A 115343-nucleotide genomic window follows, 5' to 3' on the forward strand; every position below is an offset into this window, starting at 1 on the left:
ATCACAAACTCAAGCAGCATAATTTTTAAAAACGTAAATTTTCTTAATAGGAGCAGTCTAAGCTCTTGAAAAAAGTGATTTATGAAATTGATTCAAATGTGATTTATACAAAATACAATTGATTTTTTTTCACTATAAATACTTCTTGAAATACAGTTCCCTTAAAGGGCCAATCTTTCCTAATTGGCCCTTGCTTCGCCCCTATGAAATTATAAATAGTTTGGGTCAATCGCTGATGCAGGTCATGATATTTTCGTGAAGCATCTAAGGGTATTGCCCCCCAAATATGAACATGGGTTGAGAATCATAATAATTATGAATTCAGAGGTGAAAGAAGCTGATAAAAACAGAACAAGAGCTAAAAAGCTTAATTGCAGCAGATAACTGGATGATGAACATTTTAAAAACTGTAGAAAAGTTACAATTACCTGATTCATGGGTATGTGCAGGATTTATTCGATCAAAGGTGTGGGATTATTTGCATGAAAAAGAAGATAGAACACCATTAGTCGATATTGATGTGCTATATTTTGATAAAGTAAATCTTTCCGAGAACTATGAAAAGCAGCATGAACAAGAATTGACGAAGTATTTACCGAATGAGCCTTGGTCAGTGAAAAATCAAGCAAGGATGCATGTAGTAAATAATAGAACACCTTATCAGTCATCTATAGATGGCATGGCACATTTTCCAGAAACCCCGACAGCTATTGGTGTGAGACTTACGAATGGAATACTTGAGATAGCTGCACCACACGGTATCAAACACTTAGTTTCTGGAACTGTCGCTCCTACACAATATTTTCAAAAAGACTCTCCGATGCATGAAGTTTATAAAAGCAGAATTCATAACAAACAGTGGAAATCAATTTGGCCGAAACTACAGATTTTCTACTAAAATGAAGCGAAGGAGCTAAGGGAATTTGTATCACGATAAACATCAAATAATCTCGCATTATGAAAAAGCTATCGTGTTTGTCGAAAGTTTAGCAAGCATAACAGAAGAACAATGGCGCACGTCTATAGTTCCTGGAAAATGGACGGTGGCAGAGGTAATTGGACATCTTACTCCATGGGATGAGTTCGTGGTAAAACAACGTCTACCGTTTCTTTTTACAGGAGAAAGCTTACCAAAAGGACCGACTGTAGAAGAGATGAATACTAGTGCAGCAAAAGATAGTCGTGCACAAAGTAAAGAAGAAACGATAGCCAATTTTATTAAACAGAGACAGCAGCTAATTGACGAGCTTTATCAAATAGTTGATGAGCAATGGCGACAGCCTTTTACAATAGGTGATTCAGAATTAACACTTTCCAGTTATTTTGCAAGTTTAGTAGATCATGATTTGCATCATTTTTCACAAGTTCGAAAGTTCTTAAGAATGTAGAGGGTATAAAGTGGATATCAAATATTTAATCGATTATTATGCACATGCATCTGTAAGTTTTACGGATGTTTTTACAAATAAAATGGAGTCGGGCCAAATAGATATTGGTCGTACAACAGCCCCTGGGAAGTGTGGATTGGTTGTGCCACTTGCAGGTAGCGCTATATTTAGCTTTAACGGTGTCCCTTATGCAATGGAGCCGGGAATGGTCGTACATGCAGGACCACAAATGCCTATCGAAATTAAAGCTTCAGATGATAAAGGATGGGAGTATGCAGTTGTTCATTACCATATCCCCTCAGAAGAAATTCCGCAATATCCATTATCAGCTCAGCACTTTTTAATTAATACAGGCTGTCATACAAAAATTATTGACTATGTACAGCAGTTAATAGAAAGCCAAGCAATGCCAGATAATATGTCAATATTCAAAGCAAAAACTCTATTTATGAATCTTTTGGAAGCCATTCTTATATCGGCAAAAGTGAAGATACTCGATACGGCAAGTGACCAGATGGAGCAAGCTTTACAGTATATACATGAGAATTATGCTACTCAACTTTCTGTTTCGAAAATTGCTGAAGAATTTGGCGTGGAGCGTCGTAGATTTGCTTATCTGTTTGAACAGCACACAGGGATGACGCCTAGCGTCTACTTAACGGAATATCGTATCCGACGGTCGAAGGAATTACTGAAATATGACGATTCTCCAGTAGCAGAGATAGCAGAATGTGTAGGTTATGTAGATTGCTTTTATTTCAGTCGAGTATTTAAAAAATGTACTGGAATGTCCCCGACATCATATCGAAAAACAATGCTGGGGGAAGCTAAATACGTCTAAAAAGTTGTTTCTTAAACAAGAAGCGGCTTTTTTTTGTGGTCGCAAATCGGCAAAAGTCCATGTACTTCGCGAATTCGTCCATTCACAACTAGTTTTCTCTTTGTTAGGATAGTATCCGTAAATGATAATGAATATCAATTAAAACGATCAATACTATTGACTTATAAATGAAAATGATTATCATTATCAATATAATTATGTTCGTTAGGAGAGAAAATCTATGAATAAATATTTTAAAATGTGTGCACCTGCTCTATTAGCTCTATCCTTGGCTGCGTGTGGAACGGATAAAGCAGAAGAATCTACATCTACAAATAATGCAGCACAAACTAGTGCATCAGAAACACAAGATCAAGCGAAAACACAAACGATTACATACTTAGGTGAAAAATACGAAATTGCCGCAGATGTCAAAAACATAGTAGCTGCAAGCTTAGAGTCTATGGAAGATGCGGCAATGCTTGGTATCAAGCCTGTTGGCGTGCTTGATATCGCTGGGAAAATTCCAGCATATCTTGCTTCTGATTTAGAAGGTGCTGAGCTTGTTGGAGATAAAATGACACCGAATACAGAAGCCATTCTTAAACTTGATCCAGATGTTATTTTAGGTTCTACAAAATATCCTAAGGAAATGGCTGAAAAGCTCAATAAAATTCAAACGATGATTCCATATTCACATGTCTCTACAAATTGGAAAGAGAACTTAACATTACTTGCACAGCTTACAGGTAAAGAAGACGAGGCTAAAAAAATTATTGCTGATTATGAAGCGAAGGTTGCTGATTCTCAAGTGAAATCTAAAGAGCAATTAGCGGACAAGCAAGTTCTAGTTATTCGAGTACGTGGTGGCATCATGTATATCTATCCTGCCGGCGTTTATTTAAACCCTGTGCTATATGAAGATTTAGGGGCTCCAATACCAGAGGTTTTAAAAACTGCAAAGGCACAGGCTGAACTATCTCTTGAAACATTAGCAGAGGTTAATCCAGATGCTATTTTCCTTCAATTTGAGGAATCAGAAAATGCTGACGCACCAAAAGCATTAGAAGAGTTACAAAAGAATCCAATCTTTGCAAGCTTAAAGGCATCACAAAATAATCAAGTTTTCGTAAATGCCATTGAACCTTTAGCGCAAGGTGGTACTGCATGGTCTAAGGTGAAATTCTTAGATATCGCAGCTGAAAAATTACTTAAATAGTATAAAGAGGCTGGTAGTAGATTTGGTGGCATCACCAGGCTATTACCAGCCTTTTATAAGATAGAGTTCAACTTCTTTTAGCGGATGTCCAAACATCCGCTGTAAAGAGGAACTCAGGCTAAAACTTCACATCCTGTGAAAATGCCTGAGTGACCAACATCGTGTTGGGCCAAAGCCTCCGGACGCATTGTTTATCTGTAGCGACAGCTACAATTATGCGGTGGAATAATTGATATAGAAAAAGGTGTGGAAGTTGAAAAAAACAAACATTATGGCATTTTCAATACTAGCAGCTGCTCCAATCCTAATTGCAATTGTGGCATTAGTATCCATTATGTACGGTACAAAAGACATTAGTGCAATTACGGTATGGCAGGCGATTACTGCATTTGACCCTTCGAATGTTGACCACCAAATTATACGAACAGGACGTATTCCTAGAATTGCCGCGGTATTACTAGTTGGGTCATTTTTAGCGGTGGCAGGGGCAGTAATGCAAGGTATTACACGAAATTATTTAGCATCCCCTTCGCTAATGGGAGTGAATGATGGTTCTGCATTTATGATTACGTTAGCAATAGTATTTTTCCCGGGGCTTCCTAATTACCAAATGATATTACTTTCAATGTTCGGTTCAGCATTAGGAGCTGGGATTGTATTTGGTTTTGGCTCTTTAATTCGAAATGGTTTATCACCAGTAAGACTCGCTATTATTGGAACGGTCATTGGTACGTTTTTGAGCAGTATTGCTACAGCCATTGCGATGTATTTCCAAGTATCACAAACGGTAAGTGTTTGGTATAACACAAAGGTACATATGGTGGATATGGATATGCTCATGCTAGCTATTCCATTTGGGCTAGTCGGTTTAGTTCTTGCATTAGTATCAGCTAAGGCCATTACGATAACTTCATTAGGAGAAGATATAGCTATTGGACTTGGGCAAAAAACAAAAGCCGTGAAAATTATTAGTATGCTAGCCGTTGTCTGTTTAACAGGTACGGCTGTTGCACTTGTAGGAAAGATTGCCTTTGTCGGATTAGTCATTCCTCATATTACACGTTTCCTTGTTGGAGTGGATTACCGTTTTATTATTCCGTGTGCAGCTGCAGTAGGAGCATTTTTCTTAGCGCTTTGTGATGTACTCAGTCGCTTTGTTAATTACCCATTCGAAACGCCAATCGGTGTATTAACGGCATTTGTTGGTGTCCCGTTCTTCTTATATTTAGTACGTAAACACGGAGGTGAAAAACGTGCGTAAAAAAACCTCGAGTGTATTTGTTATGACTGTTTCGATACTCATGTTATTTATTTTTGGTGCCAGCTATCTCCATCTTACAAACGGTGTCTTTGATATGTCGGTGATGGATATCTTAAAAACATTACTGCGCATTGAACCAAATCCAAAATTTGATCTTGTCATTTTTGAATTTCGTTTACCACGAATTGTCATTGCAGCACTAGTAGGTGTTGGTTTAGGGATGGCAGGGGTTGTGCTACAAGGTATTACGCGTAATGGCCTAGCAGACCCTGGGATTTTAGGGATCAATGCTGGTGCTGGTGCAGCGGTAGTTATCTTTATGTTTTTCTTTCAATTACATCTCACATCTGCAGATATGAGTAGCTGGCTGTCCATTTTGATGATGCCGATCTTTGGATTCGTTGGTGGTGCGATGGCTGCTGTGTTAATTTACACGTTTGCCCTGAAAAACGGTCATTTAGATATGCAACGGCTAATTTTAACAGGGATTGCGATTAATAGTGGATTCGGGGCATTGTCATTGTTTTTATCATTGAAAATGAATGCTCAAGATTATGAAGCTGCTGCAGTTTGGATGGCTGGTTCTATTTATAATGCAAATTGGATTTTTGTTGTGACTATGCTACCATGGCTTATTTTAATAGGCTTTTATGTTTATCGGAAATCATATTTGCTCGATTATTTTCAATTAGAAGAGGACAGTATTACTAGTTTAGGGATAGCGGTAGAAAAAGAGAAGATGAAGCTGTTATTGGCAAGCGTCGGCTTAGTCAGTGCCTGCGTATCGGTGTCAGGTAGTATCGGTTTTATTGGATTAATGGCACCACATATTGCTAAACAGCTTGTTGGGATACAACATCGTTATGTCATGCCAGTAAGTGCATTAATAGGTGCGGGATTGCTTATTTTTGCTGACTTTATAGGGAAAACAGTGTTTGCGCCGTCTGAGCTGGCAGTTGGTATTGTTGTTTCGATTATCGGGATTCCATATTTCTTATATTTACTAGTGAAATCGAAGGCATAGGGGGAAATAGTATGCAAACTGCATTTAGAATGGAAAATTTGGCTTCTGGCTATGAGCAGGTTCGGGTGTTTGAAGGCTTAAATTTAACAATAGAAGAAGGAAAGGTTACGACTATTATTGGCCCAAATGGATGTGGGAAATCAACATTATTAAAAACAATTGGTCGTATATTAAAGAAGCAGCAAGGAACGGTTTATTTACAGGACCAAAATATGCAAAATTTATCGACGAAGGATATTGCGAAAAAGCTAGCAATCTTGTCCCAGACGCCTATTGCCCCAGGTCAGTTAAAGGTGGAGGAGCTTATTGCTTACGGTCGTTATCCACATCGTAACAATGTTAATCGCCTAACAAACAAGGATGAAGAAATGATTGAATGGGCTTTAAATGTGACAAATACGATGGAGTATCGAAATCGAGAGCTTGCTCAGCTTTCTGGAGGGCAACGCCAGCGTGTATGGCTTGCAATGGCCTTAGCCCAAGAAACGAATATTTTGTTATTAGATGAACCGACAACTTATTTAGATATGGCGCATCAGTTAGAAGTGCTAGAAATTGTCAAAGACTTAAACGAACAGCATCGTTGTACGATTGTGATGGTATTGCACGATATTAACCATGCGGCACGATATTCCGATCATTTAATCGCAATGCGACAGGGAGCTGTAATGAAAACTGGCACGCCTGAGGAAATTTTATGTGCAGATGTTATGCGGAACGTATTCAATATTAATGCACGTATTATGCAAGATCCAGTTACGAAAACACCAGTATGTTATGGCTATGATGTTATGAAGGAGACCGATAAATGATGAAGGAAAAGAAAGTACTTGATTATGAGACGCAGCAAATTGTATCGAAATTTACGGATTATACTTATACAGTAAATATCTATGTACCGAATGGAGAAGTACCGCAAGGAGGTTTTCCAGTTTTATACGTATTAGATGGATCGTCCTATTTCCATCTTGTAAAGGAAGCGATCCGCCTACAAAGTCGTAATGCACCTAAAACGGGTGTTTTTCCAACTATTGTTGTAGGGATTGGGCATGGTGCGGATATGCATGAACGGAGATTTTATGATTTTACAGGACAAGCTGAAACGTATACGTATCCTGCAAGATTTAAAGGTAATGGCTATGAGAAACATGGTGGAGCAGCGAACTTTAGTAGATTTTTAGAGGAGGAATTAAAGCCAAATATTCAGGCTAAATTCCCAGTAAATACGCAGCATGAAGCACTGTTTGGGCATTCATTAGCGGGTTACTATGTACTTTGGCAATTATTCCATCATCAAGCAAGCTTCCAACGTTATATAGCGATTAGCCCTTCTATTTGGTGGAATGAGCATGAACTATTCAATTTTGCCTCAACATTTATAAAAGAGCGTCCATTTGCTTATGAAAAATTATTCATTGGCGTGGGGGAACTTGAAACCTTTATGGTGGATGATGCACAACAAATCGCGAGTGAATTACAGAAAATCATGGATATCTCTTTCTATGAAGCGTTGGAGGAAAATCATGCTTCCATCGTCCCAACTGTTATGAGTAGAGCAATACGTTTTATGAACAAAAAATAAATAGTAATGACCGCATTATTTTATGGTAATGCGGTTTATTTTTGGTTAAAAATTCATTATAAAAAGGGAGTGTTGGCAGATGAACAATTAATTTAGCACAAATAGAGGATGCTTCAGTAATTCATAACGTTATGCTACACGCCTTCAAATTCTTTCAGCGCTTGACCCCCGCTGAGCTGAGCCTCAACAATTCGCACGCTCGATAGGAAAAAGGATGAGTGAATGTAAAGTCCGTATGAATATGCCAAGAAATATTGAGTATTATTACTCATCGGGATATAGTGTTACAAAAGAAAGCAAGGAAGAAAATCGTAACGGTTTTTCATTTCTGTAGTGACAATGGAAAAGCAGCTTACTAATTAGGAGGGCTAGCCTTGAAGAAGAAGCTTGGCTGTTTACATGCACATTATTCAAATATCGAGTATATAGAACAGGCATTTCAAAGCATTGAGAAAGTAGAACTAGTACATTTTGTGGATCCAGGTCTTATACAGCAAGTATCAAAAGGGACTGAAGGGTTAGCTTTTAAGGTGAAAGAGCAACTTGAATGGATGGAAAGCTGTAACATGGATGCTATTTTAATAACGTGCACGAATTATATTGCATTGTTAGAGAAAGAACAGCTTGAGCTTTCTATTCCCATTATGAAAATAGATGAGCCCTTCTTTGAAACAGTATGTGAAGAAAAACATCCTCAAACGATTCTTTTTACAAACTCTGAAACCGTTAAAGGTACGATGAACAGACTTCAACAATACGCTTTACTACATGAAAAATCCATTACTACTAAAATAAAAATTATCAACAATACGTTTGAACTGATTATTCAGGGGGAAAAGGATGCATATAATAATGCTATTTTACAAGCCCTTCATGATGTAGCAGGCGAACAGCAGTATATTTCAGTTGCACAGCTTTCAATGGTTGAGGCTGCACGGCAATTCGAAAAAGAGACAGCTTTATCGATTACTCATCCACTAAAGTCGTTAGTTAAATTTGTGATGAGATCTATAGAATAAAAGAATGCATAAAATTATCTGAATACTCTGTAACAATTTGCGCGATACATTCGTTTAATGAAATAACTATGACTTGTAGGGAGTGTAGTAATGAGGCGATGGATACTTATGGTAACAGGGTTGTTAATGTTGGTAGGCTGTACAAGGCATGAGAAAGCGGTTACCCTGCCAAAGGATTTACCTGACTTTGTGCAAGAAAGTGACTTCAAATCAATTGATTGGGACAAAAAGGCTGTAGAGTTTGGAGAGAGAGGTATTATTGGTAATGAGGATAAATCAGGTGTTATCGGGGCCAATATGCCGAGTTTAAACACTCAAAAATGGATGTGGCATCTTTGGGGAATTGCAGAAAGTCGTGATACCAAGTTAACAATTGTCGGATATCATAAAGATTCAAAAACAGTGTACCCTATCTTAGTAGATGGCTGGACTATAGGGCTTGGTGGTCCTGTAAATGGTGCAGATGCCCATAGACCATCAAGTGTAAAAATCCCAAAACCGGGGGAATGGGCAATTTTACTGTATGTAAATGAAAGTTATTTTGATACGTTAATTTACGATATACATGAATAGAGAGTGAATATTTCACATAATGACCCTCGTTTTGTAAGTTGAAATACTTATAAAATGAGGGTTTTGCTTAGAACAATTAAGGCGAATAGCGACAAAATTATAAAATTGGTAAAATAAAAAGTAAGAAAATAGAAATGGAGGATAGTTATTATGACCGATTTACGATATCCAATTGGACAATTTCAATTTCCGGAAGTAGTTACAGCACAGCAGGTACAGGAATGGGTGGAGGATATTCGTCTATTACCGAAACAACTAGCAGAGGCACTTAGTGGAGCCAGTGAGCAAGCATTAGCGAAATCCTACCGAGAAAATGCTTGGACTGTTACGCAGCTTGTCCACCATATTGCAGATAGTCATATGAATAGCTACATCCGTTTTAAGCTAGCTTTGACGGAGGATATTCCGACAATTAAACCTTATAACGAAGTGGATTGGGCACAGCTTCCGGATTCGGAAATGCCCGCCTCAACATCTTATAAAATGATTGAGAGCTTACATGAACGCTGGGTTTATTTGCTAACAAACTTAACCGTAGAGCAATTACAACGAGCATTTAATCATCCTGATTTAGGATTAATGACACTTGAAAAAGCTGTAGCCTTATATGCCTGGCATGGAAAACATCATCTTGTTCATATTCAGATAGCTTTAGCTAAATAAAGAATTTTCCAAAGTGAAAATAGGCGATTTCCAGATCTTGAAGAAAATCGCCTACTTTTGAAATTGGTTTCAAGTTAATATCGTATGTTACACGGATAATGATACTGTTTAGTAGCTTTATCTAACTTACGAACATAATTTTTTATACAATATTAATTCCTGCACTTGCGTTACCAGTAACAGTAGCAACAATCCCTGAGGAAGTAATGGAGAACACCATTAATAAGCGATCACCAGCAGCTACTGGCACTGGTGCAACGTTTGCAGTACCAAATGTAATAGTACCTACTGCTATAGTTGAGAGAGCTGGTGCTAAATCAACAAATGCTGTTGTAGGGCTGAAAACATTACTTCCCGCAACCGCGCGGTAAATTTGTGCTCTGACTGTTGCTGTTCCTGTAAGGGTTACAGCAACTGTTGCAGACAATGATGCAGAAATAGATGTAATAGTACCAGCACGTGGAACTGAAAAGGCTTCTGTTCCTGTAGCGGCAGTTAAATCTATATTTGTACCAGTAAGAGTTACCCCTGGAATAGACGTACCGAACCCTACAAGACTAACTGTACCGATCGCGCCACCAAGAACTGATGTTAAAATAACAGGAACTGTTCCTGATGCGAATGGGATGATCGAGCCTGTTGCTGGTGGAGTCGTAATACATGCAGCTTCAATAGCTTCAAAAGGACCAAGTGCAGTACACTGATTATTTTGATTTGCGCAGCCGCCGCACGCTGAATTCATACAATTCGTACACATTTTTACACCCCCTTTCTTCATTATTCTATTCAGCTAAGATTATAGGGTTAGGGCAAATATCCGTATTGTAGTTTTTATATGTGGAAATTATGGAGGCTTTTTTAGAGGTTTTTTTGTTAATGACAAGTATTCTATAATGAAATTGACCTTCTGCTTATTTGGTTAATTAAACAAAAAAGTCCAATATGTATTTTCATACGTATTGGACAAATATCTAGATTGATCCTAAGCTGTGTACACAGCAACTTTAAACTAACTCCATTTTCGAAAGAAATTGAAAAACAAAGAACCCTTCTCTTTTTTCTGGTTTTCCTCAGGTGATTCGTTTACCTCTTCAATTTGTGTATGGGTTTCATATACTTCCCCTAATGTAGGTTCAAGACTTTCACATTCATCACCTTTTAAAATAGGTGATTTATTTGCGTCCACTTGCTCGTTCATCACTTTATCTGTTTCCAGAATGACAGGCGCACTAACCATTTCAGTCGCTTCCGAAATGACAAAGTCATTAACATTTTCAGCCGTTTCCGGATTAACAGGCACAATAACATTTTCGGCTACTTCCGGAATAACAGGCTCAATAACGTTTTCGGCTACTTCTGGAACGACAAGCTCAATAACGTTTTCGGCAACCTCTGGAACGACAGGCTCAATAACGTTTTCGGCTCCTTCTGGAACGACAGGCTCAATAACGTTTTCAGCTTCTGGAATAACAGGCTCAATAACATTTTCGGCTGCTTCTGGAATGACAGGCTCAATAACAGTTTCAAGTACCTGAAGATTGCTTGGCTCATTCGTTATGGCAGCGTTCATTTCAGCCACAGTGACTGCAGTATTTTTTTTTCTGTAATTCTCGGGAGTTGAGGCATCGTCAGGCGCTAAGGCAGGTCCATTGATACTAATTGGAATTTCCTGTATGTTCGTAGCGTGCTTAAAATGGAAGGTCGATTCAGTGTTCGTATTTCTATATAAGCCATTATATATTTGGCTTGGATGAGTATTTATTGATTGAAAGTATTGTTGATTAAAATGGCGTTCCTCGGGTACATCTTTTTGATTTCCGTTGCGAGTAGAAGGCGTACCATTGTTTCCATCTAATTGCGTATTTGTTGCTTTACCTGCCAGATTTTGTAGCATTTTATAAGAGGGCTGTTTAGATGTATTCGCCGACGGGCTTGTTGTCTGTGTAATGATCGAATCCCCCCTCTGAGCACCGTTAGCAAAGAAATTAGATATTTTTTCAGTTTTAGGTGGAGTGGTTGGAGCTTCGGTATTTTCAATCGTAAGTAATTTGTTTAAAACCTTTAGTATATCTCGGTTCATTTCTTCAATTGTTTGATTCAAAGACTCAATTTGTGCTGATAGAAGTTTTATCTGCTCCTCATAGCCTCTGATTTGGGAATTTTTTTGCTTATCATCTATTGTTTCGTTTAGCTCTTCTAACAGTGCCATTTGCGTTTTAATTTCATCAAAATCCATTTTCATAAATAGGTAATCTTCAATTGAATTTCCCATTTTTAATGAAGTTAATGTATCCTTGTAGGCTTCTATTTTTTGCTTCAATTGTTCAATGCCTTGAGTGGAGTACAATTTTGAATCTTCCATTGCATTTCACCCCTTTCAGTCCATTTATATTTTATTAAAAATGTTTACTTTCTGTTACAAATATACCGGTCCTTTCAAACATTTTGGTTTCTTCTTAAGAAAGGGCGGTATAAGCAAAGACGATACATACTGATACTTTAGTATTTTAACTTGCAATTATTTTTCGTAACGAAAGTAAAGCACCAGTTACAGAAGACTCCCGCCTTTATAGGAGATACATTGCTGATTTAAGTTACTTTTCGGCGGGTTCAAACACCTGCTAAAAATAGAGGAACTCAGCCACGTCCTGTGGCAATTTATCTATGCGACAGCGGCAATTTTGCTGAGGCATAATTGATTCATAAAAATCAGAACGAATTACTTTTTAGCCCATGCACTTTTAGTTAGAAAACATAAGATACAAACGAAAGGTAAAAAAATTATGGAGGTGTCAAAAGGATGCTAGATAATATGCCATCCCAGGCGCAAGAACTTATTTGTATAAACGTCGATAAGGTATTTGACTGGATTGTAAAGGAAATGTCGTTTGATTTTTCCCCTACTGGACCAATTACTTTTCCAGGAGTAACGCCAACGACGGATTTAACAGGTGCAGTAGTTACATGTAAGGTAGTTCCATCAACAACAAACCCTATTGTTATCTTGAACCGTGAGAATCGCCAATTCTCAATTGATGGTGCAACTGTATGTCTTCAAAATTTAACTATTCAAAAGAACTTTATTCTTACGATAGTTGTTTGTCTACCGAACGGCACTATGTTCACAAGCAATACTATTCCACTTTCTCGTTGCGAACAAGTTACATTATGTGCGCCAACAGGGACAGATGTAGAAATTTTATTCACGGATTTAGATTGTTTCGTGTGTACAACTGGAACATTAACAGCTGGAGCAGGGACAATTACGTTTTCTGCATTAACGATTACTGTATCTGTTTGCCAAAGTATTCAATCTACATTCCCAGTAACTGTGGAATTCTTAGCGACTTTCTGCGAACCAAGAGCAGAATTACCGTTCGCATGTCCGGGTGTAGTACGCCCGCAGCAGTGCCCTGCTATCTTCCCAACAGTTGGTTAATGGTACTAACACATAGAAGAAAATCATATTATAAAGAGAGGTTAATCCTCTCTTTTTTTTTATGAAAGATTTCAGACAGTAGCTAGCGCTTAAAGTAGGTTGGTTAATTAAATACTATTGGCAAGGGGGTACTAATTATGACTACTCGTATCGATCATGTGGAAGAAAAGATAAATGAACTAAAAAAACAAACAGATTTTTATGTTCATGAAATTAAAAAAACGGTTGAGAAGCTCATTATTCCAGAAAGTGTCAACATCATTAGTTATTTCACGTCCTCGTTCAATATTTCTTATAATCCTGATGAGGAAAGCTTATGTTTGGGCTCCTATCATATTCGCAATATAGGGAATCAGCCTATAACGAATCCGTATCTATGTATAAAACTGCCTGAAGACTCTCCATTCTCTTTCTCAGGAAGGTATGTCTATGAACATTTCGCACCAAATTTAAAAGGCAACAGTAGCTGGGAACGAATCAATGATCAATCAAGCAAGGAGGAATTCTGGCTTAGACCTATAGGCAAAACAACGTTAGTGCCAAACGAAACATTATCATTTCCTAACTTTCAAATTAAGTGGGGTCATAATTTTTCTTATTCAGGAAGTATCATGGGTTTTACATATTGTGATGAGTTCAAAGATGGTGTCGTTGTCTTAAATCCTATTAATCTCAATGGAATTAGTCATACACAGGAGGATGAAAATGAGTGAGTCTGAAAATATAAATCAAAAAATAGATAGTGTTGTCCATCAACTAATAAAGGAACAGCTTACGAATCTATCTAACGATAATAATACGAAAAATAACAGCTTTGCTTATCTCGAAAAAGGCACATTGAATCTACTTCTTGCCTATTTAATGTCAGGAGAAAAGAGCAAAGCTGAAGAAATTAGTGATGAGGAAATAGACATTAAGATTATTAAGCAGCTTGATGACATGTTAGAGAATAGTAAGGAGCAATTTGAAGAAGTGATTAGTTTACTTAAAAAAATGTCGTGATTAGGAGGCGCGAGAGTGGATAATGATATTGTTAAAAACAATGATCCTATTCAGTTGCAGCAAATGATCATTTTTTTAAGAGCAGAATTAGCGAAATATAAAAATGAAGTTAAAAGGCTCAGAGATAGTGATTATTATTCACTAGTACTGAGATTAGAGCGGGAAAATGTTCAATTAACAAAGCAGAAAAAGGAGCTTTCGATGGAGCTTTTAAAGCAGAAGAGAGACCATGAAAAAAAGCTTAAAACTTACTATGAAGATATACAAGCAAGAGAAACCCAGAAGAAAAAACAACTTTCTTCGATAGAGGGTTTATTAAAGGAATTAGAAGAGCTGCGTGCAGAAAATAAGCTAATGAAGGAAACGTTAACATCCGCTAAAGATAAATTACTTTCTACAAATTCAGATGTTCATGATAAGACTATAGTCGATTGCCTTGAAAAGAAGCTGAACGTTTTTACAAAGGATATAAGCCAACAAATGAATACTATCATTGAAGCCCTTGAAAGATCTCGTTTAGAACAAGCCAGTTCAGATAATCTTAATAAGCATTTAACCAAAGAAATAGAGGAGAAAAGTAGTGAGATAGCAAAATTAACGGAAGAATTGGCGGATATCAAAAAATATAGCCTTTCCCTGAGTGGAAAAACGATAATGAATCCAGGGTTTATTACACATATAGATGCTCAAGTAAATAAGGTATTTGCTCAATCAATGGATTTTGAGAAGCAATTGAATCATAAATTACGCTTACTTGAGGATCTGGAACATAAATTGAACGAGCTTACTATCGAAATCAATACTGATAAAATTGTATAAAGTTTGTGTTGCAAGCTGTTTCAAAAGTACGACAGACACTTTTGAAACAGCCATTTTTATGTTACTAGTGGATTCTAGACGTAATATATATTATTTCGTTTCTCTGTGTAATGTAACCCTTTTTAAACGTGGTGAATATTTCTTAAGCTCCAGCCTTTCTGGATTAGTTCGTTTATTTTTTGTAGTGATATAGTTTTTATCACCTGTTTCTGTACAGGCTAATGTCACTTGTACACGCATAAAATAACCTCCTTTTAAATCGTAATAATTACGCTTTACACATTATTATTTTTAGAGAAATATGTCAATACCGTATTTCCGTAAAGTTTTTAGCGTTGCGTTTTTTAGGACTCTATGTTTTAATTACGGAATGTAAATAGTAATAATTACGATTTAAGGAGTTGTAAAGATGACAAAGAAAATCCCCGTTACAGTGTTAAGTGGTTATTTAGGTTCTGGTAAGACAACAATGATGAATCACGTTTTACAAAATGAAAAAGATATGCGTGTTGCTGTAATCGTCAATGATATGAGTGAAATTAATATCGATGCAGAACTAATTGCAAATGGAAGCGGCATTTCACGAACAGAGGAAAAATTTGTGGAGCTATCGAATGGTTGTATTTGTTGCACGCTACGTGAGGATTTATTGCAGGAGGTGGAGCGTCTCGCGAGGCTCGGTACTATTGATTATATTTTAATTGAATCGACGGGGATTAGCGAACCAATACCTGTTGCCCAAACATTTAGCTATTTAGATGAGGAGCTTGGTATTGATTTAACAAAGTTTTGCCAGCTTGATACGATGGTGACCGTTGTAGATGCGAATCGTTTTTGGCATGATTTTCAGTCGGGTGAAAGCCTTTTAGAGCGTAAGGAGGCAGTAGGCGAGTTAGATGAAAGAGATGTTGCCGACTTACTCATTGACCAAATCGAGTTTTGTGATGTCCTTGTATTAAACAAATGTGATTTAGTATCAGATGAAGAGCTTGAAAGATTAGAACGTATTTTACGTGCATTACAACCTGAAGCCAAGCTAATTCGTACAGTAAACGGTGCAATAGAGCCCGCTGAGATTTTAAATACTGGACGCTTTGACTTTGAACGGGTATCAGAATCTGCTGGCTGGTTAAAAGAATTAGAGCTTGGTCATGAAAATCATACACCGGAAACGGAGGAGTATGGCATTTCTTCTTTCATTTATAAGCGTAGAAGACCATTTCATCCAATGCGATTTGTAGAATGGTGTGATCATATGCCAGAATCGATTGTCCGAGCAAAGGGTATTATTTGGAGTGCGAAACATCAGAATGTTGCATTATTACTATCACAGGCAGGTTCATCGGCAAAAATAGAACCAGTTTCTTATTGGGTAGCCGCTTTACCAAAGGAACAACAGCAGGATGTTTTCTTGCAAAGTCCTGAGGTAGTAGAAGATTGGGATGAGGAATTTGGAGATCGCATGACACAGCTCGTTATTATTGGTGTTGATTTAGATAAAGAGGCGATTATAAAAGAACTAGACAAGTGTTTATTAACGGAAGATGAGTTTAATAACTCATGGGATGGTTTACAAGATCCGTTCAATTGGGAATGGCATTAATTCTTTTAGCAAGTGTTTAGATAGCGAAAGCGAAACAAAGAAGATTTCGGCTAGGATTCCGAAATCTTCTTTTGAAATACATGATTATAATTAGTCGCATCTCGCAAGGCTTTTTCCTCAAGTGGAATGCGTACGGACAGCATTGTCACATTTAAAAGTGTAAAGCAAAATGCTGTGAAATATGCTTGAAACATTAAAGGTAGAAGCATAATTTCTAAGCAAACTACCGCGTAATTTGGATGACGCATAAATGTGTAAGGGCCTTTTCGTACAACTTCTGCATCCGGCAATATGAGTATTTTTGTGTTCCAAAAAGACCCCAATGAACGGATACACCAAATGCGTAATATTTGAACGGCAATAAATAATAAAAATAATAACGGAAATAAAGGAGATAAACTTTTATGATTAGTAACGACTTCAATAATTAAAAATAGGAAAAAACCAGCATGCAAAGCAACCATATATGGATAATGAGAAGAACCAACTTCATATGCCCCTTGTGAAAGCATCCATCTTTCATTGCGTTTTGCAATGAAAACTTCTGTCAATCTTTGTAGAATGACGAGGATCAAAATAATGTAGATAATCATGCTACTCCCTCCATTTAAGTAATACAGCTTCAGCGCAGAAGCCAGGGCCGAGAGCGACGAGCAAGCCAGTATCCTCTACTTGTCCTTCGTTTAACATAAATTGCTCCAATACATATAGCACCGTAGGAGATGACATATTTCCGTGAAATTTCAATATTTCCCGAGAAATATCGGTTTTTTTGGAAGCTAGATACAGAGTATCTTCATAAGCTTTTAACACTTTTTTACCGCCGGGATGCGCGATGAAATGTGTAAGCTGTTCATTGTATAGTTCATGTTCCAATAAAAATTGTTCAATGAATGGCCCGAGCCACTTGGTGATGATGGCAGGAATACTTTTCTGAAAAACGACATGTAGACCATTGTTTTTAATATTCCAACCCATAACATTTTCTGAATCTGGCATCCATTTAGAGCCAGTCCCGATAATAGCAGGTATTGGCTTTTTTACTGCGATATTCACGTCATCTCCACAGACGAGTATACATGCGGCTCCATCTGCAAAAAGAGACGCACCGATTAAATTGCTTTTTGAAAAATCATTTGGCTGAAAGGTTAGACTACAAAGCTCGACACAAACGACAAGAACTTTTGCTTCTGGATGGGCAAGACAAAAATCATAGGCTCTACTAACACCCGCCGCACCACCAGCACAGCCAAGTCCCCAAAGTGGAATACGTTTAAGTCTGTCTGAAAAAGGAAGTTTATTCATAACTCGTGCATCAATACTTGGTGTGGAAATACCAGTACTACTTACAAAAATAATAGCATCAATGTCTTTAGGAGAAACCGGTGATTGTAAAAACGCTTCATTTTGTAAACAGGCTTGAATGACATCAACGCTATATTGTGTAGCTAGTTCAATATATAAATCGTTTCGTTCCTCAAAGGAATGATCGGTACGATGCCATTCAGGTGGTACACAAAAATGGCGTGTTGCAATACCACCATTCTCAAAAACTTTTAAGTAACGTTCTAACTTAGGGATTTTCGCATGGAAAAGTTCCTTTGTTAGCTCCTCTGCGTTTATTTGTTGTAATGTGTACGGTGGTTGGTATGTACTGATAGAAATGATTTTTGACAATTCAACATCTCCTTCGCCAATAGTGGTCTTGTTTATTGTATGCAGGGGGGGAGGGGATACATGCTTGTTAGAAGATAATTGACAATTTCGGAATATTTCGCTATATTGGAAATAACTAAATCGGAAGTAGGTGATGTGACATGATGAATAGATCCGTTTTTAACGAGCTGCAATTCGGTTTGTTCAGTTTCACACGCCTAAAATATATAAATTGACCACACCGTGTATTTAAATGACAATTGTGGTAATTTGTATATTCTCTTAAATGTGCCTGTGAACCTTGTAACTGCCGAATTGCGCAGAGACAAGGTTTTTTGTGTTTAGTATCAATTTGAGTACAAAGGATATTCACATTTAGGAGGAAAACAACTTGAATTTAACAACTTTAGGATTTTCACCATATTTTGAAGAGCAAATGACTGGATTTAAACAGGAGGCTAAGCTGGCGAATTGTGTGCCGGCTAGGGTTACTTTAGAGCATAAACATTCCTATCGTGTACTAGCTGAAGAAGGAGAGTGGCTGGCAACGATTGCTGGACATTACGCCTATACATCATTAGCACGGGAAGATTTTCCCGCAGTAGGAGATTGGGTGCTAGTCGAGAAAATGCCTGGTGAGGAAAGGGCGATCATTCATAAATTGTTTACACGTAAATCAGTCTTTTCCCGCAAGGCCGCGGGGCTGGAAATACAAGAGCAGATAGTAGCATCGAATGTTGATATCGTGCTTCTTGTTATGAGCTTAAATGCAGACTTTAATATTCGTCGTTTAGAACGCTATTTAGTAGCTGCGTGGGATTCGGGTGCAAAGCCGATCGTTGTATTAACGAAGGCTGATCTTTGTGAAGATGTTTCTAGTAAAATACGTGAGGTTGAGTCTGTAGCGTTTGGTGTAGATGTTTTTGTGACTAGTGCACTGTCAGGTGAGGGCTTAGAAGATATTCGTGCGCTATTTACGGAAGGTGTGACGGGCGCATTACTTGGCTCTTCTGGCGCAGGGAAATCCACATTGACAAATGCTCTTAGTGGTGAGGAGCTTATGAAGGTTTCAGGTATTCGTGAAGATGATGCGAGGGGGCGCCATACAACAACACATCGTGAGTTAGTTTTATTGCCAGAAGGCGGCTGTTTAATTGATACACCAGGAATGCGGGAGCTACAATTATGGGATCAGAGTGATAGCTTATCCGCTAGTTTTCAGGATATTGAGGATCTTTCTGCGGCCTGTCGTTACAGGGATTGTACACATCAGAAGGAGCCACACTGTGCTGTACAGCAAGCAATTACAGAGGGTGTACTTGAACGATCACGTCTCCAGAGCTACTTTAAATTGCAAAGAGAGCTTGCTTTTATCGAACGCAAAACAAATGCTCAGGCAAGGCTAAATGAGCAACGCAAATCGAAGCAAATTGCGAAAGGCTTAAAGAAGGGCAAAAAATCAAATTAAACTTAATATTAGAGTGAGCAGCAATTTCATAGTTGGGGGTACGAAAATGACAATCCAAAACATAAATCATTTATTATTTTCAGTGTCAAATTTAGAGAAATCCATCGCATTCTATGAAAAGGTTTTTGACGCAAAATTATTAGTGAAGGGTAGAAGTACAGCCTATTTAGATGTAAATGGGCTGTGGCTTGCCCTGAATGTAGAACAGGATATCCCACGCAATGACATACATCAATCCAATACACATATAGCGTTTTCTATCCAGGAGGCCGATTTTGACAACATGTATGAAAAGCTAGTCCATCATAATGTCAACATTCTGGAAGGCAGACAAAGAGATGTACGAGATAAAAAATCGATTTACTTCACAGATCCAGACGGTCATAAATTCGAATTTCATACAGGGACTTTACAGGACCGATTGGATTACTATAAGAAGGAAAAAATGCATATGGAGTTTTTTGATTAAAATTAAAAAATGGATGTCTCTAAATGGAGGACATCTATTTTTTTTTTGCAACGTTTTCATTTCCCAAAACGACTTTAAAGTGTAGCTAGAAGGAGGAGATTAGGTGGATCTAAAAAAATTGGTTAAAAGTGCAAAAAAGGGGGATGATGGAGCCTTTGAGCAGTTGATCGTTTTGATGCGTGAGAAATTATACCGCACGGCCTACTCGTATGTTCGAAATGAGCAGGATGCGCTTGATATTTATCAAGAATCTATTTATAAAGCCTATACAACATTGAAAACATTAAAGAATCCAAGCAGTTTTCCAGGGTGGATTGTTAAGATTGTTACTTTTAAATCTATTGATTTTATTAGAAAAGATTCAAGGAAATTTACTTCAGGAGACGAGGCGTTATTTGCAGAGTTAGCTGGACATCAAAATATTGAAAATATTGCGCATACATTAGATTTAAAAGAGGCATTTGAAACACTAGATGCCAAGTATAAAACGATTTTATGGTTACGCTTTTATCATGATTTTTCTGTAAAAGAGATTGCAAAAATGCTGGGCTGTCCCGAAGGAACGGTGAAGTCCTATATTAATAGAGCTAAGAAAGAATTAAAACCAGTCTTAAGGGAGGGCTACTTGTATGAGTAAGGAAAATAATAATCAATCTATTGATCGTATCGATATTCCTCTTCAACAATTGATGGCGCGAGAGCAGGCAGCAATGCGTGCTGCAAAAAAGAAGAAACGGAACATTAAAATTATAAAACCCCTTTTAGTAGCATGTGGATTATGTATAGTGCTACTAGGTGCAGGATTTTTATCCCCTACAATAGCGACTGCACTGGCCAATGTACCTTATATTGGGGTTATTTATGCTGAATTTGGGGATATTGCAGCTGAAAAAATTGAACAAAATCATTTGATGACAAAAATAGGAAAGGAGGATAAACATGCAGGTCTTACAATGGCTGTTGAAGAAGCGGTATATGATGGTAATCGATTATTAGTTACGGTTGCTTATACAGGGCAGAATGGTGTTTCTTTAAAAGAAGAGGTAGTAGGTACGAATAAGCTAACTGTCAATGGGGAGCCAATAGATGTTGCGATCGGTTCTACAGGTCAAGATGATATAGATAAAAACACGATTATTGAACATCATGAATTAACTTTATCAAATCCAGATATATACGGGGATAACATTGAAGTCGCATTAGATGGAAGCGATTTATTTGGCTACAAAGGTAATTGGCATGTAGATTTTACTCTTGAAAAATTAAAGGAAGAAGTTGTTAAGATCTATCCAAATGTAATAGCTAGTACGAACAATGGGTTATACAAGTTAAACGTTGGGCAAGTTTCATTTACACCGCTATCGACACGTATAGATGTCCTAGTAGATTATCCAAACGAATTAGATAGAAATGATAAATGGCCATTTTTTGAGTTTGAGGTAACAGATAGTGAGGGAGAGTTATACGATGGGGAGAATATACAAATGGGTGCGACCAAGGATAATGGACATCATATTATTATAGTACTGCCTCCTATGGAGAAAATGCCGAAATCTTTTACACTTAAACCAGGTAAGACGAACAAGCAGGGTTATTGGGAGGAAATAAAGGAATTAGAAATAGTAGTACCTTTAGAACCTTAAAAATAGGATCCCCCTTTAGTTTTAGGAACTAGAGGGGGCATATTATTTAAATGGCATGAAAGAGAAACAATAAAAAGTAGAAAACGTTCATAACCGTAGAAGGGGTGATTTTATGAAAAAAGCTATTATTTTTGATATGGATGGTACTTTATTTCAAACAAATCTAATATTAGAGCCAGCATTATCGGAGACGTTTAATGTGCTGCGTGCAAGGGGCTTGTGGCAGGGAGAAACACCAATAGAGAAATACCGCGAAATTATGGGTGTTCCATTACCTGTTGTCTGGGAAACGTTATGTCCTATGCACACGCTAGAGACACGTGAAGAAAGCAACGCATTATTCCATGTTAAGCTAATTGAACAAATACGTAATCGCCAGGGTGCATTATATCCAAATGCAGAGCAAACTCTTGCTATATTGGCAGAAAACTATGATTTATTTATCGCCAGTAATGGGCAAACAGAGTATTTACAAGCAATAGTAGAAACCTATCAATTACAACGTTTTATCAATGGTACATATAGTATTCAGTCCATTTCGAGCGGTCATAAATCTGATTTAGTGAAAAAGGTCATCGAGGAAAATGCCATTGAACGCGGCGCAGTTGTAGGTGATCGTTCTTCTGATATTCGGGCAGCTCAGGATAATCAGTTGCTTTCAGTTGGTGTACGTTTCGACTTTGCGCAGGACACAGAATTACGAAAAGCGGACATTGTCATTAATAATTTAAAAGAGTTGCTTGAAATAAAGCTTGGATAAAATTTTATCGACTACATTTTCTGATTTATCACCCAACTTTTTCGTTTTATCGAAAAGATTAAATGATTTATCGCCTAAGTTTTTCAGTTTATCGAGAACTAAGAGCAATTTATCGACATGATTGCAATTCAACGGCATAAAGAGTAAAATGGTGGAAATCTATAGTAAGAGCATTGATAAGGAAAAGTAAATTGGAGAAGCATTATATAGAGAGCCTCTGTTGGTGGAAATGAGGTAAATGCCCCCTTTTGAAAATGACCTTTGAGCTTCGTACCGAAAGCAAGTTTGCGAGTAGATTACGACGAGATGAGCACTCGTTACAACAGCGGCAGTATCTCTCATTAAAAATTTGAATGAGACGCACTGATGGAGGCAAATAGTGTGAGCTATTTGTAAATATAGGTGGTAACACGGGTATACTCGTCCTAATCAATTTTGATTAGGGCGTTTTTTTTATACACTTTTTTACAATTTTGTTGAGGGGAGCAACTTAGGATGACAATTGTTATTGGAGGCGCGTGGCCATATGCAAATGGTTCTTTGCATTTAGGGCATGTTGCTGCATTATTACCGGGTGATATTCTGGCTAGATATTACCGACAAAAGGGCGAGAAGGTTTTATATGTTTCGGGAAGTGATTGTAATGGTACACCAATCTCAATTCGAGCTGCGCAGGAAAATACGACAACGGAAGCAATTGCTAATCATTATCATGAAGAGTTTTCAAGATGCTTCAATGATTTAGGATTTACTTACGATATGTATACGCGAACAGATGCGCAGCACCATCATGAATCTGTTCAGGCAATTTTTTCACAGCTGCTAGCGAACAAATTTTTATATAAAAAGAAAATTGAACAAGCATACTGTGAAACAGATAAGCAGTTTTTACCGGATCGATTTGTAGAGGGGATTTGTCCAAACTGTGGTGCGAAGGCGCGTGGTGATCAATGTGATCATTGCTCAACGATTTTAGACCCGCTCGATTTAATCGATAAACACTGTAAAATTTGTGGGAATGAGCCAATTATCAAAGGGACAGAGCATTTTTATTTTGCTTTTAGCCAGTTTCAGGGGAGGTTGGAGGCTTATTTAGTGAAGGCAAAGGCGGAAAAACGCTGGCGAGTCAATGCTTTAGGTTTAACAGAACGTTACTTGGCAGAAGGGGTACCGGACCGCGCAGTAACAAGGGATTTACCAAATGGTATCGATGTGCCAGTATCAGGTTTTGAAGGCAAAAAAATATATGTATGGATTGAAGCAGTAGCAGGTTACTTAACAGCGAGTATTGAATGGGCGAAGCAGCATCAACTAGCGATTGAAGATTTGTGGAATGAAGAAACGATTTCGTATTATGTGCATGGTAAGGATAATATTCCGTTCCATACAGTTATATGGCCAGCTATTCTAATGGGGATAGGAGCAGAGGCCTTACCAACACATATTGTTTCAAACGAATATTTGACATTAGAAAAACGAAAATTATCGACGAGCCAAAACTGGGCGGTATGGGTACCTTATATTTTGAGTCGATACGATGCCGATTCTCTTCGTTATTATTTAACTATAAACGCGCCAGAAAATCGTGATACTGATTTCTCGTGGCGAGAATTTATTTATAGTCACAATGGTGAATTACTCGGTGCTTATGGTAATTTTGTCAATCGGACATTGAAGTTTTTAGAAAAATCATTTGATCGTCAAGTGCCTCAAGCCGAGATAGATGCCATTATTCGAAAAAACACGATTCAGCTATTTAATGATGTTGGGATTCAAATAGAAGCGGGTCATTTTAAACAAGCTTTAGAGGCCATTTTTGAATACATTCGTGCGGCTAATCACTATTTTGACGAGCGGCAGCCGTGGCTACAGGTGAAAGAGAATGTAGAAGCTGGCAATCAAACACTTGCAACTTGTGTTTATATAATTGCTAATCTTGGACAGCTGTTACATCCATTTTTACCGTTTTCAGCTGAAAAGGTGAGAAAGATGTTAAGAATCAACGAAGTAAAGTGGCATGAACAAGTGGACTTACCAACAAGTATTAGCGAAGTGACGCCACTGTTTGAGCGTCTAGATGTTGAATTAATTGAAGAGGAATACCAAAAGCTAGTAGAGGGTAGCCGCTAGGAATAGTGAAAGCAGTATGACTCAACGTGTCATACTGCTTTCACCTGCGGATGTATGTTAGTTCATAACAGGCGTTAATTTAGCGACAACAATACTATTGATCGCATTAATATAAGCTAGCGCACTCGCTTTTAAAATATCTGTATCTGCCGCTTTGGCGATATATTTTTCACCTTCATGCTCGATTGTAATTTTTACTTTTCCAAGCGCTTCTTTGCCACGGGAAACGCTATTGATATTATATTCTACAAGTTTTACATCAATGTTTGTAATTTCTGCGATGGCAGAATATAGGGCATCAATCGGACCTGAGCCAACTGCACTTGCTTTAAATATCTCCCCGCCTTTACGTACTTTCACACTTGCTGAAGGGAAGCTTGCGTTGCTGACGACTTGTAAATCATCGAAGTCAAAGAACTGATCACTATAATGAGTGGCATTAGCATTGTTTGCGTCATGTTTTTCATAATAGCTTTCCACAATAACATATAAATCGTGATCGTAAACTTCTTTTTTTGCGTCAGCAAGCTTTAAGAAGCCTTCGAAAATTCCTTCAAACTCATCTGCTGAAAGATTGGAGAAGCCAAGTTTTTCAAGGGCATTTTTCACCGCATGACGCCCAGAGCGAGCTGTCAGGACTAGCTCCATATCGTCTAGGCCTACATCTTCTGGATGGACAATTTCATAAGCATCACGAGATTTTAGAAGGCCGTCTTGATGAATACCAGAGGAATGGGCAAAAGCATTATCCCCAGTTATCGCTTTGTTTACTTGTACGTCTAAGCCCATGAAGCTTGAAACAAGACGAGATGTATTCATAATTTCTCTTGTGTTAATACGTGTCTCAGCATTGTATACAGAGCCTCGTGTTTTCAATGCCATGACGACTTCTTCTAATGCTGCATTTCCTGCGCGTTCGCCAATGCCGTTAATTGTACATTCTACTTTATCCGCGCCGTTTTTAATCGCAGCAAGTGTGTTAGCAGTGGCCATACCAAGGTCATTATGGCAATGAACACTCAACAAAACACTATCGTTTAGATTTTTCATACGTTCATTTAGTTTATAAATCATCGCTCCGAATTCTTCTGGCTCTGCAAAGCCGACTGTGTCAGGTACATTAATCATTGTTGCACCAGCCTTCATGACGGCTTCGATAGTTTTCCAAAGATACTCGAAATCTGAACGAGATGCGTCTTCTGTTGAATATTGGACTTGTGGTAGAAGCGTTTTCGCATATTTTACTGCATCAACACCAATCTGTAGAATTTGATCCTTGGATTTGCTAAATTTTTTCTCAACATGAATATCAGAAGTGCCAAGCACCATATGAATCATCGGATTTTCAGCGTATTTTACAGCGTTATAAACAGCATCGATATCTGCCTGTACAGCACGTGCTAAAGCAGTAATCATAATGTCATTTGTATGACCAACTTTTTGTGCGACAGCTTTAACTGCATCAAAATCTCCTTGTGATGAAGCCGGGAAACCAGCCTCGATAATATCGACGCCTAATTTTTTGAGTTGCTGTGCAATCTCTACTTTTTCATATAAATTTAGTTTTGCACCAGGCACTTGCTCGCCGTCACGTAAAGTTGTATCAAACACCCAAATTTTTCTTCCCATTTTCAAACACTCCTTCTGTTGTAGTTGTCAATATATTGATATTGTCTCTGCTTTGAACCGTTAGCTCTAAGCTAGAGACAAAATTACACATTGGTTATTTTTCAATAAAAAAAACCCGCCTCTATATAAAAATATAGAGACGAGTTTATGCTCGCGGTACCACTCTAATTGACCTTCTCTTTATAGAAAAAGTCCCCTTATCGACAGCTGTCACTGTCTATCCCGTTAACGGAGGAAACCGACGTCCCTTACTCAAAGTTCAGGGAGTGGCTCATGGACGAGTTCAAAATGTGTGCCTATCGGTTTGCACCAACCACCGACTCTCTACAAGTGCACTTGCATTTCTACTATTTCCAATCATGGCCTACAATAATGTGTTGTTGAAAGCAATGATACTTGGGTATTTTTAATTTGTCAATAAAATTCTAAAAATTATATTTTTTCTGTCTTATATAAAAACCTTAATTTGTTGTCTTATTACCTAAAAGCGGAGGTTTTATTTGCCACGTAAATGGAGGCTGGGGACCTCCTAAATGGCGAATTCTAGATTTCAAAGACATAGTAATCTCCCGAATCGTATTTAATTAAAAAAATATAATTCTGGAGATTGAATACCTTTAATAATACAAGCTACTTTTTACTCCACTTTAAAACGTGAAACCTGTGTTTGTAATTCCTCGGCCATGTTGGATAGTGTGGCAGCAGAAGCGGCAACTTCTTCAATAGTTGCTAGTTGTTCTTCAGAAGCAGAAGCTACATTTTGTAGATTTGAAGAAGACATCTGTGCGATTGTTGCGATTTCATCGAAGGATGCGTAAATTTGCTCAGCACTCGATGACATTTCCTCTGAAACTGTTGTTGCTTCTTGAATTTGTTGGGATACTTGTTCAATCAGTTTAACGATTGTTGAGAAGCCTTCCTCAGCTACTTTTACCACTTGCATACCGACTTTTACCTCTTGTGTTCCTGTTTCCATAACAGTTACGGCACGGTTTGTATCCTGTTGTATCTCTGAAATCAGACTTGCTATTTGTTTAGCTGATTGCTTTGATTGATCGGCTAATTTCTTCACTTCATCTGCAACTACTGCAAAGCCGCGACCATGATCCCCTGCACGTGCTGCCTCAATTGCAGCATTTAATGCTAGTAAATTTGTTTGCTCTGCAATATCCGTGATGAGACCAATAATATTTCCGATTTCAAAGGAATGATTTCCTAAATTTTTCACAACGCTAGCGGATTCTAAAACCGCAGAATTAATTGTGTCCATCTGTGTAATCACACGGTGTAGCGATTCATTTCCTTTATTAGCTTCAGTATTTGTTTCTATAGCAAGCTCTGAAACGGCAGCCGTCGTCGTAGCTAATTGCTGAATGCCTTTTGTCATAGTTTTCATAGCTGCTGAACTTTCAGTAGCATTTTTCCCTTGGGCCTCTGAGCCACTTGCCACTTCTTGTATAGAGGAAGTAATTTGTTCTGTCGCTTGGATTGTTTGTTCAGCACTTGCAGTTAATTCAGCGGCAGAACCACTTACTTGTACAGTATTATGACGTACATTTGTAATAAGGTCCTTTAAATTTACTGCCATTTGATTAAAGGCAATTGCTAAATCACCTACCTCATCACGATTCTTAATATGAATTTGCTCAGCTGTTAAATCGCCATTAGCAATCTTTTTAGCGGTTTTTGCCATACCTTTAATAGGGCGAGAGATAAGGCTTCCCATGACCATAGCAATGATGAGACTAGTGACAACAGCGAAGATGCCAAGAATGATCATTTGGAATTTAATAGCTTGAATTTCTTTAGCTGTAGCAGCGATTTTTCCTTTTATATAATCATCTTGGTAGTTAGCAAGATTAGTTACACGGTTATCGAATTGTTTAATAAGTAGGCGACCTTGTGTACTATCGAGCTTTTCGTATTGCTCTGTTTCTCCAGCATCCTTTAATGAAAACATTCGATCTGCGAACCGTTGGACATCCTGCTCGCTTTTATTGATTGCCTCTAATAAATCACTAGATTTTTGAGAATCGAATGAAGCCTTTAATTCATCATATTTCTTTTTAAACCCTTCACGTGAAGCCGTATTACTTTGCAAATTTTGCTCGTCCCCAAGCAATAGATAACCTCTGATATTTACAATTTCTTGTTTAGCAATTGCGCGTAGCTCTTGAATACTAATAGATTTAGTTGTTTGTTCTTCGAGTAACACACGATATGTTTTGTTTACTGAATTAAGCTGTTTGAAATTTAATCCGATTGTGCCAACTAATACTAAAATAACAATAAAAAAACCGAGTACTAACTTCTTGTAGATAGTAAATCGCATAAGTTGTCGTTTCCTTTCTCAGTAATTTAGTAGAAATGTTACAAAAAAATGAAATATGTTTATACCATTTATATCAGATTATATAAATTTTACAAAGTATTGTGAGTATTTCTACAATATAAATTAGGAATAATAAGGTAAATAATTGTAGGTAGAATGATAAAAAAGCTGAATAATTTGCTTTTTTACAGTAAGTGAAGGCGGATAGTTACCTGTATACCTCGAAAATTATGACAATTTGCATAAATTTGAAACTAATTAAACTGTAGTAACGTAAAATAGAAAAAGGAATAAGCAAGGAAGTGGGAAGATGTATAGGCCAATTTTAAAATTGCCGAAAACAAGATATGAAAAGATTTTGGACTGTATCGGTGGCGGGTTATTTATACTGTCCATCCTTTATATTGTTGGAATGTGGGGCCAACTACCCGAAAAGATTCCAGGGCATTTTAATGGTGCAGGAGAAGTTAATCGGTGGGGTTCAAAAATAGAGTTACTCATCCTTCCGTTTATCGGAATATTGCTGTGGATATTGCTAGGATTACTTGAAAAAATTCCGCATATTCATAAGTACCCAGCACGCTTAAACGAAAGTAATGTAGAGGCATTTTATTTAAATAGCCGAAAAATATTGAATGAAATAAAAAACCTTTGTCTACTTATATTTACAGCTATATCATTCCAAATGGTACGTATTGCACTTGGGGAGGCAGAGAGTCTTGGTTGGTGGTTCCTACCATTAGTGCTAATTATAACGGCCATTCCGATTATTAGAGGAATAGTTGTGGCTACAAAAATTAAATAAGCTTATCTCATTCTTAACCGCTCGAGAATATTCGAGCGTTTTTTTGTACGAAAATTGCACTAAATCAGCTATACTATCAAAACTAAGAGAAAATTGTATTGATAATTATAAGAGGTGTCAAAACTATGCTAAAGAAATTTAAAATGAAGGATGGACTGTCTATCGCCATTCATAATCAACCAGAGGAGATGCAATTAGAGGGAATAACCCAAACAGGAAATGCGCCTTATGATCGAATAATTGCCTTTGTGTTGACGATTGATGAGATGGTAACGTATTTACAAAATGTACGAAAGTTAAACACGCTTACGGAACAAGGTTATTTATTTTTTGTTTATCCGAAAAAGGGGAATAAGAGGTATGAACAGTTTATCCATCGCGATGACATCTTTCCAGCAATTCAAGTGGACGAGGAAAAATACATTGTTGGCAGTGATTATAAATTTGCCAGTCTTATGTCGTTAGATGAGACATTTTCTATAGTAAGTATAAAGAAAGATGGCAAGGGACGCGGCAAGAAGAAGACAGCGAGTAGTCAATGCGTTAGTGACTATGAAGGTATGATTCCTCAATTGCGTGATACCCTTGCGGAAAATCCGGATGACTTACTATTTTATGATGGATTAACACCGGGTTATCAAAAGGACTGGGCCCGATATATTTATAGTGCGAAAAAGGAAGAGACGCAAGTAGCACGTTTAGAGGAGATGCGTGAAATTATTAGATTGGGCTACAAAACAAAGGAATTATACCGAAAAGCAAAGGCGGAGGGAAAAGCATAATTTACAAAGAGGCTTTATGGATTCCTTTAAATGATGCTATATTTATTGTAATTAGCATAAGACAGATGGTTAGCAACTAGAATTTATTATGTAGCGCAGCATTAAATATGAAGTCAGAACGGAGATCAATTTTACGTTATGGACTGAATGAGTCTTCTGATACACACATAGCAATTGAAAAGAGGGAAGGGCATGAAAAGCACATATATTGAGCAAGTGGATGAAAAATGGCGGGAGAGTTTTGGCAAACTTGTAGACGTGGTAGAAAGCAATTTACCAGAGGGTTTTGAAGAAAGCATGTACTATGACATGGTAAGCTATGTGGTCCCACTAACTACCTATCCGAAAGGCTATCATGTTACACCCAATACTCCTTTGCCCTTTATAAGTCTTGCTGCACAGAAACGTCATATTGCAGTTTATCATATGGGCATTTATGCAGATCGAGCGCTACTCTCGTGGTTCCAAGAGGAATATGCGAAACGAGTACCGACGAAACTCAATATGGGGAAAAGTTGTATTCGTTTTACAAGCGCTAAAAATATTCCGTTTGAATTGATAGGAGAGCTTGTTGCGAAAATGACACCAGCACAATGGATTTCAAAATATGAAGGGGCGTTAACTAAATGAAAAGTGCGACTACATTTTTAATGTTTCAGGGACAAGCCAATGAAGCTATCCAGCAATATCAACAGTGGTTTTCAGAATTACAGGTGGAAAGCTTAACCTATATGGAAAACTCCCAACAGATTGCGATGGCTGTCCTACATTTAAAAGGTTTGAAAATGATGGTGAATGATAGTGTAATACAACATAACTTTACATTTACACCGTCAACTTCCATTTTTATGGAATGTGAGTCTGAAGAAGAAATCGAAAGTCTAGTTGCTCAAATTTTAGAGGGTGGACAAGCTTTAATGCCACTTAATAATTATGGATTTTCTAAGAAATTTGCCTGGATTCAGGATCGTTTTGGTGTATCATGGCAACTAACGTATAATTGATTTTCAGAAGCAATATATATAAATAAATAGATGAAATAATTTCATTATGTTAGTAGAGGACGATACAAAGTCTGTTGTTAATCATGTTAAAAGGAGAATAGCATATGGTAGTAACTTTAGTGAGACACGATATAAAATATGCTGAAGCGATGCATGCACTATCTTCTATGCCACAGGTTCGAGATGCACTAGGGTTACCTGCTGGTAAAGTGGAAGATACGATTAATTTTATAAAACGTGAATGTGTGGACGAAGAGGCTGGAAAAACAGTCCCTCGTGTTGTACTGGATGAGGAAGGACAACTGATTGGTGTCACGGCATTAATGTTTATTGATCACAATAAAAAGAGCTGTCACATTGGCTCGTGGCTGGGCTATGAATTTTGGGGAAAAGGCTATAATCTTCAATCAAAAGTTGCAATTTTAGATATTGCATTTTTTGAGTTAGGGCTAAAGCGTGTTTTTGCAGGAGCTAGAAAGGTTAATATACGCTCACAAAAGGCGCAGGAAAAGTTGCCTTTTATTCGATTAGGAGTTGAGAATGATTTTCCGCAGGAGCATTCATGGCTAGAGATCAAAGAAAAGCAGCCGTGTGTTTTAAATGTTTTTGAGCGCGAAGATTTTGTTCGATATCGTACATCTTTAAAGAAAGTGGAAGGTGCTCGGGAAGACTATTTACCTCAACTATTATTAGCGGATGAAAGTGAAGTCGCTGTTCGAGAATATTTAGATGACGGTGAGTTATACGAAATAAAATGTGGTGAACAGTTAGCGGGTGTAGCGTTACTTCTTGAACAGTCTGATTCGATAGTTGAGTTAAAAAATATTGCGATTGTACCGAAGTATCAAGGTAAAGGACTTGGGAAAGAAGCACTGCGACAAATAACAACCATTTGTCAATCACAAGGATATCAAACGATAATAGTCGGAACTGCAAATTCTAGTATTGATAATATTGCCTTCTATCAAAAAGCAGGCTTTCGTATGGAAGCCATTGAAAAAGATTTTTTCAGTAATTATCCTGAGCCAATCTATGAAAATGGAATTCGTGCACTCGATATGATTTTCTTTTCAAAGGCATTGTAAAATAAACATAAAAAATACCCGTCCAACTTAAGTTGTGCGGGTATTTTTATTCGCCAAACAACAGTGCCATCAACTTTTCTTTTGAATGTAAAAAGTCATCTAAAGTATAGCGATCTAAGACGGTTAAATAGGCTTGCAACGCTTCGTATAATACGCCTTTAAGCTGGCATTCTGGAGCGATCTTACAAAGATTATTTTCTTTGTCAAAGCATTCGACAAGATGAAAATCCTCTTCTGTATGACGTACTATTTCACCAATTGTAATGGTCTTTGGATCAATTGCTAGGCGAATTCCTCCACCACGCCCTCGAATCGTTTCAATATAGCCCAATAATCCAAGCTGGTGTGTCACCTTCATTAAATGGTTTTTCGATATATTATAAGCATCTGAAATTTCTTGGATAGTTGATAATTGGCCATCTTCCTTCGCACCCAAATATATGAGTGTCCGGAGAGAATAATCTGTGTATAAAGTTAAGCGCATAAGAACACCCTACTTTCTATAGTTCAAAATAATTATAGCATTTTTGCCTTGAAGTATTATAAATTCAATACTTTTTTAAAGATGTATTTAAAATACATTAATTATGTCCATTTTGTTAAAGATGTATTTTATATATTGCTTTTAAAAAATGAGAGCGTTATATTGTAATCACGAAAGGGTGGTAAGCAATATGTTAAAACAAGAAACAGTACAAATTATTAAAGCAACAGTTCCTGTATTAGAAGTTCATGGAGTGGAGATTACTAAAACGTTTTACAAAAATATGTTCCAAGCTCATCCCGAATTATTAAATATTTTTAACCATACGAATCAAGAAAAAGGTCGTCAGCAAACAGCATTAGCAAATACAGTCTATGCTGCGGCAGTTCATATTGAAAATTTAGAAGCTATTTTACCAGCGGTGATGTTAATTGCTCATAAGCACCGTAGTCTAGGTATTTTACCTGAGCATTATCCAATAGTAGGAGAATACTTACTAAAAGCGATTAAAGAAGTGCTTGGTGATGCAGCAACAGATGATATCATTAATGCATGGGCTGAAGCATATGGCGTCATTGCAGATATCTTTATTCAAGTAGAAGAAGAGCTATATCAAAAAGCTGAGGGTAATGGCGGATGGCGCTTATTTAAACCATTGAAAGTTGCGAAAAAAGTAGTAGAAAGTGATCTTGTTACATCTATCTACTTTGAAAATGAAGATGGTTCTCCTCTACCAGCTTATGAGCCAGGTCAATATATCAGTATCCGCGTGAAAGTACCAGGTGAAGAGTATTTAATGAACCGTCAATATACACTTTCACAAGCAAGTACAGAAAATGGCTATCGTATTTCTGTAAAACGTGAAAGTGATCATACGCCAAATGGTAAAGTATCTAACTTTATTCACGACGTATTAGAAGTCGGAGATTTAGTGGATGTAAGTGTTCCAGCAGGACTATTTGTCTTAGAAGAAAGTGCTGCTCCAATTACATTTATAAGCGGTGGTATCGGTGTAACGCCATTAAACAGTATGCTGCAATCACTAAAAGATAATGCGGCAAATGAAGTGAGCTTTATCCAATGTGCGCGCAATGAAAAAGTTGTAGCATTCAGCGATGACATTCAAAAGAAAGTAAATATGCTTCCAAATGCAACATACACAGCGTTATATTCGGATGAAAATAAGAAAATCACAAAAGAATTTTTAGCTGAAAAAGTAGCCAACAATGCAGATGTTTACGTATGTGGACCTGCAGGCTTTATGGAAGCGGTCATTAAAAATTTACATGAGATTGGCGTGAGAGACGAAAAAATTCATTATGAATTCTTTGGTCCAGCCATGCAATTAGTAAAATAAAATTCAAAATTGTGGATGGCGTGCTCTTATTTAAAAAGCACGTCATCTTTTTAATTTCATAATAATCTGGGCTATATTAGATGCAATAAATTTTTGAAAATCCGCTGAATGATATGCTTCAATATCTTTATCCTCATCGCGAACTGCTAATAGGTTTTGGTATTTGAAGGTTGGATTCTCTAATGGTTTTCTTCCAGAGGACAAAATAAAGTTACCGTTTACAAGTGCAAAATCTACGTCAGACAGTGAACGTGGCAATTGTGCTTGCTCCATTTCAACGAAAGCAATAGTGTAGCCGTATTTCGTGATATCTTCAGCAAGTGGTAGCGAAAGGTAACAACAGATAGTGAGATGAATACGGCGGATGAAATTATGCCGAGGCATAATAGATTAATTGATTTTTCAAAATATACTTGACTTATCGGTTTTATTTGGTTTAATATGTAAATTAATTTATAGAATGTGGCGACTGAAAAAATCGGAGCTTTGGTTTAAGAACTAAAAGCTCCGATTTTGTTTTTTAGCCATAAAAAATACTCATAGTGACCATAAAAATGGAGCTCTCATTGATGTCTTAAGCGAAGATTTGCGCAGGAGATTTGGTGGGAGTTTTTTTGTGTTCATGAAAAGGAGTTGGAAATAATAAATGTCTTTTAGTGGAAGTTTGAAAGATGGAAGAAGTGTATGGTTGGACGGAGTAAAAGTGGATGTAACAACTCATCCAGCCTTTACGGGAACATTAGAGACTATCACAAATTTATTAGCACTTCTAGATGATGAGAACAATCAAAGCATTGCAGGTTTTAAAAGTCCAAAAAGTAATCGATTTGTTCATAGTGCATTTTATATTCCGCGTAGCTATGAGGATTTAATAAAGCGTAAAAAAGCATTTGCTCTATGGTCGAATAAAACCTATGGAGTAATGAGTCGTTTATCAGATTATGCTAATTCTCTAATTACCGGATACTATTTGGATCGGGAGCAGTTTGCGCAATATGATGTTGGATTCGTTGAAAAAATAACGAAATATTATGAGCTAGCTAGAGATGAACGGCGAATTGTTACTACTGCCATTTTGGATCCTCAAATTGATCGTTCGAAGCCAGCAGAAGAGCAAGATGAAGATGCATTATTGCGTATTATACGGGAGACCAAGGAAGGGGTAGTTGTACGAGGCGCAAAAATGATTGCGACTGGTGCTCCTTATGCACATGATGTCATTGTTACCACTCCGCAAAAATTATCATCAAATCAAATAGCACAAGCAAATATGTTTATTGTTCCATTGAATTTACCTGGGCTACAAATTGTTTGTCGAGAATCATTTGCTTCAAATAAAGAGCATCATAAATTAAGTTCAAGATTCGATGAAATGGACGCTGTTTTATTGTTTGACGATGTTTTAATCCCGTGGGATAGGGTGCTTATTAAGGGTTCACCTGAGGGCGTGTTGAAAGCACATCGGCATCAGCAACTCGATGCACTAGCACAGCATCAAACGGTCGTTCGTTTACTATCAAAATTAGAATTTGCTGCTGGGATGACAACGGCAATAGCTCAATCAATTGGTGCAGATTACTTTTTACATGTTCAGGAAAAAATAGGGGAGCTTTATACACAAATTGATAGTATTGAAGCTTTATTAATTTCATCAGAAAAAGAAGGGCATCTAAATGAGCAGAATGTTTATTTACCTAATATTACGCCACTACAAACAGCAAGAAATTTAGGCACACATTTCTATGGCCGTGCTCTAGATATTTTAAAGCAGATAGGTGCAGGAGGCTTTATTCAATTATCGTCATCTCCGATTCTAGAAAATCACGAATTATCCCCGTTGTTTTCCAAGTACTATAAAGGGGCAAAGGTAGATGCACGAACAAAAGAAAAGCTATTTAGAATGGGGTGGGAACTTATTGGCAGTCAACTCGGCTCACGTCATGATTTATACGAACGGTTTTATACAGGTGATCCAATTCGTGTTCATGCCTTGCAGTATGAAACTTATGATAAATCCTATTTGAAAAATAAGTTAAACCATTTTTTGAATAATTTAATTGAAAGGGAGGGAAATGAAGATGAATACGCAGATTCCGTATTTGCGGAGGTTGAATAATGGGCGAACAGTTTGGTTAGATGGAGGGATTGTTACTAATTTAGAAAACCATCAATCCTTTAAAGGGACTGTTCGTACAATCCAGCATTTATTATATTTACAAACCGTGGAGCCGACAAAATCGATTTTAACGTATGAAACGGAAGAAGGTACAAATGCCCACCTATCTTTTTTAGTGCCAACTTCAATCAATGATTTGAAAAGGAAAAGTTTAGCTTATAAATGCTGGGCAGATGAAACGTTTGGAGTAATGAGCCGCTTATCCGAATATTCTCGTTCGCAGTTAGTAGGTTGGTATGCAAGTAGAAAACAATTAGATGTTTTGTCACCGGGCATGGCAGCAAAGCTTGACAAACTATACACAGCGGCACGGAATTTAGATTTATTATCAACGGTAGCAGCACATGACCCGCAAAAAAACCGTTCTAAATCTGCTGAAGAGATAGAGCATGGGAAATTACGTGTAGTGACTAAAAATGAAGAAGGTATTTTTGTGAGCGGGGCCAAAACAATTGCTACAGCAGCACCATATGTAGATGAACTGCTCATAACCTCTTATCATAAGCGAGGGTTAGAGGAAGCACCAATGGCAAATGTATTTTATGTTCCAACATCAGCTCAAGGGTTACATATGGTATGTCGAGAATCGTTTGCTTCCACGGATACCAACAACCACCCTTTAAGCGCTCGTTTTGATGAAATGGATGCTGTCTTAATTTTTGATAATGTTCTAATCCCTTGGGAAAGGGTGTTGGTAGCAGAAGATCCTGAATTAGCTTGGAAGCTACGAACTGAAACGGCATCATCTTTGTTAAGTCAGCATCAAACGGTTGTACGCCTAATTAGTAAATTAGAATCAGTAGTAGCCATTGGCAACGAACTAGCGGAAACAGCTGGAGCGACGGAGTTTTTACATGTAAAAGAGAAGTTAAGTGAGTTAATCATTCAGTTAGAAACTATAAAGGGTTTATTAAATGCGGCTGAATATGAAGCTAGCGAACATAATGGAATCTATCTACCTCAACAACGATTTTTAACGACTGCCCGAAATTTAGGTACACGTTATTATCCACGTGCTTTAGAAATATTACAGCAAATTGGAGCAAGCGGATTATTGCAAGTGCCGTCTACTATTGAAGAAATCAATGGGCCAATAGGTGACAAGTTACAGGCGTATTATGGAGGTACACATACAAGTGCATTTGCAAGAACCAAATTTATTAAACTAGCTTGGGATTTAATAGGTAGTCAGCTTGGAGCGCGTCACGAATTATATGAACGTTTTTATTCAGGTGATCCTGTTCGTACCTTTGCAGCGCAATATCAAAACTATAGTGAAAAGGATCGATTGTTAAAGCTAGTTGAAGAATTTAATTAGGGAAGGAGAGAGAATGGTGAAACCACATTTTTATTGGTTTGCTCCTACAAGTGGAGACGGAAGGTATTTAGGGTTAAAGCAGCCTGAAAGAGAGCCAACCTTGGAGTATTTAGTAGATGTAGCTCAAACGGCAGAAAAAGCAGGATTTGAAGGGATTTTGATTCCTACTGGTATTCCTTATTTAGATTCATGGCTCGTAGGGTCTGCTATCATCCATCAGACAAAGCATATAAAGCCGTTAATTGCATTTAGACCCGGTTTTGTTTCACCGACAGTTGCATCTAAAATGGCAGCGACTTTAGATCAATTTTCGAAGGGAAGAGTATTGGTCAATGTTGTAACGGGTGGTTCGGAAAAAGAGCTAGCACAAGACGGTGACTATTTATCACATCAACAGCGCTATGAACGTACAGATGAATTTTTAACTGTAGTGAAAGAAACCTGGCAAGAAGAATCATTTCATTATGATGGCGAGTTTTTTAAAGTAACTGAAGGAAAGTTGATTCCTACTCTTTATCAAGAAAGAGGTATTCCTATTTATTTTGGGGGTTCTTCCGAGGTGGCTAAGGAAATAGCTGCAAAAGCTGCAGATGTTTATTTGCAATGGGGAGAGCCTGTAGCAAGCATTCAGGAGCAAATTCAACATGTTAAAAGTCGAGCTAAAAAGTATAATCGTCGATTAGAGTACGGTATTCGAATTCATGTAGTTGTACGTGATACAGAGCAAGAGGCTTGGGATGCTGCTTATAACATTATTAGTAAAATAGAAAACCCTGTACAATCGAATCTGAATCGATATTATGAAACGGTAGATTCAGTCGCTCAAAAAAGAATGAACGTCCTTACTGCTGAAAACGAGCGATTTGATCAATACAGTTGGGCTGGTATAGGTAAAATTCGAAAAGGTGCGGGGACGGCTATTGTTGGTATACCAGAGCAAGTTAAAGCAGGATTGCAAGCGTATATTGATATCGGTGTAACGCACTTTATTTTATCAGGCTTCCCACATAAAGAGGAAGCAGAAATTTTCGGAGAAAAGGTATTGCCATTATTTGAATAAATGGAGTGATCTTTGCATGGAATTTGTTATTTGGGGCTCAAATTTAGCAGGTGGATTTTTACGTTCTAGAATAGAGCAAAATACAGAAGGAAGCTTTGAGTACAATAAAACATTGATAAAATTAGCTGAAAAGTTAGAGATAAATGCTGTTTTATTTCCGATTCGCTATTTGGGCAATATTGGTGGTAATGGTAGTGCTGAAGAAGGACAGCTGGATGCCCTAACGCTTGCGGCAGCATTAATTGCTGAAACGGAAAATATTCACTTTATAGCAGCTGTTTTGCCTGGGTTCATCCATCCAGCAACTTTAGCCAAAATAGGTTCAACAATAGACGTCATTTCAAATGGTAGATTTCATATTAATTTAGTAAGTGGCTGGTTTAAAAAAGAACAAGAAACCTTTGGTATTGAGTGGATCAACCATGAAGATCGCTATCGACGTTCAACTGAATATTTAGAGGTATTGAAAGGTCTTTGGTCACAAGACAACTTTAGCTATGAGGGCGATTTCTATACAATAAAAAATGCTACGCTTACACCAAAACCAATTCAAAAGCCATATCCTTCGATTTATCAAGGTGGTAATTCAGAGGACGCTCAAGTTATGGCAGGCGTGCACAGTGATGTTTATTTTATGAACGGAGCTCCGATTGTAGAGTTGCAAAAACAAATTGAAAATGTAAATGAAATTGCGAGAAGAAAGGGGCGCACGATAAAATTTGCTGTTAATGCATTTGTCATTGCCCGTAAAACTTCTGAAGAAGCGTTCCAAGAATTTCAATCAATTATTGAGCATGCCGATGAAGAAGCAATCTTGCAGTTCCGGAATCGCAAAGAAACGTTAGGGATGTGGAAAAATGCCACTCAGTTAAGTGATTTTGTAGCTAATAATGAAGGTTTTCGTACAGGGTTAATCGGTAGTTATGATGAGGTAGTTACTAAATTACAAGAATTAAGTAGCATTGGTATAGAAAAATTGCTAATTACTTTTAAAGAACCATTAAAAGAATTACCTGAATTTCATAAATATATTAGCACAAAACTAAATCACAGTATTTTTTAATCCTTAAAACATTGTAAATCTATAGGTTAAATACAAAAAGGGGGTGTTATTAAGCAAACTTTTATTTGTGCAGAACGTACAATTCCTTGGTAATCATACTGCAAAATGAAACCTGTGCTGAAAGAAGTTAAAACTTTACATGAGATTGGTGTGAAAGACGAAAAAATTCATTATGAATTCTTTCGTTCAGCCATGCAATTATAAACCCTTGTTATAACAAGCAGCTATCCGCACTTGTAGCAAGGGTTTTTGTGTGAATAAGCATAAAAAATTTATTAAATTTTCCATAGTTGTGGAAAAAAGTGATTGAATTCATAGTAAAACAAGTGGTAATATACCTTATAAGAATACTCGGTATTGAAAGGGGAATGGTAGATGGGTCAAATGATTATTACAGGACTTATTTGTGGAGCTTTGCTTGGATTTGTTATGCAACGTGGTCGTTTTTGCTTAACTGGCGGCTTCCGCGATATGTATTTAACAAAAGATAATCGGATGTTTTACGCATTACTTATTGCGATAGCAATTCAAAGTGTAGGTGTATATACCTTAATTAGTTTGAAGGTATTTGAATTTAGTGCTGGTTCTTTACCGATCGTAGCTGTTATAGTTGGTTCATTTATTTTTGGAATTGGCATTATTTTTGCTGGTGGTTGTGCAACAGGGACTTGGTATCGGGCAGGAGAAGGTTTAATTGGCAGTTGGATTGCATTAGCTGGCTATATGCTTGTAGCAGCAATGGTGAAATCAGGCGTATTGTTGCCGTTGGATAAGACTATTAAAGAAACGAGCATTGAAAGTAATTCTATTGCCGAGACAATTGGCGTAAACAACTGGTTGATTATCACGATTTTTGTAATAGTTGTAGCATATATCGTATACCGTGAGCTCAAAAAGCCTCGATTGAAAATCCCGGGGTTAAAGCCGAAAAAAACGGGATTAGCACATATTTTATTTGAAAAACGTTGGCATCCATTTATAACTGCAACAATTATAGGCGTGATTGCAACTTTAGCATGGCCATTAAGTGTTGCTACTGGTCGCATAGGAGGGTTAGGCATTACAACACCTTCTGCTAATATTTTGCAATTTTTGGTCACTGGACAAATTAATTTCATCAACTGGGGCGTTTTCCTAGTACTAGGGATTTTCTTAGGATCATTATTCGCAGCAAAAATGAGTGGTGAATTTAGATTCCGTATTCCAGATACGAAAACAGCGATTAACAGCTTTTGTGGTGGACTTTTGATGGGATTAGGCGCTGGTTTAGCAGGAGGTTGCTCAATTGGTAATGGATTGGTGATGACGGCGATGATGACTTGGCAAGGCTGGATTTCATTAGGGTTTATGATTTTAGGTACATGGACAGCATCTTACTTTGTATTCGTTCGACCAAGGAAAAAAGCTAAGCGAGCTGCGCAAGTAATAACAGCGTAAAAAAGGAGTGTATATTCATATGAAAAAAACATTAGAAGTAATGGGAATGGTTTGTCCATTTCCTTTAGTAGAAGCAAAAGAAGCTATAAAAGACTTACATTCAGGCGATGAATTAGAAGTGCAATTTGATTGTACACAAGGTACCGAATCCATTCCTCGTTGGGCTGCTGAAGAAGGGCACGAGGTAACGGAGTATGAACAAGTTGGCGAAGCTGCTTGGACAATAACTATTAAAAAGAAGTAAGTCTTCATAGCAATGCGCTATTAAGCGAGAAATTCGATGATAGAATCGTCGGATTTCTCGCTTTTTTTTGTAACTGAAAGATAAGAAAATGAGGGTAACAACCTGAAAGGGATCGCTAAAGCGTTGATACAAGAGGGAACTGATATTGTAACGATGATTAAGAAAAATTCAAGCTTGCATGTTGACAATATACCTAATGGGGTATATTATGAATCACGTAAGCAAGTTCAATCGATCGTTTAGAAAGGAGGCGTGATAGTATGGCTTACGGTACAAAAACGGCTAATCGGGTGAAGCGAATAGAAGGTCAATTGCGTGGTGTTTTACGCATGATGGAAGAAGAAAAAAACTGTAAGGATGTAATTACGCAGCTATCTGCCGTGCGTTCTGCGGTTGATCGGACTATTGGTGTAATTGTTAGTGAAAATTTATTGGACTGTGTAACGACTGCTGAAGGGGATGCGGGAAAAGTGAATACAGCCATCCAAGAAGCGATGGATTTAGTCGTGAAAAGTAGATAACATTATATACCCTAAATAGTATGTGGACGGAGGTAATGTTACTTGGGAACATGGATTTTACTTGCTGTTGTTATAGCGTTTTTCGTTTGGCGAATGAAGCCAATGAAAGGGGTGCAGTCAATTTCGGCGGCGCAATTGAAAAGTATGTTGAATGATAAGGATAAAGTTTTTATCGATGTGCGTACACCAGCTGAATATAAGGGGCGAAATATCCCGCAATTTAAAAATATTCCACTTGGTTCGAGTTTTGATAAATTACCGAAAGATAAAGAGATAGTGGTCATTTGTCAAAGTGGGATGCGTAGTAGTCAGGCGTGTAAGCAATTAAAAAAACAAGGATTTGAACGTGTCACAAATGTCCGTGGAGGCATGAGCGCATATTAGGAGGAGAATGGCATGAAGGAAATTTCAACAAAGGAAGTACAACAAGCTTTAGAACAAGGTCAGGCAATAAAGTTAATTGATGTACGTGAAGTGGATGAAGTGGAGTCAGGGCACATTCCGGGAATGATTCATATCCCACTTGGCTTACTCGAATTTCGTATGCATGAGTTAAATAAAAATGAATCATATGTTATCGTTTGTCGATCAGGTGGTCGTAGTGGTCGTGCTACTCAATTTTTAGAAAGTCAAGGCTTCGATGTATCCAATATGGTTGGTGGCATGCTCGCTTGGGATGGTGAAGTACAGTAAGGAGATGCTGTAGCACTTGCTATATTTTTTTAAACAAAAATAATACCCGTGCAGGTATGAGGGAGGAAGTTATGAGTATGAAGGTAGATTTTCAGCTAGATGCCAAGGGGCTTTCTTGCCCTATGCCAATTGTTAAAACGAAAAAGGCGATGGCTGATTTAGTGGATGGTCAAATTTTAGAAGTCTCAGCGACAGATAAGGGTTCGAAAGCAGATATTGCTGCATGGGCTGAATCTGTAGGTCATCAATATATTGGGACTGTGGAAGAAGAAAATGTGCTTAAACATTACATTCGCAAATGCTCAGACGACACAATGGATGAGAAAACATTTGAACATACAATTGCGTTAGAAGTAGCGGTGGAAAGGGAAGGGCTTATTCTCGATGTTCGCGAAGAGGCAGAGTTTGCTTTTGGACACATCGAGGGGGCGAAGTCTATTCCGATGGGTGAACTTGAAGTACGTCTTTCAGAACTTAATAAAGAGCAAGAGGTTTATGTCGTATGTCGAACAGGGAAGCGTAGTGATTTAGCTGCTCAAAAGCTTGTGGCACATGGCTTTACAAAGGTATTTAACGTTCTACCAGGGATGACATCCTGGACGGGACATTTAATAAAACATATTTAGGAGGAATTTATTATGTCAAATAAAGTAGCGATAATTGCAAGTAACGGTGGTCTTTTCGATGCGTATAAAGTATTCAATATTGCGACGGCAGCGGCGGCTACAGAGAAAGAAGTAGCGATTTTCTTTACGTTCGAAGGATTAAATTTAATTCATAAACAAGGGATGCATGCATTACCTATGCCTGCTGGAGCGGAGCATTTGGCAGAGGGGTTTGCTAAAGCTAATGTACCAGCAATTCCACAATTGGTGGAAATGGCACAAGAATTAGGTGTGAAATTGATTGCGTGTCAAATGACGATGGATGTAATGGGTTTAACGATAGCTGATTTTATTGAAGGTATCGAGGTTGGGGGAGCTGTGACATTTTTAGAGTTTGCTAAAGACGCAGCACCTTCATTAACATTTTAATTTATTTTGTAACTATACGAGCGGAGAGGACGGTCCTTTCCGCTAAAAAAATCGATAAAACAATACCTTGGGGGGTAACGATAGTGTCAGTTCTAAAATGGAGTGCAGCACAAGTAGCGAAAAAAGTAATGAACAATGAAGAACTATTTATTTTAGATGTTCGAAATGCGGATGCGTTCGAAGATTGGAAAATTGATGGCCACAAATTTGAATACCTCAATATTCCATATTTTGAGCTATTTGATGGCGTCGAGGATATTTTACCGAACATTCCAACTGATAAAGATGTATTAGTCGTTTGTGCGAAAGAAGGATCATCACTAATGATAGCTGAGATGTTATCAGAAGCAGGACGTACGGTCGCTTATTTAGAAGGTGGAATGAAAACGTGGAGTGAATATTTAGAACCGATTAAAGTTGGAGATTTAACTGATGGGGGTGAGCTTTATCAGTTTGTACGTTTAGGGAAGGGTTGCCTTTCTTATATGGTCATCTCTGAGGGTGAAGCAGCGATTATCGATGCTGTGCGTTTTACTGAAGCATTCACAAGCTTTGCGGAAGAGAAAAACGTAAAAATTAAATATGTGTTCGATACACACTTGCATGCGGATCATATTTCTGGTGGACGACATATAGCAGCTACTACTGGTGCGACGTATTATTTACCACCAAAAGATGCAGAGGAGGTTGTGTTTGACTATACACCTTTACTTGATGGAACAACTGTACGAGTTGGTGCCTCTCAAGTTGATGTAGGAGCGATTTATTCACCTGGTCATACAATTGGTTCAACGTCCTTTGTTGTGGACAACAAGTATTTATTAACTGGAGATATTTTGTTTATTGATTCAATTGGACGCCCTGATTTAGCGGGTCTAGCAGAAGATTGGGTGGGTGATTTACGTGAAACACTTTACAAACGATACAGAGAATTATCGGATGATTTAATTGTTTTACCAGCTCACTTTATGATTATTGATGAACTAAATGAAGATGGAACTGTAGCAAAACACCTTGGACGATTATTTGCGGAAAATCACGGCTTAAATATTAAAGATGAAGCAAAATTCCGAAGCGTCGTAACAGAGCATTTGCCTCCACAGCCAAATGCATATCAAGAAATTCGTCAAGTGAATATGGGTAAGATTACCCCAACGCAGGATGAGCAAACAGAGATGGAAATTGGTCCAAATCGCTGCGCAGTTCGCTAGTTCGTTTATAAAAAATGGTTAAATGCAATGAGTACGCATGCATGGTTATAGCATGTAAATACCACGAAGCGAAGGCGCTCATCCTTCGTAAATTCGTGAAAAAACAAATAGAACCGGCAAAATCGCTTACAACCTTTGCCGTTCCAAAGGAGAAAAATATGAAATCAAACTTACAACTAGATGCAAAGGGTTTATCTTGTCCAATGCCTATAGTGAAAACAAAAAAAGCGATAGATACATTAGCTTCAGGGGAAGTTTTAGAGGTTCAAGTAACAGATAAGGGGGCTTTAGCGGACATCCCCGCTTGGGCAAAAGCTGGCGGTCATACAATTTTAGACAAATCTGAGGATGCTGGCGTCATTACATTTTTTATTCAGAAAGCTTAAGACTGGTGGGGGTTGTCTATTTGAGGGTAGCACAGCCCTCCTTTCGTTATTGGTCCTTAGTGAGGTAAGTAGAGAGAAGGAAAACTATGGATTTAACATGGATCATTACAATATTTTTAATTGGCTTTGTCGGTTCGTTTGTATCAGGAATGCTAGGAATTGGTGGAGCGATTATAAAATATCCGATGTTATTATACGTCCCGCCTTTACTAGGTTTTGCCGCTTTTTCAGCACATGAGGTATCAGGTATTAGTGCAGTAGAAGTGTTTTTTGCTTCTGCAGCTGGGGTGTGGACGTATCGAAAAGGTGGTTTTTTAAATAAAGCACTAATGCTATATATGGGTGGTGCCGTATTAGCAGGAAGTTTCATTGGTAGTTATGGCTCCAAATTTTTATCTGAAGACGGCGTTAACATCGTTTATGGTGTATTGGCGTTGATTGCTGCAGTGATGATGTTAATTCCTAAAAAGCAAATTGACGACAAACCTTTCGATGAAGTAACGTTTAATAAACCAATCGCAGCTGTTTTAGCGTTTATTGTTGGTATTGGATCAGGGATTGTTGGGGCGGCTGGTGGTTTCTTGTTAGTACCTATCATGCTAGTAGTATTGGGCATACCGACACGTATGACAATCGCTACAAGCCTCGCTATTACTTTAATATCCTCAATAGGCGGGACAATTGGAAAATTGATGACGGGGCAAGTTAATTATTACCCCGCGTTCATTATGATTATAGCTAGCCTAGTAGCCGCTCCACTAGGTGCAAAAGCTGGGAAAAAATTAAATACGAAAATTTTACAAGCTATGTTAGCGGTCCTTATATTGGCGACTGCTATTAAAATTTGGGTGGATATATTGTAGGAGGCGGTAATGAATGAAAATTGAGGTTTTTTCGGATTTTACATGTCCGTTCTGCTATATTGGCAAACGAGAATTGGAACGTGCTATTGACTTAGCGGGTTATTCAGGGCAGGTAGAAATTGAATATAAAGCATACCAAATTGGGCCAAATACGCCTAAGGAAGATGCACCAACTTTATATGATGGGATGGCCGCGAAATTTAACTCCACGTTAAAAGAAGTAAAGGAAATAACAAAGGGTATAGCAAGACGTGCTGAAGAGGTTGGCTTGCATTACAATTTTGAAGAAATGAAAACAGCTCATACTGAAAAAGCTCATCGATTAGCAAAATGGACAAGGAAGTTCGGTAAAGAGTCGGTTTATACGGAAGAGCTTATGAGTGGTTATTTTACAAAAGGAAAAGACTTAAACGATGAGAGTTTCTTGTTAAAAGTCATTGAAAATTTAAACTTAGATGTTGGAGTTGCAAAGGGTGTACTAGCATCAAAAGACTTCAGTGATTCTTTGGATAAAGATCGATATGATGCCCAACAACTAGGTGTACAAAGTGTTCCGTTCTTTGTTTTCGAAAATCGTTACGGTATTAAAGGTGCGGAGCCAACTGATGTTTTTGTACGGACGTTACATCAAGCGGCAGAGATAGCGGGTATTCAGCCGGTATTAAAGATGATAGGAGATGGTGAAGCTATTTGTGCTGATGGTGAATGTCAATTATAAAGCAAAATCTGTACTCGGCAATTTTATCTTCATTTAGCAATCTTTACTGTGCGAAAGCCGCAATTACGCAAGGCGAAAATGAGTAGGAATAAGTGCATACTGCAAGAGGTATTAAGTCTCGTTTGATGTGTTATAGAACAAAAGAATTCGTAATTTTATCCTCAAATGGTTCTATTTACGTAAGGTGTGAGGGAAGTCACATCGAAAACCATGCTGCTTTGCTAAAATATAGGTGATTATACAAAGGGGGGTATTGTAGATGAAACCTATAGTAGCAGGAGTAGCGGGGACAGTACTGTTAGCAGGTACACTTTTTGTGGGGGCAGTCATTAGCGACAAAATTTTAGGGGATGCTAAAGGAGAAAGTAAAGAAACTGCTGTACAAACAAAAATACCAACGACAGCGGCTGCTCAGTCAGTTGTCTATGCGCCACCAAGTATTGAAGAAGTACCAGATGGACCTATGAAGGAAGCAATATTATACGGCTATGAGCTTGTAAATAATACACACGTTTCTGCAGAAGAATATGTTGAGAATCAGTTGTCTTGCACAAGCTGTCATGCGGGGGCAGGTTATGATGAGCAAGTTTCGTCATTGGTAGGTGTTATGGCGAATTATCCTCAATATATTGCACGCTCAGGTGATATTGTAACGATTGAGGAGCGTATTAACGGTTGTATGGTTCGCAGTATGAACGGTAAGAAATTTGACATGAATAGTAAAGAGTTAGAAGCAATGGTCTCATACTTCGCCTATATTTCAGAGGGTGTACCTATTGGAGCAAAGCGTGAATGGGTAGGTGCAACTACTATGAAGAACATTCCTATACCGGATGTTACGAATGGTGAAGAAGTATATGCCCAGTCTTGTATTACTTGTCACGCAGCTGATGGCTCAGGTACTGGTGCTAATACAGGTCCGGCATTATGGGGTAAAAACTCATTCAATGATGGAGCGGGTATGGCGAGAATGTCGAAAATGGCTGGCTACATCAAACATAATATGCCGGTTGGTGCAGCAGGTACTTTGACAGATCAAAATGCAGCTGATTTAGCAGCCTTTATCTTATCGCAGGATCGACCTGAATGGAAAAATCACGATAAAGATTGGCCAAAAGGCGAACGTCCTAATGATATTATGAATAAAGAAAAACGGGAACAAGTTAAAAATGGCACAATAAATTGGGAGCAAGTACTTTCTGCCAACTAAAATGAAGAGAGAGTATCCCTAGCGAATAGAAATAATATTCGTTTCATTTACCTTTAGATAATTTATATCTAAAGGTATTTTTTTATCTAAAGATGGAAATCTACATCTGAGGTCGTATAGGCACGGTATCCTTCGATTGCTATATTTGGTAATGGTAATTATTATTCAAATTTTAGATAGTAGGAGGAAGTTTTTTATTAAAAAAATGTTGCGAAAGTATGGTTACACAAATGGTGCGTTAACAGGATTCGTTTTATTGTTATGGATCAGTGTTCATTTTAGTAGTGGGATATATGGAGCGTATTCATGGGCAATACTTAAATTAGTTTTACCAATCTTAGGGGCGTTAGGATTGATGGTAAATTTGATTATGTTGATTATATTTATTGTTAAAAAGCAGAAAAGTGTAAAGTTGTTTATTAATATAGTCGTAAACATAATGTTAATCTTTCCAATACTAATGACCATGAATATTATTCCTTATGCTTACCCGAACACTATTGAACGTGCTCAACCATCTATTACTGTAAGCTGGCCTTTAACTGCAGAAACTGTAGTTGGGTGGGGCGGTAATGCTGTTAAAGATAATTTGCCTCATGCAGTATGGGCATCGGAGAGATGGGCCTACGATTTAGTAATGGAACCATATAATATTAGTAGTGAAAGCAATGAGGATTATGGAATATGGAATAAAGAAATTTACTCACCTGTTTCTGGAGTTGTTATTGCTGTTTCAAATAATGAAGCTGACATTACACCAGGGACAGAAGATTTTAAGTCGATAGAAGGAAATTTTGTGTACATAAAAATAAAAGAAACAGGTACGTATCTTTTACTTAATCATTTAAAAAAAGGTAGCGTATCTGTTGAAGTTGGAGATACTGTAGAACCTGGGGATTCCATTGGCCGTGTTGGAAATAGCGGTTCATCCTCGGAACCCCATTTACATATTCACCATCAAAGGCAAAATCCAACGAAAGTTATACATCCTATCTTAGCGGAAGGACTGCCCCTATTTTTTCGTGATATAGATGGTGACCTCATGCCCAAAAAAGATACTAGTATAAAGCCACACCCTTTATTAAAGTAACTATTTCTCTGGTCTCTGGTTCTAGACATTAAAAGAAGTACAGGTCTTAATTTGATATACTAGCAGTATTAGGAAGTAGCATCGGAGGTGACGCTGTTGATTTATTTGAAATTTTTAATCGAACTCATTGTTGTATCAGTACTTATTTATTTTGTAAGTGGTCGATTAATTGGTTCAAATATTAATTTTATACGTAGGGTTCTTTCTGTAGTTATTAGTGTGACGCTTACGTCCTTTGTTTATTGGTATACCTATTTACGACATACAGATTTTTTGTACGAGTCAATGATGCAAACAGTGACAGAGGTCAGTACGCTTGTTTGGATTGGCTGCATGCTACTAATTTCGATGCTGCTCTATCTCGTTTTTGAGCTATTTGATCCAAGTGGTATGACAGCTAGGGATCGTCGGAATGGTAAAAAAAATTTATTATTGCGCCTTCGTAGCTACTGGCGACAGCAAAAGCGTTTGCGTCAGGTGTTAAAAATAGCAGTGACAAATGGCGTTGTTCAAACGATTAAATACGCAAGACAACGAGAAAATGAAAAGGAGCTTGCTATTGCTTTAAGGATTACTTTGGAGCAATGTGGTGGGATATTTATTAAATTTGGTCAGGTGCTTTCTACTCGTAAGGAACTGTTTTCGCCTATTTTTATTGACGAGTTACAGAAGCTACAACATAATGTGAAGCCTTTATCGTCAGAGCAAGTAACTCAAATTTTAGAAGACTCACTTCCTAAGCCTATGAATGAAATATTTGCAAGCTTTCAAATGGAGCCTATTGCGGCAGCATCTATTGGACAAGTACATAAGGCACGATTGAAAAATTTTGATGAAGTCGTGGTGAAGCTACTACGTCCAGAAGTAAAGGGAATCATGCGAGACGATCTCGATATTTTAGAGGAGTTTGCCAATTGGCTTTCAAACAAATCTACATGGGCTGAGTCGCTTGGTTTTCGAGAGCTAGCTAAAGGATTTGGCGATGGGTTACGTGAGGAAGTTCATTTAGATATTGAAGCTCGTAATACATTGCAGGTGACGAATGCTCTTGCAAAAAGCGATTATAAGGTAAAGATTCCTAAAATCTATACAGAATATTGTAATGAAAATATTATTGTCATGGAATATGTACGGGGGAAAAGCGTTGCAAATGCTGCGGCCGAATTTAATCGATTAGAAAATGATCGTAGGAAGTTTGCAAGGACTGTTTTATGTTCTTTCATTGAACAAATGCTTGTTTCGGGTATATTTCATGCAGATCCACATCCGGGAAATATTCAGATTGATGAGATGGATGGTACACCGATCCTTCTTGATTTTGGGGCTGTTGGTCGTTTGGGACCTACACAACAAGAGGGCTTAAAGCTAATTTTAATGGGGATTCATCTAAGTGATTCAAATACTTTATTTGACGGCATAACGTTATTGGTAGAAAATGCAGATCATGCAGATCGTGCAAAGATAGAGCAAGCAATTGATCAAATTCTCTTGAAAATTTCTTACGTGGATCGAATTCCGACAGAAGAATTAATACATGCATTATTTACGGTTGTTCGTGATTTCGGTCTTACTTTCTATCCAGCAGTAGGTTTAGCGCTGCGTTCATTAGTAACATTAGAGGGGACATTACGGGTAATTGACCCGAATTTTGATATTTTCACGGAAGCGAAAGAGTTTTCATCTGCATATATGCGAGCATCCTTCCTTAAGCCATTTAAAGAACCGATGGCAACGAAGGAACGTTTACAAGAAGAATTAGCAATGCTTATTCCGGCATTGCACAAAATGCCTAGACGAGTTAATCAGCTCATTCAACGGGTGGAGAGCGGGAAAATTACGTTACATCACGATGTTTTTTCGGATGAGGATAATGCTCGTTTTATTACAAATTTGTTTTCCCGTTTAGTCTTACTTCTCGTAGGTATTACCTTTGGGATTATTTCTGTAGCACTTTTAGCGATCTCGCAATTTATTCGTGACGCGTACGCTGTTTACTTAAATACAGCTGCATACTTGGGCTTGTTTTTATGTGCCATTCTTTTAGTACGCCTTTCTATCCAAGCGCTACGTTCTATGAGGCAATAGGAAGCACCAGCTTGGAAACACATTATTTGCGACAAGATGAGGTAGGGGAAATGCTCCCTTACCTTTTTTTATTTAAATTCTTTTAGCCGATTACGGATGTCATTATCGAGCCATAATGGGTAAATGTTCTCGTGGAATATTACAAAAACATTACAAAACAGAATTTGGGTCTAATGGTAAAGCAGTTAAAAACGTTGTTATGTAGAATAAAATGTAGTTTTGTAGAATTTAATAGAATTTACATGAATATTACAAGAATGTTGCGAGTTTTACTAAACGATTAAAAAGCCGTGAAATAGTATAAAAGTTATGCTAATAATGCTAAACTTTAAAAGGCTAATAAAATATAAGAGAAAATAAAAAAATCGTTCCAGTGATTACATTAAAATACTAAGAGCGAAATTGACTAATGAAGGGAAAGAATAACGTGGGTAAGCGCAATAAATGGCGTAAGTCGATGGTGCTAGCATTAGCACTAGCTGGCGGCTTATTATTTAATACAGTTCAACCAACCGTAGTGCATGCAGAAGAAACATCTCAACAAATGATTGATAAGAAAGCGAAGATAGATACAGAGGTTAAAAAGCTACAAGAAGAATTAACTAAACTACAAAAAGAGATCGATGAAAAAGTAAAAGTATTTAACAAAGTACAAGCAGATATTAAAGAAGTTGATGCAGATATTGTAGATACTAAAAAACGTATTGAGCAACGTTCAGCGATTTTAAATGATCGTATGGCTGCATACCAAGCTCAAGATAATACTGTGGGCGTTTATTTAAATGCTGTTCTGGAAGCAAAAAGCTTTGCAGATTTAATGGACCGTGTCGTAGCGGTAAAAACATTAATGGATGCTGACCAAGAGTTAGTAGATCAACAAGAAGCGGATAAAGCTAACTTAGAGAAACAAAAAACAACATTAGATGAAAAACAAAAAGAGCTTCAAAAGCAATTCCAAGAGCTTCAACAAAAGGAAAGCGAAATGGAAGTGAAAAAAGCTGAAAATGAAGCGAAATCTCTTGCATTAAAGGCACAAATTGCAACGAAACAAGAAGAAGAACGTTTAGAAGCAGAACGTAAAGCAGCAGAGGAAGAGGCAGCTCGTTTACGTGCACTTCAAGCAGCTACTCCAGTAGTACAAGCAACAAATAACAACGTTAACAATAATACTAGTAACAGTAATACTAGCAACGCTAACAATAGTGGTAAAGCGAACAATGAAAAAGCACCACAAAAAGTCGTTGTTGGTTCTGGTTCAGGTACTGCATCTTCAGGTGATGCCATTTCAACTGCAAAGCAATTCTTAGGCCGTAGCTATGTTTGGGGTGGTAGCAACCCATCAACAGGATTTGACTGTTCAGGTCTTGTACAATGGTCTTACAAACAAGCAGGCGTATCTTTACCACGTACAGCATCACAGCAATATTTAGCAACACAACGTATTTCAGCAAGTGAAGCACGTGTAGGTGACCTAGTATTCTTCAGCTATGGATCAGGCATAGCGCATGTAGGTATTTACTTAGGAAATAACACGATGATCGATGCTCAAAATAAAGGTGTTGTCATTGAATCACTTGATTGGTGGAATCAATATTTAGTAGGCTTCGGTCGTATTCAATAAGCCCTACTATTATATAGACGATTTAAATAGCGAAAAGGTCATCCTTGTAAAAAAAAATTACAAAGATGACCTTTTTTATTATTTGACGGTATTTAAGGTCTTCCGAGTAAAAATCATATAGCCGGATATAAATCCATTAATTTAAGGCTCGACTACTCGATGAATAATGAGTAAAATAACATCTAAGATGAATAAATTTACATAAGTAGATATATTTACAACTATATTACCTGTTACTAAAATGAAAATAGAGCCGATGTAAGGTATAGCATCAATTATCCATATAAATGATTGTCATCTTTATAGCGTATTTCGCTGGATTCATAGCAGGCTAATTCCAATTATAAAGGATGTGTCTTTATAGCCGAAAGAAATGTTTTCTTGCATATTGATACTCATTTCTGATAATTTTGAAATATAATTAGAAATCTCACTTTGAAATTAAACTGTTTGTGACTTTAGTTTCGTAGTAGTAAAGTAACGAATGATGGAAATTAATACAACAAGTTTGCCATTTTTGCGTTCATAAAGGTAGGGATGAATCATGGAAAAAGAGATTTTGCAACTTTTTAGTAATTTAACAGAGCGTGACCTTGATATTCAATACAAATCATACGAAGAATTAATGAAAATTATGCAGGAACCAGTTGATTGGACATATTCAGTTTGGGAACAACTTGTTCAAGCTCTTACATATAGAAATGGACATGTACGTGCAAGTGCTGCACAATTTTTATGCGCATTGGCGGCAAAAAGTGATCCTGAAGAAAGAGTATTAGAGGACTTCTTAAAGATTTGGGCAGTAACGTATGATGAAAGAACAGAAACTGCGAGGCAAACTTTGCAGGCGATTTGGAGAATAGGTTTAGCAGGGCAGGTACAAAGAGATTTAGTCGTGTCATATTTGGCTAAAAGATTTCAAATATGCTTAGACGAAAAGCACCCGACATCGATACGCTATGATATTATTGTATCTTTTAAAAAGCTATTCGATGAAACGAAAGACCCGAAACTACTAGAGATTGCACAGCGATTAATCGAAGAGGAAGAAGATGGTAAATACAAAAAGAAATATAAGAATGCAATCGGTTAAAAGCTGTAAAATAGCTGTTTTTGCGCAAATACTTTCGTTGAGAGATAGCTTTTATACCATCTATCTATGAAATATAATACCTGCATGAGCATATGAAATGCCCGTGGGGTAATGAAAACACCCGCGTGCATATGGTGATACCTGCATGATCTTTACCCATCGTATTTGTTTTATTCTAATTCCACATCTATTTTTTCCTATTAATCTATGATAAACTGCATAACAAGTGAATAATTCTTGCAGAATAAGGGTGCTGAACTATAGCATAATCGGGAATTCGGTGAAAAACCGAAGCTGTTTCCGCAACTGTAAGTACAGGAATCATAAAGATATACCACTGTCGAATGAGCTGATGGGAAGGTTTTTATGACGTACAACATGATTGAATGTAGTGAACTGTACAAGCCAGGAGACCGACCTTTGTTTGAACGTATGATAACTCTTCGGAAGCTAGGAGAATATGCGGCAAATACATAGGCTATACCGTGTCTATATGACACTATTTATGTTATTTTCGTTGTTTCCTTAGGAATGGGAACAACGTTTTTTTATGTACACTCATCTTTCACCGGAAGAAATCTTAAGAAGGTGTGAATAAAGTAGAATTTTTCACGAAGGAAAGCGGGGACTTAGATTTGAAAAAAGATGCACGTTATTCTTGTTATCCATTTATGCGTGAAAAGGCATCAACGGTAGATTTTGAAATTAGAACAGATAGCCTTACAACACATATTGGTGTCGCTTTAGCGGCGGTAAAAAGGGAAACTGTGGAGGTAGTAGCAGATGATTTACTAGCCATTTTACCAATGGCTTACCATGTAAATGGGTCAGTACGAGGTAAATTGGCGGTAACCGAAGATGATTTGACTTGGCTAAGTGATCGCTATGATTTCTATGTTAGTCATGTTAAGGATGAAATACAAAACTTTGTATTACCTCAAGGGACAGGGGCTGCTACTGCATTACATGTATGCCGTAGTGAGGCGAAAAAATCATACCGTGTTTTGCACAAAGTATCTGAAGAACGGGAAGTACCTGCTATTCTCTTTGATTATTTAGGATTGCTAGCCAATGTGTTTTTTGTAATGGCTGTCTATATGAATCAGCATGCTGGTATTGCTGAAATACCGTTTATTAGTAAGTCATACCCGATGAAAAAGAAAAAAGGAGAATCAATGAAATGAAGAAAATGTTTAAGCTACAATGGCTTTCTGTGTTGATGCTGGCCCTTGTATTAGTTGGCTGCGGCACGAAAGAGGATGCAAAAAAAGAAACGGTTTCTAAGGAAGATCAACAAGTTGAGAAAACTACTAGCTATAAAGTTAAGGATGACCGTGGTGTAGAAGTAGAGTTTAATGCAGTTCCTAAAACTATTGTTTCATTACAACCGAGTAATACAGAAATTTTATTTGCTCTAGGTGTGGGAGATGAAATCGTAGGTGCAACGGAGTTTGATACGTATCCAGAAGAAGCGCAAAAAATTGAGCGTGTTTCTGATTCTGTAAAATTCAACAGTGAGCGTATTTTAGCGTTAAAGCCAGACGTCGTAATTGCCTATACGACTGGTAAAGATGAAGAAAATTTAAATGCATTAAAAGGCCTTGAGGATGCAGGTATTAAAGTGTTTGCCATTCAATCAGCTAAATCATTTGATGATGTTTATGGGGATATCGAACAAGTCGCAACGGTTATGGGCATCAAAGATAAAGGTGACAAGTTAAATGAAGATATTAAAGGTAAAATTGCCGATGTCCAAGCGAAAGTTAAAGATGTGAAAGAACCGAAAAATATCTATTTAGAAATTAGTCCAAAGCCAGACATCTATACAGCTGGTTCTGGTACATTCCAACAAGAGATTTTAAATGCTGCAAATGTTAACAACGTTTTTGCTGACCTTAAAAGCTGGGTAAAGGTATCTGAGGAAGATATTATTGCGAAAAATCCAGATGTTATTTTAACAACAGTAAACTATGTGAAAGACCCAGCGGCAGAAATTCTTTCCCGTGATGGATGGAATTCAATCACTGCTATTCAAAATAAAGCGGTTTATTCTATAGATACTGATATTTCAAATCGTCCAGGTCCGCGTATTGGAGAAGCAGTTGAGTTAATCGCAAAAGCAGTATACCCTGAGTTATTTAAATAGTATTTTGGAGCTGTCCTTTATCAAGGGCAGCTTTTTTGCCGGATAATAGTGAAATACCCGGGTAAAAATCCGTTTCTCTTCGGTGAAGAAGTGATCGTGTGGAGTGGATAACTGATCCGCTTTGAAGCAGAAGTGATCGTGTGGAGTGGATAACTGATCCGCTTTGAAGCAGAAGTGATCGTGTGGAGTGGATAACTGATCCGCTTTGAAGCAGAAGTGATCAGGTAGAGTGGATAACTGATCCGCTTTGAAGAGAAAGTGATCAGGTAGAGTGGATAACTGATCCGCTTTGATGAAGAAGTGATCAGGTAGAGTGGATAACTTGTCCGCTATGATGAAGAAATGATCAGGTAGAGTGGATAAATGCTCTGCTTTGAAGAGAAAGTGATCGTGTGAAGTGGATAACTGATCCGCTTTGAAGAGAAAGTGATCGGGTAGAGTGGATAACTGATCCGCTTTGAAGAGAAAGTGATCGTGTGAAGTGGATAACTGATCCGCTTTGATGAAGAAGTGATCAGGTAGAGTGGATAACTGCTCTGCTTTGATGAAGAAGTGATCAGGTAGGGTGGATAACTGATCCGCTTTGAAGCAGAAGTGATCGGGTAGAGTGGATAACTGCTCTGCTTTGATGAAAAAAATGATCAGGTAAGGTGGATAACTACTCCGCTTTGATGAAAAAGTGATCAGGTAACGGCCTTCTCCTCGCTTCAATAAAGATCGCTAAAATCCCCCCTCCGCGTTCAAAGTAGCGTGTGACATTCCCTAGTGCGAAAATTGGTATTATATCGAATTGTTCTATAATATAGAGATAAGAATGCTTGCTAACAGAGAGAGGTGCAGTGAGTGAAACAGTTTGATATGAAGATTGTTCCGTTTGAAGCAGTTTATAATTTTCGTGATATGGGTGGTTATAAGTCGAGAGATGGGCGTACTGTTAAGAATGGTTTGATTTATCGTTCAGCAGCACTTGGTAAAATGACGAAAGCAGATAAGGAGCTATTTAAAACGCTAGGTGTGAAAACAATTTTTGATTATCGAGACAACCATGAGGCTCAAAATAATCCTAATCCGATATTTCCGTATGCCAAGTATATTCAAATACCGGCAAAGGGAAATCATGCTTTTGAGATGCCTACAAACACTGGTGGAAAAGATTTTTATAAGGTTGTAAGCCCAGAGATGTTCCGAGAATTTTATGCGCAAATGCCTTTTAATAATGACTCGTTTAAAAAGTTAATAGCAACGATTCAGCATCCTGAAAATTTAGGGCTTGTTCATCATTGTGCGGTTGGAAAGGATCGAACAGGTATTGGCAGCGCACTTATTTTACTTGCTTTAGATGTACCTGAGGAAACAATCATGGAGGACTATTTAGATACAAATGTACATCTACGTCCCTTAGTAGAACGAATGGCTCAGACAATTCAGCTGGGTTATAGCGATCAAGAATTGCAGCAATTTTATGCTTTAATGTCGGCCCGTGAGGACTATTTACAAGCGGCATTTGATGCAATGGATAATCGATATGGCTCTAAGACTGCTTTTTTAGAGCAAGAGTTTGGTTTAACAACAAAAAAACGTAAGCAATTGCAGGATCATTACTTAATATGATAAGAAACCCTTTCGCATAAAATTGTGAGAGGGTTTTTACGTATTATACTAGCTTCATAATGTTTCATTATAAAAACTCTTTACACCTTAAAAATTTATGATAAGATACTATATATTTTTATCATGCTGTAACGGGTAGTCATTTAACTGTACCGAAATAACTGCCCGTAAAATTCTTATGAAGCGTATAGGAGAAGTTGAAATTGTCAGACACAGTAAGAGAAAGTGATATAAAAGAGACAAATAAGTTAAGCTTGTTCCATTTAACGTGGCCGATATTTTTAGAAGTATTTTTATTTATGTTAATGGGACTAGCAGATACTTTTATGCTCAGTGCTTTATCAGATAATGCCGTATCAGGGGTTGGTGCAGCTAATCAGTATATTCATATTGCCATTTTAATACTTGAGGTAGTTGGTAATGGTGCTTCCATTGTTGTATCTCAATACTTAGGTTCAAGGCGCTTTTTTGAAGCTGCGAAAATTTCTGCTTTAGCAGTAACGATGAATTTGATCGTTGGACTAATGATGAGTGTCTTATTTTTCTTCTTTTCGAGTCATTTAATGACCATGATGAACTTGCAAGGAGAAGTGCTTAAATATGCCCAAAGCTATTTGGCAATCATAGGAAGCTTTATTTTTTTACAGGCAATTATAAATGCGTTAGCAGCGATTATCCGTGTTCATGGATGGACAAAGCAAACGATGTATGTATCGCTAGGTATGAATGTGCTACACGTTGTATTAAACTACGGTTTAATCTTTGGTAACCTAGGATTACCGGAGTTAGGTGTAAAAGGAGCGGCTATTTCTTCGGTTGTAAGTAGGGGATTAGCGGTTCTTGTGTTTTTCTGGCTGTTGTATCAAGTGATGGAAGTAAGAGTAAAGCTAGCGTATTATTTCGAGTATTCAAAGGAATATGTTCGAAAAATATTAAATATAGGCTTACCGTCAGCATTTGAGCAGGTGCTTTATCAGTTTTGTCAAATTGTCTTCCTTTATTATGCAACGTATTTAGGCTCAGAGACACTTGCTGCAAGACAATATGCTATGAATATTTCGATGTTTACGTATTTATTTGCGATTGCAATCGGGACGGGCACAGCTATAATTATTGGGCGAAATGTCGGTGCTGGTAAAAAAGATCAAGCTTATCATCAGCTTTGGTTAAGTGTACGAGCAGCTTTTGCCTTTACGATAACTATGGTTGTAGTTGTGACGATATTCCGTAAGCAACTTATGCACGTTTTCACTGATAATCCAGAGGTAATAGCCATCGGGGCATCTGTACTAGCATTAAGCATTCTGCTTGAAACAGGGCGTACAATGAATATTGTTGTTATTAACTCGTTGCGTGCCTCAGGGGATGCAAGATTTCCGGTGAAAATCGGTTTCTTATCAATGGTATGTATGAGCCTTCCGCTCGGGTACTTGTTCGTATTCGTTTTACATTGGGGTTTAGTAGGTATTTGGCTAGCGATTTCGGCAGATGAATGGATGCGAGCCATTATTGTATACTTTAGATGGAGAAGTCGTAAGTGGGAGCGTTTTGCACTTGTTTCACCTACAGAACAAAAGGAGACGAATTAATGGGAGCACTTTCTAAAAGAGCTGCAGGGGCAGCCTTAATGGATAAAAATATGACACTTTTTGCTTGTCCAATTTGTCAGGAGTCAATGAGTGTATTTGAGCAGGGAAGATTAGTATGTTCCTCAAATCATTCTTTTGATATTGCCAAGCAGGGCTACGTCAATATGCTGACACATGGTGCTATTTCTAAGTACAGTAAAGACCTCTTTGAATCTCGAAAAGCGGTTATTGATAGTGGCATCTATGATTTAGTAGAAGATAAAATCGGAGAGCTAATTGCTAATGCAGAAACCGTGCTTGATACAGGGTGTGGTGAGGGTTCGCATTTAGCCCGTATTATGGAAGATAAAAAAGATAACAGTATTGGCATAGGTATTGATATAGCGAAAGAAGGCATACTTGCTGCATCCCGACATTATCCAGAGCAAATTTGGTGTGTTGGTGATTTAGCGAAAAGTCCATTTGCCAAATCAAGTTTCGATGCCATATTAAATATTTTATCGCCTGCTAATTACGAAGAGTTTAAACGTTTATTAACTCAGAATGGTTGTGTTGTTAAGGTTGTACCTCAAAGCGGGTATCTACATGAGCTTCGATCACAATTATATGCGGATTCTACAAAAGAGTCGTATTCGAATGAACAAATCGTTGCTCGCTTTAAAGAAAGCTTTGCCGATGTTAGTATAGAACGTATTACTTATACAGTACCGCTGGCTACAGAGCTTGTACCAGCACTGCTTGAAATGACACCAATGGGCTGGCATAAAAAAGAGGATACTAATATTCAGTTAAATGAAATTACGATTGATGTTGATGTATTAGTGGGAAGAGTCTAGTTATTTTATATGCAATTGCGATATACTGGTCTTTTCGATTACAATGGGAATAACTATTGAATAAGGTAGGAATGAAACAGTGTATAAATTTATAGCAAATGTTGTCAAAGTGATATTAAAATTAACGGGCTCAAAGGCGCGTGTATATGAGGAGCAAAACTTACCGAAGGAAGGTGGGTTTATTATTGCATGTACGCACACAGGCTATGTTGATATTTTAAACCTTGGAGTTTCAATGGCTCCTCGAGAAATTCACTTTATGGCTAAAAAGCAATTGTTTGATATAAAAGGCCTTGGCTGGCTTATAGAGCGTTTAAATGCCTTTCCGGTTGACCGTGACAATCCAGGACCAAGTGTTATTAAAATCCCTTCACAGTTATTGAAAGAGGGTAAAATCGTAGGTATTTTCCCATCAGGTACTCGAAATGCTGAGGGTTCGGATTTAAAGCAAGGTGCGATTACAATTGCACAGCTATCTAAAGCTCAAATTGTACCAGCCGCTTACATTGGTGCTCGTAATGCTGGAGATGTTTTTAAGCGTGGAAAAGGTTATCTAATTTATGGAGAGCCGTTTTATGTAACTGGAAAAGGTAAAGAGGGACGCGAGGAATTTACTCATCGTCTTGAACATGAATTAGTAGCGTTAACTAAAGAATTAGAGAAGCGAGTTGCGGCAGAAAAGAGATAAAGTGAAACCTATTTAGAAGGCACTCAGAATCATTGATTTTGAGTGCTTTATCTTCATTTAGCAAATGTTTTCTGCGCGAAAGCGAAGCGACAGCAGCAAATGTTTTCTGCGCGAAAGCGAAGCGACAGCAGCAAATGTTTTCTGCGCGAAAGCGAAGCGACAGTTACGCGAGTGCGAAATTGATTGAGGAGGATATAAAAATGATTCGAGTACTTTTTGTATGTTTGGGGAATATATGCCGATCACCAATGGCTGAAGCGATCATGCGTGATTTAGTAGGAAAAGAGCATTTAAGTCATAAAGTCGAAGTAGATTCGGCTGCAACAAGCTCTTGGCATATTGGTGAACCTCCTCACAGAGGAACACAAGAAAAGCTAAAAGAGTATGGCATCTCAACGAAAGGGATGCAGGGCCGACAATTACAAAAGGCTGATTTTGAAAATTTTGATTACATTATTGGCATGGATGAAAGCAATATACGTAACATCCGAACGATGCTTGGTAATCCTGATTCGCCAAAGATTTTCCGCTTTTTAGATTTAACTGACCATCAAAAAGACGTACCGGATCCATACTATACAGGAGATTTTCAAGAAACCTATGATTTAGCCTTAGAAGGCTGTCATGCTCTTTTAGAAAAAATCAAAGTAGAAAACCAATTATAAAGTGGCTCTAAGTGAAACAATTTTTTACAATTAATACTTAATAAAGTCACCTTAAACATTGGGATATCTAGCTTTGCAAGCGTCTTTTGTGTTATTATTTGCAGAGTAAAGATACATTAAGTATTGAATCACCATTTACAGATGTGCTAGTGTGCATCTATTATTTTGATAAACTTATAATTTGAAAGAGAGTGGAAACAATGGGTCGTAAGTGGAACAATATTAAAGAAAAGAAAGCGTCTAAAGACCAAAGCACAAGCCGTATCAATGCAAAATTTGGACGTGAAATTTATGTAGCAGCTAAATCAGGTGAGCCAGATCCTGAATCAAACCGTGCCCTTAAAGTTGTTCTTGAACGAGCAAAAACATACAGTGTTCCTAAACATATTATAGAAAAAGCAATTGATAAAGCGAAGGGTGGCGGCGATGAAAACTTCGACGAATTACGTTATGAAGGTTTCGGACCAGCTGGTACTATGTTAATCGTTGATGCTTTAACGAATAATGTTAACCGTACTGCCTCAGATGTACGTGCTGCATTTGGTAAAAATAATGGGAATATGGGTGTCAGTGGATCTGTTGCCTACATGTTTGATTCAACAGCAGTAGTCGGTTTAGAAGGTAAATCAGCAGATGAAGTTCTTGAAATTTTAATGGAAGCAGATATTGATGCTCGTGACATTATAGAAGAAGATGAGGCTGTCATTATTTATGCAGAGCCAGATCAGTTCTTTGCTACACAAGAAGCTTTAAAAGCAGCTGGTGTTCAAGAGTTTACAGTAGCAGAGCTTTCAATGCTTCCACAAACAGAAGTAGCATTAACTGGTGACGACATTGCGAAATTTGAAAAATTAATTGATGCATTAGAAGATTTAGAGGATGTCCAAAACGTTTACCATAATGCTGATTTAGGTGAATAATATAAACAATAAAACCAGTAGCAAATTAAAGCTACTGGTTTTCAACTTCTTTCAGGGGTTGTCCAAAGTCGCTGCTTTTCGCGCAAAAAATATCTGATGACCTAAGTACAAAGTTTCAGACGTAATTTGGCAGAGGCATAATTGATTTAGGGAGGAAAACGGTGCAAGCTTTATTAGCGATTGCTATATTTTTAGTAACTTTATTTTTTGTAATAGTGCAGCCACGAAAAATATCGATCGGCTGGTCTGCTTGTATTGGTGCTGCCATTGCATTGGCGCTCGGGGTTGTTACTTGGCAAGATGTTGTTGAGGTAACAGGGATCGTTTGGAATGCAACGTTATCGTTTATAGGGATTATTTTTATTTCACTTATTTTAGACGAAATAGGATTTTTTGAATGGGCTGCCCTCCATATGGCACGCATCGCAAAGGGGAATGGTATCCGCTTATTCATTTATCTTTCCTGTCTAGGTGCTATTGTTTCAGCATTATTTGCAAATGATGGTGCAGCTCTAATACTAACACCAATCGTTTTAGCGATGATCCGTAAGTTAAATTTAACCGATAAAATGGTCTTTCCATTTATTATTGCAAGTGGCTTTATATCAGATACAACATCATTACCGTTAGTCATTAGTAATTTAACAAATATTGTGTCTGCAGATTATTTCGGTATTGGTTTTATAGAATATTTCTTACATATGCTGATACCGAACTTAGTTTCTTTACTGGCAAGCATTGCTGTACTTTATATAGTCTTTCGTCGTTCGATTCCAAAAGATTATTCACTTGAGGCAGTTGATAATCCGAAGCTGGCAATTCGTGATACGAAATTATTTTTATTATCATGGTATGTAATAGCGATATTATTAGTTGGTTTCTTGACGAGTGAGTTTTTCGAAATTCCTGTGTCATTTATTTTATGTGGTGTAGCAGCTAACTTTTTCTTGCTTGCGCGACGTAGTCATATTGTAGATACAAAGAGAGTTGTGAAAGGGGCACCGTGGAATATTGTGTTCTTTTCTATCGGTATGTACGTGGTTGTTTACGGCTTGAAAAATGTAGGAATGACAGGTTTATTAGCAAGTTTATTAGAGCACGCGATACAGCAAGGGTTGATGGTATCGACAATAACGATGGGCTTTGTAGCAGCGATTTTATCAGCTATTATGAATAACCTACCAACTGTCATGATCGATGCATTAGCTATTGCTGAAACTAGTGCAACTGGCGTTATTAAAGAGGGGCTTATTTATGCAAACGTCATTGGAACTAATTTAGGTCCTAAAATGACACCGATTGGCTCACTCGCAACATTGTTATGGCTCCATATATTGGCGCAAAAAGGAATAAAAATCGGCTGGGTTCAGTATTTAAAGATAGGTATTATTTTAACAATCCCAACTCTTTCAGCTACTTTAATAGCTTTAGTGGCTTGGATAATCGTCCTATCATAGGATAAAATCAAAAAACTATTTTTCTATAAGGCATATCGCTGTAGAAAGATAGTTTTTTCTATGTTCCCAGCTCATCGGTTGGCCTCAGGAAAGTGCCATCTGGGTAAAAGGGCGAATAATCCATACATAAATTACGTTTTACCCATTGTGAAAAAATTCAAATCATAACATAATATAGATTAATAGTCATGGTGACAAAGAGGAAAAGGGGGGCTAAAGCATGAAGATTTCACGTTCGATACAGGGGAAACTAATTATCATTTCATTAGCACTATTAATTATCCCTAGCCTAGTTATAGGTTTAGCTAGCTATAATAAAGCCAAAAAAGGTATGGATGATATTGGTGAACAAGTTATTAAAAATAGTGTTGAATCTTCTTTGCAATTAATTGAGCTTGCGAATGAAAGTGTTAAGAGGGGCGACATTCCTTTAGAAGTTGCACAGGAGCAAGTGCGTGAGGCGATTCTAGGACTAAAGGATAGTGAAGGGAAAAGGCCAAGTAACTATCCTGGAGACTTAGGGGAGTATGGTTATATATATGCTTTAGATGAAAAAGGGACATTTCTAGCCCATCCGACACGAGAAGGGGAAAACCTATGGGACGGTAAAGATAGTAATGGCCATTACTTTATTCAGGAAGTAACCGAAAAAGCACTTGCTGGTGGAGGATTTACACAATATGAATTTGAGCTACCGGGTCAAGATGTATTAGCTGATAAAATAATTTATTCTGCAAAGGATCCTAATTGGGGCTGGATCATTGCATCGGGTACATATATGCAAGACTTTAATAAAGAGGCTAATTCATTATTACTCGTTATTGGTATTACATTATTAGGTGCCATCATTATAGGTACTGCTGTTGTCATATTGGTTTCAAGACATTTAGCTTTACCGGTGCGAAAATTATCTAAACGTGTACGTGAGGTAGCTAAGGGGAATTTAACTGTAGAAATTGAAAACCTACAACGTTCAGATGAGATTGGTCAATTAAATGAAGGATTTAATGAAATGGTTGATCAACTGAAAACATTAATTACAGATGTAGAAGAAGCTATTGTAGAAATTCAATCGACATCGTCAAATTTAACATCTGTAGCAGAGGAAACAAACGCTTATGGAGATGAAATAGTAAAAGCGATAAATGAGGTCTCGGACGGCGCGGTAAAGCAGGCTTCAGATGCTGAGGATACGAATAGAACTGCCATTGATTTTGCTCAGCAGATTGAAGTATTGCATGACAAAAATGAAGTAATGCTTGAGGCATCTCAACATATGAAGCGATCAAATCAAGAGGGGCTCTTGAATTTAAATAATTTAAAAGAGAAGTCACACGAGTCTTCGGAATTGATCAATAATGTTTATGCTGTATTTAATAGCTTAATTGTGAAAGTAAGAGAAATTGAAGGCATTGTCGGCACCATTACCGAGATTTCTGATCAGACGAACCTACTTGCATTGAATGCATCAATAGAGGCGGCTAGAGCTGGTGAGCATGGCAAGGGCTTTGCGGTAGTTGCTGAGGAGGTACGTAAGCTAGCGGACCAAACATCTGTAGCAACTGAGCTAGTGCGTACAACTTTAAAGGGAATCGAAAGTGAAACTAATTTAGTGAACAATGAGATGAAGAAAACAAATGTCATTGTTCATCAGCAAAATGATTCGGTTGCCATCACAGAATCGTCCTTTAAGGAAATTCAATTGGCCGTAGAGAAAATTATTTCTGTCATTGGAGAAATGACTGCGGGAGTAGAATATTTGAATGGCTCAAAGGATAACATGATGCAATCTATCGAAAGTATTGCAATGATTAGTGAGAAAAATGCTGCTGCATCTGAAGAAGTAACAGCATCTGTTGATGAACAACAGCGTGCCATTCAGCTTGTTAGTGAATCTTCCAGTGACTTAACAGATGAAATAACGGCGTTACAGGAATCTATTAAGCGCTTTATATTAAGATAATTAAAAAGGATGTTTGTACAGTAATTCTAGTACAAGCATCCTTTTTCTTTGTTTAAACGTTAGTAAAAGGTAAGGGAGGGGATAAATGTGAAAAAATGGGTAATTAGATTAGGGGTTGTACTGCTTGCTATTTGTATAGCTGTTTATATTTGGCTCGGCGAGGAGATGAAACAAGGTTTCCGGCCGGCTGCAAACGGAACAGCTACATACATGATTGTCCTGGGAGCGAAAGTAAAAACGGGTGGAATCCCATCGCTTTCGTTGAAAAATAGATTAGAAGAGGCTGTAAAGTATTTAAACAAATACCCTCATGTAAAAGTAATTGTTTCAGGTGGGCAAGGGGCAGATGAAGATAGGACAGAGGCTTCTGTAATGTTTAAATATTTACAGGACAAGGGTATAGAAACTAACAGAATATTAATAGAAGACCAATCTACTTCAACCTATGAGAATTTACTATTTTCTAAAGAACTGTTGCCTAAAGGGACTAAGAAAATCACGATTCTCTCTAATGATTTTCATTTAAAGCGTGCAAAGTATTTAGCTGAGTCTTTAGGTTTTGAAGTAGATGTTGTTGCGGCAAAAACGCCAAAATCAGTGGAAATAAAGTTAAATTTGCGTGAAAGGGCAGCATTATTAAAAACCTATATAATTGGCTATTAATTTGTTTCTTAATAGGATAGATTTGGCATATAATAGAAATATCACGGGGTAAATGACAGAAAGAGGGGACTTCTATGAAAACGTTTAAAGACTATGAATACAGCCGTCCAAATATCGAGGCTATGAAAGAGCAACAGTTATCCTTAATTGATGAATTTAAGAATGCTCAAACGATGGACGAGCAAAGTGAAATAATTGAGAAATTAAATGGATTGAGCAATGACTACGCTACAATGGCAAACCTAGTGTACATTCGTGCTTCGATTGATACAAATGATGAATTTTATCATGCAGAACGCGATTATTTTGATGAGGTTGGACCAGAGTTGGAAGAGGTAACAACAGAATATTATAAAGCGCTAATCGTTTCACCATTCCGTGAGCAGTTAGAAGAAAAATGGGGTCAGCAATTATTTGATTTAGCAACATATCAAATTAAAGGCTTTTCACCAGCAGTCATTGATCTAATGCAAAAGGAGAACAAACTCGTTTCAGAATACAATAAACTTGTTGCCTCTGCGCAAATTGACTTTAATGGTGAAACATTAACGCTTGCTCAGCTTGGACCATATGCAGAGTCTACAGATCGTGCAGTGCGTAAGGCGGCAACGGATGCACGCTTTGGCTTTTTTGCGGATCATGAAGAGGAATTCAATCGACTTTATGATGACCTTGTTAAGGTGCGCCATGAAATCGCTGTTAAATTAGGCTATAAAAACTATGTCGAGCTAGGTTATATTCGAATGAATCGCATTGATTACAATGCAGATATGGTAAAAAAATTCCGTGATCAAGTTCGTGATTTAATCGTACCTATTGCCACAAAATTATATGAACGTCAGGCAAAGCGTATTGGTATTTCTGATTTTAAGTTCTATGATGAAGCATTCAACTTTGTATCAGGCAATGCTACACCAAAGGGCGATCCTGAATGGATTGTAGCGAACGGTAAAAAAATGTATGAAGAGCTATCACCAGAGACTGGTGAATTTTTCAACTTTATGATTGAGCATGAATTAATGGACTTAGTGGCGAAGAAAGGCAAAGAGAGTGGCGGTTATTGTACATTTATCGAAAACTATCACTCACCATTTATCTTCTCGAACTTTAATGGTACTTCAGGCGATATCGATGTGTTAACACATGAAGCTGGACATGCTTTCCAAGTCTATTCAAGTCGTAACATCGGAATTCCGGAATATTTATGGCCAACATATGAATCTTGTGAAATTCATTCAATGAGTATGGAATTTTTCACATGGCCATGGATGGAGCTATTCTTTAAGGAAGACACAGAAAAATATAAGTTCACACACTTAAGTAGTGGCTTATTATTCCTTCCTTACGGTGTTGCAGTTGATGAGTTCCAGCATGTGATTTATGAAAATCCGAATATGACACCGGCTGAACGTAAAGCTGCGTGGAAAAAAATTGAGGAAACCTATTTACCACATCGTGACTATGATCATAACAGCTATCTAGAAGCAGGCGGTATATGGCAACGTCAAGGACATATTTATGCAAGTCCGTTCTATTACATTGATTACACGTTAGCGCAAATTTGTGCATTCCAATTCTGGAAACGTTCACGTGATGAGTTTGAAGCTGCTTGGAAGGACTATGTTCATTTATGTGGTTTAGGTGGCTCTATGTCCTTTACGAAGCTTGTGAAAGAAGCAGGCTTAATTTCACCATTTGAGGACGGCTGTGTTGAATCGGTTATTGGTGATATTGAAGACTACTTAAATTCAGTAGAAGATATAAAATTATAAACTGTTACTCTATAGAGCATTAGTGAAAATTTGCGACACTCCTGTTGAAGGCAAGCTATGCAAGCCACCTCAGATGCTTTAGCATTTGGGGGGCTCGCAAAATTGCCTGTTGGAGGGTTGCGAATTTTTTAGTTTCAAAAACTCTTTTGTTTTGACAATAAATAATAGAATACTTGCGAAATGGTTAATATATAAGTAGTATTTTCAGTAACTGTGATAAAAGGAAGTGAAGAAAGTGACGAGGAAAGTTTGGTTTCAAGTAGGGGTAGGGATTTTACTTGCGCTACTAGTCATTAAATATTTTATAGAGATTCAATGGATTTTTTCGCCGCTAGTAATTATTTTAAAGGCTATTTTTATACCTTTGTTACTTGGCGGTGTTTTGTATTATGTTACGGAGCCGATTCAAAGATTTTTAGAGAAGCGTAAATTTCCAAGATGGGCAAGTATATTAACGATAGTCATTGGACTAATAGCGCTTGTTGGTGGCTTTGGTTGGATCGTTGGTAATCCGATTGCAGTGCAGGTAAATAATTTAGTGAAAAATGTACCACAGATTAGTGCTAGTATTCAAGATGCAGCTGATTATGTGTTTAAAAACAAGGATAACTTCCCACCCCAGTTAAAAAACTTTATCGACAATATGGCAAATTCTGTGCAGGATATTGCCGTTGTGGCAAGTAAGGGGTTAGTATCGTTTTTACAATCAGTTGTATCTGCCTCTTTATTAGCTATTTTAATTCCATTCTTCTTTATTTTTATGTTGAAGGATCATGAAAAGTTTGCACCATCGATTTATAAATATTTTAGTGGTGAACGTCGTGAATGGGTGAAGAAAACGTTAAGTGAAATTGATGGTGTTTTACGTAGCTATATTCAAGGACAACTGCAAATTAGTTTTTTACTAGCAGCTATTATGTATGTCGGGTATTTAATTATAGGCCTAGACTATTCGTTGCTACTTGTTATATTCGCGTTCTTTATGAATATGATTCCGTTTATTGGACCATGGATTGCCTTTACACCAGCACTGATTGTAGCTATTATTCAGGATCCAGTCTTAGTCATATGGGTGTCTGTTGTCACACTCGTGGCGCAGCAAATTGATAGTAACTTTATTACGCCTAATGTCATGGGGAAATCGCTCGATATCCACCCGTTAACAGTTATTACAGTTATTTTAGCAGCAGGTAATATTGCAGGCTTTATTGGGATTATTATTGCTGTACCATTTTATGCAGTATTAAAAGTGATTGCATCCAATATTTATGATGAACGTAACGTGATTAAGAAAAAGGCTACGAAGTCGGTATAGGAGTCGGAAAAAATGGAACAAGAAATTGTGAAAGTTTTTAATGAGCAGCATGAACAGATTGGGACAGCAACGAGAGCTGAGGTACATGAAAAAGGACTATGGCATGAAACATTCCACTGTTGGCTTGTCAATGAGAACTATATCTATTTCCAAATCCGTAGTTCACAAAAAAAGGACTACCCGGGCTTGCTTGATATTACAGCGGCAGGGCATCTATTAGCTGAAGAGACAGTAGAATCAGGAGTTCGTGAAGTGAAGGAAGAGCTTGGACTCGATGTCGACGTACATGAAGTTATTAAAATGGGCATGACATCTTGTAGCATCGTTTCGGAAAACATGATCGACAACGAATTTTGCCATGTCTACATATATCCATTTAAACATGATTGGGATGCTTTTGAGCTACAGTATGAGGAAGTGTCAGGTGTTGTTAGAGCTAAGCTAGATGAGGCAGAGGCATTCTTTTTAGGCAAAACAGCTACTCTTAATATCGAGGGTTATGAATACTTCCCTGATGGTCAGCGAGTGAAAATTGTGCGCCCAGTAAGTACAGCACAATTTGTCCCATACCGTGAACTATACGTTGCCCATGTTATTCAGTTTGTAAAAGATAAAATGTTAAATAAAAGATTATAATTTGTGAGGGTTGTCTAAAAAAGCCCTTCATAAGAATTTTAGTATCATTGTAAAAGGTTAAATCCGCTTCGTTTTCCGTGGGATAAGGTATGTGCCGAATCGGTACATGCTTGTTTTTTCCACAGAGAGTTTAAGCGGTTTTTTTGCTTTTATAGGAAAAATTGATAGGCTCTATTTTTTGTTTCATCATCAATTTTGTTAAAGAGTATGCCATGTATCGAAGTTGATTGGGTAGAGGCAGGACAACCCCAGGAAGCTTTGCTCTGTGCGAAAGCGAAGCGACAGCAATAAAGCGCCCAGTTGGAACAGAAATCAACCACACCTTACGGATGAGAAGGCACAATTTTAGAACTGCTTATTTTACTTCGATATAACAGGAAGAATAAGTTATACTAAAAGAGATATTGAATAGAAAAGGAGCATTTTTATATGCTAACATTTGAACAAAAGCAAGCCATCATCGACTCATTTCCTGAACTTACGAAGAAGGAAATTTCATTAAAACGCTTAAATTACCATTTTATGGATAGTCTTTACGAAAAGACTATTGTTGTGGAAAAGCTGCATCCAAATGGCAACGGCTTCGTCTTTGTTGGTGATCTATTGCGTTACGAGAAAGAAGCAAGCGATAAAGGTCTAGTCAATATCCGTGACTACGATGAACAACAACTTCGTGAAATTATTGAAGATGCCATTCAATATTTATCGGAGGAAGAAGAAGAGCAAGAGCCGATTGAAGAGATTTGGCAAAATCGTGAAGGTATTCAATTAAAGCTAGCCTTTGAACAACGTTCTTGGAATGTCTATCATGGTGAAAATTTAGAGGAAGCCTTTGGTACACAAGAAGCTGCGAAAGAATATTTACTAGAAGAAGGTTTTCGTAAAAAGAAATAAGTAATTCGGGGGATAAGAACGAATGAATGGGAAAAAATTAGTGGGAATAGTTATTGTTGTTGTTATAGCTGCTTGTTTATTTTCTGTATTTACGATTACAAAATTTTATAAAGACCATGAGGAACAGCCAAATCGTGAAAATCGAGAAATTAATAAGTCAAAGAGCTTGAATTTAATTTTGCCACAGGCTACAATTATCTCGAATTCAAGATAATCGAGAGGTGGACTGTAAATGCAGCACGTTTTTCATAAAGGAACAGATGAAACAAAACCGATTTTACTACTGTTACATGGTACAGGTGGAAATGAACAAAGCTTAATAGGCCTTGCAAAGGAAATTGATGATACAGCAAGCATTTTAAGTGTCCGTGGAAATGTCCTTGAAAATGGTATGCCACGCTTTTTCCGTCGTTTAGCGGAAGGTGTTTTTGATATAGAGGATTTAATTTTCCGTACGAAGGAATTAAATGACTTTTTATTAGAAGCAGCACAGCAGTTTGGATTTGACCGTAATCGAGTGGTTGCTATCGGCTACTCTAATGGCGCCAATATTGCTGCTAGCCTATTATTCCATTATGAGGATGCTCTGGCAGGTGCAATACTGCATCATCCAATGGTGCCTAGACGTGATATTGAATTGCCTACACTTTCTTCAATCCCTGTCTTTATCGGTGCTGGAACGAATGATCCAATGTGTACTGCTCAGGAATCTGAGGATTTAGAGGCACTTTTATCATCGGCTGGGGCAGATGTGACAACTGTATGGTTTAATTATGGTCATCAGCTAACGATACCTGAGGTAGAAGCCGCAAAAGAATGGTACGACCGCATTTATTCAAAATGAAAAATCCGCAACCTTGGAGTGAGGGAGAGCTCACGAAAGGTTGCGGATTTTTTTATTTTTGCTTCTTTGCGAAGGGTAGCCACCAATTCCAATCCCCAAAGAGCTTCATAAGACTTGGAACGAGCATAAGACGAATAATCGTTGCATCGATAGCGACGGCAATAGCTATACCAACTCCAATTTGCTTTACAGGCATTACATCTGTAAATGCGAACGCCCCTGTTATTACAATCATAATAAGCGCTGCTGACGTAATGATACGACTTGTAGAGGTTAGACCGTCAATCGTAGCACGTGTATTATCTGCCCCTTTTAGATATTCCTCCTGAATACGTGATATTAAAAAGACTTCATAATCCATACTTAAGCCGAATACAAGACAAAATACTATTACCGGGATAATAAGGACAATCGTACCGGATTCAATCCCCAAATGTCCATATTGGAAAATGTAGACGAGCATACCGAATGCTGAAGAAAGTCCAATAATATTCATAATAATCGCTTTCAGTGGGATTAAAATAGAGCGGAAAGCGAGCATTAAAATAAAGAACGTTGAAACGATAATAATGGATACAGCCAAGAAAATTTTACTAGAAATTTCATCGAAAATTTCTTGATTAAATTTCGCTTGACCTCCAAGAGCAAAATCGACACCTAAATCTTTATCCTGCCATGTTCGAGCAAATTGTTGGGCGGTAGTTGATGAACCTGCTGCATCCAATGTAATTGGGATAAAGAGCTGCTTATCTTTAGAAAATGTATTTAGTATTGGTTTTAATTGTTCTGCCGCTTGAGGATTTTTCAAAGAAGCCGACAGTTCCTCAGGGGACTTCATGTTAGCTGTCGTATAAATGGTCGATACATGACTCACTAAAGGGTCATCAAGTAATTGTTCTTGAATATTGAAAATAAGCTCTCTTGCCTCAAAATCCTCCCAGCCTTCCTTACGTTCTGCTAGCAAATATAAAGTTGAGGTGTCGCCAAGTCCGAACGTTTTATCCAACTGATCATAAGCTGCACGTGCATCATATTTTGTTGGTAATGAATCCACCTGAGGAATTGTAAGTTTAATATCCTTTAACGGAGTCATACCAATACCTAGTAATAATAATGCCACAATAACGATGGTCACTGGATGTTTCATGACAAAGCCAGCAAAGCTACGCCAACGATTTGCTCCACCAGGCTTTACACGTAATAAGCGCCATTTATTTAGGTTATCTCCTATTAGCATCATCGTAGCAGGAAGCAAGGTTAAGCCAGAAAGTACTGCAAGAAATACGACGATTGTGCCTCCTAAAGCGATATTGTGAAAAATTTCGACGTCAATGACAATCATGGCACCTAAGCCGATCATGACACAAACAGCAGAAAAAATGATCGAACGGCCAGCTGTCTCTATCGCTGTTTGAATCGCCTGTACAATGGATGTATGGGCACGTTCTTCACGATATCGATTAATAAACAGCAAGGCAAAATCTATGCTTAATGCAAGTCCGAGCATTGGTACTATATTTAACACAAAAATTGATAAATTGATATGACCACTAAACAAAGTCAAAATTCCAAACGCAGTTACAACAGTGACAATGCCGATAATGATAGGTAAGATTGAGGCTACGACAGTACCGAAAGCAAGTAATAGCACTATGATAGCGATTGGTAAGCCTATAGCTTCCGCTGATGCTAAATCCTTTTGACTTGCTGTATTGATGTCTGCTGAAATAACAGGCCCGCCTGTAATGCTCACACCGTCATCCTCTATTAATGAACGGATGTCTGTCACAACGTCAGGTAGATGATCAACATTATTTTTCATATGAACCATGGCATAAGCTATACCATTCTTTTGTAAAGAAGCATCATCAAGTGGTGACTGGATGGAATGAATTTCCTTAACGTTCTCTAATTTTTTTAATGTATCTTGAATTTTCTTATCGTCGGCTGGATTGAAGACGACCAAAACTGTATCGGAAGGCAAATCAAATGTTTTTGCAAGCTCATTTGTTACGTAAGTATGATCGCCTTTAACAAAAAAGCCATCTCCATGAAGCTTACTTGGAAGCTGTATGGCAAACATAGCCATAGTAATAAAAATAACGAACCATAAGGCTACGATAGCTTTAGCGTGGGCTGTTATAAAAGCTGAAAAAGTTTTCATTGTAGGTACTATCCTCCTTTTAGAATAGTGTAAAGGATGTGTTACATTTTGTCGTGTGACAATGTAAAGACTCCTGTCCAACAAGGAACAGGAGTCTTAGTATGCGATCAAATTCAATTATGCCTTGGCGTAATTGAATTTGGGCCAAGGTGATGTTGGTCACTCAGTCGTCGCCACAGGACTTGGCGTTCCTAGACTAAGTTCCTCTATTTCAGCAGATGTCCGAAAGCTAAGCGACAGGTGCAGATGTTTGAACACCACTGATAAGTAGCTTAAATCCGCGTTCATCTCACCATCTAAAGGAAGAAGGAGTTAAAAGAATAACGATAACAAAAAGTAAATAATAGCTGCCATAACTGCAGAAATTGGCATTGTAATAACCCAAGTAGTGACGATTTTACGCGCCATCCCCCAGTTCACACCACGTACACGTTGTGCAGAGCCAACACCCATGATAGAGGAAGAAATAACGTGTGTTGTAGATACTGGTAGGTGAATTAATGTAGCACCGAAGATTACTGTTGCAGATGCTAAATCTGCTGCAACGCCGTTTACAGGACGGATTTTCATAATTTTACCGCCGACCGTTTTAATAATTTTATAGCCACCGATAGAAGTACCAAGCCCCATTGCAGTTGCCGCTGCAGCTCGTATCCAGAACGGAATCTCATCTCCTGAATGCAAACCTCCAGCGATTAACGCCATCGTCATAATCCCCATTGCCTTTTGTGCATCGTTCGTACCATGTGTAAAAGATTGAATTGCGGCAGTGAAAATTTGCATTGTACGGAAACCTTTATTCGTACGATATAAATTTAAGTTTTTAAACCATAATTTAAACAGTGTCATCATAATAAAGCCGGCGCAAATCGCAAGAATTGGTGATAGCACTAAGGCCATAATGATTTTCGTAAAACCGCCATAGTTTAGAACGTCGAAGCCAGCAGAAGCAACTGCTGCACCAGCAATGGATCCAATCAGAGTATGTGAAGAACTCGATGGAATACCGAAATACCATGTTAGTAAGTTCCAAATAATAGCGGAGATTAGTGCTGCTAAAATAACGACTGAGCCAGTCGTGTCTCCCTCAAATGCATTTAAAGAGAAAGGATCTACAATGTCTTTTGTTAAAGCTTTTGCAACACCGACAAAGGTAATAGCTCCGATAAAGTTCATCGTCGCAGCCATCATGATCGCTACACGAGGTTTCAATGCTCTAGTGGAAACTGAGGTTGCGATAGCATTTGCTGTATCATGGAAGCCATTGATAAAGTCAAATGTTAGGGCAAAGATAACGACCAGTACAGTTAGAATAATGATTGTGTTCATTGTAAGTGCCCTCTCCTAATTACGCGTTACGCATGATAATTGTTTCCATTGTATTTGCAACGTTTTGGCAATGATCAGCGATGTCTTCAAGTTGTTCATATATATCTTTATATTTAATAAGTCGAATTGGATCTTTTTCATTTAAAAATAGTTGTTTAATGGACGAACGTTGCACCTCATCACATTCACGTTCATAGTCCTTAATAAGAATTGAGTGTGGGCGCATGCCAATAAGATTCTTTTTCTTTAACTCTTCTGTTGCTTTAACAATTTCATCAGCACTTTTTGAAATATAGCCTAAGAAAGTACGCATTGATTCATCAACCTCAGTTAAAGAGAACATCTCAAAATGAGCGATACAATGCTCCGTACCATCTAATACATCGTCCATACGAATGGCGAATTCTAGAATGTCTTCGCGTTCGATAGGTGTCATAAATGATTTGTTTAGCATCACGATTAGTTCATGAATGAGCTTATCACCAGCTGTTTCGTAATTTTTCATAGTAATGCTAATCTCTTTTAGGTCAGCCACACTGTTAATACGAAAATCATTTGCGTAATGTACGGCCTCTCTCATATTCTCGGCAATTTTATGCAAAGCTATAAAGAAAGGGTCTTGTTTTTTTGAGTTAAGCATGTAAATCGAATCCTCCTGGATATAAATAAATTGGCCTCTAAACTTTACTATCATAACAAAATCTTTAAATTATCTACATAAAATTCTTTAATTCTACAGAAAACTTTACAATCTTGTAATATACAATTTGTTCACAAAATAATAAAGTTATCGCTGTATTTGTTTTTATTAATACAGAAAAATGCCTTAAATATAGGTTTTATAAAGAGATTTCTCTCTGTTTAATACAAAAAGATACTATTTGACCATAAAGTTTTGAAAAAATTTTCGAATGAATTGTAAAGCGAATGTAAAGAAAATGTTTTGCTTGTAGTTTCCATTTTCTTAAGAATATCTTCATTTTTATCCTTCAACTTTATTAAGATTTATATTCTACAATGGGGAAGTAAAGGCTCATAACCTAAAATTTAGGATGACTTTTGTAGGGAAGCAACTAGTAGGAACGTAAATTAACCCTACGTTATGAGTCAGAAGAAGGTGAAAGGGGAGTATATTTGAAAATGATTCAAGTCGAGAACTTACAACATACATTTTTAATTGGAAAGAAAGGCAAGGAAAAACAGGTTCCGGTATTAAAGGGTGTCAATTTTGAGGTGAAAAAAGGAGAGATTGTCGCAATCGTTGGGAAAAGTGGCTCTGGGAAATCAACCTTATTACAAATATTAGCTGGATATATGAAATCTGAACAAGGATCTATTAAGGTAAACGGAATGGAAACAGCTCATCTCACTGAAGTAGAAAGTGCTGCATTTCGCCTGCAACAGTTCGGATTTATCTTTCAAAACTTTCAATTGATGCCAGGCTTAACGGCATTTGAAAACATTGAGTTACCCTTGAAGTTACAGGGTATCAAGAAAGCTATGCGGATAGAAAAGGTAAAAAAATTAATGGACAAGGTTGGGTTAACAGAGGTGGCAGACCATTATCCAAATGAATTATCGGGTGGTCAGCAACAGCGTGTAAGTATTGCAAGAGCTTTAATTACAAATCCTCCTATTTTGTTGGCGGATGAGCCGACAGGAAGTCTTGATTCGGAAACAGAGCAAGATATATTGCTGCTCATTCAAAGCCTAAACCGTGAGCTTGGCTTAACATTTGTCATCATTACTCACGACGAGGAAGTAGCGACGATAGCGCATCGACGTTTCCGCATGTACGATGGGGTACTTGTAAAGGAGGAAGCATAATATGTTATTTAAAGATCAACTAGATTTTGTTAAACAGCATATAAAGAGAAATAAATTACGTGTGTTTATGACCGTGCTAGCGGCAACAATGGGCTGTGCATTTTTGATTGTCCTCGCATCAGTTGGGTTTGGGTTGCAGGATTCTTTACGTAATGAAATATTATCAGATGAAAAAGTGACGAAAATTCAAGTGCATGGGAATGATCAATTTACAGAGGAACAAATTAATGAAATAAAAAGTATAGATCATGTAGAAACCGTACTCGAAACGATTACTGTCAATGCATCCGCACAGTCAATTTTTGAGGATCGTGATACACAATCTGATTTATATGTTGCAAATATGCATGATTTTGAGCAAGTTAATGGCAAGCTCGCAGAAGGAAAGTATCCAACAAAGCCAAACGAAATCGTTGTAGGATACCATTTTGCTCAAACATTAGTCAATGATGCTGAGCGCAAAATTATTGAAGAAAAGAATAAAAAAGCTGAATTAGAAGGCACGTTTTATAATGGTAGTGAGGAAGGTTATAAGGACACATTAATTGGTAAAGAGATCGAATTATCATTAATGCCACATACTGATGGTGCAAAAGAGACAGAGAAAATGAAATATACGATTGCCGGTGTTATGAAGAAGCCTTCCTATGACTGGATGATCAACAATTCAATTTATATGGATACAGAGCAAAAGCCAATGCTAGCTACAAAGTTAGCAGCAACAGGTAATGTTAAAGAGGATGAGATGTTTTATTCGGAGTTTAATATTTTTGCTGACAGCATGGAAAATGTAAAGCCGATATTAGACAAACTAAAAGACAAAGGTTATAGCGTTTATTCAATTACTGAGCAATTGGATCAAATGAATGTATTTTTCCTAGTTTTAAAAATCGGTTTAATATTTGTAGGAACAATTGCTGTATTGATTGCCTCGATTGGTATTTTTAATACAATGACTATGGCGGTTACAGAGCGTACTCGTGAAATCGGTGTTTTAAAGGCAATCGGAGCAAGTCCAAAGCTTATTCAACGATTGTTCTTAATGGAAAGTACGTTCATCGGTATTATTGGGACTTTGATAGCTGTAGCTATTTCATATGTTATTAGCTTTGCAGCAAATGCTGCATTACCTTTAATTCTAGAAGCAGCAACAGGGGAAGATGCATTTAGTAAAAATGATATTACATTTTCACTTATTCCTTGGCAGCTAGTTCTTATTGCATCAGCGATTAGTATTGGTGTAGCGATGATTTCAGGCTATCGTCCAGCACGTAAGGCCACGAAAATTGACGTTATTCAAGCATTACGACAAGAACTATAATAGACAGGGCGGTCCAAAAGTTATTGGACCGCCCTTTTCATTTGCTTAAGTAAATGAAAAATACCCGCACTGCACTTACAAATAACGCGACATTTTATAGGTAAGCTTGTAACTCCTTCGCTAAAAATGGCTTGGCATTTAGCAACTTTATAAAGGCATCATAGTTAGCCCGCTGTTCAGAGCTTGGCTTTTTACCTGTATGATAAGCTCGTATTAAAATGTTTTTCGGTGTATTTTCCATATCTATAAACTCTAGCAATTGTGCCTCATAGCCAACGAGTGATAAGATTTCTGCTCGGACTGCATCTGTTGCGAGCGCTGCAAAACGTTCGCGTACGAGACCATGTTGAAGCATGATATCCAGTGCTGGTGTGTTAAGCTGACGATTTAGCTCATGCTGGCAACAAGGGACACTTAAAATAACGCTTGCTCCCCATTTCACAGCACGGGCTAATGCCATATCAGTGGCAACATCACAAGCGTGTAGAGTTACCACCATGTCCACAGCGGACTCCTCATTATAATCATTAATATCTCCTACTAGAAATTCGAGCTGCTCATAGCCTAAATCCTGTGCAATTCGTGAGCATTCTTCAATAACTTCCTTCTTTAAATCCAAACCAGTAACACGAATGTCTAAGCCCTTTTCGATTTTTAAGTAATGGTATAGGGCGAATGTTAAATAGGATTTGCCTGAACCAAAATCTAAAATACGAACTTGACGATCCTTTGGCAAATAGGTTAATGCATCATCAATAAATTCGATGAAGCGGTTGATTTGTTTAAACTTATCGTATTTTTGTTTCTTTATTTTTCCTTCTGCTGTTTGCACACCGAGACGAATTAAAAACGGGTATGGCTTATCCTCTGCCAGTAAATAGTTTTTCTTCCGATTATGCGCTAAATTAACTTGCTTTGGCGTTGAGGATTTATCAGATTTCCATAGTACTTTGTTCTTTTTTGATAGCTGTACTTGTATATTTTCATCAATAAAATCAATATGCGCTTGACGATAATCGTTAAAAAATGCTGCTAGTTTCTCAGGGAAATTTGCTAATAGAACATTTTCGTGTTTTAAAATACGTTCAAATTGATATTCAACTTGTATATGGTAAGTATCCTTCAGTAATAAAGGTTTTAGCTTTATACGCTTTACTTCGTTTGATTTCATACGAGGTTGACTGATCGTAGCAGTAACGAGTTGCTGCTGTAAAATCCGCTCCGTAAGCTGAGTTTTCATTTCTTCAAATGTCATACATTTCGCCTTCTTTATCGTGTTATAGATGGCACTAGTTTAACACATTTTATGAATTGCATTGCTATTATAAATTTTAGAAGTCGCTCCTTGAATAATTATAGGTTATCTTGTATATTTGTGGTATTTTAAATATAGGGAATTTTTAATAAAAAGACTCAAGGGGAAATAAGGGGGAAAAGTATGTCTGAAAACATGTATCAATTACTTGCGATTATTATTTATATGATCGCCATGCTAGGAATCGGTTGGTATGCATTTAGGAAAACATCAAATTTAACAGATTATATGCTAGGGGGGCGTTCGCTAGGACCTGCTGTTACAGCGCTGAGCGCAGGTGCAGCAGATATGTCTGGCTGGCTATTAATGGGTCTACCAGGCGCGATCTATTTAGCAGGACTTTCCAAGGCTTGGATTGCCATTGGCTTAACAATTGGCGCATATTTGAATTGGCTATTGGTAGCACCGAGGCTACGTGTATATACACAAGTTGCTAATGACTCAATTACTATTCCGAGTTATTTAGATAATCGTTTACGTGACAACACTAAGCTAATAAGAATTGCGTCAGGTATCATTATTTTAATCTTCTTTACATTTTATGTTTCTTCAGGAATGGTTGCAGGGGGTAAGTTTTTTGATAGCTCATTTGGCTATGAATACCATACTGGATTATTAATTGTATCTGCTGTAGTTGTAGCATACACATTATTTGGAGGATTTTTAGCGGTAAGTTATACAGACTTTTTACAGGGACTTATTATGTTTTTAGCACTTATAAGTGTACCGTTATTCGGCTTGTTTCTGACAGGTGGAATTGGCGATACAATAGCATCCATTAAAGCTGTAAATCCGGAACACCTAAGCTTATTGTCTTCCAATGCAACTGCTGCAGTAATTATTTCATCACTTGCATGGGGACTTGGTTATTTTGGACAACCACATATTATCGTACGCTTTATGGCGATAAGCTCAGTAAAAGAAACAACGCAGGCTCGTCGTATCGGTATTGGCTGGATGATGTTAAGTTTATTCGGAGCGATTGCAACAGCTTTAGTAGGTGTGGCTTATTATGAACAAAATGCAGGTGAATTAAAGGACGCTGAAACAGTATTTATTGTACTTGGCCAAATTTTATTCCATCCATTTATTGCAGGTATAATGCTAGCTGCCATTTTAGCAGCAGTAATGAGTACCATTTCATCGCAATTAATTGTTACTTCGTCAGCGCTTGTGGAAGATATTTACAAAGCTCTATTTAATAAAACAGCCGATGATAAGCATTATGTCTTTGTTGGTCGTGTTGCTGTTTTAGTTGTAGCTATCGTTGCAGGGATTTTAGCATGGAATCCAGATAGTTCTATTTTAGACTTAGTGGGCTTTGCTTGGGCTGGCTTCGGTGCAGCGTTCGGTCCTGTAATATTGCTGTCACTGTATTGGAGAAAATTAACGAATTACGGCGCGCTAAGTGGGATGGTAGCTGGTGCTGCAACTGCCTTTGTTTGGGGGAAAATAAAGTTCTTAGCTGATACATTATATGAAATTGTTCCAGGCTTCTTAGTATGCTTAATCGTTGCGGTTATTGTTAGTGCTTTGACATATAGACCGAATAAAGATATTGAAGACGAATTCAATCGCACAGAAGTATTACTAAAGGAAGAACGTAAGTAAACATGAAATGCGCCTTTTGCATAAGGGCGCATTTTTTACGATATATATGTTAAATGACACGAATTAGGACATTATATGGTAAGATGAAGAAAATTTGTCGTAGTAGCACCATAGTTTGGTGGGAGGTTTGTGGATGGATAGAATTAAAGAAGTAGATATATTGTTAGAAAAAGCTGTTTTAGTTGGTGTAAATCTACGGAATGATGAACATTTTGATTATTCAATGGAGGAGCTAAAAAATTTAGCTGAAGCGTTGAATGTTGAAGTGGCAGGCATCGTCACACAAAATTTAGAGCGCATTACACCATCTCATTATGTCGGTACTGGAAAAATTGAAGAAATAAAAAACTTTTATGATGAAGCACAAGCAAATTTAGTCATCTTTAATGATGAATTATCACCTTCGCAAATCCGTAATTTAGAACGTGATTTAGAGACGAAGGTTATTGATAGAACGATGTTGATTTTAGATATTTTTGGACGTCGTGCTAAAACACGTGAAGCACAGATGCAAGTCGAGTTAGCGCAGTTGCAATATATGCTACCTCGTTTAGTCGGCTTGCATGCATCTCTCAGCCGTCAAGGTGGTGGCACAGGGGGTGGCTTTAAAAACCGTGGTGCTGGTGAGACAAAGCTCGAGCTCGACCGTCGGAAAATTGAGGATCAGATTTCGAAAATAAAGAAGGAGCTAGAGCATGTAAAGGAGCAACGAGAGACGCAGCGTAAACAACGACGTAAAAATGCGATCCCTGTCGTATCCATTGTCGGCTATACGAATGCTGGTAAGTCAACTATTATGAATCAGCTACTTTCGAAAATAGGGCAAGAAGATCATAAACAGGTGTTTGAGAAGGACATGCTTTTCGCCACACTTGAAACATCCGTCCGCCAAATCGAATTATCTGATAAAAAGACATTCCTATTAACAGACACAGTTGGTTTCGTTAGTAAATTACCGCATCATTTAGTAAAGGCATTCCGCTCGACGTTGGAAGAGGCTCGTGATGCCGACTTACTGCTACATGTTGTAGATGTTTCCAATTCTGAGCACGGCTTTATGATGGATGTAACAAATGAAACGCTTAAGGCGGTTGGCGTTGAGGGGATTCCGACAATTTATGTGTATAATAAAGCTGATATAGCAAACGTTCCTTATCCTGTTATTAGTGGTGATAATATTTGGATTTCTGCGAAGCAAGGGATAGGGTTAGAAGAATTATTGCAAATGGTACGTCAGCATATTTTCTCTGCTTATGTAACATGTAATATGCTTATTCCGTATGAACAGGGGAATATTGTCTCTTATTTAAATGAACATGCTTCCGTCTATGAAACAGCGTATGAAGAAAATGGTACGCTTCTAACAATAGAGGTAAAAGAAGCGGATTACGCAAAATTCCAACAATATGTCATTAAATAAGCAATCACATCATTGTTCTAAAAGCATGCTAGAAGCACTCCCTGCTTCTAACATGCTTTTTTTGTAATCGTAAAGCAAATTTATATCGTTGTGAACGAAATTATAGATAATGCTAGCTTATTTGTTAATAAAATAAATAATCTGACTATAAAATATTTTAGAATAATTTTGTGGTAGTTTGTAATTCAGTGGATATAAAAAAGCGAGAAAACGTAGAAATAGCAACAGGTTTGCTATAATTCTATGAAAATCATTCTGAATTTAGAGAAAAGGTGTAATATTTCAACATTTTTTAAAACTCTTGAAAAAGTTTTTTAAACGCTTTAGTATGGTGAAATAAAGTTTTTATCCTTACTATTGGGTAATAATATTATTATTGAATAATGAAATCGGGAGAGGATATTTTTATGTCTACTAAAGATGAAATTGTAAAATCCGTCCCTCAAAATGGCTTTGTTGGACACCCTAAAGGGCTCTTTACATTATTTTTCACTGAATTTTGGGAACGATTCTCATACTACGGTATGCGAGCAATTCTGATTTTCTTTATGTATTATGAATTGCATGAAGGCGGCTTAGGCCTAGATCGTGGACTAGCGAATTCCATTATGGCTATCTACGGATCATTGGTTTACATGTCAGGAATTATCGGTGGTTGGATTGCTGACCGATTACTGGGTACCCGTAGAACCATTTTTTATGGCGGCGTGTTCATTATGTTTGGACATTTCCTGCTAGCGTTACCTGGTGGCGCGAGTATTTTATTTGTTTCAATGTTCTTTATTGTCATTGGGACAGGCTTATTAAAACCGAACGTTTCAAGCATTGTCGGAGATATGTATGCTGATACAGATAGTCGTCGTGATGCAGGTTTTTCGATTTTCTATATGAGCATTAACATGGGATCATTCCTTGCACCATTAATTGTCGGAACAATTGGACAACAGTATAACTTCCACCTAGGCTTTGGTGCAGCGGGGATCGGGATGTTATTTGGTTTAATTATTTTTAAATTAACAGGAAAAAAATATTTAGGATTAGCTGGGTTACAGGTAAACAACCCGTTACTGCCTGAAGAACGTAAAAAAGTCTTTACACGATTTGGGATTTTAGCGCTACTTATAATTATTGCTGGGGCAATAGGTATCAAAACTGGCGTACTAACAGTGAATGTTTTTGGTTTAATTATTACGGCGCTAGGTATCGCAATTCCAACGGTGTACTTTATTTATATGTATCGCAGTGAGAAAACAACGAAGGACGAGAAGTCTCGCGTGCTCGCTTATATTCCTTTGTTTTTATCGGCTGTAATGTTTTGGGCAATCCAAGAACAAGGGGCGACTATTTTAGCAACGTATGCAGATAGTCGTACACGATTGGATATTGGTAGTTTCCATATTCCATCTTCTTGGTTCCAATCGTTAAATCCTTTATTCGTCGTTACAATGGCTCCATTATTCGCCATGTTATGGATGAAGTGGGGAGATAAGCAACCATCTACACCGCGTAAATTCGCTTATGCATTATTCTTTGCAGGAATGTCATTCTTAGTGATGATGCTTCCAGCGTATTTATCTGGTGGTACAGATTTAGTAAGTCCATTGTGGTTAGTATTATCATTCTTTTTAGTTGTAGTTGGGGAGTTATTATTATCGCCAGTAGGGTTGTCAGTTACTACAAAGTTGGCTCCAAAGGCTTTTGCTGCACAAACGATGTCACTTTGGTTTTTAACAAGCGCAGCTGCGCAAGCAATCAACGCACAACTTGTAAAAGTCTATGAAGTGGTGAGTGAATTCACATACTTCGGTTTCTTAGGCTCATTATCAATTGTTTTCGGAGTTATAATTTTAGTACTTTCGCCAATTATTTCAAAAGCTATGCGAGGTATTAACTAATCAAAAGATGTGAGTACAGTTATTCAAATAACTGTACTTGCATCTTTTTTGTATGAGGAGAAATCTTATTGATACTTTGCATATCACATAACGTGTAGTTAATTTTCGTTCCGGTTGGCGCTTAGGCGTTGCCGCAACGCTTTCGCACAAAGCCGATTTCGGACGCAATTATGTCGAGCCATAGTTGATCAAATATCATCTCCTATTTTCGATGATGAGCCTTAAATTTAACTTATGTAGGCATATCATTGTAGCCTTTAGCGAAAATCAGCATCTTCTAATTATTAAAAGTGGCTAAAAGATAAAATTAATCAATGTACTTTATGTCTCGATGTAATAAATTATCTACAATATGAACGTAATAAACTGTATCATATAGTTAATTTCCTAAACGCGACAATATGTTTTCTGTGTGAAAAGATTTCAATTTCGTTATAATAATCTTAATAGTATGATAATTTAAGGGGTTGGATGCTATGAAGGAAGCTTTAAGTCGTTTGAGGCCAAGATTAATGGAGATTTTCACGTATTTACACGCGAATCCAGAAATAAGCTGGCATGAGGTAGAAACAACAAATTATATTGTTGATTTACTAACGCGGGAAGGTTTTTCACCAATACGCTTTAAAAACAGTACTGGACTTTATGTTGACGTAGGAAGTGGTAGTCCTAAAGTCGGTTTGCGTACGGACATTGATGCGTTATGGCAGGAAGTAGATGGTGAATTTCGTGCGAATCACTCCTGTGGCCATGACGGACATATGACGATGGCAATCGGTGCTCTATTACTTTTGAAAGAGCTTACTCCATCATTCAACGGTACAATTCGTGTGATTTTTCAACCAGCTGAAGAAAAAGGAACTGGTGCTTTATCGGTTTTAAAAGAAGGAATCATTGATGATTTAGACTTTTTATTTGGTGTCCATGTAAGACCTGTTCATGAGCTCGAAGACGGTACTTATTGTGCCGCATTGCATCATGGAGCCTCTCGAATGCTTGAGGGGGAAATCATTGGAGAAGATGCCCACGCAGCAAGACCGCATCTAGGCGTGAACGCCATTGAAGTAGGAGCAACTATTATCGAAGATTTAAGAACACTTCATACAGATCCAATGGTTCCTGTATCAATTAAGATGACCAAATTCCATGCTGGAGGAGAATCCGGCAATATTATTCCTGGAAGTGCAGCGTTTACCATTGATATACGAGCTCAACAAAATGATGTAATGGATACCCTTGCACAGGGAATAAAAAGGGTTATTGATTCTTCCAAGATCTTGCATAAAGTGCAGATTGAATTACGTACAGTAGCAAATGTAGTAGCAGCCGAAGTAGATCCAACTGCTCAATATATTATGGAGCAGGCAATCGTGCAAGCAACTGGGTTGTCGAATTTAAGAAAGCCAGTTCATACACCTGGAGGAGAAGACTTTCATCACTATGCTGTTCAACGCCCGCATTTAAAATCTACGATGTTAGGATTAGGTTGTGGGGTGACACCAGGCCTACATCATCCAAAGATGAAATTTAAGCAGGCGAGACTTGTGACGGGAGTTGAAATTCTTACAAGAGCGGTATTGTTAGCATTGGAGTCGGGGAACTCAAAGGAGGGATCAGCATAATGCTAGAGAAAGTACGTATTCAAAAAATAATAGCACCTACTGAAATTGCAGAAGTACAAATTTTGAACGAAGCTATATGGGGGAGTCAGGCTATTCCCTCACATCAATTGTTAGCAGCTGTACAAAATGGTGGATTAATCCTTGGAGCATATTTAGAAGAAAAGCTGATTGGCTTTAACTACTGCTTTGTTGGCTATCGACATGGAAAAATGTATTTACACTCACACATGATTGGCGTGGAGAAATCATATCGTGAACAAGGTGTAGGTGAATTATTAAAGCATGCCCAACAGGAATATGCAAAAGAACATGGGTTTCAGCTTGTGATTTGGCTATTTGATCCGCTAGAAGCGCGTATGGCTAATTTATCATTTTTAAAGCTCAATGCCTTTAGTTTTCAGTACGAAAATGATTATTATGGGACGCTCGAGGATGACTTTAACGATGGGCTACCTTCAGATCGAATCGTTGTTGAATGGTGGATTGAACGCGATCGAGTGGAGGATTCCCTAGATGAACTGGAAGAAGAAGCTGACGAAATTGTACCGTGGTCTTTAACGGTAGATGGCTTACCGGTGCTTGATGTTGATGGTGAATTTCAGCAAGAGCAATTGTATTATAGGGACGCCTATTTATTACCCATTCCTCAATTTTTACAAAAGATGAAAGTAGAGAGTCCTAAGCTTGCGGAGGACTGGCGTTATAAAGTACGTACTATTTTAACGACATTGTTTGAACAAAATTATGCAATTGTTCGAGTGAAAAAGAATAAGGAATATGTTCATAGCTATCTATTAGTCAGACGCTCCTTATTAGCTTTATAATAAGGATAAGGAGTGAAATCGTGTGAAACTAGAACAGATTACAGTGAGACATATAAAAATGCCTATGAAAGCACCGTTTACAACGAGTTTTGGCACAATTGATGAAAAAGAGCTCTTACTTATAGAAGCAATAGATCAATCAGGAACTGTAGGATGGGGAGAAGCTGTTGCCTTTGTAGCGCCTTGGTATACAGAGGAGACATTAACAACAACATGGCATATGCTTGAAGACTTCTTAATCCCCATCTTGTTACATAAAGAGGTCGGGCATCCAGATGAAGTCAGTGCTTTGTTCTCTGCTATTCGTCGTAATTGCATGGCGAAATCCTCTATTGAAGGGGCTATTTGGGATATTTATGCTCAACAAACGAAGCAATCACTTGCTCAAGCGTTAGGTGGAGTTAAGGAACAAATAGAGGTAGGCGTTAGCGTAGGTATTCAATCTTCCACAGATGCATTAATCGATTTAGTAAAAGGCCATGTAAATAAAGGCTATAAACGAGTAAAAGTGAAAATTAAGCCCGGTCACGATGTAGGAGTTATTCGTGCTATTCGTGCTGAAATGCCAGAACTGCCATTGATGGTAGATGCTAATTCTGCGTATACATTGAACGATATGGATGTATTGCAGCAACTGGATGCATTTAATCTATTAATGATTGAGCAGCCGTTAGCAGTTGATGATATTGTCGATCATGCTAAGCTACAGCGAAAGTTAAAAACGCCTATTTGCTTAGATGAAAGCATCACCTCCTACGAAGATGCTCGAAAAGCTATAGAGCTAGGTAGTTGTGGTGTTATTAATATAAAAATAGGACGTGTAGGCGGTTTAACGGAAGCAAGAAGAATTCATGATTTATGTAAGGAACATAATATCCCTGTTTGGTGTGGCGGTATGTTAGAGGCAGGAATCGGACGAGCACATAATATTGCATTAACATCGCTCTCTAATTTTGTGTTGCCTGGGGATACTGCAGGCTCTAGTCATTATTGGTATGAGGATATCATTACACCTGAAGTAATTGTAGAGGATGGTTATATTCGTGTGCCACAAACGGCTGGAATTGGATATACACCTAATATGAAGGTAATTAATAAGCAAACAATCAGTAAGAAGGTCTATCAATAATAGGTACATCACCAAATGTTGAGGATGACTTTTGGTAAAACGTCGACTATGTAAATAAGTTGATTGGAGTGGGGTCTGGGCGGCTACTTGGGGATTAGCATTATAATGAACGAAGGCTAAAACCATCACATCCTGTGATAACGTCGTGACCAACATCGTGTTGCTGCCGCTACGTTACACTACGCTTTCGCACAAAAAACATCGTGTTGCTGCCGCTACGTTGGCACTACGCTTTCGCACAAAAAACATCGTGTTGCTGCCGCTACGTTGGCACTACGCTTTCGCACAAAAAACATCGTGTTGCTGCCGCTACGTTAGCACTACGCTTTCGCGCAAAAAACATTTGTTGCCCCAAGCGGCTCATCGGACGCTCGCAGGAAGCTTTGCTCTGTGCAAAAGCGAAGCGGCAGCGGAAAAGCGCTCAGTCGGAACGGAAATCAACCACACGTTTTGGTGATGACCCTAATAATAGGATAAACAGGGAGAGAACTGATTGAAAAAAAGTTTGCAAATCGGTGGTGCCTATGTAGGGATTATTGTCGGTGCGGGATTTGCATCAGGACAGGAAATCGTACTATATTTTACGAGCTATGGCTTTCAAGGGATTTATGGTGCACTTATTGCTACAGTTGGGTTTGCCTTAGTAGGAATGTGCATTGCTCAAATTAGCTCAAGATTACGAACGACATCGCACAAGGATTTAATTTATCAAATTTCAGGTAATGCTGTAGGTTTAGTGATGGATTATTTACTGTCGCTCTTCTTATTCGGTGTAGCAGTAATCATGTTTGCAGGAGCGGGTGCTACGTTACATCAAATGTTTGGACTACCCGTATGGCTTGGGAGCATTTGTATGATTGTACTTACTATAGCGACGGTTATGATGGATGTGAAGAGCATTATAAACGTTATTGCCATTGCTACTCCCTATCTGTTAGCCATTGTCTCGATATTAGCGATCTATTCATTAGCTACGATGGATTTAACCTTTGTCGAACAAGCTGTTATTGCACAACAAGCACAGGTAAGTTCTAAAAGCTGGTGGGTTACTGCCTTACTGTATTTGTCTTTTAATATCGGTGTATGTTTTTCTCTTTTAACTGTTATGTGTGGGTCTATACGCAATGAAAAAGTGGCAGGGCTGGGAGGTATTATTGGTGGGATTTTGCTTGGCGCTTTAATTCTACTAATTAACCTGTCTCTTCTTGCAAAAATGAATGTTATCGTTGGCATTGATATACCAATGTTAGCTTTGGCAAATGAAATTCATCCTCTTATTGGTCTATTGATGTCCTTTTCTTTATTAGGAATGATTTATAATACAGCAGTGGGGATGTTCTATTCATTTATGGTGAGATTTTTAAACCCTAATAAGGCCAGTTTTAAGGTAACTGCCGTTTTTATCGGTAGTTTGGCCTTTTTAGCAAGTCTCGCGGGTTTTACAACGCTTGTAGCTAAGCTATATGCTGTGATGGGATATGTCGGTTTTGTATTAATCGTGTTAATTATTTTTGCGTGGCTAAAAGGCGGTCGACGAATAACTTAACTTCTTAGCACATTTCCCACTTGTACGGTGGTGTGATGAGTCACCTTTTAGTGGTGTCCAAACATCCGCTTAAATAGAGGAACCTAAGAACGCCACATCACCTGTGGCAATATCCCATTTACCCAAAGCCTCTGAACGTAATTATGTCGAGGTATAATTGGTAAGGTAATTGAGAAGGAATCAGTATTTTATTCTCAATTACCTTTTTATTTGTGCAAAAAATGTAGAGATTTTAACTTTAGAAATAACACTGAAGGCAAATTTTCCGTTGAGAACTCTTGTTTTTACGGATTCTTAAATAAAGCGAGAATAATTCTCAGTTGTAGGTTGACTGAGAATAAAAACACGCTTATAATGAGAATCGTGAGTAATGATAATCATTTTCAATGAGTGTTACGAGCAAAAATGAATCTACCGGGGATTACAATGAAAAAAAGATATCTTTTTACAGCAACTGTTGTTCTGTCTATAGTTTCACTATTTATCGGTGTAGTTGATATAAAACCGAGTGATCTATTAGATTTAGAATCAGAAGAAACTAGACTATTTTTTATTAGTCGTATACCGAGACTTGTAGCAATTTTGTTAGCAGGTGCAGGTATGAGTATTGCTGGTTTAATTATGCAAAGCTTAAGTAGGAATAAGTTCGTGTCACCAACGACAGCAGGTACATTAGATGCTACAAAGTTGGGGGTACTAATTTCGATGATGTTTTTCACAAATGTCACGTACTTTCAAAAAATTTCCTTCGCTTTCATATTTGCTTTAGCCGGCACATTATTGTTTATGCAAATATTAAATCGAATAAAGTTTAAAGATGCGATCTTTATACCGCTTATTGGCTTAATGTTTGGGAATATCCTTTCGTCAATTACGACGTTTTTTGCGTATAAGGCGGATATTATCCAAAACATTTCTGCATGGTTACAGGGAGATTTCTCATTAATGATGAAAGGTCGTTATGAGCTTTTATACATAAGTGTACCCGTGCTGATTTTAGCTTACATTTATGCGAACCGCTTCACAGTGGCAGGAATGGGTGAGGATTTTGCAAAAAACCTTGGTCTTTCTTATAAATTCGTTGTGAATTTAGGTTTAGTGTTAGTGGCACTTATTTCGACGACAGTGGTGCTAACAGTTGGTATGATACCGTTCCTTGGTTTAATCATTCCAAATATAGTTTCGCTGTTCAAAGGGGATAACCTTGCTAAGACATTGCCTCATACAGCATTACTAGGTATGTCGTTCTTATTATTTTGCGACATTGTAGGGCGTGTACTGATTTTCCCTTATGAAATTCCGATTAGTATGACGGTCGGTGTCATCGGAAGTGCGATCTTCCTAATTATGTTGTTTAGGGGGAGAGCATATGCGTAACCGTACAAAAATGTTGATTTTACTAGGTTTGGCTGTAGTATCTATTTTACTGTATGTATTTTATGAACTTAATGGTAACTATCATTATGCGTTTCCACGCCGCCTTATTAAAGTGGTAGCGATGTCGTTAACAGGAATTGCGATTGCATATTCAACTGTAGTATTCCAAACGATTACACATAACCGTATTTTAACGCCAAGTGTAATGGGGCTTGATGCATTATATATGATGGTTCAAACATTCATCTATTTCTTCTTTGGCTCTATGTCGATATTCGTTATTAACGCCAAATACAATTTCTTACTAGCTGTTTTAGCGATGGTTGTCTTTGCGCTAATATTTTATCGAGTATTGTTCAAGGAAGGAAAACGTCCGATTTATTTCTTGCTACTTGTCGGTATGATTGTCGGAACGTTTTTAGGAAGCGTAACTACGTTCTTCCAAGTTCTAATAGACCCGAATGAGTTTTTAAGCTTACAAAGTAAAATGTTTGCAAGCTTCAACAATGTCAATTCAGATTTAGTATGGCTTGCTGGTGTTGTCATAATCATTACCTTTGTTTATGGCTGGCGTCACATGAACCAATTAGATGTAATGTCTCTTGGACGTGATACAGCAATTAATTTAGGGGTACCGTATGACAAGCTTGTACAGCGTATGCTCATATTATCGTCAGTATTAATTGCCGTTTCTACAGCTCTTGTTGGGCCTATTACTTTCTTTGGCTTAATCGTGGCAAATTTATCGTATCAATTTTTCAAGACGTACAAGCATTCTGTGATAATCGCAGGTTCTTGTGTGATGAGTATTGTAGCTTTGGTCGGTGGACAGTGGGTGGTCGAACGTATTTTTAATTTCGATACAACACTAAGCGTTATTATAAACTTCGTAGGTGGCGTGTACTTCATCTACTTATTATTGAAGGAAAGTAGGTCAGCAGGATGATCCAAGTAAAAGAAATCTCTAAGTTTTTTGGGAAAAAACCGGTCATTCAAGATGTCAGTGTCGACGTTGCACCAGGGAAAATTACGTCTTTTATTGGACCGAATGGCGCAGGTAAATCAACATTGCTTTCAATGGTAAGCCGTTTACTTAATGCAGACACTGGAGAAGTATTACTCGATAAATCAGATGTACGTCGTTGGAAATCGGATGATTTTGCGAAGCGAGTATCTATTTTAAAACAGTCTAACTATATGAATGTTCGCCTAACAATCCGTGAGCTTGTTTCATTTGGGCGTTTCCCTTATTCGAAAGGGAATTTGAAGCCTGAGGATGAGCTAAAGATAGATGAAGCGATTCAATATATGAATTTAGGGGATATTCAGCACAATTATTTGGATGAATTATCTGGTGGTCAACGTCAACGTGCATTTATTGCAATGGTTATTGCGCAGGATACAGACTATATTTTGCTTGATGAGCCGCTTAACAATTTAGACATGAAGCACTCTGTGCAAATCATGAAAATTTTGCGAAAGCTCGTTGATGAGCTAGGGAAAACAGTTGTCATTGTATTACATGATATTAACTTTGCTTCTGTATACTCTGATCATATTGTCGCATTAAAAAATGGACGTGTTGTTAAAGACGGCCCAACAAATGACATCATCAACTCTGATGCGCTTAAGGAAATTTATGATATGGATATCCCGGTTCAAGAACAGAATGGTTGTCGCATTTGTGTATATTTTAACTCTTAAAAAAATAATAGATGGAAATCCATCTGAAAAATAAAGGAGCAATTTTACAATGAAAAATTGGAAATTACTTACTGTGTTAATGGCAATGATGCTATTAGTACTAGCTGCTTGCGGTTCTAAAGACGAAGCAAAAAAAGAAGATAAAGGTTCTTCAACTGATAAGCCAGCTGAAGAGCAAAAGGAAGAAGCTACAGCTTACCCACTAACAATCCCAGCTATTAAAGATGGTGAAGATACTTTTAAAGAAGTAACGCTTAAAGAGCAACCAAAGAATGTTGTTGTATTTGACTATGGTTTCCTTGATACTTTAGATGCTTTAGGTGTTGAAGTTGCAGGTGTTCCACAAAAATCAGTTCCAAAATACTTAAGTAAATATGCTGGTAAAGATTATGTTAATGTTGGTGCTTTAAAAGAGCCTGACTTTGAAGCAATCTCTTCTATGAATCCAGACGTTATTTTCATCTCTGGTCGTCAAGCATCTGCTTACGATGAATTATCTAAAATTGCGCCAACTGTCTATGTAGGTGTAGATGATCAAAATTTCGTGGAATCATTCAAAGAAAAAACAGAATTAGCTGGTAAGATCTTTGGTAAAGAAAAAGAAGCTGCTGATGCATTTGCTGCATACGAAGCAAAAGTAGAGGAAGTTAAAGCTAAAACAACTTCAGCTAAAGAAAAAGCTTTAATCGTTCTAGGTTCTGAAGGTTCATTATCTGCATATGGTCCTGGTTCACGTTTCGGTGTGATCCATGATGTATTTGGTGTAAAACCTGCTGATGAAAAAATTGAAGTTTCTACACATGGTTCTAACGCATCATTTGAATATGTACGTGACACAAACCCAGATGTTTTATTCGTAGTTGATCGTGATGCTGCTGTAAATCCAGAAGGCGAGTCTGGTACAAAAGCTGCGATTGAAAACGAAATCGTTGGTGCTACTAACGCTGCGAAAAATGGTAAAATCTTTTATCTAGATCCACAAGTTTGGTATTTATCTGGTGGCGGTTTAACTTCTGAAACTCAAAAAGCTGAAGACGTTTTAAAGGCGTTTAAATAATATGTTTGTACAAATTAAACGTATTGTCGTTACGGAAGGGAATTCGGATAAAGTTGTTGAGCGTTTTGGCGCCAAAGAAGATGGTCCATCATTGCTTGAGCAACAGCCAGGCTTTATCGATAAGCAAGTGCTTGTAAAAAAAGTACGACGTGGTGATGAGGAAGTGCTAATTGTGGTTCGATGGGAATCAGAAGAAGCCTGGAAAAACTGGGAGAAGAGTCCCGAACATATTGCTGGTCATAAAGCAAATGCGGGTAAACCTAAGCCTGATCATATTATCGAAAGTGGCCAAGAAGTTTATTATGTAAAAGGTTAATAATTAAAGGTGTCTCAAAATTCATTTGAGGCACCTTTTTCTTATGAATAGGACTACAATCATTGCATTGTCCGATAGAAATGCAATGATAGTCAAAAAACGACGGAAAAAATCATAGAACTATTAAAATGGCATAAAGAACGATATTAAGGAAGAAGGGCGAGGCACATAACTATATCTGTGCCATACCCAGTCTAATTTAATGCTTAATGGACGTTCTATTCCATGAATTTAATGTTGTAGTAATATTTAGAGAAAAACCATTGTCATTAATGGAAACCCCGGTGAAAGTGGCAGTCGATTGTTGTGGTACCCAATTTGCTTTTTTTACAGCAGTAACGTCCCTTAAAGAGGACATTGCCATTTCTGAATTAAAAAGAAAAGTAGGTAAACCGACTGTTTCTCCGATTTTAATAGGATTTCCAATTGACGAAGTGCTAGAGCAATTGCCTCTAGCATATATAATACTAAAGCTTGGTGACATATAGAGTACAGGCGTATGTATGTTCAATTCAGAGGTAAATGGACTTACTAATGGCAATATAGACAGGCTTTCTTCGGATACTCTTATAATTCCGTATTGTTCTATAAAACTGTCTAGCCTTTGCTGAACAGCATCTTCAAATCCAGGAATATTGCAAATAAAATTTGAAAATGTAGATTGGCTTTTATACTCTGCTAATGTTTCTTTAAAAACCTGTTGCTCAGCATCAATAATAATTTGCTCAATATATTGTTGTTCTTTCGAAGGTTTTTTAATAGTGATTTCTTCTTCAGAGATTAAAATTGTACAGGAAAAATTAGCTGTAAGTAATAAAACGTTTTCATTTACTTCATTTTTCATTTCAATCACTCCCAGGTTTCGAGAATTTCCTTGTTAATAGATTATGCGAAATGGCACATCACGATAAACGTAGGGGATTTCCATTCTAAATAGGCATTCAATGTAACTCTAAGCCCGAGAAGCGGCCGTCTTCTCCCCAATCAACTTATATACATAGTATCCAATCTAGTTTCTCATGAACTTTATAACTCAAAGATTAGTATACGAACAGAATACAAATTGATCTTAGCTTACTATAAGCGTATCATCAGTGAGGACGCCATTTCAATGGTGAGTTTACGCCAAAAAATGGCGGTCAATCATATGACTCCGCCATTTATTTTACTATCCCTAAATAAAGAAATGGCGTGCTTTCTACAAATACCGCCACTTTTTGGCGGTATATTGTGCTAATGATACAATGTAAAAAATTCCCTGATGATCTCAGTGTCTAGTATTATTTCCCATTAATCTGTATAATATTTATTAACATATTTAAGGGAGGAGAGGACTATTGCAGGAGCTTGACGAACAAATTAATGAAGCATTGGACATTCTAATTGAAAACGAGACATTGATCAGTCATGAATTACGGTCGATGCTAAAAAAATTTAAAGAAGAAAAAAAGGCAGTTGGCTATTCATTTGGTAAGCTTTGTTATTGGCATTATGAAGCGTTTACAGATTGTTTGAACGAGGACATTTATAATGTTGCCGCAGCTATCGAACTTTTAATTTTATCGTTTGATATAATCGACGACTTGCAGGACAAGGATTCAGACTATAGTTGGACTAAAACACCTGAATTATCATTAAATGTTGCTTTAGCTATGCTAGTTATGGCTTCTAGAACTATACGTAAGTCTATCTTTGAACACAAAAGTATTGCTATTCAAATACTGGAGGATTATGCATTACGAAGTATAAACGGTCAGCAACTAGATTTACTCAATACTTGTAGGGATGAGCATTCGTATATACAAATGATTGAACAAAAGTCAGGTTCTTTAACAGCAATGAGTTGCTTAATTGGCGAAGTGCTTGCAAAAGGAGCGATATCTTCTGAGGTTGAGGAGTATGGGAAATATATAGGTATTATCCAACAAATTAAAAACGATATTCAAAGTTTAAAAACTTGGGGACCTAAAAATGATCTACTAAATAAAAGATACTCATTGCCTATTATTTATCTTTTGTCACAGGGAAATGATGTTTCAAATTCTGTTGTAAACTATTATAATGATGATATAGATGCATTTTTAGATAATAATGCTACGGAAAATGAGTTGACAAATGGTGGCGCAATACGTTATGCAATTACTATTAAGAATGTTTACAAGTTTAGAGCATTAGATACTCTTGAAAATGTAGCTATAAATGAAGTATGTAAAGATTACCTAAAAAAACTAATAAATTGAGGAGAGATGAAGATGATTAATGTAATTCAACATCTAGAAAAAAACCCAGACTTAGTTGCACTCTTAAAAGAACAAAAAGCTTCATTAATTGGAGTTTCAGCTTTGGAGCAAAGAGCGATACTTGATTCATTTGAAGAAGACGTACGCTTAGAAAATGGATTTTGGAACTAAAAATATTTAAACGTATATGGTTTCTGCTTGCTGTAAGTATTTACATATTGCTAGGAACTTACCTACTGTATATTACTTACAGCAAGCATTATTTGGGTATAGATTTAAAAGAAGAGAATGGGGAATGGGTAGTAACTAGTTCGTACAATAAACAATTAGAGAGCGGAATTAGAATTTCTGAAGGAGATGTTATTTTAAGTGTAAATAACATTCATACAGAGGATATCCCTAATGTAAAACATGATCATTTATTACGTACGGCAAGCTTGCTAACAATTATGAAACCTAACGGACAAATAATGGATGTGAGCGTTAGTAGATTTGATTTACTAGAGCAATATTTTCATTACATATTGGTAATTCCTTCTTGTTACTTTTTTTTAACATTAATCATTGTGTTTTACTTATACTTCAAACAAAAAAATACATCTCTTTTATGTTTACTTATTTTATTTATGCTCACTGTTTCCATGGCTTATGTTAGCATTGGTGCATCCGGCAGTCTAAACAGTATTGGTGTAATCGTTAACCGTGGTAGCATGTTACTATGCTTAGTGTTATTACTCCACTTCTTAAGGAATTATTACACATTTTTAAAAACTAATTGGTTGCTTTCTAATAATATAAAATTATTTTATATACTTCCTATGATAGCAATGATATTGGGCGGTATTGGTATTATTTATCCTGCTGTTAATAATTTACTTTCGAATATTGTACTAGCTATGTTCTTCGTTTTCCTTATTATCATACTTAGTATTTTATTGCTAAGCTATTTCAAATATAAATCGCCTCAGTTAAAAATTTTATTAATTAGTATAATGATTCCGTTTCTGCCATTCCTTTTTCTATATGCGCTCCCTTACATTTTATTTCATCAATATATACTTTCCGCTGAAATTAGTGCTCTTTTTTTATTGTTAATTCCGTTTAGTTTTATTTTTACGCAGTTAGCAGAGCGGCTATTTGATATCGAATATCATATTACTAGATTACGTTATTATGTAATCTTTTCATTGATTTTTACGTTGTGGTTTGTAGTTGGATTGTATTGGATTGCAGGAAAATATTTAACGATGACCGTCATATCCGGTGTTTCATTTTTTACTTTTACATCGTTAGTTGTTCTTTTTTACATAAAAGAGAAAGTCGATTATCGAAAACGAAAAATCTTATTTTCAACAAAAGGGGATTATATACATCAGTTATATACAGCTGTAGATAAGATTGGTAAAACAATAAAAATAGATAATCTTCTAGAAAAATTTGTGCAAGAGGTTTCTTTACATCTTGAGCTTGAACATGTATTTGTATTAACTTATGACTATGACAAAAAGCAATTTACAGCAACGGTTGAGGGCGGTCTTCCGATTAATCCAATGTTAATGGAAGATTTAAAATTAGGGGAAATTAAAAAATTTGATCAAGTCTATCTCGCTTTCCTCCATCAAGATGCACATTATAAAAGAGCATTAGTATTGCGACATAATAACTCGATTCATTTGAAAGATGAAGAGCTTCTATGGCTTGAATTGCTCTTATTATATGTAAATAATTTTATTGAAAATACAAAGATGGTAGAAGAACTGTTAGAGGAATTAAAGCATATGAGGCAAGCAGATGATAGTCAATTGCCTTGGTTAAGCAAATTATTATGGTTAAGATTTGAAGAGGAAAAATATCAATTAGCTCAAGAATTACATGATACAAATTTGCAAGAGCAGCTCCATATTGCCCGGGAAGTTGATGTCCTAGTCAATAGGAAGGATGCAACAGATATCCAGCCAAAACTTGCGAAAATTCATCAGCAGATGGTTACATCTTTACATGATTTAAGAGCTTATTGCGAAAATTTGAAGCCCCCATTATTAGATACATTAGGATTGAATGCTGCATTAGAGAAGCTAATTCGCAAAGTAATAGAAAGAGCTAGTTTTGTGTTAATTTATACGATCGATCGCCTTTATTTAGAGGATGAGCGTATGAATTTAATGATTTATCGACTATTTCAAGAATTACTCAATAACGCGTTAAAACATTCCTATGCAACAACAGTTGAAATTCATTTGCGGGAAATGGACGATGGTTTCGAAATTATCTACAGGGATGATGGTGTAGGCTGTAATATTGGGGATATAATTGTCGCAGAATCGATGGGAATTCAAGGTATGCAAGAACGTGTAAAGGCCTTTAACGGACAGTTTTACATCGATTCGCAGGTTAGTAAAGGAATGTCTATTAGAATTACAGTAAAAGAAGGAAGTGATACACTTGATTACGATGCTCATAGTGGATGATCACCCTATTGTGTTAGAGGGAACGAAAAACCTATTTCAAGAAAATGAAGATATTATAGTTGATACAGAAAGCGATGCAACTCGTGTCATACAGAAAATTAAAAACAAGCCTTATGATATCTACTTAATTGATATAAATATGCCGTTAGAAAATGGCATTAATGTAGGACGTAACATTAAAGCTATCCAGTCAAATGCTTCAATTATTCTTTATACTGGTGATGATATAACTGATTATTATCCACTTATTTTAGAAAGGAAAATCGAAGGTATTTTAGCTAAAACAGCATCTAAGGAGCAAATTTTACGAACTGTTCGGGCCATTGCAAATGGTGAAATTGTTTTACCTCAAAATTTCTTGGATTTTCTGGATAATAAATTTCAATTGCAAAATGCCAAACTCGATATTCACTTAAATGAAAAAGAAAAGAAAATTTTAAGATTGATTGCGGAAGGGCATACAAATAAAGCAATTGCGATAGAGTTAAATATTCCTCAGCGGACAACCGAAAGATATTTAACTCAGCTATTTTCTTTACTGAATGTAGATTCACGGACAGAGGCAGTAAATCTTGCAGAAAGAATGAATTTACTATAGATTGTCTGTATGTTATACTAACTTTCGTTGGTATATTTTTCAATAAAAAGGGAGAGTTTGGGTGGTTTCCTAACACAATATATTTACCTAGTAAATCATACCTAAATTTCAATTCTAAATACCTATATTTTTAAAATAACACCGCCAAATTATGGCGGTGTTTTTTCTATGTCCGCCAAATCACGCCAAAAATCGGCCTAAAAACCGCCAAAAAATTGGCGTAAACCCAACGTTGAAATGTCGGTGTAAGTACTGGTACGCTTAAGATAATCGTGGTTAAGTAGATTTGCTATAGTAGGTAATACTATATAAGATTTCGTTTAAAATAAGAGCCTGGCTATCTATGAAGAAAGTAGAGATTGTAGATTTTTTTAAAGTTACTAGCTAGTCAACATACTTCACCATAAAACTTTATATAAAGGTAGGCGTGTATTTTGAAAGTAGAACTTGAAAATTTATTTTCTATAGATGAATCTAGTCAAGATCAAGTTATTAATGTTTATAATCGCTATGGTATTTTTATAGGTGCACCTAAAATAAGAAAAAGAAATTTAAAGGCATCTTTCAATCCTATTTTTACATTAAATGAAGACGTGACATATGAACATGTAGCAGCACTCTACAAATCATTGGAACACGAATTAGGAATTGTTTCAATCGGAGAACGTTTTTACTTTGACTTTTCGGATAGCGAATATGAGCAAGCACCATTATTCACACTAAACTCAACTGGTAACTCACCTGATATGTTTATAAATGATAGAGGAACTTTATTTTCTATAAACACCCATTGCCAGCATTGTGGACTAATGGAAAAAGAGCAGCTTTCTCCATTAGTGATAGATACAACAGAAATGAAAGACCGTCATCTAGTTCATGTGAGCGGATATTGGGTTGCTTCACAGGAATTAGCGACATTAATGAAGCAAGAGGATATGAAAGGCTATGAACTGTTAGAAGTTATTCACCAAGGACCGAAAGAAGGGAAGCAAAAAGCTTTTCAAATTATACCTACACAAGTATTACCAGAGAGTAGTGCTGAAAGAGTTAAGTTGTATTTTGCGACAGAGCAACCTCCATGTCGTTGTGGATTAAGTGGGGTAATCAATGGTCCGGATATTTATAATCGTAAAGATATCACCAATATAGAAAATGATGTTTTCTTATCAGCAGAATGGAGTCATGACGGTAGATATTTATATCGAAAGACTTTGTTCAGTAGAAAGTTTAGAGAATTAATTTATAAAAACAATATATCTCGTGAAGTAAGAGGAGAGAAGGATAAAAACTTTGGGCCGAAGGATTGGTTATTCGATCCAGTATTATTAAAATAATTTAAACTAAAGATGAGGAAGTGTATATTTTGTTTAGAAAAATAATACCTATCGTTGCAATCTTATTTATCGTTGCATTAGCTCTTTCAAATTATTTTAATAGGGCAGAAGAAAAAACATTTGTCCTACCCCAAGAAAGAGGGGGCACATTGGGTTAGATAAAGATAACCAATCGGACATTTACGGGGAGATAATCTTGTGATAAAAAGTCAAATTCACCTCTAGTTGACGTAAATATGATATGATGTGAAAAATATAACAGCATATTGTTCCTGAGGTGAAGTATTATATGAAAAAATGGGCTTATCCTTTAGCGGTATTAACGCTCATTATCTTTTTTGTGTTACGAGTTACTTTGCAAAGTGAATTCATCAATACTTTTGATACAAAAATGGCAGATTTATTTTTCAATAATCGTTTTATAGAATTTTTCCACTATATAGGAGAACCGACATTTGTAGTATCCGTAGCATTAGTCCTAATCGTATATTTAGCGTGGAAAGTAAAAAATAACCGAGGTATATTATTTGTTTTGTTAACGGTTGCAGGTGGGAATGTACTTAACCAATTATTGAAAAAATGGGTGCAGCGGCCAAGACCTGAGATTGAAGAACAATTAACATCCTTTAGTTTTCCTTCTGGACATGCGATGACCGGTATCTTGTATTTATTTACAATAGCTTATATTTTTTCGGAGAATAATAGCAAGGGACGTAAGACATTGCTTTGGCTTGGGGCAAGTGTTTTAACTGTATTTATTGGTTTGTCTCGAGTTGCTGGGGCCCGTCATTTTGCTTCAGATGTATTGGCCGGATGGAGTATGGGCTATACGTGGTTTATCATTTGTGTTATTTGGTATGAACGTCGGAAGAGACTTTTTAAAGCGAAAATTAAATCATGACTTCGAATGGGAGCCATCTAATTGAAGAAGGTTCCCTTTGTTATGTAGAAATAAGGGCTATATTTCAGAACATACCGCCCTTATTTCTGGCTCTTCCCCAAATGTTGTGGATGACATTTGGTGAAATGTATGCCAATTATATAAGTTGACCTTCGTTCCGACTGGGCGACTCCTTGGGGATTAGCAATAGAGGAACGAAGGCTAAAAGCATCACATCCTGTGATAACGCCTTCGTGACCAACATCGTGCTGCTGTCGCTACGTTACACTCACGCTTTCGCGCAAAAAACATCTGTTGGCCCGAGACCCTGCAGCGAAGCGGATGTTTTCTGTACGAAAGCGAAGCGTCAGCTATAAAGCGCCCAGTCGGAACGGAAATCAACAACACGGTATGGTTATGAGCTTTATTTCTTTAATCTCTCAATTACATTGAAACAATCTTTTCTGCTTCCAAAAGCTTTTTTACATCTTCTAAGCAATCATAAAATGTCTCAAACGGCTTATAAGGAAGTTGAAGGTCTTTACAGCGTTTAATAAGATGATCCCTGGCAAGTACTAAATCTGCCTGTTTTGCTGCCTCAAAATCAGAAAGTGAGTCTCCAATTACGATTTTAAAGTGATTACTCTGTGCAACTTTTCGCATAACGCTTGGCTTGCAGCAACCGCAACCCTGAACATCAAATTTTGCACATTCTTCATCACAGCTATTCGGAAAAACGAGCTTAATTTGCTGTCCGGAAAAATCAGCACCGTTACAATATATCCCGGAAAACGGACCGTATTTTTTTAATAATGGCTCAATGAAAAAATCGACACCACCGCTAACAATATAAAACGGAATATGGTTTTCTTGTGCATAGCGAACGAAATCGCCAAAGCCCTCACGTATAATGGCCGTATCCAATAAATATTGGATCACAGCATTCTTTTGTTTAGTTGATAATAGAGCGAACATTGCTGAAATGCCATCTTTAAAGGTTATAGTTTGTTCCATCATTGCTTTCGCAATTTTTTCAGATTCCTCTGGAACGAATTGAGTCATTAGAGAGACGATATTATCTGTTTCTGTTATAGTGCCATCAAAATCACAGAAAATAATTGGTTTCAAGCTACTTCCCCCTTAAGAAAAAACGTCTACTTTTGCAGTAGACGTTCACATTTTACTTGTACACCGTTTTCATCGGCTTTTGTTAAGATAATTTCATGCTCTGGAAATTGATTTTTCATGGCATTTACGAAATTTTGTGCAATAGCAGTAGGGATGATAGAAATGAGTGTTGGTCCTGCGCCACTTAAAGCTGTTCCAAATGCCCCATTAGACTTTGCTGCTTCATGAATCTCTTTATATTGTGGAATTAAATTGGCGCGGAAAGGCTCATGGAATAAATCAGCCTCCATATAACGACCTGCACGCTCGAAATCACGAACCATTAATGATGCTGCTAGCATATTTGCATTTGCAGAGGCCCTCACTGCATATGTTCGATCAAATTTTTCTGGTAAAACAGAACGGGATTCACTTGTTTTTAGTTCGAAATCGGGCACAAACACAACGAAGGAAGCATCTAGATTATTAACATGAAATGTATCAACAACGCCATTATCATCCATGGAGGAAATTGTTAATCCTCCTAATACCGAGGCTGTTGCATTGTCAGGATGTCCTTCGATTTGTGAGGACAAATTAAGTTTATCCTGTAAAGTTAAGCCTAAGTCACAGACTTGATTAGCTAGTTCAATTCCTGCAACGATGACCGCTGCACTGCTCCCCAAACCACGGGCTAATGGAAGTTCACTTGCCATTTCAACACGGCAGGCAGGTAGTTGTTTTCCGTATTGCTCCGCTATTTTTTTTGCAATGACGTATAGTAAATGCTCTTGCAGTTCAAACTCTTTAGGACCATTATTATCGAGGTGGATAATTTCCCAACTATCCTGTAAAGTCACGGTTAACTTTAAGTAAAGGGATAAGCCAAGCCCTATTGAATCAAATCCTGGACCTAGATTTGCTGTGCTCCCAGGAACCGTGATTTCCCACATGTTACTCATAGTACGCCCTCGATATATTTTCGAATTTCTTCTTCATCGTTTTTAAGTGAAACAACATCTACTGTCGAGACATTCATGGCCGTATCAGGATCTTTCAATCCATTCCCCGTAAAAATTGTCACAACTTTAGAGCCCTTCGCAATTTTGCCATTTTCCACTGATTTAATAACGCCAGCTAATGATGCCGCTGAGCCTGGTTCAACGAAGATTCCTTCAGTGCCAGCAATTAATTTGTAAGCAGCTAAAATTTCTTCGTCTGTAACTGAGTCAATAATACCACCAGACTCATCGCGTGCTGCTTCTGCAAATTTCCAACTTGCAGGATTACCGATACGAATAGCCGTTGCCACTGTCTCAGGATTAGCAATAGGTTCACCTTTTACAATTGCTGCTGCACCTTCAGCTTCAAAGCCGAACATTTTTGGTAAACCAGAACCCTTTGCTGCATCGTATTCTTTAAAGCCTTTCCAGTACGCAGTAATGTTACCTGCGTTACCAACAGGGATGCAAAGATAGTCTGGAGCTTTTCCTAAAGCATCTACAATTTCAAATGAGGCTGTTTTTTGCCCCTCGATGCGGAATGGATTTACCGAGTTTACAAGTGCCACTGGAGTTGTTTCACTTACTTGACGGACAATATTTAATGCATCATCAAAATTACCGTCGATTTCGATAATCTTTGCACCATACATTGTTGCTTGGGCAAGCTTACCTAGGGCTACTTTTCCTTTTGGGATAACGACTATGGACTGGATTCCAGCGCGAGTTGCATAAGCTGCTGCTGCGGCTGATGTGTTACCAGTTGAAGCACAAATAACGCATTTGCTACCTTCTTCAATCGCTTTTGCAACGGCAAACACCATACCACGGTCTTTAAAGGAACCAGTTGGATTTGCACCTTCAATTTTTCCATAAAGCTCAATGCCTAGTTTTTTAGATAGATTTACTAAATGTATAAGAGGCGTATTGCCTTCGTTTAAAGTTAGAGCAGGTGTATTTTCTGTTACGGGTAAAAATTGTTTATATTCCTCAATTAGGCCTTTCCACATAACGTTTACGATCTCCTTTTGTTCTTATAGGAAGAACAGTTGTTTTTGTATAAAAGACATTTTAACGCAAATTGCCCTATGTTTTCAATAGAATTTCATAAATTGTCTAAACAATTCGGTAATTTGAATTTTTGCTTGTCACTTTCTTGAAACAACTGTATAGTAAACTTACGATGTAAAGTCAAGTGTAAAGACAGGTGGTTAAAATGACAATAAATACAGTATCAACAGATAAATTTCAACAATCTATTTCGCGTAATAAGCTTTTGGGGGTAGCAGGAGTAGGCTGGCTTTTCGATGCAATGGACGTAGGAATATTATCGTTCGTTATTGCAGCATTAGCAGCTGATTGGGGATTAACGCCAAGTCAGTCGGGTTGGATTGGTAGCATAAACTCAATCGGTATGGCTGTAGGTGCTCTTGTTTTTGGCGTACTTGCCGATAAAGTGGGACGTAAACAAATTTTTATGTGGACGCTTGTATTATTTTCGATTGCGAGTGGCTTGTCTGCATTTACCACTACATTAGCTGCTTTTATGACACTACGCTTTTTAGTAGGTATGGGGCTAGGGGGAGAATTGCCAGTGGCGTCGACGTTAGTTTCTGAGAGTGTAGAAGCTAAAGAGCGTGGGCGCGTAGTTGTTTTGCTAGAAAGTTTTTGGGCGGCGGGGTGGTTAATTGCTGCATTGATATCGTATTTTGTTATTCCTTCATGGGGATGGCGTAGTGCTTTATTGTTAACAGCAATTCCGGCAATATATGCAATTTATCTTCGTTGGAACTTGCCAGATTCACCACAATTTACTGTAAAGGCTGCCTCTAAGAAACGTAGTGTTATGCAAAATATTCAAGAAGTATGGTCGAAAAAATATGTACGCTCGACAGTTATGTTATGGGTGCTATGGTTTACGGTTGTTTTCTCGTATTACGGTATGTTTTTATGGCTACCGAGTGTTATGGTTGGTAAAGGCTTTGATATGATTACGAGCTTTAAATATGTTCTCATTATGACGCTTGCGCAGCTACCAGGTTATTTTACAGCTGCTTGGTTTATAGAAAAATTCGGAAGGAAGTTTGTACTTGTTTCTTATTTAATTGGTACAGCAGTAAGTGCGTTTATTTTTGGTAATGCGGAAACACTAATAGTGCTATTAACATCTGGGATGTTTTTATCGTTCTTCAACTTAGGAGCATGGGGTGCGCTTTATGCTTATACACCAGAGCAGTATCCTGCAATTATTCGTGGAACGGGTGCAGGAATGGCGGCAGCTGTTGGGCGCATCGGTGGTATTTTTGGACCCTTGTTAGTAGGCTCTTTATTAACAGCAGGTTATGATATTGGTTTTATTTTTGCTATTTTCTGTGGAGCGATTATTATCGGTGTTGTTGGGGTAATATTCTTAGGTCGAGAAACGAAACAAATTGAATTAGAATAACAAAAATAATCATGTCTTGGATGAACTATAATCCAAGGCATTTTTATCAATTGATTTACATAAAAATTAGAGGTTATTAATTTTTATTCAAATATTTTTAAAAATCTGTTAAAATCACAAAATAAGGTTCGTCACTGAAAATGGGGATGACATTTGGTTAAAAACGTATAGTACGTGGATCAATTGATTGCAGGCTAGGGGTTTATTGGTAATAACCGTGGCTACAGAAGTAACCTTGGAGCGAGCTTCGTTAGGAAAGTTTATAGTCGCAACGAAAATCAACTCTTGTCCTATAAGGTTGATTCAGCGATAAACTATTGATAATAGAACAATTTTTTGTCTCTTTTATATTAGCGAGTTAAAGCATTGAAGTTTTTTCAGAAAAGTCATTGTATTCAGTTTGTAATCGTGATACTGTATTTTTAACTTCTTTCAGCAATTATTTTCCGTACCGAAAGCGTAGCGACACATCCATGTATTTAAACGCCCGATGAAAGAAGTTAAAGCCTTCAGCCGATTACGGATGCATTGTTTATCTGTGCGAAAGCAAAGCTACAGCAACAAATGTTTTCTGTGCGAAAGCAAAGCGACAGCAACAAATGTTTTCTGTGCGAAAGCAAAGCGACAGCAACAAATGTTTTCTGTGCGAAAGCAAAGCTACAGCAACAAATGTTTTCTGTGCGAAAGCGAAGCGACAGTAACAATTATGTCGAGGCATAATTGATCCGAATTTAGAGTCAGTAGGAAACAATCTCCGTTCGTGATAATTTCATTGAAAGAAAGGTTGTTAGAAATGAGCATTAAAGAAGAAATAGAAAAAAGGTTTGTTAGGCTGTCAAAAGGCCAGCGTAAAGTTGCACAATTTGTTATGAGTAACCCTACAGTTGTAATTGGTAATGGAGCAGCAGAAGTTGGTAGACAGGCAAATGTTAGTGAATCAACAGTTATTCGTTTTTGTTATGCGATGGATTTGATGGGCTATGTAGAGCTTCAAGACAAGGTTAGAAGTTATTTAATGACTCAAAATGGTGGTGAGAGTCTTCAATCTACATATTTTTCAAGTAAGCGAGATATTCCAAGTTTCGGTAAGGTGATGCAACGCGATATTCAAAATATTCAAGAGACGATTCATTTGATTAACGATAATATGCTTCAAAAAAGCTCAAAGTGGATGCATGAAGCAGAGAACGTTTATATTTTAGGTACTCGTCAAGCTGCGTCCATTGCAAATTGGTTATCGTATACAATGAAAACTTTACGTCCAAATGTAAAACAGCTTCGCTCAGAATCCGACGATATCGTACAACAAATTAACAGTATGGGAGAGCAGACAACATTAATAGTTTTTGCAGGGGACAAGTATTCAAACGACATTCAAACGATTGTAGAAATTGCCAAGAAGAAAAAAGCTAAAATTATTGCTATTACTGGTTCGGCGTTGTCTTCTATTCGGGAATATGCAAGTGCATTATTTACTCTAAGTCTGAAAAAGCAATCTTCATTGGATGTTATTCCAGTAGTATTTTCGTTTTTACATGCGCTAATTGAGGAAATGGTTAGTCAGGATAAAGCACAATATGAGAAATACCAGCAATCATATGAGCAATTAGAAAATAATTTGTTATTTTTAGATGAAGCAAGAGAGAAGCAAGTTTTCTAAACGTTTTACAACACGTAGAAAACGTAAAATCTGGCTACACATAAAAAAGATGTCCAAATATTTTAGACATCCTTGAAAAAGAAGCTTATAAAATTTTACTTAAGCTATATTCGTTAATAAAGGTACCATTTAATTTAATAGCGTTTTGTCGGATACCTTCTTGCTGAAAATCTAATTTTTTAAACAGTTGTAAAGCACATTCATTATGTTCCATAACAGATGCTTCTAAGCGCGAAATATCCCGCTGTTTAGACCATTGTTCAACTGCTTTCATCAGCTCGGAACCAATACCTTGTCGTTGATGCTCTTTCTTAACAGCTAGGCGCACTGATGCAACATGCTTAGTTTTAGAATGTTTATAGCCATGGATAACGGCATAACCAGCAAAATTACCATTTAATATACAAAGTAAAATTGTACGGTTTTTTAATTGTTTCCAATTGCTTAAATCTTTACGAAGCTGTTGAACTGTGAGGTCCAATTCATTTTCCATGTTATACATGAAGTCAGTTTGTTGGAAAATTTCTTCTTGCAAATGAATAAAAGATCTGGCATCTGATGCTTCAATTGCTCGAATTATGTATGCAGATGGGTTTTCGTCATCTTTAGAAATATTACTCGTAGTCTTCATTTGTGTACGCGAGAAAGATACACTGGTACCGAGTTTAACATCAATGACATAGTAGCCTGCATTTGTCCATGACAAATAGTGAGAGAGAGGGGGCTTTGTTTTCTTCCACCAGCTCCTATTCAAGTAAGCTGCATTTGGCAAGGCTTGTCCCATAATGTTTTCGAGTTCGCTAAATGATAAAGTAATTTCTTGTTGTAAAGCTACTTCAAAATAATTTGCTAAAGGAATATACTTTTTTTCCATCTTCTTTGTCATCGTGATCCCCATTTCCTGTATATCCTAATATATATATAGACTACCTGATAATAGCATAAAATTATGGTTTCTTAAATATGAAAACACAACTATATATCTATTTATAGTAAATCTTTTTTATAAATTACGTATTATTATCATTAAATGTTATAAATAGGATGTTTTTAACAGATAAATATATTAAATTCATTAATAACTCATAATTGGATCATCACCAAAACATGTGGTTGATCTCCGTTCCGACTGGGCGCTTTGTTGCTGTCGCTACGCTTTCGCACAGAGCAAAGCTTCCTGGGGGCGTCCGATGAGCCGCTTCACTCGCGTTGCTCGCTCCAGGGCCTCGGGCCAACAGATGTTTTTTGCGCGAAAGCGTGAGTGCAACGTAGCGACAGCAGCACGATGTTGGTCACGAAGGCGTTATCACAGGATGTGATGCTTTTAGCCTTCGTTCCTCTATTGCTGATCCCCTAGGAGTCGCCCAGTCGGAACGAAGGTCAACTATTTACATAGTAGACGTTTTAACAAAAGTCATCCACAACTTTTGGTGATGAACCTCATAATTGGTTTAATGGGTGATTTTTGTGATTGCCACCGTGAAGTGAGGTTGATTTCCGTTCATACTTTGCGCTTTCCTCTGGGCGTCCATTCTTCACCTAAATCTACTAATTCACATGACATAGATTTCAACACAAGTAATCTCCTAGAGTTTCCGACTTTTGTAGCTTCTTTTATTTTATAATAGTAAATTTTAACTTCTTTCAGCGGTTGTCCAAAACATCCGCTACTGCTGCTACACTTTCGCACAATAAACATTTGTTGACCTAAAGCCTCTGACGATTGTCTCCTTGCCGATTCCGAACGCAATTATGTCGAGGCTTAATATTGGTAGTAGATCCTTTATAGATAAACTTTCACTTTATATCATGTTTCCTCATAAGGTATGGTAAAATAAAATATAAATGTTATTGCCATTTAGGAGGAATAATTTCAATGAGTAAAGTTTTAGTTTTTGGCCATAAAAATCCAGATACAGACACAATTACATCTGCAATTGTATATGCATATTTAAAACAGCAAATTGGCGTTGATGCTGAAGCGGTACGCCTTGGAGAAGTAAATAACGAAACTCAATTTGCTTTAGATAAATTCGGCTTTGAGGCACCTCGTTTAATTTCATCAGTAGTTGGAGAAGCAGAAAAAGTAATCCTTGTAGACCACAATGAATTCCAGCAATCTGCTGACGGCATTGAAGAGGTACAAATTACTGAGGTTATTGATCATCACCGTATTGCTAACTTCCAAACGGCTGATCCACTATACTACCGTGCAGAACCTGTGGGCTGTACTGCAACGATTTTAAATAAAATCTTCAAAGAGCATGGCGTAGCAATTCCTGCAAACATTGCTGGATTAATGCTTTCTGCTATCGTTTCTGATACATTATTATTCAAATCACCAACTTGCACTGAGCAAGATGTAAAAGCTGGTGAGGAGCTAGCGAAAATTGCAGGTGTTGATGCCGCTGAATACGGTTTAGCAATGCTTAAAGCAGGCGCTGACCTTTCAGATAAATCATTAGAAGATCTTTTATCATTAGATGCAAAAGAATTCCAATTCGGTGAATATAAATCTGTAGTAGCTCAAGTAAACGCTGTCGATATTAACGATGTACTTGGTCGCCAAGAGGAATTAGAAATTTTATTAAATAAAAATGTTGCGGAAAATGGTTTAGATTTATTTTTCTTTGTTGTAACAGATATTTTAAACAATGATTCAACAGCAGTTGCAGTTGGACAAGTAGCAGAGGCTGCAGCAAAAGGATTTGGCGCGGAGCTTGTGAATAATCGCGTTCTTTTACCAGGTGTTGTATCTCGTAAAAAACAAATCGTTCCAGTTTTAACGGATGCATTGAAATAATGAGGAAAGGTTGCCTTTAAAAAGGCAACCTCTTTTTTTAATCTAGTTTTAATGAGTGTACAGCAGGACCTTCAAGAACTTCTCCTTTGGCATTATAACGAGAGCCGTGACACGGGCAATCCCATGTTTCGTCGGCTTCATTCCATTTTGTTTTACAGCCTAAATGCGTGCAAGTTGGTGAATTTGCGTGTTTTACATAACCCGCTACGAACTCCTTTGCTACAAAGCCTCCTACCTTTAGCATTTGCATAAACTGAGCTCCAAATTTCGTGCGTGCTGGAGAATAAAGAGGTATGGCACCATCTTCATTCCTTGCTCCTGTTATTAGGGATGATAAAATATCCCCCGCTACAAAAGAATTGGAAATTCCCCATTTTCGATAGCCGGTTGCAATGAAAACATTAGGCAATGATGGTGTAATTCTGCCAACATAAGGGACCATATCAGGTGTTTCAATGTCCTGTGCGGACCAGCGATAGATTGCCTCTTGATCGAAATGTGCCTTCATTTCATTTTGAATGGCCTCATAATAGGGTTCCGTATTAGTCGTTTCACCTGCAATATGATTAGCGCCGCCTAACACTAGATAGTGCTCGTCGTTAATAGTAGCTGTCCGAATAGAGCGAGTTGGATTATCTACGCATAAATATTGACCTTGTAGTGTATCGGTAATTTTACTAGCAACCATATAGGAACGACTATTAGAAAGTTTAAAAAGGTGAAGTCCTCTAAAGGCTTCGATTGGATAGTGTGTGCACAAAATAAGCTTGTTGTATTGAACCGACATATTGTTTGCGGTATGTAAGCTATTCTGAGGTATATTTAATTGCTGAACACGGGTATTTGTGTAGATTTTTGCGCCCATTGATAATGCTTCTTTTACAAGGAAATTACAAGCTTCTACAGGGTGTATTTGAGCCTGCTGGGACATACTAAGTGCTTTTGTAACTGGGAAGGGAAGCTCTGTATCAGAAGTGATTTTTGCCTTAATATTTAATACTTTATAGGCATTCCATTCTTTTAATAATTGGGCATAGCCTTCTTTTGTTTGGCAATAAAGCAAGGAATCTACTTGTTGAATACTTTCTTTAGGGAGTAATTGTAATGCATTCTCTACAGCTATTTGGTTGAGCTGATAATAGAGTCGTGCCTCATCTACAGAAAGTTTTTCAATAAGGTTGGCATAAACTAAGCTATGCTGTGCAGTTAATTTTCCTGTTGAATTACCAGTTGTACCATGGCCGATATGGGAATTTGCTTCAAGTAAGACCACATCTACCCCTGATTTTGCTAAGACATATGCTGTATATAGTCCAGTCAATCCTCCACCGATTATACATACATCACAAGTTGTTGATGCAGGGAGTGATGGTAGCGAAATGGGATTAATTGTTCCGAGCCAAAGAGATTGTGTCATACATAACCCTCACATTGTTTTTACGTACAGTATGTAGATTGATTTGAAAATTTATGCAATGAAGCTTAAAAATTGCCTTGCTATATTTACTATCGCTACAATGTAGCAAAGGGAGCGTGACTACTTATGAAAATTGAAATTTGGTCAGATTATGTATGTCCATTTTGTTATATCGGTAAAAAGCAACTAGAGCAGGCGATTCAGGATACGGGTTATGCAGGGCAGGTAGAGCTCGTTTATAAAAGCTATCAACTTGACCCAACAACACCCGTGGATACGAATGTGTCTACGTATGAGGCATTGGCGAAAAAGTATGGAATGTCGCTAGAAAAAGCGAAGGAAATGACGCAAGGTGTTGCTGCTCGTGCTAAAGAAGTTGGTCTAGATTTTAACTTTGATAATTCAATGGAGGAAAATACATTAAAAGCGCATCGTCTAGTAAAATGGGCACAACAACAAGGCGATATTACAGCACTTGTCGAAGCACTATTATCCAGTTATTTTATTGAAGCAAAGCGCATTGGTCAAGATGATGTATTAATCGATATTGCTGAGCAAGTAGGTCTGAACCGTGAAGAAGTTGCAAAGGTTCTATCTAACGATGATTTTAAAATAGACGTAGAGACTGATATACAAGAAGGGCTACAACTTGGCGTAAGGGGGGTACCGTTCTTTGTGTTAAATCGTAAGTATGGTATTTCTGGGGCACAACCTCAAGAAGTATTTGAAGAAACTTTACGTAAAGTGGCTGAGGAAGAGGGCTTACTACCGGGATTAAAGATGGCAGGCTCAGAAGATGGAGGAGTTTGTACTGATGATAGTTGTAAATTTTAATTCTGAAGGTAAGTTTTAATAGAATCTGGTCACTTTGAGAATGAAGGCGATCTGACTATAACAACATTTAGGTTAGGACCTCGAAAATGTTGGGTTACCTTAAAAGAATATTCTCGAAACACGGTACGCATTTCATGTGGCAAAGATGATTGGAATGGAGATTGGGCGACTCCTTGGGGTGATAAGAGCCTAAAGCGGCTCATCGGACGCCCCCAGGAAGCTTTGCTCTGTGCGAAAGCGAAGCGACAGCAACAAATGTTTTTATCTGTGCGAAAGCGAAGCGACAGCAACAAAGCGTTCAGTTGGAATGGAAAACAACCTTACGTTATGGTGTAAATATTAAATCAACTATATTTCGGTCAAAAGTCTGAGTCTACTAACGTTGACTTTTTTCGTAAATTTTTTTAATATACTTATATATCTTGAATTCGAGATATTAAACTTTGGTTTTAAGGGAGAATTTATATAATGAATGTATTAGTAGTAAAAGCTAACAACCGACCAGATGGTATTTCAACAAAAATGTATGACACATTTATGGAAAATGTACAAGGTGTAGATGTAACGACTTTTGACGTATTTGCAGAAGATATGCCTTATTTCGGTCAAGATCTTTTCAATGCTTTTGGTAAAGTTCAAAGCGGCGAAGCGTTAACTGACATTGAATCACGTCTTTTAGCAGCAAAACAAAAAGCTATGGATGCTTTAACTGCAGCTGATGTTGTTGTATTTGCTTTCCCACTTTGGAACTTAACAATCCCAGCGAAATTACAAACTTTCATTGACTATGTATTCCAAGCTGGTTATACATTTAAATATAATGAAAACGGTCAATTAGAAGGCTTAATGACTGACAAAAAAGTAGTTATTTTAAATGCCCGTGGTGGTTACTATTCTGCACCTGAAGCACAACCAATGGAAATGTCAGTTAACTACATTAAAAATGTTGTTGGCATGTTCGGTATGGAAATTATCGAAGAGGTTATCATTGAAGGTCATAACGCGTCACAAGATAAAGCACAAGAAATTATTGCAAATGGCCTAGAAGCGGTTAAAAAAGTAGCTCAATCTTTACAAACTGTAAATGCATAATAAAGTACTTTTTAATAAAAGTTCTCTCTAATTTGAGAGAACTTTTTTTATGGCTTTCTTAGAGGTATGGTAATGATGAAGAGGTCTAAAATATTGATATTATGGGCTTATTATTAATTTACATTTAATAACATCATATTGTGTGAATAACTATGAAATGATATTAATCTATCGTTTTTGAGTAAAGTGTTTTGCTATTTGGTTAAAAATACATACAATTAGGACTATTCGTTCAGTTAATAAAGCGATTAGTATAATATAATAGGAATCGTAGGAAAATATTAGACTTTTAAGGAGGGTGTTTCATGAACAAGAAATTAATGACTAAATTCTTGGCTATGTTACTTGTTCTATTCACGGTCTTACCATTTGGACTATCCGCCAATGCTGCATCAAACGATGTAACACGCGGGGACTATGTGAAAGAATTAGTAGAAAGCTTGAATGTAGAGCTAGGTGATGGTTCCAAAATTGCCTTTACTGACGTCTCAAAGGATTTAGCCCCGTATGTAGAAAAAGCAGTAGAATTGAAGCTTATTAAAGGTAAAACTGCGACATTGTTTGGCCCAAATGATAAATTGACACGTCAACAAGCATTTGTTATTTCTGCTCGTGGATTAGTCAATGAAAACGCTCCGCTTTCTGTATTAGATCAGTTTAAAGATGCAGCTCAAATTGCAACAACACATAAGCAAGATATAGCAAATGCTGTTGCTGCAAACATATTACAAGGCTTTGAAGATAACACAATTCGTCCTGATGATTATGTAACAACTGAGCAAATGCAAAGTATTATTGAACGCTTTGTAGCCGAATACAAATTACCTACAACTACAACTAAAGTAGATCTTCAAATTTTAGGAACAACAGATATTCATACAAACCTTGCAAATTATAATTATTTCTTAGATACTGAATCAGCTGATTTAGGCTTAGCAAACACAGCAACATTAATTGAACAAGCCCGTGCTGAGAATCCAAACACATTATTATTTGATAATGGCGATTTAATTCAAGGAACGCCACTTGGATCTTATAAAGCGTTGGAGAGCGTTTTAAAGCCAGGTGAAGTTCATCCAGCGATTGCAGCACTAAATGCACTGAAATATGATGGTGGAACTTTAGGGAACCATGAGTTCAACTATGGTTTAGAGTTTTTAGATGAAGT

Annotated in this window: 111 protein-coding genes, 1 riboswitch and 2 other annotated features (1 of these 114 running past the window's edge); of the genes, 91 read left to right on the plus strand and 20 right to left on the minus strand. The window is 37.4% G+C overall.

Annotated features, from left to right (window positions below; all coding sequences use genetic code 11):
• The first annotated feature begins 388 nt into the window (after positions 1-388).
• The 11 genes from ACIQ7N_RS07745 to ACIQ7N_RS07795 all read left to right on the plus strand — a co-directional run bounded on the left by ACIQ7N_RS07745 (position 389) and on the right by ACIQ7N_RS07795 (position 9549).
• On the plus strand, positions 389-898 hold the full coding sequence (locus ACIQ7N_RS07745; protein ID WP_402931256.1) for a nucleotidyltransferase family protein: 510 nt from the start codon (positions 389-391) through the stop codon (positions 896-898).
• A gap of 25 nt (positions 899-923) precedes the next feature.
• On the plus strand, positions 924-1388 hold the full coding sequence (locus ACIQ7N_RS07750) for a DinB family protein (RefSeq protein ID WP_402931257.1): 465 nt from the start codon (positions 924-926) through the stop codon (positions 1386-1388).
• Positions 1389-1398: 10 nt separating this feature from the next.
• Positions 1399-2229 carry a helix-turn-helix domain-containing protein gene (locus ACIQ7N_RS07755; protein WP_132361345.1) on the plus strand — a complete coding sequence of 277 codons (831 nt, stop codon included), beginning with the start codon at positions 1399-1401 and terminating at the stop codon, positions 2227-2229.
• Positions 2230-2449: 220 nt separating this feature from the next.
• Complete coding sequence (locus ACIQ7N_RS07760; protein WP_132361347.1) at positions 2450-3427, plus strand: ABC transporter substrate-binding protein; 978 nt, start codon at positions 2450-2452, stop codon at positions 3425-3427.
• Between the two features lie 253 nt (positions 3428-3680).
• Entirely contained in the window at positions 3681-4688 is a 1008-nt protein-coding gene (locus ACIQ7N_RS07765; protein ID WP_402931258.1) for a FecCD family ABC transporter permease, read from the plus strand.
• Between the two features lie 22 nt (positions 4689-4710).
• Positions 4711-5712: a FecCD family ABC transporter permease gene (locus ACIQ7N_RS07770; RefSeq protein WP_483869814.1), complete on the plus strand. Its 1002-nt coding sequence runs from the start codon at positions 4711-4713 to the stop codon at positions 5710-5712.
• An 11-nt stretch (positions 5713-5723) separates the two neighbouring features.
• Positions 5724-6524 (plus strand): ABC transporter ATP-binding protein, encoded by an 801-nt coding sequence (locus ACIQ7N_RS07775; protein WP_142508619.1) that lies wholly within the window; start codon positions 5724-5726, stop codon positions 6522-6524.
• Positions 6521-7294, plus strand: coding sequence for an alpha/beta hydrolase (locus ACIQ7N_RS07780; RefSeq protein WP_402931260.1), 774 nt, complete (start codon positions 6521-6523; stop codon positions 7292-7294). Before ACIQ7N_RS07775 ends, ACIQ7N_RS07780 begins: the two co-directional genes overlap by 4 nt.
• 374 nt (positions 7295-7668) lie before the next feature.
• Positions 7669-8313 carry a hypothetical protein gene (locus ACIQ7N_RS07785; RefSeq protein WP_402931261.1) on the plus strand — a complete coding sequence of 215 codons (645 nt, stop codon included), beginning with the start codon at positions 7669-7671 and terminating at the stop codon, positions 8311-8313.
• A 90-nt stretch (positions 8314-8403) separates the two neighbouring features.
• Positions 8404-8886, plus strand: a complete 483-nt coding sequence (locus tag ACIQ7N_RS07790; RefSeq protein ID WP_402931262.1) for a hypothetical protein — start codon at positions 8404-8406, stop codon at positions 8884-8886.
• A 150-nt stretch (positions 8887-9036) separates the two neighbouring features.
• Positions 9037-9549 (plus strand): YfiT family bacillithiol transferase, encoded by a 513-nt coding sequence (locus tag ACIQ7N_RS07795; protein ID WP_402931263.1) that lies wholly within the window; start codon positions 9037-9039, stop codon positions 9547-9549.
• A gap of 142 nt (positions 9550-9691) precedes the next feature.
• Here the strand turns inward: ACIQ7N_RS07795 and ACIQ7N_RS07800 are convergent, their stop codons facing one another.
• Positions 9692-10306, minus strand: a complete 615-nt coding sequence (locus ACIQ7N_RS07800; RefSeq protein WP_402931265.1) for an exosporium glycoprotein BclB-related protein — start codon at positions 10304-10306, stop codon at positions 9692-9694.
• Positions 10307-10558: 252 nt separating this feature from the next.
• On the minus strand, positions 10559-11911 hold the full coding sequence (locus ACIQ7N_RS07805) for a hypothetical protein (RefSeq protein WP_402931266.1): 1353 nt from the start codon (positions 11909-11911) through the stop codon (positions 10559-10561).
• A gap of 438 nt (positions 11912-12349) precedes the next feature.
• On the opposite strand from ACIQ7N_RS07805, the gene ACIQ7N_RS07810 reads away from it, so the two are divergent.
• From ACIQ7N_RS07810 to ACIQ7N_RS07825, 4 genes are all read left to right on the plus strand, one after another.
• On the plus strand, positions 12350-12988 hold the full coding sequence (locus ACIQ7N_RS07810; RefSeq protein ID WP_402931267.1) for a BMQ_0737 family morphogenetic spore coat protein: 639 nt from the start codon (positions 12350-12352) through the stop codon (positions 12986-12988).
• Between the two features lie 137 nt (positions 12989-13125).
• Positions 13126-13701 (plus strand): hypothetical protein, encoded by a 576-nt coding sequence (locus tag ACIQ7N_RS07815; RefSeq protein WP_402931269.1) that lies wholly within the window; start codon positions 13126-13128, stop codon positions 13699-13701.
• Positions 13694-13990 (plus strand): hypothetical protein, encoded by a 297-nt coding sequence (locus ACIQ7N_RS07820; protein WP_402931270.1) that lies wholly within the window; start codon positions 13694-13696, stop codon positions 13988-13990. Before ACIQ7N_RS07815 ends, ACIQ7N_RS07820 begins: the two co-directional genes overlap by 8 nt.
• 15 nt (positions 13991-14005) lie before the next feature.
• Positions 14006-14809 (plus strand): hypothetical protein, encoded by an 804-nt coding sequence (locus ACIQ7N_RS07825; RefSeq protein ID WP_402931271.1) that lies wholly within the window; start codon positions 14006-14008, stop codon positions 14807-14809.
• A 90-nt stretch (positions 14810-14899) separates the two neighbouring features.
• On the opposite strand, the gene rpmG is transcribed toward ACIQ7N_RS07825, so the two are convergent.
• Positions 14900-15049, minus strand: coding sequence for a 50S ribosomal protein L33 (gene rpmG / locus ACIQ7N_RS07830; protein ID WP_053481849.1), 150 nt, complete (start codon positions 15047-15049; stop codon positions 14900-14902).
• Between the two features lie 169 nt (positions 15050-15218).
• On the opposite strand from rpmG, the gene ACIQ7N_RS07835 reads away from it, so the two are divergent.
• Positions 15219-16412: a GTP-binding protein gene (locus tag ACIQ7N_RS07835; protein WP_402931272.1), complete on the plus strand. Its 1194-nt coding sequence runs from the start codon at positions 15219-15221 to the stop codon at positions 16410-16412.
• 50 nt (positions 16413-16462) lie between these two features.
• On the opposite strand, the gene ACIQ7N_RS07840 is transcribed toward ACIQ7N_RS07835, so the two are convergent.
• On the minus strand, positions 16463-17005 hold the full coding sequence (locus ACIQ7N_RS07840; protein WP_402931273.1) for an isoprenylcysteine carboxyl methyltransferase family protein: 543 nt from the start codon (positions 17003-17005) through the stop codon (positions 16463-16465).
• A gap of 1 nt (position 17006) precedes the next feature.
• Positions 17007-18089, minus strand: coding sequence for a type III polyketide synthase (locus ACIQ7N_RS07845; RefSeq protein ID WP_402931274.1), 1083 nt, complete (start codon positions 18087-18089; stop codon positions 17007-17009).
• Positions 18090-18459: 370 nt separating this feature from the next.
• On the opposite strand from ACIQ7N_RS07845, the gene rsgA reads away from it, so the two are divergent.
• The 6 genes from rsgA (at position 18460) to metG (ending at position 24538) form a co-directional block, all read left to right on the plus strand.
• A complete protein-coding gene (rsgA, locus tag ACIQ7N_RS07850; protein ID WP_402931275.1) occupies positions 18460-19536 on the plus strand; it encodes a ribosome small subunit-dependent GTPase A in 1077 nt (358 codons plus the stop codon).
• A 46-nt stretch (positions 19537-19582) separates the two neighbouring features.
• Entirely contained in the window at positions 19583-20005 is a 423-nt protein-coding gene (gene fosM / locus ACIQ7N_RS07855) for a FosM family fosfomycin resistance protein (protein ID WP_402931276.1), read from the plus strand.
• A 103-nt stretch (positions 20006-20108) separates the two neighbouring features.
• Entirely contained in the window at positions 20109-20642 is a 534-nt protein-coding gene (locus ACIQ7N_RS07860; protein ID WP_402931277.1) for a sigma-70 family RNA polymerase sigma factor, read from the plus strand.
• Positions 20635-21648, plus strand: a complete 1014-nt coding sequence (locus ACIQ7N_RS07865) for a DUF4179 domain-containing protein (protein WP_402931279.1) — start codon at positions 20635-20637, stop codon at positions 21646-21648. The genes ACIQ7N_RS07860 and ACIQ7N_RS07865 overlap by 8 nt, the downstream gene beginning before the upstream one ends.
• Positions 21649-21760: 112 nt before the next feature.
• The gene (locus tag ACIQ7N_RS07870) at positions 21761-22408 is read left to right on the plus strand and encodes an HAD hydrolase-like protein (RefSeq protein ID WP_402931280.1); all 648 of its coding nucleotides are present in this window, start codon (positions 21761-21763) and stop codon (positions 22406-22408) included.
• 164 nt (positions 22409-22572) lie between these two features.
• Positions 22573-22839, plus strand: a binding site (T-box leader).
• 64 nt (positions 22840-22903) lie between these two features.
• A complete protein-coding gene (gene metG, locus ACIQ7N_RS07875) occupies positions 22904-24538 on the plus strand; it encodes a methionine--tRNA ligase (protein WP_402931282.1) in 1635 nt (544 codons plus the stop codon).
• Between the two features lie 57 nt (positions 24539-24595).
• On the opposite strand, the gene ACIQ7N_RS07880 is transcribed toward metG, so the two are convergent.
• Complete coding sequence (locus ACIQ7N_RS07880) at positions 24596-26167, minus strand: 2-isopropylmalate synthase (RefSeq protein ID WP_132361389.1); 1572 nt, start codon at positions 26165-26167, stop codon at positions 24596-24598.
• A gap of 132 nt (positions 26168-26299) precedes the next feature.
• Positions 26300-26537: a binding site (T-box leader), on the minus strand.
• 267 nt (positions 26538-26804) lie between these two features.
• Positions 26805-28499, minus strand: coding sequence for a methyl-accepting chemotaxis protein (locus ACIQ7N_RS07885; RefSeq protein WP_402931283.1), 1695 nt, complete (start codon positions 28497-28499; stop codon positions 26805-26807).
• Between the two features lie 310 nt (positions 28500-28809).
• Between ACIQ7N_RS07885 and ACIQ7N_RS07890 the strand changes: the two genes are divergently transcribed.
• From ACIQ7N_RS07890 to ACIQ7N_RS07910, 5 genes are all read left to right on the plus strand, one after another.
• Positions 28810-29304: a DUF1648 domain-containing protein gene (locus ACIQ7N_RS07890; RefSeq protein WP_402931285.1), complete on the plus strand. Its 495-nt coding sequence runs from the start codon at positions 28810-28812 to the stop codon at positions 29302-29304.
• A gap of 125 nt (positions 29305-29429) precedes the next feature.
• A complete protein-coding gene (locus tag ACIQ7N_RS07895; RefSeq protein WP_402931286.1) occupies positions 29430-30086 on the plus strand; it encodes a YdeI/OmpD-associated family protein in 657 nt (218 codons plus the stop codon).
• 192 nt (positions 30087-30278) lie between these two features.
• Positions 30279-30716, plus strand: coding sequence for a DUF1801 domain-containing protein (locus ACIQ7N_RS07900; protein WP_132361397.1), 438 nt, complete (start codon positions 30279-30281; stop codon positions 30714-30716).
• Entirely contained in the window at positions 30713-31090 is a 378-nt protein-coding gene (locus ACIQ7N_RS07905) for a VOC family protein (RefSeq protein ID WP_132361399.1), read from the plus strand. Before ACIQ7N_RS07900 ends, ACIQ7N_RS07905 begins: the two co-directional genes overlap by 4 nt.
• Positions 31091-31194: 104 nt before the next feature.
• Positions 31195-32175: a GNAT family N-acetyltransferase gene (locus tag ACIQ7N_RS07910; RefSeq protein WP_402931287.1), complete on the plus strand. Its 981-nt coding sequence runs from the start codon at positions 31195-31197 to the stop codon at positions 32173-32175.
• A 46-nt stretch (positions 32176-32221) separates the two neighbouring features.
• Here the strand turns inward: ACIQ7N_RS07910 and ACIQ7N_RS07915 are convergent, their stop codons facing one another.
• On the minus strand, positions 32222-32659 hold the full coding sequence (locus ACIQ7N_RS07915; protein ID WP_323654606.1) for an Rrf2 family transcriptional regulator: 438 nt from the start codon (positions 32657-32659) through the stop codon (positions 32222-32224).
• 190 nt (positions 32660-32849) lie between these two features.
• Here ACIQ7N_RS07915 and hmpA point away from each other — a divergent pair, with 190 nt between their 5' ends.
• Positions 32850-34016 (plus strand): NO-inducible flavohemoprotein, encoded by a 1167-nt coding sequence (hmpA, locus tag ACIQ7N_RS07920; protein ID WP_402931288.1) that lies wholly within the window; start codon positions 32850-32852, stop codon positions 34014-34016.
• A gap of 42 nt (positions 34017-34058) precedes the next feature.
• On the opposite strand, the gene ACIQ7N_RS07925 is transcribed toward hmpA, so the two are convergent.
• Complete coding sequence (locus tag ACIQ7N_RS07925; protein WP_402931289.1) at positions 34059-34400, minus strand: MetQ/NlpA family ABC transporter substrate-binding protein; 342 nt, start codon at positions 34398-34400, stop codon at positions 34059-34061.
• Positions 34401-34662: 262 nt separating this feature from the next.
• On the opposite strand from ACIQ7N_RS07925, the gene ACIQ7N_RS07930 reads away from it, so the two are divergent.
• From ACIQ7N_RS07930 to ACIQ7N_RS08035, 22 genes are all read left to right on the plus strand, one after another.
• Positions 34663-36132, plus strand: coding sequence for a 4-hydroxyphenylacetate 3-hydroxylase family protein (locus tag ACIQ7N_RS07930; RefSeq protein WP_402931290.1), 1470 nt, complete (start codon positions 34663-34665; stop codon positions 36130-36132).
• Positions 36095-37510, plus strand: coding sequence for a 4-hydroxyphenylacetate 3-hydroxylase N-terminal domain-containing protein (locus tag ACIQ7N_RS07935; protein WP_402931291.1), 1416 nt, complete (start codon positions 36095-36097; stop codon positions 37508-37510). The genes ACIQ7N_RS07930 and ACIQ7N_RS07935 overlap by 38 nt, the downstream gene beginning before the upstream one ends.
• Positions 37511-37523: 13 nt before the next feature.
• On the plus strand, positions 37524-38570 hold the full coding sequence (locus tag ACIQ7N_RS07940) for an LLM class flavin-dependent oxidoreductase (RefSeq protein WP_402931293.1): 1047 nt from the start codon (positions 37524-37526) through the stop codon (positions 38568-38570).
• A gap of 16 nt (positions 38571-38586) precedes the next feature.
• Positions 38587-39633 (plus strand): LLM class flavin-dependent oxidoreductase, encoded by a 1047-nt coding sequence (locus tag ACIQ7N_RS07945; protein ID WP_402931294.1) that lies wholly within the window; start codon positions 38587-38589, stop codon positions 39631-39633.
• Positions 39634-40008: 375 nt separating this feature from the next.
• Entirely contained in the window at positions 40009-41070 is a 1062-nt protein-coding gene (locus ACIQ7N_RS07950; protein ID WP_402931295.1) for a YeeE/YedE thiosulfate transporter family protein, read from the plus strand.
• 19 nt (positions 41071-41089) lie between these two features.
• A complete protein-coding gene (locus tag ACIQ7N_RS07955; protein WP_132361421.1) occupies positions 41090-41314 on the plus strand; it encodes a sulfurtransferase TusA family protein in 225 nt (74 codons plus the stop codon).
• Between the two features lie 260 nt (positions 41315-41574).
• Entirely contained in the window at positions 41575-41835 is a 261-nt protein-coding gene (locus ACIQ7N_RS07960) for a metal-sensitive transcriptional regulator (RefSeq protein WP_402931296.1), read from the plus strand.
• A gap of 93 nt (positions 41836-41928) precedes the next feature.
• Positions 41929-42219: a rhodanese-like domain-containing protein gene (locus ACIQ7N_RS07965; RefSeq protein ID WP_402931381.1), complete on the plus strand. Its 291-nt coding sequence runs from the start codon at positions 41929-41931 to the stop codon at positions 42217-42219.
• 12 nt (positions 42220-42231) lie between these two features.
• Complete coding sequence (locus tag ACIQ7N_RS07970; protein ID WP_132361429.1) at positions 42232-42528, plus strand: rhodanese-like domain-containing protein; 297 nt, start codon at positions 42232-42234, stop codon at positions 42526-42528.
• Between the two features lie 77 nt (positions 42529-42605).
• Positions 42606-43154, plus strand: coding sequence for a sulfurtransferase TusA family protein (locus ACIQ7N_RS07975; RefSeq protein WP_132361431.1), 549 nt, complete (start codon positions 42606-42608; stop codon positions 43152-43154).
• Positions 43155-43166: 12 nt separating this feature from the next.
• A complete protein-coding gene (locus ACIQ7N_RS07980; protein WP_132361434.1) occupies positions 43167-43562 on the plus strand; it encodes a DsrE/DsrF/DrsH-like family protein in 396 nt (131 codons plus the stop codon).
• A gap of 83 nt (positions 43563-43645) precedes the next feature.
• Positions 43646-44773, plus strand: coding sequence for an MBL fold metallo-hydrolase (locus ACIQ7N_RS07985; protein WP_402931298.1), 1128 nt, complete (start codon positions 43646-43648; stop codon positions 44771-44773).
• A gap of 158 nt (positions 44774-44931) precedes the next feature.
• Positions 44932-45159: a sulfurtransferase TusA family protein gene (locus ACIQ7N_RS07990; protein ID WP_402931382.1), complete on the plus strand. Its 228-nt coding sequence runs from the start codon at positions 44932-44934 to the stop codon at positions 45157-45159.
• A gap of 86 nt (positions 45160-45245) precedes the next feature.
• A complete protein-coding gene (locus ACIQ7N_RS07995) occupies positions 45246-46022 on the plus strand; it encodes a sulfite exporter TauE/SafE family protein (RefSeq protein WP_402931299.1) in 777 nt (258 codons plus the stop codon).
• A gap of 13 nt (positions 46023-46035) precedes the next feature.
• Positions 46036-46740, plus strand: a complete 705-nt coding sequence (locus ACIQ7N_RS08000) for a DsbA family oxidoreductase (RefSeq protein WP_402931300.1) — start codon at positions 46036-46038, stop codon at positions 46738-46740.
• Positions 46741-46999: 259 nt separating this feature from the next.
• Positions 47000-47950 (plus strand): c-type cytochrome, encoded by a 951-nt coding sequence (locus ACIQ7N_RS08005; protein WP_402931301.1) that lies wholly within the window; start codon positions 47000-47002, stop codon positions 47948-47950.
• 205 nt (positions 47951-48155) lie between these two features.
• A complete protein-coding gene (locus tag ACIQ7N_RS08010; protein WP_402931302.1) occupies positions 48156-49040 on the plus strand; it encodes a M23 family metallopeptidase in 885 nt (294 codons plus the stop codon).
• Between the two features lie 96 nt (positions 49041-49136).
• Positions 49137-51125, plus strand: coding sequence for an ABC1 kinase family protein (locus ACIQ7N_RS08015; protein WP_402931304.1), 1989 nt, complete (start codon positions 49137-49139; stop codon positions 51123-51125).
• Between the two features lie 409 nt (positions 51126-51534).
• Positions 51535-52746: a C40 family peptidase gene (locus ACIQ7N_RS08020; RefSeq protein ID WP_248717346.1), complete on the plus strand. Its 1212-nt coding sequence runs from the start codon at positions 51535-51537 to the stop codon at positions 52744-52746.
• Between the two features lie 544 nt (positions 52747-53290).
• The gene (locus ACIQ7N_RS08025) at positions 53291-53839 is read left to right on the plus strand and encodes a hypothetical protein (protein WP_402931305.1); all 549 of its coding nucleotides are present in this window, start codon (positions 53291-53293) and stop codon (positions 53837-53839) included.
• 230 nt (positions 53840-54069) lie between these two features.
• Positions 54070-54275: riboswitch (cobalamin riboswitch) on the plus strand.
• Between the two features lie 199 nt (positions 54276-54474).
• Complete coding sequence (locus ACIQ7N_RS08030; protein WP_402931383.1) at positions 54475-55023, plus strand: hypothetical protein; 549 nt, start codon at positions 54475-54477, stop codon at positions 55021-55023.
• Positions 55020-55985 carry an ABC transporter substrate-binding protein gene (locus ACIQ7N_RS08035; RefSeq protein ID WP_402931306.1) on the plus strand — a complete coding sequence of 322 codons (966 nt, stop codon included), beginning with the start codon at positions 55020-55022 and terminating at the stop codon, positions 55983-55985. Before ACIQ7N_RS08030 ends, ACIQ7N_RS08035 begins: the two co-directional genes overlap by 4 nt.
• Here the strand turns inward: ACIQ7N_RS08035 and ACIQ7N_RS08040 are convergent.
• Positions 55974-56696 carry a hypothetical protein gene (locus ACIQ7N_RS08040; RefSeq protein ID WP_402931308.1) on the minus strand — a complete coding sequence of 241 codons (723 nt, stop codon included), beginning with the start codon at positions 56694-56696 and terminating at the stop codon, positions 55974-55976. The two genes, ACIQ7N_RS08035 and ACIQ7N_RS08040, sit on opposite strands and share 12 nt — an antisense overlap.
• A 132-nt stretch (positions 56697-56828) precedes the next feature.
• Here ACIQ7N_RS08040 and ACIQ7N_RS08045 point away from each other — a divergent pair, with 132 nt between their 5' ends.
• The 15 genes from ACIQ7N_RS08045 to ACIQ7N_RS08115 all read left to right on the plus strand — a co-directional run bounded on the left by ACIQ7N_RS08045 (position 56829) and on the right by ACIQ7N_RS08115 (position 71838).
• On the plus strand, positions 56829-57596 hold the full coding sequence (locus tag ACIQ7N_RS08045; protein WP_402931309.1) for a tyrosine-protein phosphatase: 768 nt from the start codon (positions 56829-56831) through the stop codon (positions 57594-57596).
• Between the two features lie 203 nt (positions 57597-57799).
• Positions 57800-59185: an MATE family efflux transporter gene (locus tag ACIQ7N_RS08050; RefSeq protein WP_402931310.1), complete on the plus strand. Its 1386-nt coding sequence runs from the start codon at positions 57800-57802 to the stop codon at positions 59183-59185.
• The gene (locus tag ACIQ7N_RS08055) at positions 59185-60021 is read left to right on the plus strand and encodes a putative RNA methyltransferase (RefSeq protein ID WP_402931311.1); all 837 of its coding nucleotides are present in this window, start codon (positions 59185-59187) and stop codon (positions 60019-60021) included. The genes ACIQ7N_RS08050 and ACIQ7N_RS08055 overlap by 1 nt, the downstream gene beginning before the upstream one ends.
• A gap of 79 nt (positions 60022-60100) precedes the next feature.
• Complete coding sequence (locus tag ACIQ7N_RS08060) at positions 60101-60709, plus strand: lysophospholipid acyltransferase family protein (RefSeq protein ID WP_402931312.1); 609 nt, start codon at positions 60101-60103, stop codon at positions 60707-60709.
• Positions 60710-60909: 200 nt separating this feature from the next.
• Positions 60910-61374 (plus strand): low molecular weight protein-tyrosine-phosphatase, encoded by a 465-nt coding sequence (locus ACIQ7N_RS08065; RefSeq protein WP_402931313.1) that lies wholly within the window; start codon positions 60910-60912, stop codon positions 61372-61374.
• Positions 61375-61574: 200 nt separating this feature from the next.
• The gene (locus tag ACIQ7N_RS08070) at positions 61575-62294 is read left to right on the plus strand and encodes a YebC/PmpR family DNA-binding transcriptional regulator (RefSeq protein WP_402931315.1); all 720 of its coding nucleotides are present in this window, start codon (positions 61575-61577) and stop codon (positions 62292-62294) included.
• A 161-nt stretch (positions 62295-62455) separates the two neighbouring features.
• Positions 62456-63751 (plus strand): arsenic transporter, encoded by a 1296-nt coding sequence (locus tag ACIQ7N_RS08075; protein WP_402931317.1) that lies wholly within the window; start codon positions 62456-62458, stop codon positions 63749-63751.
• A 220-nt stretch (positions 63752-63971) separates the two neighbouring features.
• Positions 63972-65714 (plus strand): methyl-accepting chemotaxis protein, encoded by a 1743-nt coding sequence (locus ACIQ7N_RS08080; protein ID WP_402931319.1) that lies wholly within the window; start codon positions 63972-63974, stop codon positions 65712-65714.
• A gap of 87 nt (positions 65715-65801) precedes the next feature.
• Complete coding sequence (locus ACIQ7N_RS08085; protein WP_402931320.1) at positions 65802-66377, plus strand: YdcF family protein; 576 nt, start codon at positions 65802-65804, stop codon at positions 66375-66377.
• Positions 66378-66451: 74 nt separating this feature from the next.
• Complete coding sequence (locus ACIQ7N_RS08090) at positions 66452-68149, plus strand: M3 family oligoendopeptidase (protein WP_402931322.1); 1698 nt, start codon at positions 66452-66454, stop codon at positions 68147-68149.
• A 235-nt stretch (positions 68150-68384) separates the two neighbouring features.
• Positions 68385-69464, plus strand: coding sequence for an AI-2E family transporter (locus ACIQ7N_RS08095; protein WP_248717336.1), 1080 nt, complete (start codon positions 68385-68387; stop codon positions 69462-69464).
• Positions 69465-69476: 12 nt separating this feature from the next.
• Positions 69477-70100, plus strand: a complete 624-nt coding sequence (locus tag ACIQ7N_RS08100; protein ID WP_402931323.1) for an NUDIX hydrolase — start codon at positions 69477-69479, stop codon at positions 70098-70100.
• Between the two features lie 429 nt (positions 70101-70529).
• On the plus strand, positions 70530-70994 hold the full coding sequence (locus tag ACIQ7N_RS08105; protein ID WP_402931324.1) for a hypothetical protein: 465 nt from the start codon (positions 70530-70532) through the stop codon (positions 70992-70994).
• A 22-nt stretch (positions 70995-71016) separates the two neighbouring features.
• The gene (locus ACIQ7N_RS08110; protein WP_248717333.1) at positions 71017-71208 is read left to right on the plus strand and encodes a hypothetical protein; all 192 of its coding nucleotides are present in this window, start codon (positions 71017-71019) and stop codon (positions 71206-71208) included.
• A gap of 18 nt (positions 71209-71226) precedes the next feature.
• Positions 71227-71838 (plus strand): alpha/beta hydrolase, encoded by a 612-nt coding sequence (locus ACIQ7N_RS08115; protein ID WP_402931326.1) that lies wholly within the window; start codon positions 71227-71229, stop codon positions 71836-71838.
• Positions 71839-71890: 52 nt separating this feature from the next.
• Here ACIQ7N_RS08115 and ACIQ7N_RS08120 read toward each other — a convergent pair whose 3' ends face one another.
• The 3 genes from ACIQ7N_RS08120 to ACIQ7N_RS08130 form a co-directional block, all read right to left on the minus strand.
• Positions 71891-74002, minus strand: coding sequence for an MMPL family transporter (locus ACIQ7N_RS08120; protein WP_402931328.1), 2112 nt, complete (start codon positions 74000-74002; stop codon positions 71891-71893).
• Positions 74003-74314: 312 nt separating this feature from the next.
• Positions 74315-75331: an inorganic phosphate transporter gene (locus ACIQ7N_RS08125; protein ID WP_132361494.1), complete on the minus strand. Its 1017-nt coding sequence runs from the start codon at positions 75329-75331 to the stop codon at positions 74315-74317.
• Positions 75332-75350: 19 nt separating this feature from the next.
• Positions 75351-75971: a DUF47 domain-containing protein gene (locus tag ACIQ7N_RS08130; protein ID WP_249074778.1), complete on the minus strand. Its 621-nt coding sequence runs from the start codon at positions 75969-75971 to the stop codon at positions 75351-75353.
• Between the two features lie 500 nt (positions 75972-76471).
• Between ACIQ7N_RS08130 and ACIQ7N_RS08135 the strand changes: the two genes are divergently transcribed.
• Entirely contained in the window at positions 76472-77158 is a 687-nt protein-coding gene (locus tag ACIQ7N_RS08135) for an ABC transporter ATP-binding protein (RefSeq protein ID WP_402931330.1), read from the plus strand.
• A 1-nt stretch (position 77159) separates the two neighbouring features.
• Positions 77160-78479 (plus strand): ABC transporter permease, encoded by a 1320-nt coding sequence (locus ACIQ7N_RS08140; protein WP_402931332.1) that lies wholly within the window; start codon positions 77160-77162, stop codon positions 78477-78479.
• Between the two features lie 94 nt (positions 78480-78573).
• Here ACIQ7N_RS08140 and ACIQ7N_RS08145 read toward each other — a convergent pair whose 3' ends face one another.
• Positions 78574-79734, minus strand: a complete 1161-nt coding sequence (locus ACIQ7N_RS08145) for a class I SAM-dependent methyltransferase (RefSeq protein ID WP_402931333.1) — start codon at positions 79732-79734, stop codon at positions 78574-78576.
• 183 nt (positions 79735-79917) lie between these two features.
• On the opposite strand from ACIQ7N_RS08145, the gene putP reads away from it, so the two are divergent.
• The 12 genes from putP to ACIQ7N_RS08205 all read left to right on the plus strand — a co-directional run bounded on the left by putP (position 79918) and on the right by ACIQ7N_RS08205 (position 94295).
• Positions 79918-81405 carry a sodium/proline symporter PutP gene (gene putP / locus ACIQ7N_RS08150; protein WP_402931335.1) on the plus strand — a complete coding sequence of 496 codons (1488 nt, stop codon included), beginning with the start codon at positions 79918-79920 and terminating at the stop codon, positions 81403-81405.
• A gap of 133 nt (positions 81406-81538) precedes the next feature.
• Complete coding sequence (hflX, locus tag ACIQ7N_RS08155; RefSeq protein ID WP_132361507.1) at positions 81539-82825, plus strand: GTPase HflX; 1287 nt, start codon at positions 81539-81541, stop codon at positions 82823-82825.
• Between the two features lie 407 nt (positions 82826-83232).
• Complete coding sequence (locus ACIQ7N_RS08160) at positions 83233-84720, plus strand: peptide MFS transporter (protein WP_402931337.1); 1488 nt, start codon at positions 83233-83235, stop codon at positions 84718-84720.
• A 476-nt stretch (positions 84721-85196) separates the two neighbouring features.
• Positions 85197-86342 carry a M20 peptidase aminoacylase family protein gene (locus ACIQ7N_RS08165; RefSeq protein ID WP_402931338.1) on the plus strand — a complete coding sequence of 382 codons (1146 nt, stop codon included), beginning with the start codon at positions 85197-85199 and terminating at the stop codon, positions 86340-86342.
• On the plus strand, positions 86342-87166 hold the full coding sequence (locus tag ACIQ7N_RS08170) for a GNAT family N-acetyltransferase (protein ID WP_402931339.1): 825 nt from the start codon (positions 86342-86344) through the stop codon (positions 87164-87166). The genes ACIQ7N_RS08165 and ACIQ7N_RS08170 overlap by 1 nt, the downstream gene beginning before the upstream one ends.
• A 22-nt stretch (positions 87167-87188) precedes the next feature.
• Entirely contained in the window at positions 87189-88295 is a 1107-nt protein-coding gene (gene menC, locus ACIQ7N_RS08175) for an o-succinylbenzoate synthase (protein ID WP_132361516.1), read from the plus strand.
• A gap of 493 nt (positions 88296-88788) precedes the next feature.
• Positions 88789-89841, plus strand: a complete 1053-nt coding sequence (locus ACIQ7N_RS08180; RefSeq protein WP_402931340.1) for a YkvI family membrane protein — start codon at positions 88789-88791, stop codon at positions 89839-89841.
• Positions 89842-90267: 426 nt separating this feature from the next.
• Complete coding sequence (locus ACIQ7N_RS08185; RefSeq protein WP_132361520.1) at positions 90268-91218, plus strand: ABC transporter permease; 951 nt, start codon at positions 90268-90270, stop codon at positions 91216-91218.
• Entirely contained in the window at positions 91211-92164 is a 954-nt protein-coding gene (locus tag ACIQ7N_RS08190; RefSeq protein WP_132361522.1) for an iron chelate uptake ABC transporter family permease subunit, read from the plus strand. The genes ACIQ7N_RS08185 and ACIQ7N_RS08190 overlap by 8 nt, the downstream gene beginning before the upstream one ends.
• Positions 92161-92922 carry an iron ABC transporter ATP-binding protein gene (locus ACIQ7N_RS08195; protein ID WP_323654661.1) on the plus strand — a complete coding sequence of 254 codons (762 nt, stop codon included), beginning with the start codon at positions 92161-92163 and terminating at the stop codon, positions 92920-92922. Before ACIQ7N_RS08190 ends, ACIQ7N_RS08195 begins: the two co-directional genes overlap by 4 nt.
• Positions 92923-92971: 49 nt before the next feature.
• On the plus strand, positions 92972-93979 hold the full coding sequence (locus ACIQ7N_RS08200; protein WP_248717319.1) for a siderophore ABC transporter substrate-binding protein: 1008 nt from the start codon (positions 92972-92974) through the stop codon (positions 93977-93979).
• A gap of 1 nt (position 93980) precedes the next feature.
• Positions 93981-94295 carry an antibiotic biosynthesis monooxygenase family protein gene (locus tag ACIQ7N_RS08205; protein ID WP_132361528.1) on the plus strand — a complete coding sequence of 105 codons (315 nt, stop codon included), beginning with the start codon at positions 93981-93983 and terminating at the stop codon, positions 94293-94295.
• Between the two features lie 199 nt (positions 94296-94494).
• Here ACIQ7N_RS08205 and ACIQ7N_RS08210 read toward each other — a convergent pair whose 3' ends face one another.
• The gene (locus tag ACIQ7N_RS08210; RefSeq protein ID WP_402931342.1) at positions 94495-95139 is read right to left on the minus strand and encodes a hypothetical protein; all 645 of its coding nucleotides are present in this window, start codon (positions 95137-95139) and stop codon (positions 94495-94497) included.
• Between the two features lie 493 nt (positions 95140-95632).
• Here ACIQ7N_RS08210 and ACIQ7N_RS08215 point away from each other — a divergent pair, with 493 nt between their 5' ends.
• From ACIQ7N_RS08215 to ACIQ7N_RS08240, 6 genes are all read left to right on the plus strand, one after another.
• Positions 95633-96535, plus strand: a complete 903-nt coding sequence (locus ACIQ7N_RS08215; protein ID WP_402931343.1) for a polyprenyl synthetase family protein — start codon at positions 95633-95635, stop codon at positions 96533-96535.
• A 12-nt stretch (positions 96536-96547) separates the two neighbouring features.
• Complete coding sequence (comX, locus tag ACIQ7N_RS08220; RefSeq protein ID WP_142508541.1) at positions 96548-96706, plus strand: competence pheromone ComX; 159 nt, start codon at positions 96548-96550, stop codon at positions 96704-96706.
• Between the two features lie 47 nt (positions 96707-96753).
• Positions 96754-99003: an ATP-binding protein gene (locus ACIQ7N_RS08225; protein ID WP_402931385.1), complete on the plus strand. Its 2250-nt coding sequence runs from the start codon at positions 96754-96756 to the stop codon at positions 99001-99003.
• Between the two features lie 10 nt (positions 99004-99013).
• The gene (locus ACIQ7N_RS08230) at positions 99014-99601 is read left to right on the plus strand and encodes a response regulator (protein WP_274067158.1); all 588 of its coding nucleotides are present in this window, start codon (positions 99014-99016) and stop codon (positions 99599-99601) included.
• A gap of 434 nt (positions 99602-100035) precedes the next feature.
• Positions 100036-100935, plus strand: coding sequence for a hypothetical protein (locus ACIQ7N_RS08235; protein WP_402931344.1), 900 nt, complete (start codon positions 100036-100038; stop codon positions 100933-100935).
• A gap of 289 nt (positions 100936-101224) precedes the next feature.
• The gene (locus ACIQ7N_RS08240; protein ID WP_402931345.1) at positions 101225-101836 is read left to right on the plus strand and encodes a phosphatase PAP2 family protein; all 612 of its coding nucleotides are present in this window, start codon (positions 101225-101227) and stop codon (positions 101834-101836) included.
• Between the two features lie 423 nt (positions 101837-102259).
• Here the strand turns inward: ACIQ7N_RS08240 and ACIQ7N_RS08245 are convergent, their stop codons facing one another.
• Genes ACIQ7N_RS08245 through thrC form a run of 3 tightly spaced genes read right to left on the minus strand, consistent with a single transcriptional unit; the run spans position 102260 to position 104933 of the window.
• Positions 102260-102943 carry a 2-hydroxy-3-keto-5-methylthiopentenyl-1-phosphate phosphatase gene (locus tag ACIQ7N_RS08245; protein ID WP_402931346.1) on the minus strand — a complete coding sequence of 228 codons (684 nt, stop codon included), beginning with the start codon at positions 102941-102943 and terminating at the stop codon, positions 102260-102262.
• A 26-nt stretch (positions 102944-102969) separates the two neighbouring features.
• Positions 102970-103884 carry a homoserine kinase gene (gene thrB / locus ACIQ7N_RS08250; protein ID WP_402931347.1) on the minus strand — a complete coding sequence of 305 codons (915 nt, stop codon included), beginning with the start codon at positions 103882-103884 and terminating at the stop codon, positions 102970-102972.
• Complete coding sequence (gene thrC, locus ACIQ7N_RS08255) at positions 103881-104933, minus strand: threonine synthase (RefSeq protein WP_142508535.1); 1053 nt, start codon at positions 104931-104933, stop codon at positions 103881-103883. The genes thrB and thrC overlap by 4 nt, the downstream gene beginning before the upstream one ends.
• A gap of 206 nt (positions 104934-105139) precedes the next feature.
• Between thrC and ACIQ7N_RS08260 the strand changes: the two genes are divergently transcribed.
• On the plus strand, positions 105140-106369 hold the full coding sequence (locus ACIQ7N_RS08260) for an MFS transporter (protein WP_402931348.1): 1230 nt from the start codon (positions 105140-105142) through the stop codon (positions 106367-106369).
• A 793-nt stretch (positions 106370-107162) separates the two neighbouring features.
• On the plus strand, positions 107163-108029 hold the full coding sequence (locus ACIQ7N_RS08265) for a MurR/RpiR family transcriptional regulator (RefSeq protein ID WP_402931349.1): 867 nt from the start codon (positions 107163-107165) through the stop codon (positions 108027-108029).
• Between the two features lie 85 nt (positions 108030-108114).
• Here ACIQ7N_RS08265 and ACIQ7N_RS08270 read toward each other — a convergent pair whose 3' ends face one another.
• Positions 108115-108915 (minus strand): GNAT family N-acetyltransferase, encoded by an 801-nt coding sequence (locus tag ACIQ7N_RS08270; protein WP_402931350.1) that lies wholly within the window; start codon positions 108913-108915, stop codon positions 108115-108117.
• A gap of 990 nt (positions 108916-109905) precedes the next feature.
• Here ACIQ7N_RS08270 and ACIQ7N_RS08275 point away from each other — a divergent pair.
• Positions 109906-110832, plus strand: coding sequence for a manganese-dependent inorganic pyrophosphatase (locus ACIQ7N_RS08275; protein WP_132361553.1), 927 nt, complete (start codon positions 109906-109908; stop codon positions 110830-110832).
• Between the two features lie 37 nt (positions 110833-110869).
• Here ACIQ7N_RS08275 and ACIQ7N_RS08280 read toward each other — a convergent pair whose 3' ends face one another.
• Positions 110870-112249 carry an FAD-dependent oxidoreductase gene (locus tag ACIQ7N_RS08280; RefSeq protein WP_402931351.1) on the minus strand — a complete coding sequence of 460 codons (1380 nt, stop codon included), beginning with the start codon at positions 112247-112249 and terminating at the stop codon, positions 110870-110872.
• Positions 112250-112375: 126 nt separating this feature from the next.
• On the opposite strand from ACIQ7N_RS08280, the gene ACIQ7N_RS08285 reads away from it, so the two are divergent.
• The 3 genes from ACIQ7N_RS08285 to ACIQ7N_RS08295 form a co-directional block, all read left to right on the plus strand.
• Positions 112376-113083: a DsbA family oxidoreductase gene (locus ACIQ7N_RS08285; RefSeq protein ID WP_132361558.1), complete on the plus strand. Its 708-nt coding sequence runs from the start codon at positions 112376-112378 to the stop codon at positions 113081-113083.
• A 468-nt stretch (positions 113084-113551) separates the two neighbouring features.
• The gene (locus ACIQ7N_RS08290; protein ID WP_132361560.1) at positions 113552-114175 is read left to right on the plus strand and encodes an FMN-dependent NADH-azoreductase; all 624 of its coding nucleotides are present in this window, start codon (positions 113552-113554) and stop codon (positions 114173-114175) included.
• A 305-nt stretch (positions 114176-114480) separates the two neighbouring features.
• A protein-coding gene (locus ACIQ7N_RS08295; RefSeq protein ID WP_402931352.1) for a bifunctional 2',3'-cyclic-nucleotide 2'-phosphodiesterase/3'-nucleotidase crosses the window boundary here: on the plus strand, positions 114481-115343 show its start. 1498 nt of this gene lie beyond the right edge of the window; 863 of the gene's 2361 nt are visible here — the first part of the coding sequence; the start codon lies at positions 114481-114483; its stop codon lies off the right edge, out of view.

This window comes from Lysinibacillus sp. NPDC095746 (assembly GCF_044763535.1).
Taxonomy (GTDB): domain Bacteria; phylum Bacillota; class Bacilli; order Bacillales_A; family Planococcaceae; genus Lysinibacillus.

Coding starts and splice junctions, on each gene's coding strand:
- ACIQ7N_RS08265 (WP_402931349.1), top strand. CDS start 107,163: ATGAGCATTAAAGAAGAAATAGAAAAAAGGTTTGTTAGGCTGTCAAAA.
- ACIQ7N_RS08130 (WP_249074778.1), bottom strand. CDS start 75,971: ATGCTTAACTCAAAAAAACAAGACCCTTTCTTTATAGCTTTGCATAAA.
- ACIQ7N_RS07905 (WP_132361399.1), top strand. CDS start 30,713: ATGAAAAGTGCGACTACATTTTTAATGTTTCAGGGACAAGCCAATGAA.
- putP (WP_402931335.1), top strand. CDS start 79,918: ATGTCTGAAAACATGTATCAATTACTTGCGATTATTATTTATATGATC.
- hflX (WP_132361507.1), top strand. CDS start 81,539: ATGGATAGAATTAAAGAAGTAGATATATTGTTAGAAAAAGCTGTTTTA.
- ACIQ7N_RS08070 (WP_402931315.1), top strand. CDS start 61,575: ATGGGTCGTAAGTGGAACAATATTAAAGAAAAGAAAGCGTCTAAAGAC.
- ACIQ7N_RS08115 (WP_402931326.1), top strand. CDS start 71,227: ATGCAGCACGTTTTTCATAAAGGAACAGATGAAACAAAACCGATTTTA.
- ACIQ7N_RS08210 (WP_402931342.1), bottom strand. CDS start 95,139: ATGAAAAATGAAGTAAATGAAAACGTTTTATTACTTACAGCTAATTTT.
- ACIQ7N_RS08145 (WP_402931333.1), bottom strand. CDS start 79,734: ATGACATTTGAAGAAATGAAAACTCAGCTTACGGAGCGGATTTTACAG.
- ACIQ7N_RS07955 (WP_132361421.1), top strand. CDS start 41,090: ATGAAAAAAACATTAGAAGTAATGGGAATGGTTTGTCCATTTCCTTTA.
- ACIQ7N_RS08100 (WP_402931323.1), top strand. CDS start 69,477: ATGGAACAAGAAATTGTGAAAGTTTTTAATGAGCAGCATGAACAGATT.
- ACIQ7N_RS07885 (WP_402931283.1), bottom strand. CDS start 28,499: ATGCGATTTACTATCTACAAGAAGTTAGTACTCGGTTTTTTTATTGTT.
- ACIQ7N_RS07775 (WP_142508619.1), top strand. CDS start 5,724: ATGCAAACTGCATTTAGAATGGAAAATTTGGCTTCTGGCTATGAGCAG.
- ACIQ7N_RS07760 (WP_132361347.1), top strand. CDS start 2,450: ATGAATAAATATTTTAAAATGTGTGCACCTGCTCTATTAGCTCTATCC.
- ACIQ7N_RS08240 (WP_402931345.1), top strand. CDS start 101,225: ATGAAAAAATGGGCTTATCCTTTAGCGGTATTAACGCTCATTATCTTT.
- ACIQ7N_RS07995 (WP_402931299.1), top strand. CDS start 45,246: ATGGATTTAACATGGATCATTACAATATTTTTAATTGGCTTTGTCGGT.
- ACIQ7N_RS07770 (WP_483869814.1), top strand. CDS start 4,711: ATGACTGTTTCGATACTCATGTTATTTATTTTTGGTGCCAGCTATCTC.
- ACIQ7N_RS08090 (WP_402931322.1), top strand. CDS start 66,452: ATGAAAACGTTTAAAGACTATGAATACAGCCGTCCAAATATCGAGGCT.
- ACIQ7N_RS07930 (WP_402931290.1), top strand. CDS start 34,663: ATGTCTTTTAGTGGAAGTTTGAAAGATGGAAGAAGTGTATGGTTGGAC.
- fosM (WP_402931276.1), top strand. CDS start 19,583: ATGACAATCCAAAACATAAATCATTTATTATTTTCAGTGTCAAATTTA.
- ACIQ7N_RS08120 (WP_402931328.1), bottom strand. CDS start 74,002: ATGAAAACTTTTTCAGCTTTTATAACAGCCCACGCTAAAGCTATCGTA.
- ACIQ7N_RS08010 (WP_402931302.1), top strand. CDS start 48,156: ATGTTGCGAAAGTATGGTTACACAAATGGTGCGTTAACAGGATTCGTT.
- ACIQ7N_RS08035 (WP_402931306.1), top strand. CDS start 55,020: ATGAAGAAAATGTTTAAGCTACAATGGCTTTCTGTGTTGATGCTGGCC.
- ACIQ7N_RS08110 (WP_248717333.1), top strand. CDS start 71,017: ATGAATGGGAAAAAATTAGTGGGAATAGTTATTGTTGTTGTTATAGCT.
- ACIQ7N_RS07805 (WP_402931266.1), bottom strand. CDS start 11,911: ATGGAAGATTCAAAATTGTACTCCACTCAAGGCATTGAACAATTGAAG.
- thrC (WP_142508535.1), bottom strand. CDS start 104,933: ATGTGGAAAGGCCTAATTGAGGAATATAAACAATTTTTACCCGTAACA.
- ACIQ7N_RS07840 (WP_402931273.1), bottom strand. CDS start 17,005: ATGATTATCTACATTATTTTGATCCTCGTCATTCTACAAAGATTGACA.
- ACIQ7N_RS08275 (WP_132361553.1), top strand. CDS start 109,906: ATGAGTAAAGTTTTAGTTTTTGGCCATAAAAATCCAGATACAGACACA.
- ACIQ7N_RS07980 (WP_132361434.1), top strand. CDS start 43,167: ATGTCAAATAAAGTAGCGATAATTGCAAGTAACGGTGGTCTTTTCGAT.
- ACIQ7N_RS07745 (WP_402931256.1), top strand. CDS start 389: ATGATGAACATTTTAAAAACTGTAGAAAAGTTACAATTACCTGATTCA.
- ACIQ7N_RS07870 (WP_402931280.1), top strand. CDS start 21,761: ATGAAAAAAGCTATTATTTTTGATATGGATGGTACTTTATTTCAAACA.
- ACIQ7N_RS08055 (WP_402931311.1), top strand. CDS start 59,185: ATGGGAGCACTTTCTAAAAGAGCTGCAGGGGCAGCCTTAATGGATAAA.
- ACIQ7N_RS07975 (WP_132361431.1), top strand. CDS start 42,606: ATGAAGGTAGATTTTCAGCTAGATGCCAAGGGGCTTTCTTGCCCTATG.
- ACIQ7N_RS07890 (WP_402931285.1), top strand. CDS start 28,810: ATGTATAGGCCAATTTTAAAATTGCCGAAAACAAGATATGAAAAGATT.
- ACIQ7N_RS07835 (WP_402931272.1), top strand. CDS start 15,219: ATGACAAAGAAAATCCCCGTTACAGTGTTAAGTGGTTATTTAGGTTCT.
- ACIQ7N_RS07900 (WP_132361397.1), top strand. CDS start 30,279: ATGAAAAGCACATATATTGAGCAAGTGGATGAAAAATGGCGGGAGAGT.
- ACIQ7N_RS08185 (WP_132361520.1), top strand. CDS start 90,268: ATGAAAAAAAGATATCTTTTTACAGCAACTGTTGTTCTGTCTATAGTT.
- thrB (WP_402931347.1), bottom strand. CDS start 103,884: ATGAGTAACATGTGGGAAATCACGGTTCCTGGGAGCACAGCAAATCTA.
- ACIQ7N_RS08005 (WP_402931301.1), top strand. CDS start 47,000: ATGAAACCTATAGTAGCAGGAGTAGCGGGGACAGTACTGTTAGCAGGT.
- ACIQ7N_RS08290 (WP_132361560.1), top strand. CDS start 113,552: ATGAATGTATTAGTAGTAAAAGCTAACAACCGACCAGATGGTATTTCA.
- ACIQ7N_RS08065 (WP_402931313.1), top strand. CDS start 60,910: ATGATTCGAGTACTTTTTGTATGTTTGGGGAATATATGCCGATCACCA.
- ACIQ7N_RS08125 (WP_132361494.1), bottom strand. CDS start 75,331: ATGAACACAATCATTATTCTAACTGTACTGGTCGTTATCTTTGCCCTA.
- ACIQ7N_RS07945 (WP_402931294.1), top strand. CDS start 38,587: ATGGAATTTGTTATTTGGGGCTCAAATTTAGCAGGTGGATTTTTACGT.
- ACIQ7N_RS07865 (WP_402931279.1), top strand. CDS start 20,635: ATGAGTAAGGAAAATAATAATCAATCTATTGATCGTATCGATATTCCT.
- ACIQ7N_RS07790 (WP_402931262.1), top strand. CDS start 8,404: ATGAGGCGATGGATACTTATGGTAACAGGGTTGTTAATGTTGGTAGGC.
- ACIQ7N_RS07895 (WP_402931286.1), top strand. CDS start 29,430: ATGCTAAAGAAATTTAAAATGAAGGATGGACTGTCTATCGCCATTCAT.
- ACIQ7N_RS07965 (WP_402931381.1), top strand. CDS start 41,929: ATGAAGCCAATGAAAGGGGTGCAGTCAATTTCGGCGGCGCAATTGAAA.
- ACIQ7N_RS08200 (WP_248717319.1), top strand. CDS start 92,972: ATGAAAAATTGGAAATTACTTACTGTGTTAATGGCAATGATGCTATTA.
- hmpA (WP_402931288.1), top strand. CDS start 32,850: ATGTTAAAACAAGAAACAGTACAAATTATTAAAGCAACAGTTCCTGTA.
- ACIQ7N_RS07940 (WP_402931293.1), top strand. CDS start 37,524: ATGGTGAAACCACATTTTTATTGGTTTGCTCCTACAAGTGGAGACGGA.
- ACIQ7N_RS08025 (WP_402931305.1), top strand. CDS start 53,291: ATGGAAAAAGAGATTTTGCAACTTTTTAGTAATTTAACAGAGCGTGAC.
- ACIQ7N_RS08160 (WP_402931337.1), top strand. CDS start 83,233: ATGTCTACTAAAGATGAAATTGTAAAATCCGTCCCTCAAAATGGCTTT.
- ACIQ7N_RS07990 (WP_402931382.1), top strand. CDS start 44,932: ATGAAATCAAACTTACAACTAGATGCAAAGGGTTTATCTTGTCCAATG.
- ACIQ7N_RS07935 (WP_402931291.1), top strand. CDS start 36,095: ATGAATACGCAGATTCCGTATTTGCGGAGGTTGAATAATGGGCGAACA.
- ACIQ7N_RS08105 (WP_402931324.1), top strand. CDS start 70,530: ATGCTAACATTTGAACAAAAGCAAGCCATCATCGACTCATTTCCTGAA.
- ACIQ7N_RS07820 (WP_402931270.1), top strand. CDS start 13,694: ATGAGTGAGTCTGAAAATATAAATCAAAAAATAGATAGTGTTGTCCAT.
- metG (WP_402931282.1), top strand. CDS start 22,904: ATGACAATTGTTATTGGAGGCGCGTGGCCATATGCAAATGGTTCTTTG.
- ACIQ7N_RS07880 (WP_132361389.1), bottom strand. CDS start 26,167: ATGGGAAGAAAAATTTGGGTGTTTGATACAACTTTACGTGACGGCGAG.
- ACIQ7N_RS07950 (WP_402931295.1), top strand. CDS start 40,009: ATGGGTCAAATGATTATTACAGGACTTATTTGTGGAGCTTTGCTTGGA.
- ACIQ7N_RS08195 (WP_323654661.1), top strand. CDS start 92,161: ATGATCCAAGTAAAAGAAATCTCTAAGTTTTTTGGGAAAAAACCGGTC.
- ACIQ7N_RS08280 (WP_402931351.1), bottom strand. CDS start 112,249: ATGACACAATCTCTTTGGCTCGGAACAATTAATCCCATTTCGCTACCA.
- ACIQ7N_RS08135 (WP_402931330.1), top strand. CDS start 76,472: ATGATTCAAGTCGAGAACTTACAACATACATTTTTAATTGGAAAGAAA.
- comX (WP_142508541.1), top strand. CDS start 96,548: ATGATTAATGTAATTCAACATCTAGAAAAAAACCCAGACTTAGTTGCA.
- ACIQ7N_RS08020 (WP_248717346.1), top strand. CDS start 51,535: ATGAAGGGAAAGAATAACGTGGGTAAGCGCAATAAATGGCGTAAGTCG.
- ACIQ7N_RS07815 (WP_402931269.1), top strand. CDS start 13,126: ATGACTACTCGTATCGATCATGTGGAAGAAAAGATAAATGAACTAAAA.
- ACIQ7N_RS07810 (WP_402931267.1), top strand. CDS start 12,350: ATGCTAGATAATATGCCATCCCAGGCGCAAGAACTTATTTGTATAAAC.
- ACIQ7N_RS07925 (WP_402931289.1), bottom strand. CDS start 34,400: ATGCCTCGGCATAATTTCATCCGCCGTATTCATCTCACTATCTGTTGT.
- ACIQ7N_RS08080 (WP_402931319.1), top strand. CDS start 63,972: ATGAAGATTTCACGTTCGATACAGGGGAAACTAATTATCATTTCATTA.
- ACIQ7N_RS07910 (WP_402931287.1), top strand. CDS start 31,195: ATGGTAGTAACTTTAGTGAGACACGATATAAAATATGCTGAAGCGATG.
- ACIQ7N_RS08165 (WP_402931338.1), top strand. CDS start 85,197: ATGAAGGAAGCTTTAAGTCGTTTGAGGCCAAGATTAATGGAGATTTTC.
- ACIQ7N_RS07780 (WP_402931260.1), top strand. CDS start 6,521: ATGATGAAGGAAAAGAAAGTACTTGATTATGAGACGCAGCAAATTGTA.
- ACIQ7N_RS08260 (WP_402931348.1), top strand. CDS start 105,140: ATGACAATAAATACAGTATCAACAGATAAATTTCAACAATCTATTTCG.
- ACIQ7N_RS07915 (WP_323654606.1), bottom strand. CDS start 32,659: ATGCGCTTAACTTTATACACAGATTATTCTCTCCGGACACTCATATAT.
- ACIQ7N_RS07960 (WP_402931296.1), top strand. CDS start 41,575: ATGGCTTACGGTACAAAAACGGCTAATCGGGTGAAGCGAATAGAAGGT.
- rpmG (WP_053481849.1), bottom strand. CDS start 15,049: ATGCGTGTACAAGTGACATTAGCCTGTACAGAAACAGGTGATAAAAAC.
- ACIQ7N_RS07795 (WP_402931263.1), top strand. CDS start 9,037: ATGACCGATTTACGATATCCAATTGGACAATTTCAATTTCCGGAAGTA.
- ACIQ7N_RS08285 (WP_132361558.1), top strand. CDS start 112,376: ATGAAAATTGAAATTTGGTCAGATTATGTATGTCCATTTTGTTATATC.
- ACIQ7N_RS08190 (WP_132361522.1), top strand. CDS start 91,211: ATGCGTAACCGTACAAAAATGTTGATTTTACTAGGTTTGGCTGTAGTA.
- ACIQ7N_RS07970 (WP_132361429.1), top strand. CDS start 42,232: ATGAAGGAAATTTCAACAAAGGAAGTACAACAAGCTTTAGAACAAGGT.
- ACIQ7N_RS08140 (WP_402931332.1), top strand. CDS start 77,160: ATGTTATTTAAAGATCAACTAGATTTTGTTAAACAGCATATAAAGAGA.
- ACIQ7N_RS08205 (WP_132361528.1), top strand. CDS start 93,981: ATGTTTGTACAAATTAAACGTATTGTCGTTACGGAAGGGAATTCGGAT.
- ACIQ7N_RS07800 (WP_402931265.1), bottom strand. CDS start 10,306: ATGTGTACGAATTGTATGAATTCAGCGTGCGGCGGCTGCGCAAATCAA.
- ACIQ7N_RS08000 (WP_402931300.1), top strand. CDS start 46,036: ATGAAAATTGAGGTTTTTTCGGATTTTACATGTCCGTTCTGCTATATT.
- ACIQ7N_RS08270 (WP_402931350.1), bottom strand. CDS start 108,915: ATGACAAAGAAGATGGAAAAAAAGTATATTCCTTTAGCAAATTATTTT.
- ACIQ7N_RS08170 (WP_402931339.1), top strand. CDS start 86,342: ATGCTAGAGAAAGTACGTATTCAAAAAATAATAGCACCTACTGAAATT.